Here is a 113,743-nt window from a genome sequence, read left to right as displayed (position 1 = left end):
GGGAAGGCGGATCCCGGCCACCTCGAGCTGCTCCCGCCCCGGCCCGAGCCAGACGTCGAGCACCGCGCCGCTGAAGGCGATCTGGCCGAGCGCGGTGAGGAAGAGGCACACCGGGCCCGAGAAGACGGCCACCTGAAAGCCCTGCGCGAGCACGAGCACAGTGGTCACGTTGAGATATTCGAGGCGGCTGAGCGGCGGGCCGGTGTTCTCGAGCCCGACCGTCTCCCGGCGGGTGACGGGAACGATGAAGATGAGCCCGAGCACGACGAAGAAGGCGACGACGCCCGCCAGGCGCTCCGTCGACATCGCGTTGGTCACCTCCCAGAGCGTGCGGGAGAAGAACGACACCACCACGACGAGCATCAGCAGGGGCAGGGCGCGCGTCGTCAGCTCGCCGAGGGCGCTGAGCTGCCGGACCGCCGACCGCAGCGACCAGCTCGCGAGAGACCCGAGCCCGAGGCCGGTGGCCGCGAGGGAGAGCCCTGCCGTGATCGCGGAGCGTGCGGTGCCGAGCAGGGCTCCCGTGCCCTCCAGAGGGCTGCTGCCGGCGGCTGGTGGATGCCCGGCGAGCCACGGGGCGACCGCGACGTAGTAGGCGAGGATCATCCAGCCTGCCACGGTCATTCCGCGCGGGAAGGAACGGAGCCAGGCGCCGGAACAGAGGAACGCGGCGACAGGAGTGAGCAGCAGCACGATGAGGCCGAGGCCAGTGACCGCGAGCACGGCGACGCCGGCGGCGGGCGCGCCGCTGTCGAGGCTGACCTTCGTGTGGTCGAGCAGCCAACCCGCGAGGTCGACGCAGCTCAGCAGCGTGATGAAGGGGGCGGTGCGGGCGACAAGCAGCGACGTGAGCCGCCGCGGTGAGACGAACGACGGCAGGCCGCGGGAGCGCAACCAGTGTTCCGTCTCGCCCGCTGCCTGCCCGGGCTCCGCTGACTGGTCGGGATCTGTCGGCGGCATCCGGGCTCCTAGGAATCGCGCCTGCAAGGCTGAAAGCGCCAGCGATCGGCCTGAACAAATATTAGTGACATTACCTCGTTTATGATAGAAACGGATAATGATTCCCTATTTCGAACAAACCCGCCAGCTTTTCCGAGCGAGCGAGAGCGCCAGACACGGTCTGGCTCTCTCAACCGTGGTCGTGTCGGCGGTCGTCGCGTCCGCGTTGCTTGCTGGCCCTGCTGACGCGATGGCCCTCTCCTCGCCACCGACCGGCCTCCATGATGCACGGGTCCACGAAGTGGTGCCGGTCATTTCTGCCGCGACGCTACCCACCGCCGTGGTCGGGGTGGAATACGTCCAGTCGATTTCGGCCTCCGGCGACGGCGTGCTCCAGTTCACCACAGCTGATCCTCTCCCCCCGGGTCTCACCCTCTTCGCCACGGGCGTGCTTGCCGGCACTCCCACGGCGACCGGTGCTTCGTCGTTCACCTTCACGGTGACGGTGGCGAGTGCGGGAGGACTCGCCAGCGCCAAGATCACTGTCCCGGTCAGGTCGGCAGTGGGGCCGAGTATCTCTCCTGCGACGCTTCCCGCGGTGACGGTCGGAACGTTCTACTCCCAGAAGGTGACCGCCTCCGGCGATGGGGTGCTGAAGTTCGAGGCGCTCGATCCCCTTCCACCGGGGCTGTCCATCGCCACGGATGGCCGGATCTTCGGAACCCCCACCCTCACGACCGAATCTCTCTTCGATGTCCGGGTGCGGGTCACCAGCGTCAACGGTTTCGGAGCCGCTACTGCGAGCATCCAGATCCCCATCGCAAATCCATCGAGCGTGCCCGCCATAACCTCCGTGGACGCAGCGGCCGGGGTGGTCACGAAGCCCTACGTCTTCCAGCTCGTCGCAACGGGGGTTCCGACCCCGACATTCGCCGTCTCTCGGGGCGCTCTGCCTGCAGGTCTGCGGATCGACACGGCGTCCGGGCTGATCACGGGCACCCCGACCGACGTGGGATCGACCGATTTCTCGGTCATTGCCACCAATGCGGCGGGGTCGTCCGCGGAAACACGGCTGACGATCGTCATCACTGCGCTGCCTGTCACGCCGACCGGTCCTCCTGTCGGCGCAGGAGGCGGAGCAACAGTGCCCACGGGCGGCACGACTGCGTCTACCGGTGGCGGAACCCCGGGTGCCGGAACCTCGAAGTTGGCCGAGACGGGCGCCGGGCATGCTTCCCGAGTCGCCGAGACGATCACCTCGCTGGGGTTGTTCTGCGCTGGCGTGACCGGATTGGTGCTCCTGCGAAGGCGTCGACGATCCGGCGTCTGAGGTTTGCGCCGTGAAACAAAAAGTGGGGCGGGCCATCAGAGATGACCCGCCCCACTGCTGTTCGCGAATCTACTCGCGGACGTCTTCGTCTACCCAGTCCATCGACTTCGTGACGGCCTTCTTCCAGTTGCGGTAGAGGCGAGCGCGCTCGTCCTCGTCCATGTTGGGCTCCCAGCGCTTGTCTTCGAGCCAGTTGGCACGGAGGTCGTCGAGGTTGGCCCAGAAGCCGGTCGCGAGGCCGGCCGCGTAGGCGGCACCGAGAGCGGTCGTCTCGGCGACGACCGGGCGCACGACGGGCACGCCGAGGATGTCGGCCTGGAACTGCAGCAGGGTGTCGTTCGTCGTGGCACCGCCGTCGACCTTGAGCTCGGTCAGCGGAACGCCGGAGTCGGCGTTGACCGCGTCGATGACCTCTTTGGTCTGGAACGCGATCGCTTCGAGCGCGGCCCGGGCGATGTGGCCCTTGTTGACGTACCGTGTGAGACCCACGAGGGCACCACGGGCATCCGACCGCCAGTACGGCGCGAACAGGCCCGAGAACGCGGGCACGAAGTATGCGCCACCGTTGTCGTCGACCGTCTTCGCCAGCGTCTCGACTTCAGGGGCCGAGCTGATGATCCCGAGGTTGTCGCGCAGCCACTGCACGAGCGAACCGGTGACAGCGATCGAGCCCTCAAGGGCGTAGTGCGTCTCGCCGTCGCCCAGCTTGTAACCGATCGTCGTCAGCAGGCCGTTCTCGCTCTTCACGATCTCGGTGTCGGTGTTGAAGATGATGAAGTTGCCGGTGCCGTAGGTGTTCTTCGCCTCACCCTTGTCGTAGGCGGCCTGGCCGAACGTGGCAGCTTGCTGGTCGCCGAGGATGCCCGCGATGGGCACCTCGCGGAGCAGCGAGTTGTCACTGGCCGTGCCGTAGACCTCGGAGGAGCTCTTGACCGTCGGCAGCATGGACTTCGGCACACCGAAGTCGGCGAGGATGTCGTCGCGCCATTCGAGCGTCTTGAGATCGAGGAACATCGTGCGGGAGGCGTTGGTGACGTCGGTGACGTGCACGCCGCCGTTGACGCCGCCCGTGAGGTTCCAGAGCACCCAGGTGTCGGTCGTGCCGAAGATGAGGTCGCCGGCTTCGGCACGCTCACGGGCTCCGTCGACATTCTCGAGGATCCAGACGATCTTCGTGCCCGCGAAGTACGTCGAGAGCGGGAGGCCGACGATGTCCTTGTACTTCTCGACGCCGTCGGAGCCGGCGAGGCGGTCGACGATCGACTGCGTGCGGGTGTCCTGCCAGACGATGGCATTGTACACGGGCTCGCCGGTGTTCTTGTCCCACACCACAGCGGTCTCGCGCTGGTTGGTGATACCGATCGACACGATGTCGTGACGGGTCAGGTTGGCCTTCGAGAGGGCCTGGCCGATGACCTCGCGGACGTTGTCCCAGATCTCCTTCGGGTTGTGCTCGACCCAGCCCGCCTTCGGGAAGATCTGCTCATGCTCCTTCTGGCCCGTCGAGACGATTCCGCCTTCATGGTTGAAGATGATGGCGCGCGACGAGGTGGTTCCCTGGTCGATGGCGATGACGTACTGCTCGCTCATTCGTTACTCCTTTGTAGTTTCGTAGGTCTGGAAAGCGTCAGGTCAGGATCGGCAGCAGCGGGATGGCCAGCAGGCCGGCCAGGATGCCACCGATGATCGGGCCCACAACGGGAACCCACGAGTACGACCAGTCGGAACTGCCCTTGCCCTTGATCGGCAGGATGAAGTGCGCGATGCGGGGGCCGAGGTCACGGGCCGGGTTGATGGCGTAGCCGGTCGGGCCACCGAGGGAGGCGCCGATGCCGATCACGAGCAGGGCGACAGGCAGGGCTCCGAGAGCGTCGAGTCCGCCGCCACCGCTGTTGCGGGAGAAGCCGATGACGACGAAGACGAGCACGAAGGTGCCGATGATCTCGGTAACGAGGTTCCAGCCGTAGGAACGGATCGACGGACCGGTCGAGAACACGCCCAGCTTGTTGGCGGGCTCAGGCTCTTCGTCGAAGTGCTGCTTGTAGGCGAGCCACGTGAAGACCGCACCGATGATCGCACCTATGAGCTGGGCGGCGATGTAGGCGAGGATCGACAGCGCGTTCACGTCGACCTGAGTGGTCGCGCCACCGAAGTGGGTGGCGCCGTTCGCCCACAGGCCCAGGGTCACAGCCGGGTTCAGGTGGGCTCCGGACGCGTAGGAGACGATGACACCGGCGAAGACCGCGAGGCCCCAGCCGAAGTTGACCATCAGGGTGCCCCCGTTGAAGCCCTTCGACTTCGTGAGGGCGACGTTGGCGACGACGCCAGTGCCGAGGAGCACGAGGAGGGCAGTACCCACCAGCTCCGAGAGGAAATCTGTACCGAGATGATCCACGTTGACCTTTCTTTTGGGCGACTTCGCCACGTTGTGTGTGCCTCGAGCGCGAGGCGCGTATCGGAGCCGATTGAAACTTAGCGCCGACCGCATCTCGTGAACAAGACGTTTCGTATGCACATCCGTGCATAATTCCGTGCTGTGCCGCTGGCCGCCGGGAGGCGGCTAGCGGCACTACTTCGCGGCCGTGACCGTTTCGGCGACGCTGGCGGGAACCGCAGCGTCGAGCGTCAGGCCGTGGAAGAACGAGAGGTTCTCCGCGGCGAGCTTCCGCTCGTCGGCCAGCTGCTCCGCCGACCAGCCGAGCTTCGCGCCGACGATCTCGCTGAGCTCGTCGAACACGGGCTGGGTCAACCCGCCGACGAACGCGACGATGGTGCGTCGGAGAACCACGTCGGTCAGGTGCACGACGTACTCGGAGCCGATGAGGTAGTCGAGTTCAGCCGAGCTGTACTCGGGCAGCGAGATGAGCGGCTTGTCGTCGCTCGACGCCTTGATGGCCGCGATCAGTTCCGTCGCCTTGGTGCCGTAGCGCTTCAGCAACTGGGTGGTGCGGGCCGGCGTCAGGCCGTCGGCGTGCGCCGTGACCCAGGAGCGGACACCCGAATCTGTGGTCGGGAAGTCGACTCCACCGCCGATCTGCAGGTTCTCGGTGCTGACCGTCCGGGTCTTCTTCAGCAGCGCGAGCGTCTCGTTGGTGAGGTGCTCGGCGAGGGCTCGCCAGGTGGTCCACTTGCCGCCGACCAGGCTCAGCATTGGCGTCTTCTTGTCGCCGGCGAACACGGTCTGCTCGATGCGATAGTCGCGGGAGACGAAGCCGGGGGCGGTGTCGTCGTGCTTCGGCAGGGGGCGGATGCCCGAGTACCGGAAGACGATCTGCGAACGATCGATCTCGATGGTTGGGAAAACGTGCGAGACCAACTCGAAGAAGTAGTCGACCTCCTCTTCGGTGCAGACCGCGGGCTTCGACGGGTCGGCATCGATGTCGGTGGTACCGACGAGCACGCGGCCGTTCAGCGGGTAGATCAGCACGATGCGGCCGTCGTTGTTCTCGAAGAACATCTCGCCCCCGGCGCAGGCATCGTAGAGTTCGGGGTTGTCCAGAACGATGTGTGAGCCCTTGGTGCCGCCCATGAAGCTGGTGGTCTTGCCGAGGGAGGCGTTGGTGAGGTCGGTCCAGGGGCCGGAGGTGTTGACCACGACATCCGCCTTGACGGTGAACTCGGTACCGCTGACGGTGTCGCGGAGCACCACGCCTTCGGCTGAGGATCCGATCGCCTCGACGTAGTTGGCCTGGCGAGCCTTGCCCTTGCCGGCCACGATGCCGTCGCCGACGATGTCCAGGGCGAGACGCTCGGGGTTCTCGACCGCCGCGTCGTAATAGCGCGCACTGTACTTGACCGTGTCCCGCAGCTTCGGGAACTTCTGCATGGTCTTCTTGTGACCCTTGAACTCGTGGCGGGGCACGGTGCCGCCGTCGCGCGAGAAGGAGTCGTAGCCGGTCAGGCCCAGCTTGATGAGCAGCGCGCCGCGCTCCTTCGTCTTGCCGCCCGGCTTGTGGGTCAGCAGCCGGAGGGGAGCGGAGAGGATGCCCGAGAAGGTGGAGAAGATCGGGATGGTCGTGGGAAGCGGCTTCACGTAGTGGGGCGCGAGGCGCAGTAGCCTGTTGCGTTCCTGCACCGATTCGCGCACGAGCCGGAACTCGCCGTTCTCGAGGTAACGCACGCCACCGTGGATCATGTGGCTGGACGCTGCCGATGCACCGGAGATGTAGTCGCCGCGCTCGATGAGCACGACGTCGATGCCCTGCAGCGCCAGATCGCGGAACGTGCCGACGCCGTTGATGCCGCCGCCGATGACCAGGACCTGAGCCGAGGGGCGGTCGAGGATTGCCTGAACGTCGCTGCGGAGCCCGGTGGTCGCTGCGGTTTCAGAGGTGTTGTCAGTCACTGTTCACTCGCCTTCGTGTAAGTCCCAGGTTGCACCCGCGCAATCCGTGTGACTCAATACATAATGAGAACTGTGACACGAATGGTCAAGGTAGTTGCACATCTGTGCAAACCAAGGGAGGGCTCACGATGAGAGCACCAGTGGCCGAGCATCCGGCACCCAGCGAACGGGTGCGTGACGCTCTTCGCGCCGCTCATCTCTATTACATGCAGGATCTGACGATGGAGGCCATCGCAGCGGAGCTCCACACCTCCCGTTCGTCGGTGTCGCGCCTGATCAGTTACGCCCGCGAGGCGGGGCTGGTGGAGATCCAGGTGAAGACGCCGGCCGAACGCATCTCGACGGCGCTGCAGCGCATCCAGGACAAGCACCACGTCACGGTGCACGTCGTTCCGGTGCCCGATTCGGCCAACGAAGTCGACCGGCTCGAGCGGGTGGGGATGTCAGCGGCGCGCATCCTGAACCAGTACTTCGACTCCAACATGACGATGGGCATCGCCTGGGGCAGCACGATGAGTGCGGTCAGCCGCCACCTGCAGCCGAAGGTCACCCACAATTCGCAGATCGTGCAGCTGAACGGTGCCGCGAACACGCGGACGACAGGCATCGTGTATACGAGTGAGATCATGTCGAGGTTCGGGGCGGCCTACGGCGCCTACGTTCAGCAGTTCCCGGTGCCGGCGTTCTTCGACGACCCGGCGACGAAGCAGGTGCTCTGGCGGGAGCGCAGCATCCGGCGGGTGCTTGACATCCAGAAGCGGATGGATGTCGCGCTCTTCGGCCTCGGCACCCCGCTGTCAGACGTTCCGGGTCACGTGTACACGAGCGGTTACCTCGACGAGCAGGACTTCCAGAGTCTGAACGCGTCACATGTCGTCGGCGATGTGGCAACGGTGTTCTACCGCGCCGACGGATCGAGCGCCGACGTGCCGATGAACCTCCGGTCGAGCGGGCCGCCGCTGGACCAGCTGGCCCGGGTGTCACGGCGCGTGTGCGTCGTCTCCGGCAAGTCCCGGATGCCCGCCCTCCGCGGCGCGCTGGCCGCGCACCTGATCACCGACCTGATCGTCGACGAGGCAACGGTGCACGGCCTGCTGGATGATTAGCCGTTCCAGGCGCTGACGGCGTCGAGCGTGGCCACCTCGTCGGGGGCGAGGGTGACGTTCGCGACCGCGACGAGGTCGGCGACCTGCGAGAGCTTCGAGGCGCTCGCGATGGGAGCGACGACGGTGGGCTTGGCGAGCAACCAGGCGAGAGCGGTGGTCGTGATGCTCACGCCGTGGGCCCGGCCGATCTCGTCGAGAGCGTCGATGATGGCGAGGCCCTGCGGCGTGACGAACTTCGCAGCGCCCGACGCGCGCGGTGAGTCGCCGAGGTCGTCTTTCGAACGGTACTTTCCGGTGAGGAAGCCGCTGGCAAGAGAGAAATACGGTACGACGCCGAGGTTCTCCCGCTCGGCGATCGGCGCCAGGGTCTCTTCGAAGTCGTTGCGGTGCACCAGGTTGTAGTGCGGCTGCAGCGCCACGGGCAGCACGAAACCGTTCGCGCGCGCAACCGCGAAGTACTCCTCGATGCGCTCGGGCGAGTAGTTCGAGAGCGCGATGTAGCGCACCTTGCCGGCCTTCACGAGTTCATCGAAGGCCCCTGCGGTCTCTTCGAGGGGGGTCTCCTCGTCGTCGAAGTGCGCGAAGTACAGGTCGATGACGTCGGTCTGCAGCCGGCCGAGCGAGGCATCGGCGGCGGCGAGGATGTTCGCTCCGGCGAGGCCCATGAAGTCGGGGTGGCGGCTGACCTTCGTTGCCACAACGACCTGGGAACGGTTGCCGCGGGCGGTCATCCACTCGCCGATGATCGTCTCGGATTCACCGCCGTGGTTGCCCGGCGCGAACGCCGAGTAGAAGTCGGCCGTGTCGATGAAGTCGCCGCCCGCCGCGGTGTAGGCGTCGAGGATGTCGAAGGAGGCGTTCCGGTCGGCCGTCCAGCCGAACACATTGCCGCCGAGGGAGAGGGGAAAGACGTCGAGGTCGCTGGAACCGATACGGGTCATGGTTATCCTTTCGAGGTGCTCCAAGGCTACGCCGAAGCTTCAGTCGCTACCCTCAGGCGTATGTCGCCACAGGATGCTCCGGCCAGCCGTTCAGACCAGAGTGTCGTGCTCGACATCGAGTCGGGCATCGCGCAGCTCTTCCGTTCGGCGAGGCACGTGATCCGGCGGTACTCGGCGGAGGTGCATCCGGAGCTGCAGCCCACCGGGTTCTCGATCCTTCGCCACATCGCCCAGTGCGGCCCGTCGCAGGCGAGCTCCATCATCGCCGCGACCGGTCTCGACAAGAGCGCCGTCAGTCGGCAGCTGAGCGCACTCCGGTCGCTCGGGCTGCTCGCGACGAGGCCCGATCCGACGGATGGCCGGTCGAGCTACCTCGTCACGACACCGCTCGCCGAGGAGCGGCTCGCAGCCGTCCGCCGATTGGTGACCCTCGACTATGCGGTGCGTTTCGAGACGTGGAGTGGCGATGAGCTGGCGACGTTCGCACGCCTCCTCGAGCGGTTCAACGAGTACCCGCCGAACGGTGCCCCCTGAGCGCTCATCTGAGAGCGCACGAAGGCGAGACGTCCGTGCGTGCCTGAGGTTCGCGGCGAAATTGCAGCCTCCTCATCATGATTCGACAGGTAGCCGACCTACGCTGTCGTGGCCCGGCCGACGCGGCGGGGCAGAGGGAGGTCACGTGGTCGGCAGGGTGCGAGCAGTGGTGGGGTTGGTGGTCGCGAGTGCGCTGGCCGGCGTGCTGGTGACGGCGATGTTCACTCCGGCGGTTGCCCTGGGCGGTATCGCGGTGGGCTCCTCGCTCGAGGCGTTCGACGATCTCCCCGACTACATCAAGCCCGACACCCTCTCGCAGACGTCGAGCATCTACGCGCAGGACGCTGCCGGCAATCGCACCCTCCTGGCCTCGTTCTACGACCAGAACCGCCAGGAGGTGGGCTGGAACGACATCTCGCAGAACTTCAAGGACGCGATCGTCTCGACCGAGGATCCACGGTTCTACGTGCACGGCGGCATGGATGTGCAGTCCACCGTCCGCGCGTTCATCTCGAACACCGTGTCGGGCGGTGTCGAGTCGGGTGCGTCGACGATCTCGCAGCAGTACGTGAAGAACATCCTTGTGCAACGGGCAGAGGCGATCAGCGACCCGACGGCCGAGGCCGCTGCCTACGCAGACGCGACGGCCACGACCGCCGACCGCAAGCTCAAGGAACTGAAGCTCTCGATCGGCCTCGAGAAGGAGTACAGCAAAGACGACATCCTGCTCGGGTACATGAACATCGCGCTGTTCGGCGGGCGGGTGTATGGGATCCAAGCTGCGTCACGGTACTACTTCGGGGTCGATGCGAACGCGCTCACGCTGGCCCAGGCAGCGAGTCTCGCGGCCATGGTGAACGCGCCAGAGGCGCTCCGCATCGACGTGCCCGACAACATCGCGGCCAACACCGCCCGGCGGAACGAAGACGTGCTCGCCTCGATGCTCAAAGAGAAGGCAATCACCCAGGCGCAGTATGACGAGGCGGTCGCGACGCCTGTCACCCCGAACATCACCGAGTCGTCGACGGGCTGCCAGACGGCCGCAGCCGGCGCGGGTTTCTTCTGCGACTACGTGAAGGACATCATCCTGAACGACACGACCTTCGGTGCGACGGCGGATGACCGGGCGAACGCCCTCAATCGGGGCGGCTACACGATTGTCACGACCCTCGACCCGTCCCTGCAGGCTGCGGCGAACCAGGCGGTGACCGACTACGTGCCCTCCTCCATGTCGAGCGTCGACATCGGCGGGGCGTTCGTCACGGTGCAGCCCGGCACGGGCAAGATCGTGGCGATGGCCCAGAACAAGACGTACAGTCAGGATCCGTCGGCGGATCCGGCCACGAACACGGCCATCAACTACAGCACGGATGCCGCCTACGGTGGTTCGGCCGGGTTCCAGAACGGGTCGACGAGCAAACTGTTCGTGCTGATGGACTGGCTGAAGAGCGGCCGGTCGCTGAACGACTTCGTGAACGGCTCGAACAACCAGAAGTTCACGGCCTCGAACATCACGAACAGCTGCGGCGGGACCGTGAGCGGCACCTACACGGCGGGGAACGACGCGGGTGAGTCGGGCGGCAATGCCACGGTGCTGTCGCAGTTCGAGGACTCGGTGAACAACGCGTTCCTGAACATGGCCACCAAGCTCGACCTCTGCGACATCAACGCGATCGCCACGGCGTTCGGGATGCACAGGGCCGACGGCGCGGCGATGGACACCGGACTCTACGCCACCGTGCTCGGCGGCAATGAGGTCTCCCCACTGACGATGGCGGCCGCGTACGCGGGCGTCGCCAACAACGGCATGTTTTGCACGCCGGTCGCGATCTCGAGCATCACCGACTCCACCGGTGCGGATGTCTCGGTGCCGCAGAGCACGTGCACCCAGGCGATCGACCCCACGATCGCCCAGACGGCGCTCTACGCGATGCAGGGTGTGATCCAGTCGGGAACGGCCACGACCGCCAACCCCGCCGACGGAACGCCGCACTTCGGCAAGACGGGCACGACAGACGCCGAGAAGGATGTCTGGCTGGTCGGCGGAACCACCCAGCTCGTCTCGGCCTCGTGGGTCGGCAATGTGACCGGCAACGTGTCGATCCGGCAGACGCCGGTGACAGGCGGCAACGATGTGACGGTGCGGAGCGGGCTCTCGCGGCTCTACGTGTGGAAGGAGTTCTACAAAGACACCGCTGACGCCCGCGGGGGCAGCAACTTCCCGTTACCCGCGTCTGCCTCGCGCGGCTCCGGATCGGGTTCCTCGGGCACCGGCACGGGCCGCGGCTCGTCGACGGCGACCCCGACGCCCTCGCCGACTGCCACGCCCTCGCCGAATTCCACGGAGGGAGCGGGCACCGCCCCCGCGCCGACCTCCACAACCGCGCCGGCGCCGCTGCCATCGTCGACACCGGCCGGCTGAGCGCGCGGGGCGTTCCGCCGAGGCACGCTTGACTCTGACGCTGCGTCAACCCTTAGCGTGAGGTGAGGCGGCCATCCGGGCCGCCGCGCGGTAAGCACGGGAGGCCGGCATGGCAGAGGAGTGGCCGATCCAGAAGATCGCGGCGCTCGGCGGAACGACGAGCCGCACGCTGAGGCATTACGGCGACCTGGGGCTGCTCGCGCCCAGCCGGATCGGCGCGAACGGATACCGCTACTACGACCAGGCGGCGCTCGTGCGCCTGCAGCGCATCCTGCTGCTGCGGAGGCTCGGGCTCGGCCTGAACGCCATCGCTGAGGTTCTGGCCGAACAGACCGACCCGGTGTCGGCCCTCGGCGCACACCTCGACGGCCTCCGGCTCGAACAGCAGCGCATCGCGCGGCAGATCGGCGCGGTCGAACTGACGCTTGACGGCATTCAGGAAGGAACCCCCCTCATGGCAGAGACGATGTTCGACGGATTCGACCACACCGTGCACGAAGGCGAGGTCGCAGAGAGCTGGGGCATGCCGGCCTACGCGGCCTCCGACGCCTGGTGGCGTGGGCTGACGGATGCCCAGCGGCACGACTTCACGGCAGAGGGCCGCACGACGGCGGCCGCCTTCGGGGCGCTGAACGGCGCCGGATCCGACCCCGCCGGCCCCGAGGCGCAGGCACTCGTTGAACGCCACGTCGCGTGGTTAGCGCGGGCGCTCGGCGGGCCCCCGCCGACGGCCCCCGGTCCGGGTCGTCATCTGTCGGAGGTGCGGGGCCGCGCGGTGGCGGGCGTCGTCTCGGCGGAGTACCTCGCTGGGCTGGGCGACCTGTACGTGGCCGACGACCGTTTCGGCCGCACCTACGACCGCCACGGCGCGGGCACGGCCGCCTTCGTGCGCGACGCGCTTCGCACCTTCGCCATCCTCCCCGCCTGCCCCGCAACCACGGGCAGGTTTCGATCTCTACGGAATGCGCCCAGCGAAAGTGGAGGCGAATACGGCGAGGTTTGGCCGAGGGCATTCCATGGCGCCGCACTCCCAGCGCGGCGGGTCAGGAGGCGGGCGGCGGCGGGGGCGGCGTCTCGGCGATGACGGCGCGGTAGACGTCTGCGACACGGGCGAGGTACAGCTCGATGGCGGTGCGCTCCGAGGGGGCGAAGTCGTCGAGCACGGCATCCACACCGAAGATGAGCGGGCGGAGCGCGGTGAAGGTGCGGGCGACGGATGCCTCGGCCGGCACGACGCGCACCTTGCGGCGGTCGCTCGGGTGCGCCTCGCGTGCGGCGTGGCCGGCCTTCTCGAGACGGTCTATCACGAGGGTGGTCGCGGCGGTCGTGATGCCGAGGCGGTGGGCGAGCTCGGTGGGGCTGAGCGGCCCCGCCTCGATGAGGTGCTCCATGGCTTCGAGGTCGGTCGCGTTGATGGAGAGGTGCGCGGCGAGCACCCGCTCGAAGTCGGCGGTCAGGGTGAGCAGTTCTCGAAAGCTGAGGCTCGCCTGGCTCATCTGGGCCTGCCGGTCGCCGAGCAGCGACTCGGCTGACGCAGCGGCCGGATCAGCGTAGTCCGAGGCCGCGGCGTTCACCAGGGGGCGGGGTGCACGCGAGGCCGTCATGCAGATCATCCTATCCTCTGTTATTGTCAAGAAGCTTAACTATCAGGCAAGTAAGAGAGACAGGACCCCCGGATGCGCCACCTGACCGATTTCGTCAGCGGAAAATTCACCGCGTGGATCGTTCTCGCGCTGGCGATCGTGGCAGCGGGCATCCTGTTCGCCACCGCGCCGGCGAGCACCGGCAGTGTCGCCCCGACCGCCGGACTCCCCGCCAGCACCCAGTCGGCCCAGGTCGCCGAGCTTCAGAAGCAGCTGCCGAACTCCGGCGCCGGGTTTGCGCTGGTCGTGTTCGACCGCGGGGGTGAGCCCCTGACCGATGCCGACCGGACGGCGGTCGCGGCCCGCGGTGCGGCTCTCGCGCCCGAGTCGCTCAGCGGCCAGCTGCCCCCGGCGCAGTACTCCCACGACGGAACCGCCGCCCTGCTGCCCCTTCCGTTGCCGGCCGCGACCGACAGCGAAGCCCAGGGCGCCCGGGTCGCCGACCTCCGGACCACCGCGAAGACCGACCTCCCCGACGGGCTGAACGCCTACGTCACCGGTCCCGAGGGGTTCCAGGCCGACGTGGCCGCCGCGTTCCAGGGTGCCGACTTCCGGCTACTGCTCGTGACCGTGATCGTCGTGGCCGTGCTGCTGCTGATCACCTACCGGAGCCCTTGGCTCTGGCTGGTGCCGCTGGCCGTGATCGGGCTCGCCGACGGGCTGGCAGGCGTCCTCGTGAAGCAGCTCGCGAACGTGTTCGGGTTCACCATCGACGCCTCGATCTCGGGCATCCTGTCGGTGCTCGTCTTCGGCGCGGGCACGAATTACGCCCTGCTGCTCATCGCCCGCTACCGGGAGGAACTGAGGCGGCACGAGAACCGGCGGGCGGCGATGTCCCAGGCGCTCCGCGGGGCCGGTCCGGCGGTGCTGGCCAGCGGAAGCACCGTCACGCTGAGCCTCCTCACGCTCCTCTTCGCGGAGCTCTCCGGCAACCGGGCGCTCGGGTTCGCCTGCGCGATCGGTATCGTCACGGCGATGATCTTCGCGCTGCTGGTGCTGCCCGCCGCGCTCGTCATCTTCGGGCGCGGGCTGTTCTGGCCGTTCGTGCCGACGTTCGGCTCGGAGTCGCCCACCGAGCACGGCTTCTGGTCGAAGCTCGGCCACGGGGTCTCGCGGCGGCCGGTGGTCGTGGTGATCGGCAGTGTGGTGGTGCTCGGCGCCCTCGCGCTCGGCGCCCTGAACCTCAGCGTCGGGCTCTCGCAGGTGCAGCAGTTCCGGGGCAACCCCGAGTCGGCCCAGGGCCAGGCGGTCATCGACCAGGCGTTCCCCGCGGGCCAGAGCGCCCAGACGATCGTCATCACGCCGACGGATGCCCTGCAGAGCGCCCAGCGCATCGCCATCCAGACGCCCGGGGTCGACACCGTCACCGTGGGCGCGGCCGCCGGAACCATCACCCAGCTCAGCGTGACGCTGGCCGCGGAGCCGCAGTCGGATGCCGCGTTCCAGACGATCACCGATCTGCGGGCCGCCTATACGAATGCGGGCGACGGCGCGAGTGCGGCCCTGGTCGGCGGCACGGATGCCACGGCGCTCGACGAGCAGACCGCCTCCGCCCACGACGAGGCCCTGATCATCCCGATCATCCTGGCGATCGTGTTCGTGGTGCTGCTCGTGCTGCTGCGGGCCCTCGTGGCGCCGGTGCTGCTGATCGTCACTGTGGTCGCGAGCTATTTCGCGAGCCTGGGAGCGGCGAACCTCGTGTTCAGGACGGTCTTCGACATTCCTGCCTTCGATACGAACGTGGTGCTGTTCAGCTTCCTGTTCCTCGTGGCGCTCGGGGTGGACTACAACATCTTCCTCGTGACGAGGGCGCGGGAGGAGGCCGGACGTCTCGGCACGAGGCCGGGCATGATCCACGCGCTCTCGGCGACCGGTGGCGTGATCACCAGCGCGGGCATCCTGCTGGCCGCGGTGTTCGCGGTACTCAGCGTGCTGCCGATCATCGCCCTCACCCAGATCGGCGTCATCGTGGGCATCGGTGTGCTGCTCGACACCCTCCTCGTGCGCACGGTGCTGGTGCCGGCGCTCGTGTTCGTGACCGGCGACCGGTTCTGGCTGCCGTCGCGGCCGGCTCGCGTCAAGGGGTCCACCCGCGTTTTCGACGCACCGTAGAAGTGCGACACTGAGACCATGCATCTCCTCGCAGTGTTGAGCATGAAGAACCGGGCCCTGATCGCCCTCGTGACGATCGTGGCGGCGGTCTTCGGCGGGCTGGCCCTCACCAGCCTGAAGCAGGAACTGATCCCGTCGATCGACTTTCCGCAACTGGTGATCCTGACCAACTATCCCGGTGCGTCGCCCGAGGTGGTCAACGACGACGTGTCGACGCCGATCGAGCAGGCCGTGCAGGGCGTCGAGGGCATCGACACGACCTCCGCGACATCCAGTACCAACCTGTCGATCGTCAACGCGACCTTCGTCTACGGCACGAACCTCGCGAACGCCGAGCAGAAGATCTCGCAGGCGATCAACCGGGTGAAGTCGACGCTGCCCGACACCGTCGACCCGCAGGTGCTGAGCGGCAGCATCGGAGACCTGCCAGTCATCCAGATCGCCGTGACGGGCGGTGCGGGCGGCGACACGAAGGCGCTGGCGGCGTCCCTTCGGGCATCCACCCTCACCGACATCGAACAGGTGGCGGGGGTGCGCGCGGCGCAGCTCGTCGGCGACCCCGGGCAGCGCGTCACGATCACGCCCGACAGCGGCAAGCTGGCCGAGGCGGGCCTCACCCAGGCCGCCCTGAAGACGGCGGTGGCGTCGAACGGCACGCTCCTGCCCGCCGGGTCGCTGACCGAGAACGGATCCACGCTCTCGGTGCAGGCCGGTTCGAAGCTGGCGTCGACCGCTGACATCGCCGCCCTGCCGCTGCCGGCGGCCAAGCCGGGCGGGGGCGTCTACTCGATCGGCGATGTGGCGACGGTCGCGCTGGTCGACAACCCCGTGACATCCATCTCCCGGGTGAATGGGGAACCCGCGCTCACCATCGCGGTGACGAAGCTGCCCGCCGCGAACACGGTCGACGTGTCGAAGGGCGTGCAGGACATCATCCCCGAGCTGCAGTCGGCGCTCCCCGGCGCGACCTTCACCGTCGTGTTCGACCAGGCCCCGTTCATCCAGCAGTCGATCGAGTCGCTCGCCACAGAGGGGCTGCTCGGACTGTTCTTCGCCGTGGTGATCATCCTGATCTTCCTGATGTCGGTGCGGTCGACGATCGTGACCGCGATCTCGATCCCGACCTCGGTGCTCATCACGTTCATCGGTCTACAGACGGCGAACTACTCACTGAACATCCTGACCCTCGGTGCGCTGACGATCGCGATCGGCCGGGTCGTCGACGACTCGATCGTCGTGATCGAGAACATCAAGCGGCACCTGGGCCAGGCTGAAGGCTCGGGGCCGATCGACGGTGCGACCCGGTCAGAGGTAATCATCGAGGCGGTGCGCGAGGTCGCGACGGCCATCACGGCCTCGACGATCACGACGGTCGCGGTCTTCCTGCCCATCTCGTTCGTGCAGGGCACGACGGGCGAGCTGTTCCGGCCGTTCGCGCTCACGGTGACGATCGCGCTGCTCGCGTCGCTGTTCGTGGCGCTCACGATCGTGCCGGTGCTCGCCTACTGGTTCCTCGGCAGCTCGCACCGGGTGAGCCGGCGGCAGCGGCGCGCGTTGGCGAAGGCAGCTGCTGCCGCGGCTCCGGATGCTCGCCAGGGCGTTCTCGCAGCAACCGCGTCGGCCTCGGCTTCCGCTGCTTCCGCTGCGCAGGGCACCAGCACCAGCGACACGGTCGCCGGCCGTCCCGTGCGCGACAGTCTCGCCGTGGCCACCGCCGCGCTGCCGGGCCGTCGCGCCCGCCGATCGCAGAATGTCATCGAAGACGAAGCGCCCGGCGCCCTGCAGCGCCGCTACCTGCCGATCATCACGTGGACGCTGAAGCACTCGTTCGTCACCCTCATCATCGCGGTGCTCGTGCTCGGCGGCACGATCGCGCTGGTGCCGTTCATGAAGACCAACTTCCTCGGTTCGAGCGGCCAGAACACGCTCACCGTCACCCAGACCGTGCCGGTCGGTGCGAGCCTCGATGTGCAGGACGCGTCGGCGCAGAAGGTCGAGGCGGCGCTCCGCGGCATCGCGGGCATCCGGACCGTGCAGGCCTCGATCGGTTCGAGCGGCTCGAGCCTCCGCGATGCGTTCGTGGGTGGCGGCGGCAACGCCATCACGTATTCGATCACCACCGACGACTCCGTGAACCAGGATGACCTGCAGAACACCGTGCGGACCGATCTTGCCGCGATCCCCGACGCCGGCGCCATCTCGGTCGCCGCTTCGGCCGGATTCGGGGGCTCCTCGGACATCACCGTCGACATCTCGGCCACGAACCAGACCGACCTGCAGGCCGCGGCCGACGCGGTGCTCGCCTCGGTCAAGGATCTCGACGGCATCACGCAGAGCTCGTCGAACCTGGCAGCCACCCGGCCCCCTATATCGCCGTGGCCGTGGACCGCACGAAGGCGGTCGAGGCCGGCCTCAGCGAGGTGGCCGTCGGATCGCTCGTCGCGAACGCCATGCAGCCGCAGACGGTCGGATCGATCGTGATCGACAGCACTCAGTACACGATCTACATCGCCAGCGACAGCACTCCGGCCACCCAGGCCGACCTCGCGGCGCTCGAGGTGCCGACCGCGACAGGGCCCGTGCGGCTCGACTCGCTCGCGACCGTCTCCGAGGTGAACGGCCCCGACACCATCACCACGTCGCGGGGCCTTCGGACGGCGAGCGTCACGGCGACGCCATCCAGTGACAACCTCGGCTCGGCCAGCGCCGAAGTGCAGAAGGCCGTGGATGCCGTGCAGCTGCCCGCCGGGGCGACCGCGAAGCTCGGGGGAGCGACCTCCAACCAGAGCGACGCCTTCGGGCAGCTCGGCATCGCGCTGCTCGTGGCGATCCTGATCGTCTACGTGGTCATGGTGGCGACGTTCAAGAGCCTCCTGCAGCCGCTCCTGCTGCTGGTGTCCGTGCCGTTCGCCGCGACGGGGGCGATCGCGCTGCAGGTGATCTCGGGCATCCCGCTCGGGGTGCCCTCGATCATCGGCGTGCTGATGCTGATCGGCATCGTGGTGACGAACGCGATCGTGCTCGTCGACCTGGTGAACCAGTACCGGGGAAGGGGTCTGCCTGTTCGCGAGGCGCTCGTGCAGGGTGCCGTGCGGCGGCTCTGGCCGATTCTGATGACGGCGCTCGCGACCATCTTCGCGCTGCTGCCGATGGCGATCGGGCTGACCGGCCACGGCGGCTTCATCTCGCAGCCGCTCGCGATCGTGGTGATCGGCGGGCTCGTCTCGTCGACGATCCTGACGCTCATCGTGCTCCCGGTGCTCTACAACGTCGTAATGGGGCGACTCGAGCGACGACAGCAGCGGCGCGAGCAGCGGTTCATCGAACGCCAGGCCGGAGCGAGTGACACGCGAGCCCTCACAGCTTCGGCTGCCGAGCCTGTGAGCGGCCCGCAGATCTGACCGATCGTACAGGAGCTGACCGAGCGGTCAGGTACGCTGTCGACATGCCGATTCATCCGACGCACCGCCCCGACCCTTCTGAGGAGCTGAAGGCCGTAGCGCTCCGCCTGTTCGTCGAGACGAGCTACGCAGGTGCATCGCTGCAGCAGATCGCGGATGCCGCGGGGTACTCGAAGTCGAGCGTGCTGTACCACTTCGCGTCGAAGGAGGCCCTGCTCGAAGAGGCGCTCACCCCGGCCGTTGTGAAGCTCGACGGTCTCTTCCAGGGCTCGATCGGCCGCATCGCCGACGCCGACCTGCGGGGCACCTTCGTCGAGGACTTCATCGACTTCCTGCTGGTGCACGGCCTCGAGGCCCACATCATCATCAACCAGGGCCAGTCGCTGGCGGGCATCCCGATCGTCGATCGTGCCAACGACTTCCTGCGCCGGCTGAGCGACTCGTTCGTGAACGAGTTGGCGACACCCGAGCAGCGGATCCGGCTCGGCGTCGCTCTGGCCGGTGCCGCCTACGTGGTCGCGACCGGCGTCGCAATGCCGTCGACCGACCTGGCGCCCATCGAAGAGGCCCGCGCGGCCCTTGTCGCCGTCGTCACCGAACTTCTCGTCCCCTTCGCCGCCCCGGCCGTCACGCTCTAGGAGTCCGCACCATGGCAACTCTTCTGTACCGTATCGGCCGGTTCTCGTTCCGGCACCCATGGCAGGTCATTGTGGCCTGGTTCCTGCTCCTCGCGGTGATCCTCGGCGGTGGTTCCGCTCTCGGCGGCAGCTACGACGAGGGGTTCAGCATCCCCGGCACTGAGTCGCAGCAGACGCTCGACAAGCTCGACGCTGTGTTCCCCGCGGTCGCCGGGTCGAGCGCGCAGGTCGTGTTCCAGGTTCCGGCGGGTCAGACGGTCACCGACCCGGCCGACCAGGCGTCGATCACCGCGGTCACGGATGCGCTCGCGAAGATCCCGCACGTCAGCTCGGTGGTCACGCCCTACTCCGAGTACGCCACCAATGCGATCTCGTCGGACAAGACCATCGCCTACGCCTCCGTGTCGTTCGACGGACCGACGATCGACATCCCGGCATCGACGACGGACGCCGTGCAGGCCACCCGCTCGCTGGCGGCCGACGCGGGCATCCGGGTCGAGTTCGGCGGCCAGGTCTTCCAGGACAACACCGTCGGCATCTCGCCGTCTGAGGGACTCGGCGTGCTCTTCGCCGCCGTCGTGCTGTTCATCACCTTCGGCTCGCTGCTCGCCGCGGGCCTGCCCCTGCTCTCCGCGATCATCGGCGTCGGCATCTCCATCGGTGCTGTCACCGCCTCGACGGCCTTCGCCTCCATCTCGAGCACCGCGCCGCTGCTCGCGGTGATGATCGGACTCGCGGTCGGTATCGACTACGCCCTGTTCATCCTCTCGCGGCATCGAACGCAGCTCGCCCAGGGCCAGGAGCCCGAGGAGTCGGCCGCGCAGGCGGTCGCGACCGCGGGCAGTGCTGTCGTCTTCGCGGGTACGACGGTGATCATCGCCCTGCTCGGGCTGCTGGTCGTCGGCATCCCCTTCCTCAGCGTCATGGGTGTCGCCGCCGCCTTCGCCGTGTTCATCTCGGTCTGTATCGCGGCGACCCTCCTGCCGGCCATCATGGGGCTCGCGAAGAACCGGCTGCGGCCCAAGCGCGGCTCCCGGGTCGAACGCCGTGCGCTTGCGGCACTGGAGCACGACGAGCCGGTCACGATCGCAGGTCTGGGTGCGGGTGCCCCGGATGCCCACGCGCATTCGCACGCCGCAGCTGAGGTCGACGTGGTCGACGGCAATTCTCCCGTGCACGCCGGAGCTCATGCCGCCCGAGCGAAATCCGGAACGAAGCCGGTCTCGCGTTCGATGGGTGCCCGCTGGGTCGGCCTGGTGATGAAGGCGCCGATCGTGTTCATCATCGCGGTGTGCGGGCTCGTCGGTGTTGCCGCCATACCCGCATTCAGCCTCGACCTGAACCTGCCGACCTCCGGGCAGCAGCCCGCCGACACGACGAACCGCCAGGCCTACGACCTGCTCGCCGAGGGCTTCGGCCCCGGTTTCAACGGCCCGCTCATCGTCGTCGCCGACATCACGCAGTCCACCGACATACAGGGCGTGCTCACCAAGATCGGTGATGAGCTGCGCACCGTTCCCGGGGTCGCGGTCGTCGGCCAGGGCATCCCCGACCCCACCGTCGACACCGCGATCTTCCAGGTCATTCCCACGACCGCGCCCGACTCGCCCGAGACCAAGACGCTCGTGCACGACCTTCGGGCGGTGAACGACACGATCACGGCCGATCTCGGCACACCGATCGCCGTGACCGGGCAGACGGCCGTCGCCGTCGACATCTCCGACCTGCTCACCGCCGCCCTGCTGCCGTTCGGCATCCTGGTCGTCGGTCTCTCGATCGTGCTGCTGGCCATGGTGTTCCGGTCGATCGCGGTGCCGATCAAGGCGGCCGTCGGTTTCCTCTTCTCTGTGGGTGCGAGCTTTGGGGTGACCGTCGCCGTCTTCCAGTGGGGCTGGGGTGCCGATCTGTTGAACATCGCGACCACCGGCCCGCTCATCAGCTTTTTGCCCATTCTGCTGATGGCCATCCTCTTCGGGCTCGCCATGGACTATGAGGTGTTCCTCGTCTCAGGCATGCGGGAGGAGTTCGTGAAGACGAAAGACGCCCGCCGCGCCATCCGGGTCGGCTTCGTGCAGGGTGCGCGGGTGGTTACGGCCGCCGCGCTCATCATGTTCTTCGTGTTCTTCGCCTTCGTGCCCGAAGGCACAGGGGCGATCAAGCAGATCGCGCTCGCACTCGCCGTCGGGGTGTTCGTCGACGCGTTCCTCGTGCGCATGACGCTGGTGCCCGCGGTGATGACGCTGCTCGGCGCCACGGCCTGGAAACTGCCCCGGTCGCTGTCGCGCATCCTGCCGAATGTGGATGTCGAGGGCGAGGGTCTCCGCGAACACATCGCGAGTGCGGCCTGGGCCTCTCGTCACACGGACGACATCATCTCTGCCGAAGACCTGCGCATCGGCGGAGTCGAGAACACGATCGATCTCTCGCTCACCGAGGGGGCAGTCCTGGTGATCTCCGGCGACACCACGTCGCGTCGCCTGGTCGGCGCCACCCTCGCGGGGCGCCTTCACCCCGAGTCGGGCGAGCTGCAGGTGCTCGGGTTCACCGTGCCCTCCGAGGCCGGCGCCCTCAGCCGGTGCGTGACCCTCGTCGATCTCGCCTCGGGGCGCACGGATGTCTCGAGCTCCGTCGGCTCGGCGCTGCGCGATCGCCTCCGTTACGCCCGGCCGCTGTTCCGGCGGGGAGCTTCGGCGTCCGAGGTCGACCACCGTGTCGCCGACATCGACAGGGCGCTCTCGCGGTTCCCCGGCGAGCCGCCGCTCTCGGCCGAGACCGCCCTCGGTTCGCTCACGCCGCTCGCGACGGCGCTGGTGCTCACCGCCCTGGGTCTCGCCGACGGCGGCGCGCTGCTGGTGCTCGACACGGGCGATGCGGGGTCGCCGCTGGCGGACACGAGCGACTTCGTGAATGCCCTGGCCGACCTTGTGCCCGCCGGCATGACGCTCGTGCTCGGTCTTCCCACGGTGCCGGTGTTCGGTGTGGCGCGGCAGGCAGCAGCGGGTTCGGTCGCCGCATCCGCATCCGCATCCGCGCCCGCATCCGCCCGGCCGCTGGTCACCCTCGAACTCTCCACTCCCGCCCGTCATGAAGGGATCCTCCGATGAGCATCCAGAACACTGCCGCCCCCGCCGAAGAGGCAGCACCCGTGCGCTCCCATCGACGCCGCAGCAGGTGGTGGTTCGCCGTTGCAGCCATCGCCGTCATCGTGATCCCGCTCGCGGCCAACGCGCTCTTCTCTGGCGCGTTCTCGAACGTCTCCGACAACCTGAACAAGGTGCCGGCGGCGGTGGTCAACAACGACAAACTGCTCACGACGACCGCGGCCGACGGCACGCAGTCCACGGTCTATGCGGGCCGCGGCCTGGTCACCGCTCTCACCGGACCCGACCAGACCGGTTTCGACTGGAACGTGACCAACACCGCAGACGCCGCCAAGGGCCTGGCCGACGGCACGTACTACGCGGTGCTGACCATCCCCGAGAACTTCTCGGCCCAGATCAACACGCTCGGCACGCCCGCTCCCGCACAGGGATCGATCGACATTCAGACTGACGACTCGCACGGCTACCTCGCGGGCGTGGTCGCGAGCACAGTCGGTTCCGCTCTGAAGGCCGGCTTCGGCCAGACGATCACCGCGCAGGTGCTGACCGGGGTCTATTCCGGGCTCGGAACGGTCGGCACCCAGCTCTCGACCGCTGCGAACGGCGCCACGCAGCTCGGCACAGGGGCCTCGAGTCTCACCGACGGGCTGAACCAGCTCGCGACGGGAGCGTCGGGTGCGGCATCCGGCGCCTCGACGCTCAGCTCGGGAATCAGCCAGTACACCGGTGGGGTCGACTCGCTCGCCGGAGGTGTCTCGACGCTCGACGATCAGGCAGGCCAGCTCTCACAGCTCTCCGCCGGTGTCAGTACCTACACCGACGGTGTCTCGACCCTCGCGGGCGGGTTCAGCTCTCTGAAGTCCGGGCTCGACTTTGCGATCAGCTCGAACCCGACCCTCGACGCCGCTCAAAAGGCACAGCTGCTCGGCACCTACGCGAAGCTCTCCGGCGGGCTCAGCCAGGCCGCATCGGGAGGGTCGACGCTCGCAGCGCAGACGTCGTCGGGTCTGGATGCCCTGCAGGGCGGCATCTCACAGCTCGACTCCGGCGCCTCCCAGCTCTCCTCCGGCTCCGGCCAGCTGCGTGACGGCGCCTCCCAGCTCTCCGACGGTGCCGCGCAGCTCGCCACGGGAGCGCAGCAGTCCGCCGCGGGTGCCGGCCAGCTCGCCACCGGCGCCACCACGCTCGCCTCGGGGCTCCAATCGGGGGCGGATGCGCTCACCAAGAGCGCCGCGACCGATCCGTCGACCTCCGCCAAGGTCGCGGCCGACCCGATCGCGGTGAACGTGACGACTCTGAACAGCCAGGGCGGGATCGGCAGCGTCATCGCCATCCTGATCGTTCCCGCCGGGCTCTGGATCGGGGCTCTCGCGATCTTCCTGCTGCTCCGCCCGCTTCGGATGTCGCTGCTGGCGAGCTCGGCCTCGACGGGCCGGCTCGTGCTGCGCATCTTCGGCCGGGCGTCGCTCTTCGCGGCGCTCCAGGCTGTGGTTGTTGTGGCCTACCTGCAGTTCAGCCTCGATGCTCCGTGGTCCTCATTGCCCGCGACGCTCGGATTCGCGTTGCTGGTCGCACTCGCCTTCACGGCGTTCCACCAGCTCCTGCGGTCGGCGTTCGGCCGGGTCGGCTCGGTCATCTCGCTCATTCTGTTCGCTGTGCAGCTTGCGACGACGGCCGGCATCTATCCGGTAGAGATCCTGTCGGGGCCGTTCCAGTTCATCAGCAGCATCTCCCCGATGGCGTATGCCGTCTCGGGCATGCAGGGCATCCTGGCAGGTGGTTCTGCAGGAACGGTATGGGGGAGCGTCGCCGTCCTTGCCATCCTGCTGCTGCTCAGCCTGCTGTTCGCGGGAGCCGCACTCGCCCGGCGGCGTCGGCCCGAACGCACCGGCTGGCTGCTCGTGGGGTCGCCGGCGCGGGAGACCGGCTCGCGGCGCGCGGCGCGGCAGACCGAGCACGCCGGGCAGGCGGCCGCCGGAGCGTCTGGCGCCTCCGGCACTTCGCGGCCCGGGCTCGCGACCTGATGCGGACGCGCGGAACCGGCGGTTCGTGACAATCGGGGGCCGACCGTGTAATGTGTGCAGGTCGGCTCTTGACACCGCGCGTTGCGCGCGGATGGGTTTGTAAGTCAGGTGGGCCGGTTTCTCGTTTCGTGCGATGGGTGCGACGCAATATGGATGCGTCGTGCAAAGAGTGCACAAGCGCAACAACACCGCACGAACGTGTGCACGGGTGTGAAGGCGCGGGGCGGGAACAATCACGTATGTGAAACGGCCCCGGCCAAAGACTGCCCGGGTTCAGCAAAAGTCAATCGCAAATGTATTGACCGCTTTGCCATGCAAATGAAACAACCCGGAAAGCATCATGCCCGATTACTCGAAAAAATCCTCCACCGGCGGCAACAAGTTCGGCCCGAAGAGCGCTCCCGGAGCGCGGAGTGCCGGCCACCGCGGCCACCAGAGCGCTGACGCGGGAGCGTCCAAGAAGGCACGCTGGAGCCCCGACGAGCGCGCCGCCCGCGGCGCCGCCCCCACGAACCGCGCCGAGCGCCCCAACTGGGAGCCCCGCGCTGCAACCCCGAGCCGCGAGTCGAACTACAGCGACCGCGGATCCCGCCCCTCGTACGGCGACCGCCCCGACCGTGGCGCCTCGACGGGTCGCCCCTCCTACGGCGACCGCAATTCGTCCGGTGCCGGCCGTAGCGACCGCCCGTCGTACGGAGACCGTCCCGACCGCGGCGCGCGCACCGAGCGCCCGAGCTACGGTGACCGCAACGCCTCTGGCGCCGGCCGTTCCGAGCGTCCGTCGTACGGCGACCGCCCCGCGCGGAGCAACGACCGCCCCTCCTACGGGGACCGCAACGCGTCGGGTGCCGGCCGGAGCGACCGTCCCTCGTACGGTGACCGTCCCGACCGTGGTGCGCGCACCGAGCGTCCGAGCTACGGCGACCGCGGAGCATCCGCCGGCCGTCCCTCGTACGGCGACCGTCCGGAGCGCAGCGATCGCTCGTCGTACGGTGACCGCAACGCCTCCGGTGCCGGCCGCAGCGAGCGTCCGAGCTACGGCGACCGCGGAGCATCCGCCGGCCGTCCCTCGTACGGTGATCGCCCGGCCCGGACCGAGCGCCCCGCGTACGGTGACCGCGGTGCACGCACCGAGCGTCCCTCGTATGGCGACCGCCCCGACCGCGGTGCACGCACCGAGCGTCCGAGCTACGGTGACCGCGGTGCATCCACCGGCCGTCCCTCGTACGGCGACCGCCCGGAGCGGAGCGAGCGCCCGAGCTACACCGAGCGTGCCGGCCGCCCCGAGCGCCCCACCTACGGTGACCGTCCCGAGCGCTCTGAGCGCCCGGCCCGCACGGAGCGTCCGAGCTACAGCGACCGCCCGGCCCACACCGAGCGCCCGGCCTACAGCGACCGCCCCGCGCGTTCGTTCGAGGACCGCCGCGACTCCAACACCGACCGCGCCGCGCGTGGCAGCGACTTCTACCCGAAGCGCGAGAACACCGGCTACAGCGACGGAGCAGGAACCGCCGCAGCGGGCCGCTTCGGAGCCGGCGACGACGTCGTGCTCGAGCGCCTCGAAGCCGAAGTGACCACCGCCAGCGACGTCGTCGACAAGACGTTCGGCGACCTCGGCCTCGGTGACAACATCCAGCGCCAGCTCGCGTCGATGGGTGCTCCGAGCCCGTTCCCGATCCAGGCAGCGACCATCCCCGACGTTCTCGCCGGCAAGGATGTTCTCGGCCGCGGCAAGACCGGCTCCGGCAAGACCATCGCCTTCGGTGCACCGCTCGTTGAGCGCCTGATGGAGAACGAGGGAGCCAAGGGCCGGAAGCCCGGTCGCCTCCCGCGCGCCCTCATCCTGGCCCCGACGCGTGAGCTCGCGATGCAGATCGACCGCACCGTGCAGCCCATCGCCCGCTCGGTCGGCCTGTTCACCACCCCGATCTTCGGCGGCGTGCCCCAGTTCAAGCAGGTCTCGGCGTTGCAGCGCGGCACCGACATCATCATCGCGACCCCCGGTCGCCTCGAGGACCTCATCGAACAGGGCCGCCTCGACATCTCGCAGGTCAAGATCGTCGTTCTCGACGAGGCCGACCACATGTGCGACCTCGGGTTCCTCGAGCCGGTGCAGCGGATCCTCCGCCAGACCGCGCCGAAGAGCCAGAAGCTGCTCTTCTCGGCCACCCTCGACAAGGGTGTCGCCCAGCTCGTCAATGAGTTCCTCGTCGAGCCGGCCGTTCACGAAGTCGCCGGTGAAGACCAGGCCTCCTCGACGATCGACCACCGCGTCCTGCTGATCGAGCAGCGCGACAAGCGTGCCATCATCGAGCAGCTCGCGAGCGGCGAGGGCAAGACGCTGATCTTCGCCCGCACCCGTGCGTTCGCCGAAGAGCTCGCCGACCAGCTGGACGACGCGGGCATCCCGTCCACGTCGCTGCACGGCGACCTCAACCAGTCGCGCCGCACGCGGAACCTCCAGCTGCTCACCAGCGGCCGGGTCAACGTGCTCGTGGCGACGGACGTCGCAGCCCGCGGCATCCACGTCGACGACATCAACCTGGTCATCCAGGCCGATGCTCCTGACGAGTACAAGACCTACCTGCACCGTTCGGGCCGCACGGGCCGCGCGGGCAAGCAGGGCACCGTCGTGACGCTCATCTCGAAGTCGCGTCGCCGCCGCATGGACGAGCTCCTCGAGCGCGCCGACATCGAGGCGACCATGGTTCCGGCGGCTCCCGGCGACCGCCTGATCGACGACCTGCAGAGCGCGCACGCGTAGGTCTCACCGCAGCACCATTTCGCACAACGGGCCACAGCAGGCTTGACAGGAACGGGCTCCGGATGCTTCCACCTCGGTGGGGCATCCGGGGCCCGTTTCTGCGTTGAGGCGTGCCGGTGCCCGATCGTGTGCGTGCTGGCCCACTCGGGCGTGCACGTATTCAGGATGATCGGGCCGCCGTGCCTGACACATCGATAGCGGGCCGTTCCTCCTGAATTACGGGTGGTCGGAGGTGGCGGAAGTCGCGGAGGTGGCGGTGGGCTCGGCGGCCGCGGCGGCGGAGGCCCCCGGGGTCGGGGCAGCGGCCGCGGCGGGGGTCGCGGCGGTCGCGGCGGTCGCGCGAGCCTTCTGACGCCGGCCGATCTGGCCCTCCACGAAGCCCGAGGCGAGAAGGAGCAGCAGCGAGTAGAGCCCGATCTGGGGGAGGAACGAGAGCGCGAACGCCGCCGCCATGGCGCAGGTCGCGACGACGGCCGGGGTGAGGCGGAGGGTTCCGCGCACCGACTCGAGCTGCATCTCCGGCCTCCGCGTGATCATCACGAGCTGCACGAGCCCGGTCACCGAGGTCACGAGCATCGTGCCGATGTAGAGGGCCCCCGCCACCGTGCTGACATGGTCGCCCTGGCCGAGGAGTTCCGTGGGAAACGGCAGGAAGACGATGGAGAGCAACCAGGCGAAGTTGACCCAGACGAGCGGCAGGGTGTAGCCGTCGATGACCCGGTAGATCTGGTGGTGCAGCAGCCAGAACCTGGCGATCACGACGAAGCTGAGCCCGAACAGTAGGAGGGGCCCGATGTTCTCGCCGAGGAAATCGCCCGGGGAGGTCTCGCCGATGCTGCCGGCCTTGTCGACCAGAGGGAGGATCAGCAGCGTCACGGCGATCGCGATCACCGCATCGCTCAGATTGACGAGCCGGTCATATCCACGGGTGAACACCATGGGCCCATTATTGCCCCAGCGAGAGGCCGGCGCCCGGGCGAGCGGGTGCTGCCGGGCATCCGGAGCGTGGCGCTCAGCAGGGCTGCATGGCGGATGAACCCGGGAGCGCCTCGCAGGGGTTGGCTTTCACGGTGATCGGTTCGGCGGAGGCTCCGCGAACTCCGCGAATCCCTTGAACCCCGCGCACCCCGAGCGCCAGCACGGTCACGGCACCGACCGCCGCTATCCCGCCCGCCAGCCAGAAGTCGAACGCGAGGCCGCCGGTGCTCACGGCGACGGCGCCGAGCGTCGATCCAGCGGCGATGGAGATCTGGATGGTCGTGACGAACAGTGCCAGGCCGCCTTCTGCTGCGGCGGGGGCTGCGTTGATCACCCACGTCTGCAGCGCGAGCGGAAGGCCACCCCAGACCAGGCCCCAGAGGGCGAGCAGAACGAGCGCTCCCACGGCGGTGCCGGCCACGACAGGCAGCAGCAGGATGGCGACGGCCGCGATCGCCATGGCACCCACGACCGTCGCGGTGATGCTGCGGTCGAGGGCGAAGCCGGCGATGAAGTTGCCGGCGACACCTGCGACACCGAACACGAGCAGGGCGAGCGTGATCGAGGCGGGATCCAGTCTCACCAGCTCTTCGAGGTACGGGGACACGAAGGTGTACGCCGCGAACTGCGCGACGAAGACGAAGGCGGCCCCGATCAACCCGATCCGGGCCCGCGGCACCCTCAGCAGTGCGACGAGGGTCGACGGACCGACGCGCTGTACCGAAGGGATCCGGGGCAGGAGCGCGAGCTGCCCGACGAGAGCGACCAGTGCCAGAACGGCACCGATCACGAACGCGACACGCCAGCTGGCGAGGGAGGAGACGAGGGCGCCGAGCGGCAGGCTGACGACGGTGGCCACCGAGATCCCGGCGGTGATGAACGAGGTGGCGCGGATGACCGACCCCGGTTGCACGAGCCGGGACGCGACCGCGGCGCCGATGGCCCAGAATCCGCCGAGGGCCACTCCGAGCAGCAGTCGGGCGGCCAGCAGAACGGTGAAGTTCGGCGCGAGTGCTCCGGCGACATCCGCGAGCACCAGGAGCGCCGAGAGAGCGATCAGAACGATGCGCCGGTCGAGGCCCGAGGTCAGGATGGTGACGACCGGAGCGCTCACCGCTGCAGCGAGGCCGGTCGCGACCACGACGAGCCCGGCCGTGCCGATGCTCACGCCGAGGTCGTCGGCGATGGCGGGCAGCAGGCCGATCGGGAGGAACTCCGATAGAACGAGCACGAAGGAGCCGAGCGCGACCGACACCACAGCGAGCCAGGAGCGCCGGTCGGTGCGGGCGGAGAGGGGCAGCGGAACGGCTGCGGTGTGGGTGCTCATGAGGAGCTACAAGCCGGGGGGTGCCGGATTCATTCCGCAGAACTGCTTGCCGAATATGAACATTCCGTTACAGCTGAGATCAGTTCTCTGAGAATTGGCACACAAACCGTAGGGTGTGATGCAGCCCCCTCACAGGGGGGGTGGCAATCCCTGCACCTGAAGAACGAGAACGAAGGAGACTCTGTGTCCCCGAGCAACACCCCTTCCCGGCGAGTGCGGCGCATCGTCGCGCTGGCCGCGTCGGTCACCCTGGCGGTCGGCCTGAGCGCCGTCTCCGCCAGTACCGCATCGGCGGCTTCCACCCCGGTCGACATCGACATCGTGAACATCAACGACTTCCACGGCCGACTCGAGGCGAACGGCAGCACCGCGGGCGCGGCCGTGCTCGCCGGTGCCGTCGACAGTTTCCGGGCGGCGAACCCGAACACGATCTTCGCCTCGGCCGGAGACAACATCGGGGCATCGACGTTCACCTCGTTCATCCAGGATGACCAGCCCACCATCGACGCGCTGAACGCGATGAAGCTCGATGTGTCGTCTGTCGGCAACCACGAGTTCGACAAGGGTGCGTCAGACCTGACGAACCGCGTCATCCCGGCGACCGACTTCCCGTATCTCGCAGCGAACGTGTTCGACAAGGCGACCGGCAAGCCGGCCTACGACCAGTACTTCGTGAAGGATGTCGCGGGCATCCGGGTCGGCTTCATCGGAGCGGTCACTGAGGAGCTTCCCTCGCTGGTGAGCCCGGCGGGCATCCAGGGCATCACCGTCGCGCCGATCGTCTCGAGCGTGAACACGGTGGCCGACGAACTGAAAGACGGAGACGCCTCGAACGGCGAGGCCGACGTGATTGTGCTGCTCGTGCACGAAGGGGCCGCGACGCCCGAGGTGGCCGCGCCCGACACGGTCTTCGGCAAGATCGTCAGCGGCGTGAATGCGAACGTCAGCGCGATCATTAGCGCCCACACGCACCAGCTCTACGACTACGAGTCGCCGGTTCCCGGGGTCCCCGGGGCGACGCGCCCTGTGCTCCAGACCGGCTCGTACAGCATGGATCTCGGCCACCTCGCGCTGTCGGTCGACCCTGACACGAAGAAGCTGCTGAGCATCACGTCTGAGGTGCTGCCGCTGACCGACGCCGCGGCCGACAACGCGCCGCTCTATCCCGCAGACCCGACCGTGCAGGCGATCGTCGACGCGGCGGTCTCGAAAGCCGACGTGCTCGGAAGCGTCGAGACCGGCACCATCACGGCTGACTTCGACCGCGCCCGGCAGAGCGACGGCAGCGAGAACCGCGGCGGTGAGTCGGTGCTCGGCAACTTCGTCGCCGACGTGCAGCTCTGGTCGACCCAGCAGGCGGGCGCAGAAATCGCCTTCATGAATCCCGGTGGCCTCCGCGCAGATCTCACCTACGCAGGGTCGGGAGACGCCGCGGGCTCGGTGAGCTACAAGGAGGTCGCCAGCGTGCAGCCCTTCGCGAACACGCTCGTCACGCTGAACCTGACCGCGGCGCAGATCAAGCAGGTGCTCGAGGAACAGTGGCAGCCCGCCGCCGCGGCCCGACCGTTCCTGAAGCTCGGTGTGTCGAAGTCGCTGGCGTACACCTACGCCCCCCTCGCCGCTGCGGGATCGCACATCACCTCCCTCACGCTGAACGGTGCGCCCCTGGCGGCCGACCAGAACGTCAAGGTCGTCGTGAACTCGTTCCTCGCCTCGGGCGGTGACAACTTCACGACTCTTGCAGAGGGCACGGATGTCGCCGACTCCGGCAAGATCGACTTGCAGTCGATGGTCGACTACTTCGGCCAGTACAAGACGGCCTCACCCGATGAGGCCCAGCGCGCCATCGGTGTGTCGTACCCGGCCGGGTTGGATGTCGCCGCCGGCGTCGCTGCGGGCCAGTCCGTCACCGTGGACCTGTCGTCGCTGCTGTTCAGCGGTGGTGAGCCGGCTGCGCCGACGGTCGACATCGTCGCGGGTGGTGCGGTCATCGCCAGCGGAACCATCGACCCGGCTGTCGTGGACACGACGGATGAGGTGGGGCGGGCATCCGTCACCTTCACCGTTCCCGCCGGCGCCGCTGTCGGCGACGTGATCTCGGCTTCGGTGCCCGGCACCGGAACGTCGACGGCGCTGCTCACCGTCACCTCGGCTGCCGTCGTGTCGCCTGTGGTGCCCGTCACCCCGGCTCCCACGCCCACGCCGGCCGGCGGGGCCGCTCCGGGCTCGCTGGCGAACACCGGAGCGAACGGAGCCGAGTCGATCGGTCTCGGAGCGCTCGGTGTTCTGGCGCTGCTCATCGGGGGTGCAGCTGTGGCTCTCCGCCGCCGCCGGGCTGTGCGGTAGCGGCTCTCGTCCTGCTGAGGGGTGGGCCTGTGGAGAAAGATCTCTCCACAGGTTCACCCCTTTCGGTTTCGGTGTCGGGGGTCGAACCTAAACTGGTGGCATGACGATGCGCCCGCCCGCCGGTTACCCCGAGGCCGAACCACCGCCCCTGGACTACCCGGAGGCAGAGGGTCCGGGCGCCGAATACCCGGGTGCCGAGCCGCCGCTGACCGACTATCCTGAGCCCGAGTACCCCGGCTACGACTCGTTCTCGTTCGACGAGCCGTCCGGTTCGGCCGGGACTTCCCTGCGCCGGGCTCCGGCGGTTCTCCGGGCCCGGCCCGCCCTCGGCGAAGACGCGCGGGCGGTGCTGAAGCGAGTCTTCGGCTACGACGACTTCCGGGGCGACCAGGCGGCCGTCATCGACCATGTCGCGGGCGGCGGCGACGCCGTCGTGCTCATGCCGACCGGTGGCGGCAAGTCCCTCTGCTACCAGATACCGGCGCTCCTCCGCGAGGGCACGGGTGTCGTGGTGTCGCCTCTGATCGCCTTGATGCAAGACCAGGTCGACGCGCTCCTGGCAGTCGGCCTCAACGCCGCCTACCTGAACTCGACGCAGGATGCCCGGGAGCGCGAACGCGTCGAGACCGCCTATCTCGCGGGTGAACTGGATCTCCTGTACGTTGCGCCGGAAAGGCTCTCGTCCGAGGCCACGAAGCGTTTCCTCGACCGCGGAACCATCTCTCTCTTCGCCATCGACGAGGCGCACTGTGTGTCGCAGTGGGGCCACGACTTCCGTCCCGACTACCTCGGTCTCTCCGAGCTGGCGGAGCGCTGGCCCGCGATCCCTCGCCTGGCTCTGACCGCGACCGCCACGGAGGCCACGCACAAGGAGATCACCGACCGGCTCAGCATGGGCGATGCCCAGCATTTCGTCGCGAGCTTCGACCGCCCCAACATCCGGTACCGCATCGAGAACAAGGCCGAGGTGAGGCAGCAGCTGCTGTCGCTCATCCGCACCGAGCATGCGGGCGACGCCGGCATCGTCTACGGTCTGTCACGCAAGACGGTGGAACAGACGGCGCAGTTCCTGGCGACGAACGGGGTGAATGCGCTGCCGTACCACGCGGGGCTCGATGCGGGCACGCGCGCCCGCACCCAGTCGAGGTTCCTCCGCGAAGACGGGGTGGTGATCGTCGCGACCATCGCCTTCGGCATGGGCATCGACAAGCCCGACGTGCGGTTCGTGGCCCACATCGACCTGCCGAAATCCGTCGAGGGGTACTACCAGGAGACCGGCCGTGCCGGGCGCGACGGGCAACCGTCGACCGCCTGGCTCGCCTACGGGCTGCAAGACGTGGTGCAGCAGCGGCGCATGATCGACCAGTCGCCGGGCGACGTCTCGCACCGCCGAAAGCTCTCCGCCCACCTCGACGCGATGCTCGCCCTCTGCGAGACGGTCGACTGCCGGCGGGTGAACCTGCTCGGCTACTTCGGGCAGACGAGCACGCCCTGCGGCAACTGCGACACCTGTCTCGTCCCGCCGGAGGCCTGGGACGGCACGGTTCCCGCGCAGAAGCTCCTCTCGACCGTCGTCCGGCTCCAGCGGGAGCGCAACCAGAAGTTCGGGGCCGGCCACCTCATCGACATCCTCCGGGCGAAGAAGACCCCGCGGGTCTCGCAGTACGGCCACGACGACCTGGCAGTGTGGGGCATCGGCGGCGACCTCTCCGAGCAGCAGTGGAGGTCAGTGGTGCGACAGCTCCTCGCCAAGGGGCTCCTGGCGGTGAACGATGACGGTTTCGGAACTCTCGTGCTCGCGCCGGCCAGTGCTGACGTGCTGAGCGGGGCGACCCGGGTGTCGTTCCGCACCGAGCCCGAGCGCACCGCGGCCCGGTCGCAGCGTTCAGGTTCCGGCTCCGGGGCCCGCGCCGCGGCCACGGCAGACCTCGGCGCCGATGCCGTGCCGCTTTTCGAGGCGCTCCGGGCGTGGCGGTCCACGACGGCGAAGGAGCTGGGCGTGCCCGCCTACGTGATCTTCCACGATGCAACGCTCCGCGAGCTGGCAACCCGTCGCCCCGCCGCGCTCGGCGACATCGACGGCATCCCCGGCATCGGGCAGAAGAAGCTCGACACCTACGGCGAGGCACTGTTGGAGGTTGTGGCAGGTCTCTCATAGAAGGCCCCCCATGTTGTAGCTATCGACAACGGGTTACGAGGCGTGCGGCGAGGTGCTTGTAGGGCTGGCACTGCATGTTTGGCGGGCGGCACGTGGGCTCGTATCGTGAAAATGCGAGCACTTCGAACCGACGCCGAGAGATGAGGGCCACCGATGGTCACCACAGCTGTTACCGATACCACCTCTGCCGAGAACGCGGGGCTGAAGAAGGTCATCACGCCGTCGAAGAACGCGGGCAGTACGAGCGCCAGGAACGCCCGCACGGCGAAGAGCGTCGCCCCCGAGACATCCACGCCCCCGGCGATCGACATCGACTGGCTGAGCCACTACCTCCTCGGCACCTGGTCTGAGGCGCGGCTCGAATCGCGCAGGGTCGCCGGCCGCCCCGAGCTCCAGCGCATCGAGGGCCAGACCGTCGCGGAACACCGCAAGACCGTCTTCGGTCAGCTGCACCTGCTGGTGCAGGAGGGCGCCGTGAACAAGGCGTTCCCGAAGCACCTCGGCGGCGAAGACGACCACGGCGGAAACATCGCCGGGTTCGAGGAGCTCGTCACGGCCGATCCGTCGCTGCAGATCAAGTCGGGCGTGCAGTGGGGACTCTTCGGCGCCGCCGTGCTGCACCTCGGCACCGAGTACCACCATGAGACGTTCCTGCCGGCCATCATGAGCCTCGAGGTGCCCGGCGCCTTCGCCATGACGGAGACCGGGCACGGATCCGACGTCGCCAGCATCGGCACCACCGCCACCTACGATGCGGCAACGGAGGAGTTCGTGCTGAACACCCCGTTCCGGGGCGCGTGGAAGGACTACCTCGGCAATGCGGCCGTCGACGGTACAGCGGCCGTCGTGTTCGCCCAGCTCATCACAGCCGGGGTGAACCACGGCGTGCACGCGTTCTACGTTCCCATCCGCTCGGTCGAGGGCACATTCCTCGAGGGAGTCGGCGGAGAAGACGACGGGATCAAGGGCGGGCTGAACGGGATCGACAACGGCCGCCTGCACTTCGACCACGTGCGCGTTCCGCGCCTGAACCTGTTGAACCGCTACGGAGACGTTGCGGCCGACGGAACCTACACCTCGTCGATCTCGAGCCCCGGGCGCCGGTTCTTCACCATGCTCGGCACCCTCGTGCAGGGCCGGGTCTCGCTCGACGGGGCATCCACCGCTGCGGCGAAGATCGCCCTCATCATCGCCATCACCTACGGCAGCCAGCGCCGGCAGTTCACGGCGGGCAGCGACACCGACGAAGAGGTGCTGCTCGATTACCAGAAGCACCAGAGCCGTCTGCTCCCGCGCCTCGCGACGACCTACGCCGCGAGCTTCGCCCACGAGGTTCTGCTGACGAAGTTCGACAGTGTCTTCTCGGGGGCCCACGACACCGACGTCGACCGGCAGGATCTCGAGACCCTGGCCGCCGCCCTCAAGCCGCTCTCCACCTGGCACGGTCTCGACACGCTGCAGGAGGCGCGCGAAGCCTGCGGCGGTGTGGGTTTTCTTGCCGAGAACAGGCTCACGAGCCTCCGCGCCGACCTCGACGTGTACGCCACCTTCGAGGGCGACAACCACGTTCTCCTCCAGCTGGTCGCCAAGAGGTTGCTCACCGACTACAGCCGCAAGTTCGCGAAGGCCGATGTGGGCGTTCTCGCCCGCTACGCCGTCGAGCAGGCTGCTGACCGTGCGGTGAACGGGGCGGGCCTCCGCCGTCTCGCGCAGAACGTCTCCGACCGCGGATCCGTCGCCCGCTCGGTGGGCCAGCTCCGTTCGGCGCGTTCGCAGCGCGCCCTGCTGACCGACCGCGTCGAGACGATGGTCGCCGAGATCGCCGGAAACCTCCGGCCTGCCGCAACGGGGTCGAAGAAGCCGGGCGCCAAGAAGAAGGCGGCCGATCTCTTCAACCAGAACCAGAACGCGATGATCGAGGCCGCCCGCGCGCACGGCGAGCTGTTGCAGTGGGAGGCGTTCACCGACGCGCTCGCGAAGATCGACGACCCCGGCACCAAGACGGTGATGACCTGGCTGCGCGACCTCTTCGGGCTGGGCCTGATCCAGAAGCACGCGGCCTGGTACCTCATCAACGGTCGCCTGTCGCCGAGCCGGGCCCGGGCCGTCGAAGCCTATGTCGAACGCCTGACCTCCCGGCTGCGTCCGCACGCCCTCGACCTCGTCGCCGCATTCGGCTACGGCCCCGAGCACGTGCGTGCTCCCATCGCCTCGGGCGCTGAGGCGGCGCGCCAGAGCGAGGCGCGGGAGTACTACCGGGATCTCCGCGCGAGCGGCACCGCCCCGGTCGACGAGAAGGCCCAGAAGAAGTAGCCGCCGGCCATCGGGCCGCGCCACCCCGCGGCCCGGCCCGGCCGCCGCCGCGTGCACAATTCAGGACAGGAGCCGCTCCGGGCCCGTATGCTCGATGGCCCCGCGCATATCCTGAATTGTGCGCAGGGTCACGGCCCGGGGACGACTAGTACCCAGGTACCACGCAGGGTGGAGGCGCCCGGTGCAAAGACCCGTCTGCGGGTGGATGCCCGGGGAGGGTGCCCCCTCGTAGTGTCGAAGCATGATCGAAGCACACTCACTCAGTAAGAAGTACGGCCCGAAGACCGCCGTCGACGACGTGACCTTCACCGTTCGGCCCGGCCTCGTCACCGGCTTCCTCGGCCCGAACGGTGCCGGCAAATCGACGACGATGCGGATGATCGTGGGACTCGACCGCCCAAGCGGCGGCAGTGTCACCGTCAACGGCAAGGTCTACCGCGACCACGCGGCTCCGCTTCACGAGGTGGGGGTGCTGCTCGACGCGAAGGCCATCCACCAGGGCCGGTCGGCGTACAGCCACCTTCTGGCACTCGGTGCGACACACGGCATCGGAGCATCCAGAGTCCACGAGGTCATCGAGATGACCGGCCTCGACACGGTCGCGAAGAAGCGTGTCGGCGGGTTCTCGCTCGGTATGGGCCAGCGGCTCGGAATCGCCGCTGCAATGCTCGGAGACCCCTCGACGCTGATCCTCGACGAACCCGTCAACGGGCTCGACCCCGAAGGTGTGATGTGGGTGCGCGAGCTCGTGCGCTTCCTCGCATCGGAGGGCCGCACCGTGCTGCTCTCGAGCCACCTGATGAGTGAGATGGCCCAGACGGCCGACCACATCATCGTCATCGGCAAGGGCCGCATCATCGCGGACGCGCCGGTGGTGGACATCGTCAGCAGCGCGACCACCGCCTCCGTGCGGGCAGTCAGCCCGCGTGCCGCCGAGATGGCACGCCTGCTCAACTCGCCCGACGTGACCATCACGAGTATCGACGGTGAGACCCTCGAGATCGTGGGTCTCACGTCGGCCGCCGTGGGTGAGGTGGCAGCGACCAACGGCATCGTGCTGCACGAACTCACACCGCTTCGCGGTTCGCTCGAAGACGCCTACATGAACCTCACGGCCGACGCCGTGGAGTACCGCACAGGGGTCTTCGACCCCGCGAACGCCCTCCAGCCGGCGGCCCACGCCGACCCCGCGAAGGTCGACGCGCCCCACGAACACACCCACGCGGCCAGCCACGCCGCACCGACCCACGCCGCCCCGAGCGGCCCGGAGGCACTCCGATGAGCACTGCAACTGCCCGGCGCAGCACCACGCTGCCCGCCTCGCCGATCCGCCTGACCGCGGGCGGCATCATCCGTTCCGAGTGGATCAAGCTCCGCTCCCTCCGCTCGACGATCTGGGCGTACGCGGTCATCCTCGTGTTGCAGATCGCGATCGGTCTGCTCGTGATCTCGTTCACGGTGAACAACCTTGATTCCAGCCGGGGCCAGGCCATCCTGCAGTCGCCGGAGCTCGCCACGGCGGGTGCGACAGCAGGCGTCGTCTTCGCCCAGCTCGTCGTCTCGGTGCTCGGGGTGCTGGTCATCAGCGGAGAGTACTCCACCGGCCAGATCCGCTCGAGCTTCGCCGCCGTGCCGAAACGGCTGCCTGTGCTCTGGGCGAAGCTCGCTGTGTTCGGCGTCGTCACGTTCGTCGTGTCGCTGGTCGGCATCCTGCTCGCCTACGCCGTGACGTATCCGATCCTCGCGAACGCGGGCCACTCGTCGAACCTCTCCGACTCGGCTGTCTTCCTGCCGATCATCGGTGCCGCTGGCTACCTCGCCCTGATCGGGATGCTCGCCCTCGGTCTCGGCGCGATCCTCCGCAGCACCGCCGGCGGTATCGCCGCCTCACTCGGGCTGCTGCTCGTCGTTCCGGTGATCTTCACGCTGATCCCGGTCGACTGGGCGCACAGCATCTCCGACTGGCTGCCCGGTTCCGTCGGCCCCGCCATCTACCAGATGAGCACGACGTTCGAGTGGTGGCAGGCGCTGCTGATTATGATCGGATGGATCGCCGTCGTCTTCGCCGCGGCCGCCACCCTGATCCGCCGGAGGGATGCCTGAGCATGACGCCTGACGAACGCCCGGCCACTCCGCCCGACACGGCGACGGTGGCCGGGCGTTCGCCCGTTCGGCCGGCACCGGCGCCGGATTCCCGGCTGGACGACTTCGCCCTGCCGAAGCCGCCCGGGGTGTTCCGGCTGTTCTTCGCCCGGCACGCCTGGGTCGTCGATGGGTCGATCGTGGTGCTCTACGGGCTTCCGACGATCCTCATCGTGGGGGTCTCCCTCGTCATGGGCCGGGCGGACTGGGTCGGCGATCCGTTGAAGACCGTCGCCGTCGTGGCCGGCTCGGCGATCATGCTCGTGGCCCTCTACATCCGCCGTCGGCACCCGCTCGTGCTGGTCGTGGCCACCGGTCTCGGGATCCTCCTCGTCACACCGTTCTTCGAGGGGCTGGCCCAGGTTCCGTCGCTCGTCGCGCTCTACGGAGTCGCGGTGTATGTGTCGTCGCGGTCTGCGCTGGTCGCCTTCGCGCTGCTGTCGGTCGTTCGCATCATTGCGGATCTGATCGCGCTGGGCGGCGACTTCTGGGGCGGTGCCGCCATGGCGAGCGCGTCGATCTTCCTGATGCTGGTCGGCACGCTGGTGGGCATCAACGTAGGCAATCGCCAGCGCTACGTCGAGGCGCTGATCGATCGGGCGGCGCAGCTCGGGCGGGAGCGGGACCAGCAGGCGCTGCTCTCTGCGGCCTCCGAGCGGGCGCGGATCGCCCGCGAGATGCACGACATCGTGGCGCACAGCCTCACCGTGATGGTGGCGCTCGCCGACGGAGCGGACCGCACGGTCGCCCAGGATCCGGCACGCGCGCAGGAGGCGATCCGCCAGGTCGCGGAGACGGGCCGCACCGCGCTCGCCGACATGCGCGTGGTGCTCGGGGTGCTCGCGCAGCCCCTCGCCGCGGGTGCGTCGCAGCTCGCGCCTGCGTCATCCGTGCCCGTCCCAGCGCCCCCCGCGCCCGAAGCGCCCGCCGAGAGGACGCAAAGTGCTCTTTCCGAGGGGTCGTTCGAGCATCTTGCGTCCTTTCGAGGGCCGAACGACGCGCCGACGTCGCTGTCGCCGCAGCCGGGCCACGGCGATCTCGACGCACTCATCGCGTCGTACCGCAGCGCGGGCATGGTGGTCGTGTACACGGTGATGGGAGAGATCAACCCCGATCCGGGCATCCAACTCGCCGTGTACCGCATCGTGCAGGAGGCGCTCACGAACAGCCTGCGTTACGCACCGGATCCGAAGCATGTCACGGTCACCGTGGTCTTCTCCCGTACAGACATCTCCGTGACGGTCTCCGACCAGGGGCAGTCCCAGGTGGCCGCGACCTCGATCGGTACCGGCCACGGCATCGTCGGGATGCGCGAGCGGGCACTCGGCTACGGCGGCACCCTCGAAGCGGGCCCGACCACCGCCGGCGGCTGGCAGGTGCGGGCGAAGATCCCCGAGACCCGACAGCCGGGGCCGGCCGCGGAGCGATCGTCGGCTGCGACATCCCCGACCCCAGGCACTGCCCGGGAGGGCGCATGACAGACATCAGGATCCTGCTCGTCGACGACCAGGCGTTGCTCCGGATGGGGTTCCGCATGGTGCTCGAGGCCGAGCCCGGGTTCGTCGTGGTGGGCGAGGCGTCCGACGGGGCATCCGGTGTGCGCCAAGCCGCGGCGCTCCGGCCCGACGTGATCCTGATGGACGTCCGGATGCCCGGAATGAACGGCATCGAGGCGACCAGGGCGATCGTGCGTGAGGTGCCCGAGAGTCGTGTGCTCATTCTCACGACCTTCGATCTCGACGAATACGCCTTCGAGGCGCTGCGGGCCGGCGCAAGCGGATTCCTTCTGAAGGATGCCCGCCCTGCCGAGCTCGTCGCGGCGATCAGCGCCGTGGCATCCGGCGACGCGGCCGTGTCGCCCCGCGTGACCCGGCAGCTGCTCGAGCTGTTCGGTTCCGACCTGCCCATGGCGGGAAACGAGACCGGCGGTTCGCCCCCAGGCGGAGGTCCCTGGCATCCTGCAGCCCGCGCAGAGCACCCGCACGCCGCCCGGCTCTCTGCCCTCACCGACCGGGAGCGCGAAGTGCTGGTGGCCATCGCCGAAGGGCTCACGAACACGGAGATCGCCTCGCGCCTCGTGGTTTCGGAGTCGACGGTCAAGTCTCACGTCGGGCGCGTGCTGACGAAACTTCAGGCGCGAGACCGGGTGCAGGCCGTGATTCTCGCCTACGAGGCGGGGCTGGTCTCGCCGACCGAACGCTGACCGTCGGGCCGGGCCGGACCGACCCGACCGAGCTGCTGCCCGGTCGTCCCAGCCGACCTGCGGCCGCTGCCCGGTGCGATGAGCCCATCGACCAGTTTCAGTGCAACATCGTGCAAAACGTCGGCGCACCGCTATGGTGGGCACAACCGAGGAGCCCAACATGGGCATTTTGCTTTATGGCAACCCCAGCATCGAAATTTCTTTCGACGACCGTGCCCTCACCCACCTGCAGATCGTCATCACGGCGAAGCTGCGGCGGCGGGAGAGTTTCGTGTTCAGCTGGACCGATTCACCGGATGCGGGCAGCGGTCGGAGCTCCATCTGGGTCGACGCCAGCAGCACGCTCTACTATCGGTTCTACGGCAGCCGGATCCCCTCGATCAACCGTTTCTGGATCGAGGAACTGATGGCATCGGCGAACAGTGGCGGCGGCCTCTTCTTCAGCGCAGAGCCCGTGGCGGGGCGGTCGTAGGGATGGTCCACACTGCATTCGAGCCGTGGACGGCCGTGCTCAGCCCGCCCGAGTACCTGCTCACGCTCTACTTTCTGGTCGTTGCGGCGCTCGTGCTGTTCGCGGGGTTCCTCCGGGCCGTGTTCACGCAGCGGGAGGTGGGGGCGCGCTTCCGTCCGGCGACCGTCGCACGCCTCGCGGTGACCGGCGCGGCCACTCTGTCGTACGTCATCGTGCTGACGGGGTTCATGGGCGGCTACGACCGTGTGGGTGCCACTTACATTCCGAACGGCACGGCGATCGTCGCCTATGCCGCGCGGTACATGGACTGGTCTGTCACGGTGCCCCTGCTGACGATCGAGCTGATGACCGTTGTGTCCTTCACCGGCTCGGCGGCCCGCCGGGGCAGGCTCATCGCGGCTGCTTCGGCCTTCCTGATGATCTTCACGGGATTCCTCGGAGCGATCGTCATGCCCGGCGAGTCAGCGGATGGCGGCACCTCGTCGCTGCTGCTCTGGGGCGCGATCAGCTGTGTGTTCTGGATCGTCACCACCGTGGTGCTCATCCGCGCCGTGCGGGCCTCGTTCGGAACCCTGACACCCGCGTCTGCCACCCTGCTTCGGAACGCGACGATCCTGCTTCTCTCCGGCTGGGCGGTGTACCCGCTGGTCTACCTGATCCAGATCTTCGGTGACGGAGGGGCCTGGGCGACGGCGATGCAGGTGATCCTCTGCTCTGCGGACGCCGTCGTGAAGATCGGGTTCGGCACGCTCATCCACCGGGTGGCGAAGCTCCGCACGGCAGAAGATGTGCGGGCAGGGGATGACGTGCATCCGGAATCCATCTGGATCTCGTCGGTGAAACAGTCCGACGCGGGAGTGCCGCGCGAGGTCTACCTGGCTGACGGCTCGACGGTGCACGAACGGCGCTCGAAGCCGCCGACGGCGTCCGCGGTCGCTGCCGAGCCGCCGCCGGAGGTCACCGGGATGGCGGACCTGCTTCCGCCCGGCCCGTAGGCTCGGAGCATGGCAGCCCAGCGAACCCTGTATCCCGAGATCGAGCCCGACGAGATCGGCTTCCTGCCGGTCGGCGACGACCAGGAACTCTACTGGGAGACCTCCGGCAACCCCGACGGCAAGCCGGTCGTCTTCCTGCACGGCGGGCCGGGCGGCGGCACGAGCCCCGCGCACCGCCGTCTCTTCGACCCGGCTAAGTACCGAATCGTACTCTTCGACCAGCGCGGCTGCGGCCAGAGCATCCCGCACGCCTCATCCTCGCCCGATCACCTCGCCTCGAACACGACGTGGCACCTCGTCGACGACATCGAGAAGCTCCGGGTGCGCCTCGGCGTCGAGCGCTGGATGGTCTTCGGCGGATCGTGGGGCAGCACCCTGGCCCTCGCCTACGCCCAGACGCACCCCACCCGCGTCACCGAGTTGGTGCTCCGCGGCATCTTCACGCTCCGAAAGCTCGAACTCGACTGGTTCTACGAAGGCGGCGCGCGGATGATCGTGCCCGACCTCTGGGAGCGCTTCGTGGCTCCCGTGACGGCGTCGCCGTTGGTTCCGGATGATCGGGGCCACCTCATCCGGGCCTACCACCGACTGCTGAACGACCCTGATCCGCGGGTGCACGAGCCCGCGGCGGTGGCGTGGTCCACGTGGGAGGCCTCGACCATCACGCTGCTGCCGCGCGCGGAACTCGTCGCGCGGTTCGCCGAGCCCTTCTACGCTCTGGCGTTCGCGCGCATCGAGAACCACTACTTCCTGAACGGCGGCTGGCTCGACGAGGGGCAGCTCATCGCGAATGCCGGGCTGCTGAGCGGTATCCCCGGGGCGATCATCCAGGGCCGCTACGACCTGTGTACGCCCGCGGTCACGGCGTGGGACCTGCACGAGGCGTGGCCGGAGGCGTCGTTCACCCTCGTGCCCGACGCCGGCCACGCCTTCGACGAGCCGGGCATCCTCGATGCCCTCCTCGAGGCGACCGACCGCTTCGCGGGCTGACGCGCCGCCCCCCGCGCCCCCGCCCCGCCCGGCGCCCGCGCCGCCCGCGCCCCCGGCCCGGCCCGCGCCGCCCGCGCCCCCTGGCCCGGCCCGCGCCCCCGCGCCGCCCGCCCCGCCCGGCGCCCGCTACTCTTTGTCGCTTTCGCCACCGCGCGCGCAGGCGGAAGCGACAAACGGGGGCGGTTCGACGTGCGCGCGCGAAGTGGGGGCGGCCCGGGGGAGGGACCGCCCCCGCCGGGGTGGCGCTGGGTTGGACGCGACTCAGCCGCCGATGGGGGTGGGGTTGGTCGGGTTCGGCGGCACGAGCAGGGAGCCGTGGATCTGGTTCTGCGCCTGGCGCTGGCTCGTGCAGTTGGTGGCGCCAGCCGAGAGTTCGATCGCCTCCCCGCCGAGAACGCCGCCGAGGCGACCGCCGGGCTGCACGAGCGGAACTTTCGAGGCGAAGGTCGTTGTCGGCTTCGTGACCATCTGCTGGGCATCCGGGGCGCCGGTCAGCGTGTAGTCGTAGACGCCCAGGTCGGCGACCCGGATGTCGAAGCCGACGTTCAGGCCGCGAACAGCGACTGTCGCGCCGGGCTTCAGGTCTTTCAGTTCGACGTCTTTGCCGGGGGCCGGGTTGTACGTGGTGCCGGCCTGGGGATTGGTGATCGTGGCCATCTACGGGGTGGCCCACTGGCTCATCTGAGCTCCACGAAAGAGCCGCTGCCGGCGCGGCCCGACGGGAGCAGCAGCGCGAGCAGAGCGGCCGCGGCCAGCGCCGCGCCACCCACGAAGACCGCGGGGATGGCGGCGTCGACGTAGCCCGTGGGCGTGAGCTGCCCGCCCGCACCGGTGAAGACCGCGGTCAGCACGGCGATGCCGAGAGCCACCCCGATCTCCCGCAGCGTCGAGTTGGTGCCGGAGGCCTTGGCCTGGTCGGCGGGAACCATGTTGACGAGCACAGCGGTAGAGGACGGGGCGAAGACGAGGCCCATTCCGATGCCGGCGAAGAGGAACGGTCCGATCATCGAGGCGTAGCTCGCGTCGGCAGACAGGATCGCCGACAGCCAGATGATGCCCGCGGCCTGGAGTGCGAGACCGGCCACGATCGGTGCCCGTGTTCCGATCCGGGGCGTGATGAGACCGGTGAGCGGGGCGACGACGAGGGGCGCCATAGTCCAGGGCATCGTCATCAGGCCGGCTTCGAGCGGGCTGTGACCCTGCACGATCTGCAGGAACTGGATGAGGATGAAGACCGATCCGAAGATGCCGAAGCTGAAGACCACGCCGACGACGTTGGCGATGCTGAAGCTGCGGTCGTGAAAAAGGCGGAGAGGCAGCAGGGGAGCGGATGTGCGGGACTCCCACACGATGAACGCCGCGAGCAGCACCGCACCGAGGGCGAGGGATCCGACCACTTCGAGGCTCGACCAGCCCGCGTCGTTGCCGCGCACGATCCCGTAGACGATTCCGAGCACCCCGAGCCCGACGAGGGCGAGGCCCAGCACGTCGGCCCGCAGGCGCGCCCCGAACGTGTTCGGCAGCGCCAGTAGCGCGAGAGGCACGGAGATGATGCCGATCGGAACGTTCAACCAGAAGATCGCCTCCCAGTTGAATCCCTCGATGACGGCCCCGCCGATCAGCGGGCCGAGTGCGACCCCGAGGCCGGAGACTCCGCCCCAGATGCCGATCGCGAGCGGTCGGAGCCTGGTGCTGACCGAACCGACGAGGAGGGTCAGGGAGAGGGGCATCAGTGCGGCGGCACCGACGCCCTGGAACGCGCGGCCCACAATGAGCATCCACGGGTCGGTGCTGAGCGCCGAGAACGCGCTCGCGAGGGTGAACAGGGCGATACCGAAAACGAAGACGGAGCGGCGGCCGAGCCGGTCGCCGAGGGCCACGGCCATCAGCATGAAGGTCGCGAAGGAGAGCGTGTAGGCGTTCACGAACCACTGCAGTTCGCCGATCGAGGCGTTGAGATCGGTGCGGATGACCGGCAGCGCGCTCGTCATGATGAGGTTGTCGAGCGTGGCCATGAACATCGGCAGGGAGGCCGCGACGACCGCGAGCCAGATGGGGATGAGGCGGTGGCCCGTGGCGCGGCGGGCGTTGCCGGCGTTGCCGGCGCGAGAGCCGGCCGGTGTAGCAGGGGCGGTGCTGGTGTCGGCGGTCATGGCCGGTTCTCGATTCGGTGTCGGTGGCAGGGGATTTGTTATCGCTTGATAACTCATGACTTTACCTATCGACTGATAACATGTCAAACATGACTATCGGAGCTGCTTCGGCCGGGCATCCACCGCTCACCCGCATGCGCGGGGAAGACCGGCGCGGGTCGATCCTTCAGGCGGCCATGCAGGTCTTCGGAGACTACGGCTACGTCGGAGCGACGACAGCCCAGATCGCCCGGGCAGCCGGGGTCAGCCAGCCGTACGTGGTGCAGACCTTCGGTACGAAGGAGCAGCTGTTCCTCGCGGTGATCGAGCAGGCGCTCGACCGGCTGCTCGCGGCGTTCGCCGAGGTGGTCGAGACGCCGCCCGGCGACTCTGGCGACACCGATAGCTCCGACGAGTCGACATTGGCGGGCCGCCTCGGCGCCGCCTACGTCGACCAGCTCGAAGACCGCGGCCTCCTCCTCTCGCTCATGCACGCTTTCGTCCTGGGCAGGGACCCGGTCATCGGGCGGGTGGGCCGGGAGGGTTTCATGAAGGTCTACCGGTACCTCCGCGACGTGGCGGGGTTCAGTCCCCAAGAGGTGCGCGGGTTCCTCGCCGAGGGCATGCTGATCAACACGATGGTGGGGCTCCGGATGATCGACGATGTCGACACGGACCCGGATGTCGAGCAGCTGCTCGAATGCTCGTTCGAGGGCAAGCTCGACAAGGTGCGTGCGCTGGCGGCCGCGGATGTGGCGGGGTCGCCGGGCTGAGCGGACGGGGCGGCCGGGAGGGCAGGGCTGGGCTGGGCCGGGTGTGAGCGACTTATGAGTCGCCGGTGAGAGCGCCCGGCGGCCTGTCGTCTGCCGGGCGCGCTGCCTCGTGTCGAGAGTGGGACGCTGCCCGAGGCGGCCCGAACGGAGACGACACGATGCTCGTCACTGCCTGGACCGTGACCGCCCTGCTGCTCACCCGAGACGCCGCACTCGCCGTGCTGCTCTGCTCGATCGCCGTGCTGGTCGCGCTCGCCGCCGTGGCGGCAACCGTGGCGATCGTTCTCGCCGTGAGTGGCGCCGTGCGGGGTGCCCGCGGCCCGGTTCGGCAGGAGAGTCCCGCGCGAGCATCCGGCCCCCTGGCTCAGCGGGACGCGCGGGTGCCGCGGTCGACCCAGCCGCCGCGCGTCGACATCGACACCGTCATCGCTGCGATGGAAGCCGCCTTCGCTGAGAGGGCCCCGGCCGGTTCCGCTGTTTGCTGAGGGCGTGGCTTCTGGTTGCATACGCGTATGAGCGACGACAGCCCCGAGCGGTACCGCCCCGAGCGGTACACGGTCGTCGACTACCTCCTCGACCGGCTCGTCGAACTCGGCGCCGATCGACTCTTTGGCGTGCCCGGCGACTTCACCCTCGGGCTCCTCGATCACGTCGAGGCGCATCCGGACATCCACTGGGTCTCGCCGTGGGGCTGGACGGCCCTGCCCGTGCCTCCGTTGGACGTGCCCCTGCTGCTCTCCGCGATCGCCGCCGCGGCGGCCGCTGCGAACGCTCCGGTGGTGCCGGCCGCCGGCACCTGAGCGTATGCGAGTCCGAGCGGACGTGGTGTGGGCGGCCTGCCGTCGTGGGGTGAGGTGGGAGATCCGTGCCGCAGGTGGCGGTTGTCGGGTAGGGGCGACTCGCCGCAGGTGCCGTGACGTGGCTCGCGGGTGCTGGCCGCCGCGGGTGTGATGAGGGAGCGGCGGCGCACAGACAGAGGCCCCGCGCGGTCGCTGGTGCGAGCCGCGCGAGGCCATCCTCACGCCGTTCCTGTTCAGCGTGAGTCTTCGACGGCAGGGCCTCCGGGAGAAGGAGTGCCCTGCCGCCACATCATTCGCCGGAGGCTGAGTCCCTCTGGCGTCGACATCCGGTCACGGTGAAGGCGGCGTAGCCCGCGACGAGCAGAGCGAGCGCGAGGGTGGCCCAGGGCACCAGTTGCGTCTCCAGGGGCGCCCCGGTGTGCGCAAGGGTGGCTCTTGTGCTTGCGCCTGTGCCCGTGCCGGTCGTGCCTGCACCGCCGGAGCCGGCCGTGGTGCCGGGGGTCGGCGCGGTGGTCGGCTGAACCGTCGCACCGGCGTTCGGGCCGACGGATGCGCTTGCGAGATCCACCGCCGCCAGTGAGCCTGCCGACCCGAGGCCCACGCGGAGCGCGGTCTCTGTCAGCGCGCCGTTGCGTGTCTCGCGGTGGTTCACCACGAGTTGCGCCGAGCCCCGCAGGGCGATTCCGAGCGGCCCCTGGAACGGGCTGCCCAGCGTGGCGCCGACGGGGCCGATGATATCCTGCGCTGTCGAGATCGCGAGCACCAGGGCGGGCTGCATTCCGACGGGGACCCCGGCAACGGAGGCGCTGGCGGTGGCGAGAAAGTCATTCGATTCGTGAAGGATCTGGTTCGTGACGGCCAGAGGGATGTACTGTGTCAGGTCGGTGTCGGGCGGCAGGTTGTTGAGGTCGTTGCCGAGACCTGCGGCCTGCAGGTCGGCCGTTGTCAGGTGCACGGAGAAGTCGGCGGGGAACGGGTTCGCCGGAGGGGTGACGCCCGCGGTCGTCATCGCCGCGATCAGCGAGTCGATCGCGGGTCGGATGGTCGAGAGGGGTGTCGCGACGAGTCGGCCGCCCACCACGACGGCGAAGCTGCCCAGTCGGTACTGCGCCGCCTGAGTACCCCCGGAGGTCTGACTGGCAGAAGCAGCGAGCTCGATGAAGTCGCCTTTCAGGGCAACCGGATCTACCAGAGGGCTGCCGACCGTGATGATCGCGCCGCTTCCGGGCGTCGGGATTCCGATCGATCCGCTCGGGGTGACGGTTCCGGCCGGAGTGCCGATGAGTCCGGGTGCGGAGCTGGCCGTTCCCGAGAACGCCGTGGACGATCCATCGCTGTTCGCGCGGCCGTACTGCCCGATCGCTCCGACCTGGATCACTCCGCCGTTGGCGAGCATCCGTCGACCGACAGCCCTGCGTGAAGCGGCCGTGTGGGATCGATTGCGGTCGTCGACCGGTGCATGCGTCACTGCGTTTCCTCCATCGTCACCCCTCTTCAGAAGGGATCTCACGAAGAGTAGCGCAATTTCCGGCATTCAGTGAATAATTGTCACTTAATGATTCGAGGAGGTCGACGGTCGAGGGTGAGGATGAGGATGCCGGCGGTGAGAAGCAGGAGCCCGACGATGATCGCGGCCGTGAACTGTTCGCTCAACAGCAGCACTCCGAGCATGGTGGCGGTCAGCGGCTCAACCAGGGTGAGGGTGGCGACGCGGGAAGAGGGCAGGGAGCGGAGCCCCCGCGCGAAGAGCGTGTATGCGAGGGCGACCGTCACGACCGCGAGCCAGGCAGTGGTCACGAGTCCACCCGTGCGGCCCAGCCACGACAGATCTGAGGTGACGAGTACGGGTGTCATGAACAGCGCCGCAACGCCGAACGTCGTGCCCATGACGACCGTTGGCAGCCAACCGCGGTCGAGCAGCAGTTTGCTGCTCAGCGCGTAGACGGCGTAGGAGGCTCCGGCTCCGAGAGACCCGAGCAGCCCGAGGGTCGTCACGGGTCCGGATGCTCCGCTCTCCGCCTGGCCCGGGCTGAGGATGCCCGACAGCACGGCCACGCCCGCCGCTGCGACCACCGCGGCAAGGCCCCAGCGCACCCCCGGAGCCCTCCGCCGCACGCCCCATTCGAGCAGTCCGGTGAGCACGGGAGCGGAGCCGAGTGCCACAAGCGTGCCGTCGGCGACGCCGTTCTCGTGGGTGCCGGTGAAGAAGTTCGGTTGGTAGGCGGCGACGCCGACGGCGCCGACGACGACCAGCAAAAGCGCGGGGACGGCATGTACCGGGATACTGCCGCGCCGGGCCGAAGCGAGCGGTTCGAGGCGCGACGTTCGCGGCGAGCGATCCGGCGCGGAAGGGTCGGGCAGGGAAAGGTTCCGCATGGAGGAGTTCCGCCGCGAAGAATTCAGTGCGAGGGAGTTCCGCCGCGAGGAATTCAGCGCGAGGGAGTTCCGCACCGAGCGGGACCGCAGAACGACGGTGAGCGCGACGAGCGCGAGCAGGGCCCCACCGAAGACGATCCGCGCCGACCCCAGGGAGAGGGCGCTCGCGTCTCCCGCGCCCAGGGCATGGGCGGTTCCGGTGGTTCCGAAGCAGACGGCCGCGGCGACGACCAGAAGCGTGGCCGCCCGTATGTTCCTGCTCGTTGAACGTTCCGGGCTGGTCACCTCACGATTGTGACATACGCCCGCTGGCGGGCCGCTGCCCATCCAGCGCCAGCGCTACCGGGCGGCCTCCGCCCGCCTGCCGCGCTCGGCCACGATGCGCGCGACGAGCGTCGCGACCACCACGACCGCCGCCGCCCCGAAGGCTGCCATTGCGACGGGCCGCGACGGGAGGGCGCCGGAGACGCGCGACACCTCGATCCAGACGAGCCCCCAGGCCAGGGACAACATCGCGGAGATGCTCCCTCTGCTCCAGACGGCGACGAGCACGCCGACCAGGCCTGCCACGCCGACGATCGCGATCGCCCAGCCCTCGGGCGACCATCCGAAACCGGTGAAGCCGGCAAACTGCAGGAACGAGGTGATGTTCGCGGCCGTCGCCACGCTGACCCAACCGAGGTAGAGGCCGAGCGTGCCGTCAACGAGCAGGGTGCCGAGAGCCGAACGGCGGCCGAGACCACGCGTCGCTATCGCCCGGCCGTAGGCCCAGCAGAGCGACACGAGCAACAGCAGGATGACCACCGCGCTGAGGGCGAGCAGGCCGGCCTGCACGCTCAGGATCCAGGCAGCGTTCAGCACCAGCGTGAGCAGCACCGGGTAACCGAGTCGGCGCTGGCGGTCATCCGCTCGCTGGGCAGGCAGGAACTGCCAGATGGCGTACCCCACGAGGCCCAGGTAGATGACGCTCCAGATCGAGAAGGCGCCGCCCGCCGGTGCGAGCAGGGTGGCGTCAGCGCTGAGCGCGCCGCCAGCCGCCTGCGCGATGGGGGTGCCGCCCGCGGCGCCCGATCCGATGAAGGAACCGACGACCGCGACGACCGCACCGATCGCCACCAGCACCTGGCGGAGCCGGTCGGAGGAAGGGGTGCGCCGGCCCGAATCACGGACGCTCTGCTGAGTCATGTTCCTATTCCAGAGCCGAGGGTCGATCGAAAGCAAGACCGCGCTGGCAGATCTGTGGCTGTGGGAGGATGGGAGGTATGGCTGACAACGGTGAACAGAGCGCGCCCATCATGGCGGGCAGCGACGACGCGACCAACGAGCAGAAGATCACCGGCATTCTCGCTCAGACGCGGCAGGATCACTCGGGCCAGAGTCTTGCGATCGTGCTGCACAACCTGCGCGAACGCTTCGAACAGGCAGACGTCGAGGTCGACGACATCACGCTCGCAAAGCTGGCCCACGAGATCTCCGAGAAGTAGACGGATCCGGAGCTCCATGCTCAGCCCAGCGACGTGGCCCGGCTGGTTCCGCGGTGCGTTGCTGGTGGCGGCGTTCTTCTCGCTGTTCCTTCCTCACATCGGCTGGCTCGCCACGTTCACGTTCCTCGGCGCTGCGCTGATCTCGTTCCGCGCGTCGGCTGCCCTCGGCCGCGAGGACGCACTGCTGCGCTCGGAGCTGCTCGAGGTTCCGGTGGGCGAACCGGTCTCCGCGGTCGAGGTCGAGATCGAGCATCCGTTCGAGGTGTACGCCACCGACTTCCACCAAGCGGGCATCCTCGCTGTGGTCGAGGCGCGCGCGGCGCTGTCTGAGCCCGGCGAACCCCTCTTCGCGTCACTCGAGCTCGAACCCAACAATCCGTTCGATTCGAACGCCGTGCGCGTGGAGCTGCTGTTCTACTACGGGTCTCAGAAGGTCGGTTACCTGCCGCCCGGGCTCAGTCGCGGGTGGGCCGCCCAGCTTCGACCGCACATCCTCGATGCCGAGCAGGTCATCGTGCCCGCGACGATCCTCGGCGCGGGGTCGCGGGCCGACCCGTGGCGGGTGCGGCTCGGCTGAGCACCGGTTCGGTCGGTTCCGGCCGTGACTGCCGTGCCCCATGTGGTCATGGCCGGAATGATCATGGCCATCGTGCCCGGCAGGGGCCATCTGGTCGTGGGCCATTTCGTCGTGCCCGTGGCCCCAATCTGGAAGGCCGTGTGAGTTTCCACATCTTTTCCTGCCCTGATCACCGCTTCCCTGAGAGCGTGCCAGCATAATCAGAACGGAGAGGTGATTCGTGAGATTGCTGATTGTCGAAGACGAAGACGAGATGGGGCGCCTGCTCGCCAAGGGGCTGGCTGCTGAAGGGTACGACGTCGACCGGGTGGCGAACGGTGTCGACGGCCTGATTTCCGTGAGCGCGGGCACATACTCGGCGGCGATCGTCGATGTCATGCTCCCCGGGATGTCCGGTTTCGAGTTCTGCAGGCACATGCGCGAACAGAACTCGACCGTGCCGATTCTGCTGCTCACCGCCCGTGACGACGTCGACGACCGGGTGAAGGGTCTCGACGCCGGTGCCGACGACTACCTCACGAAGCCGTTCGCGTTCGTCGAACTGACGGCGCGCATCCGGGCCCTGCTACGACGCGAGAGCGTCGGCCCCCAGCTCTCCCTCACGGTGGGTTCGCTCGTGGTCGACAGTCACAACCGCAAGGCGATCGTCGGCGACGCGACGCTCACGCTCAGCCCGAAGGAATTCGATCTGCTGCGACTGCTCGCCGGGCGGCCGGGAGTCACCATGAGTCGCACGGAGATCCTCGATGAGGTGTGGGGTCGCACCGAGCACATCGATGCGAACGTGGTCGACCAGTATGTGAGCTATCTGCGCCGCAAGCTCGATCCGCTCGGCTCCGATGTCTCGATCGCCACCCGCCGAGGGGTGGGGTACGGGCTCGAGGTGGCAAGTGAGTGACGTGGCCGGATGAGCTGGCGGTGACGGTGTGAGACTGATCCGGCGACTCTCCATCAGGGTGCGGCTGACCGTCGGCACGCTCATCATCGCGGGAGTCTTCTTCGCGGGAACCGCCGTCGTGGTGCACCGGCAGGTCGACTCGATCCTCCGCAGTTCGTCGGTGATGCTGTTGCAGGGCGACGTCGCGCAGTACCAGCAGGAGATCGCCGACGGCAGAACGTCGAACCTCGACACCCCCGCCCAGGGGCAACTGGTCGCGGTGATCGATCCGAGCGGACGGGTGATGCAGTCATCCCTCCCGGCCGAGCTCGGTCCGAGCCTCATCAGCCTTGCCGCGGCCGGGTCCGCGGTTCAGGATGTGCGCACCCCCGCCGCGCGTTACCTGGTGCTCGCCCGGCAGATCCCGGCGCCCGACGGCACCTGGAGCGTCGTGACGGCGCGCAACGAGGCCGCATCGGCACTGTCTCTCGACAACCTCACGCGTGCGCTCGCGTGGGGCCTCGTCATCCTTACCCTCCTGTTCGGTGTCGGGTCCTGGTTGCTCGCCAGCGCGGCGCTCCGCCCCGTCGCGGCGATGCGGCGCACCGCAGAACGGCTGAGGGGAACCGCCTCCGTCGAACTTCTTCCCGTGGGGCCTGCGCACGATGAACTCTTCTATCTCGCGAACACACTCAACGACCTCATCACCCAGCTCCGCGCCTCTGCGGACCGCGAGAAGCAGCTGGTGTCCGACGCGAGCCACGAACTCCGGACCCCGATCGCCATCCTGCAGACGCAGCTCGAGCTGGCCCACCTCTGCACGGGGGACGCGTCGGCGCTGCTGGGCGAGATCGAGTCGGCGGAGCGAACGGTGCAGAGACTCTCCGCGCTTGCCGCGAGCCTGCTGGAGCTCACGCGCATCGAGGGGATGACGGCCCGGGAGACCACCTCGTTCGACGATCTCGCCGAAGAACTGGCTGACGCGATCGACCGGGCGAGGCTGGTGAGCATCGGATCGGGCATCCTCGTGGACTACGACGTCGGCGACCACGAAGAGGTGGCCCCGTTCGAACTCTCCCGGCGCAACTTCGGGCGCATCGTCGACAACCTGCTCGGCAACGCGATCGTGGCCATGAATGAGGCGACAGCGAGCGAGGTGGCAGTGAGCGGGGCGGCAGTGAGCGGGGCGGCAGGCGGGCAGTCGCAAGGCCCGTCGGAGACCGGGCAGTCGCAGACCGGGCGGCCGGGAACCGTCAGGGCGAGCCTCGCGTGCTCCGCCCGGGCGCTGACCCTCGAGATCACGGACACCGGGCCGGGAATGGCTCCGGACTTTCTGCCGCTCGCCTTCGACCGCTTCGCGCGCGAGGACGAATCGCGTGGCGGCACGCGCCCGGGTTCCGTCGGTGCCGGGCTCGGGCTGTCGATCGTGCAGGCACTCGTCACCTCGGCGGGCGGCGCTGTGACGATAACGAACCGTCAGCCGCGCGGGCTCAGCGTCGTAGCCACGATCCCCGGGTCCTCCGGCTCCGTCCCCGCCAGCGCCCTCCCCACCAACCCGGCCTCCACCAACCCGGCCTCCACCAACACGGCCTCCACCAACACGGCCTCCACCAACACGGCCTCCACCAACCCCGTGTCCGCAACAGCGTCCAGTCAGGAAAACACCGCGTGACCTCCACTTCCTTCGTGACGGGCGCTCTCCACGCGCTCGCCGCCTCCACCCCATTCGCCGGGGTGAATCCGATCGACCCCAACACGGTCATCCAGAACACCGGCCCCTGGGCGCTCGTGGTGGTCTGCGCGATCATCTTCGCCGAGACCGGGCTGCTGATCGGGTTCGTGCTGCCCGGCGACACCCTGCTCTTCTTCACGGGGCTGCTGACGTTCACGGGCGTGATCCCGGTTCCGATCTGGCTTGTGGTGATCGTCATCTCGATCTCGGCCGTGCTCGGCGACCAGCTCGGCTACCTGATCGGCTACCGGACGGGGCCGCGCATTTTCGAGCGCAAGAGCTCGGGAATCTTCAGTACGAAGAGCGTCGAGCGCACCCAGGCGTTCTTCACGAAGTACGGCGGTGCCGCCGTCATCCTCGCCCGGTTCATCGCGGTCGTGCGCACCTTCGCACCGGTCGCCGCGGGTGTCGGCAGGATGCACTACCGCAAGTTTCTCCTCTACAACGCGATCGGCGGGGTGGGCTGGACTCTGCTGATCGTGCTGCTCGGATACTTCCTCGGGCACATCCCGGGCGTCGCCGATGTCGTCACCCGGTACATCGACGTGGTCATCGGCGGCATCCTCGTGATCACCCTCGTCTCGGTGCTGGTGTCGGTTCTCCGCGCCCGCAGGGCGAACCGGTCAGAGGCTTGACACGATCTAAGCTCGAAGCATGGCCTCCTCTCCCTTCACCGTGTCCCAGGAACGCAAGATCGTCACCGAGCTCCCCGGTCCGAAATCGAAAGAACTCCACGCTCGCCGCCTGAAGACGGTGTCGCGCGGCGCCGGAACGCTCGCCGACATCTACATGGACCACGGGTCGGGCGCGATCCTCGTCGACGTCGACGGCAACCAGATCATCGACCTGGGTTGCGGGATCGGCGTCACCACCATCGGTCACGCCCACCCGGCCATCGCTGCCGCCGCGGCGGCGCAGGCGAGCAAGCTCACCCACACGCTGTTCACCGTGACGCCGTACGCGAACTACCTGCTCGTCGCAGAGAAGCTCGCCGAGATCACGCCCGGCGACTTCGAGAAGCGATCCATCCTCGTGAACTCGGGCGCAGAGGCTGTCGAGAACGCCGTCAAGATCGCCCGAAAGTACACCGGTCGCCGCGCGATCGCCGCTCTCGACCACGCCTTCCACGGTCGCACGAACCTCACCATGGCGATGACCTACCGGCCGTGGCCGGAGCGCGCCGGGATGGGGCCGTTCCCGGGGGAGATCTACAGTGTTCCGACGAGCTACCCGTTCCGCGACCCCGACGGTATGACGGGGGTCGAGGCTGCCGAGCGCACCATCGACTACATCACCACCCACATCGGCGCGACCGAACTGGCAGCCCTCTTCGTCGAGCCCATCCAGGGCGACGGCGGCATCGTGATCCCGGCGGAAGGTTTCTTCGAGACACTCAGCGCCTTCTGCACCGAGAACGGCATCGTCTTCGTCTCCGACGAGATCCAGGCCGGTATCGCTCGATCGGGCGCCTGGTACGCGATCGAGCACCACAACGTCGTGCCCGACCTGGTGACGAGCGCGAAGGGGATCGCCGGCGGCTTCCCGCTGGCTGCGGTCACCGGCCGGGCCGAGATCATGGATGCCGTGCAGCCCGGCGGCATCGGCGGCACCTTCGGCGGCAACCCGGTCTCGACCGCAGCGGCCCTCGCGGTGTTCGACCTCATCGAGAGCGAGAACCTGATCGAGGAGGCGAAGCGCGTCGAGCGAGCCTTCTTCGCCCGCATCGGCGACTGGGCCGAGAAGTTCTCGGTCGTCGGTGAGGTGCGCGGCAAGGGCGCCATGTTCGGCGTCGAGCTCGTGCATCCGGGCACCCGCAAGCCGAACCCCGAGGCGCTCTCGGCGGTCATCGCGCACGCGACCTCGAATGGCGTGATCGTTCTGGATGCGGGCAGCTGGGACAGCGTTCTACGCTTCCTGCCGAGCGTCGTCATCAGCGAGGCCCTCATCGACGACGCCGCAACGGTCATCGAGCAGGCCCTGCAGGCGCTCGAGCCCTAACCCGGCCCGCCCGCGCCCGGGCGCCTCCTCCCGCACGCCGGCATCCACGCGCCCCGCCCGCCCCGAGCCCACCCCGCCCGCCCCGCCCCGCCACTTGTGCGCAATTCAGGCACAGGGCCACGCCATTGACGATCTCGACGCGGCGGGCCCCGGTGCCTGAATTGCGCACTTGCGCGGGGCGGATGGGGGCGACGGCAGGGGACGGGTCAGAAGCGGGCAGCGGTGGCGAGGTCGGTGATCACGAGCAAGCCCGCCTGCTCGAAGGCCTCGGCCAGAGCATCCGGAGCGCCGCCGCCTGACGCGCCAGGGGCGGGTCCGGCCAGCGCATCCGGAGCGCTTCCGCCCGCCGAGCCAGGGGCGGGGCCGCCCACCGCCCCCGTCACCAGGGCGTCGAACTCGCCCAGCGCCCCGACCGTGCCGAGGTGCACCTGCCCGAGCTTGCTGCGGTCGGCGATGATCACGGCGCGGCTCGCTGACTCGAGCATCAGTCGTTTGACCTGGGCTTCCGGCAGGTTGACATTCGTCACTCCGAGGGCGCCGTCGACGCCGTTGCAGCCGATGAAGGCGAGGTCGGCGTGCAGGCCCCGCAGGAGGGGCGACGCCAGCGGTTCGACGAGCGAGTGCTGCTGCGGGCGGAGGGTTCCGCCTGTCACGATGACCGTGAGGCGCCCGAGCACCACGCCCGGCTCGAGGGCGAGGGCGATACTGAGTCCGTTCGTGATCACCACGACGTCGCTGAGATCCTCGCGGGCGACGAGCGCCTCTGCCACAGCCAGAGCCGTCGAACCCACGTCGAGCAGCACGCTCTGGCCGGGTTGAACCAAGGACGCTGCGAGCGAACCGATCGTTCTCTTCTCGGCCGCCGATGCCCCGATCGCCTGCTCGAACGTGGGCTCGGCCTGCAGGTGACGGCTTCGGATGACCGCCCCGCCGTGCACGCGCCGGATCGCCTTCAGGCGATCGAGCTCGTCGAGGTCGGCCCGAACGGTGACGTCGGAGACCCCGAACGTCTCGCCGAGTTCGCCCACGCGGGCGAATCCTCGCTCATCGATGACCGCGAGCATCCGTTCCCGCCGGAGCGCCGCGGGCAACTGTTGGTCGTTCTCAGCTTCGGCCACGCCTCCATCGTGCTGAGCGCGCGCCAATTTGTCAATAAGAAACCAAACAGAACCAAAGACAACTCATAGGGTGATGCATTACCATGGAGCTTGGCGAAACTGCCGAGTCAGCTTGCGTATTCGAAAGAGGCGACATGCCCCCCTCCCCGACCGGAACTGTCGAAGACCTCTCCCTCGTCGGCGGGCATCCCATCGTCAAGCGCTCGCACGTGCTCGCCGACGGCCGGGAGCTGATCTACTACGACGACGCCGTCACCACGCTCGCGCCGGAACGCCTGCCCGACGATCGGCCCCTCGACCCGCGTCCGCCCACCGCTCTGATGCGCCAGGATGTGCTCACCGGCGAGTGGATCTCCATCGCAGCCGCCCGAAACAACCGCGTGTTCCTGCCGCCGGCGAACCTCGATCCGCTTGCCCCGCAGGCGCCCGACAACCCCTCCGAGGTGCCGAGCCTCTACGACGTCGCGGTCTTCGAGAACCGTTCCCCCTCGTTCGGGCCCGAGCTGCTCGTGGCCGGCGCCGTGCCGGTGCCCGATGATTCCGGGATCGCCCTCGGTCGCTCCCGGGCATCCATCGGCCGCTGCGAAGTGGTCTGCTTCAGCCCCGAGCGCGAGGGGTCGTTCGGGTCGCTGCCGACCTCACGCGCCCGTACCGTGATCGAGGCCTGGGCCGACCGCACCGCTGTTCTGAGCGCGATGCCCGGAATCGAGCAGGTCTTTCCGTTCGAGAACCGCGGCGAACAGGTCGGCGTGACGCTCCACCACCCCCATGGCCAGATCTACTCCTATCCGTTCGTCAGCCCCCGCACCCAGCGTCTGGTCGCCTCTCTCGAGAGTTATGGGCCGACGCTGTTCGCCGACATCCTCGCCAGCGAGCAGGCGGGCGAGCGGATGATCGTGCAGGGCGAGCACTGGAGCGCCTTCGTACCGTTCGCCGCCCGCTGGCCCATCGAAGTGCACATCCTCCCGCACCGACAGCTGCCCGACCTCGCCGCGACGACCTCCGCCGAGCGGGACGAACTCGCCGTGCTCTACCCGCGCGTTCTGCGGGCGATCGACGGGCTCTACGAGACGCCGACCCCGTACATCGCGGGCTGGCACCAGGCACCGGTGAACTCGCACCGCGACGACATCCGCCTGATGTTACAGATCACCTCGCCGCGCCGGGCGGTCGACCGGCTGAAGTTCCTGGCCGGCTCGGAGTCGGCGATGGGGGCGTTCATCGGCGACGTTCCGCCCGAGACCACGGCCCGCAACCTGCGAGAGAGCTTCGAGACCCATGACTGAACTGAGCCCCCTCTTCGAAACCCTCGCAGCCGAGTTCGAGGCGCGCCACGGCTCGCGGCCGGCCGGTTTCTGGTCGGCACCGGGACGCGTGAACCTCATCGGCGAGCACACCGACTACAACGAGGGCTTCGTGCTCCCGTTCGCGATCGATCGGCGTGCGGTGGTTGCGCTCGCCGGCGCGGCTCCGGATGCCCCGGCCCTCGCCCGCGTCTCGTCGACCTTCTCCGACCAGATCGTCGAGCTCGCCCTCGCCGACCTCGCTCCGGATGCCCTCGCCGACTGGTCGGCCTACCCCCTGGGCGTGGCGTGGGCGCTGGCCGAGCATGTCTCTGCGACATCCGGAACCGAAGCGCGCCGCGCGCTTCCCGGCTTCGCCCTGCACATCCACTCCGACGTGCCGATCGGCGCAGGGCTCTCGTCGTCGGCTGCGATCGAGTGCGCTGCCGCTGTCGCCCTGAACGAGTTCTGGCAGCTCGGACTCGCCCCGGCAGAGCTCGCACGCATCGGCCAGATCGCCGAGAACCAGGCCGTCGGGGCTCCCACGGGAATCATGGACCAGTCCGCCAGCATGCTCGGCCACACCGATGCGGCGGTCTTCCTGGACTGCCGCAGCATGAACGCCGAGAGTGTTCCGCTCGGACTCTACGCCGAAGACCTCGAGATCCTCGTGATCGACACCCGGGTCAGCCACGATCACGCCACAGGCGGGTACGCCGAGCGGCGGGCATCCTGCGAGCGAGCCGCGGCTGAGATGGGCGTCAAATCGCTTCGCGAGCTCAGCGTCGCCGACCTGCCGCGGCTGCAGCAGAGGCTCGACGACGAGACCTTCCGACGGGCCCGGCACGTGATCAGCGAGAACGAGCGGGTCGAACAGACCGTGCGGCTTCTCGAGACGGAGGGCCCGCTCGCGATTGGTGCCCTGCTCGATGCCTCTCACGTGTCGATGCGCGACGACTTCGAGATCTCGGTGCCCGAACTCGATCTCGCCGTCGAGGTCGCCCAGGAGGGCGGCGCAATCGGTGCCCGGATGACCGGCGGCGGTTTCGGCGGATCGGCGCTGGCGCTCATCCGGCGTCCCCAGAGGCCTGCGCTCGAGGCTGCTGTTCTGGAAGCGTTCACTGCCCGGGGTTATCGGCGGCCCGACCTCTTCGTCGTGCAGCCGTCGGCCGGAGCCACAATGAAAGGTCACCTCGATGACTGAGAACGAATACCCGACGGGTGAGCAGTTCGAGTTGCTGTGGGCGGGAAGCGGCGCGGGCGGCGGAAGCGGTGCAGGCGACGAAGGCGGCGCGCGAGGCGCGGGCAGTGCGACCGCACGCCGTTCGCGCGCGGTCGTCACCGCCATCGGCGCGATGCTGCGGGTGCTCGAGTTCGACGGAGTCCCGGTCATCCAGGGCTTCGACGAGACGGCCGTGCCGCTGTTCTGCGCCGGCTGGATGCTCGCACCCTGGCCGAACCGCGTGCGCGACGGTCGGTGGAACGATGCCGGCACGCCCCGTCAGCTGCCTCTGACCGAGCCCGGCCGCGGCAACGCGCTGCACGGCTTCCTCTTCGAGCAGCAGCACACGGTGGTGCGACGAACGGGGTCGTCGATCACCCTCCGGGCGAACATCCACCCGACCGACGGCTACCCGTTCGCCCTGACCGTCGACACGACGTTCGAGCTCGGCGAGAACGCGCTCAGCATCACCCACACGCTGGTCAACACGGGCGACCGCCCCGCGCCGGCCGCGCTCGGGGCGCACCCGTACTTCCGTATCGGAGACGTGCCGATCCCGGAACTCACCGTGACGGTGCGCGCCGCAACGCGTGTGCTGGTGGATGACAGGCTCAACCCTGTCGGCGCCGAGCCTGTCGCCGGCACGCGGTTCGACCTCTCGCGGGGTGCGGTCGTGGGCGACCTCGACCTCGACACCGCCTACTTCGACCTCGCAGCCGAGGCTGACGGACGGTACGTGCACACGATCGAAGCTCCGGATGCCCGTCGCATCGAGCTCTGGGGTGACCAGAACTACAGCCACGCCCAGGTCTTCACGACGCAGATCTTCCCACTCGGCTCCGGTCCCGGCTGGGCCGTCACGGTCGAACCGACCACGGCACCGCCCGACGCGTTCAACAGCGGTGTCGACCTGCACGTTATCGAGCCCGGCGCGAGCTGGACCGCCTCGTGGGGCATCACGTTCGTGCCCGCACCCGTGCCCGCGCCCGCCCCGGAATCTGCACCCGCACCCGCACCCCGCTCGACCCCAATCCCTGAGGAGATCGCATGACCTGGCTCGTGACCGGCGGCGCCGGCTACATCGGATCGCACGTCGCCCGCGCCTTCCTAGCGGCAGGCATCGACGTCGTCGTGATCGACGACCTCTCCAGCGGCCAGGCCGGATTCGTGCCCGACGGGGTGGCTCTCGAGCAGGGTTCGCTCGTCGACAGAGCCTTCGTCGATGAGGTGTTCGCGCGCTGGGCCTCGTCCGAGCATCCGCTGACCGGAGTCGTGCACCTCGCGGGCTACAAATACGCCGGCGTCTCCGTACAGCGCCCACTGCACACCTACACGCAGAACGTCACCGCCACGGTGAACCTGCTCGAGGCGATGCACGCGACAGGCGTGCCCTCGATTGTGTTCTCGTCGAGCGCGGCCGTCTACGGCAATACGCCGGCCGAGTTCGTCACCGAGGAGACCGCCACGTCGCCCGAGTCGCCCTACGGCGAGACCAAGCTCATCGGCGAGTGGCTGATCGCCGACCAGGCTGTCGCGACCGGTCTCCGTCACACTGCCCTGCGGTACTTCAACGTCGTCGGATCGGCCACGCCCGAGGTGAGCGACACCAGCCCGCACAACCTGTTCCCGCTGGTGTTCCGGGCCCTGCAGGCGGGCAAGACGCCGAAGATCTTCGGCGACCAGTACCCGACCCCCGACGGAACCTGCGTGCGGGACTACGTGCACGTGGCGGATGTCGCGGCGGCGCACGTGGAGGCGGCCCGCAAGCTCGACGCCGGCGTTCCGCTCGACGCCGCCTACAACCTCGGCAGCGGATCGGGCGTCTCGGTGCGCGAGATCATGACGTCGATGGCTGCGGTCACGGGCATCCCGTTCGACCCCGAAGTACTGCCGGCCCGCCCCGGCGACCCCGCGCGCATCGTCGCTTCGGGCGAGCGCGCCGCCCGCGACGTCGGGTGGATGCCCGGCCACACCCTCACCGACATGATCGCCTCCGGCTGGGCGGCGGCCCAGTACTCCGACTGACCGTTTTCAAGCTCTTGCATGGTGAGGTTTAATCAGTAATGTGGCGGAATGAAAAAACATATCCGTGCGCTGATTGCTGCGCCTCTCATTTCAACTGTGCTGGTCGCCGGGGCACTCGTGCCTCAAGCCGCTCATGCAGACGGCACGCTGGCAGAGTACAAATGGAGCTCCGCCAGCGGGTTCGTCGAGTACGGGCTGGGCGGATTCTGGGTGGAATCCCGCACCGACAATTCCAAGCTCGTCTTCCAGACCGACGGCAACCGGGTGCTCTACAACGACAGTGGCCGGGCGCTGTGGCATTCACAGACCCACGGTCGTGGTGCTTCGAAGATCAGCCTCCAGAGTGATGGCAATGTTGTCATCTACCGAGCTGACAACGTGCCGCTCTGGGCGTCCGGAGTGAGCCGCTCGGTGCCGTCGGGGACATGGGATCTGGTGCTCCTCGGCACAGCATCTGCTCCGACGATCAACGAGCGCAACCTGCTGACCGGGGGGAAGGACTACTGGCGCATTCCCTAGTCGGCCCCCGCAACTCGCCCGCACCCGAAGGGACCCATATCGTCCGGGATTCTTCTGGACGGCGCGTTTTGGGTCCCTTGGGGTGCGAGCGGTGGAAGACCCGGGCGGGGCGGGGGCGGGTCAGCCCTCGACGGGGTCGGAGCTGAAGGAGTCCTGCCAGACGGCGTTCGAGCCGGACTCGCCGATCTGCACGACCTTGAACACGGTTCCGGTGGAGACGCCGAGGGCGAGCACGATGAAGACGATCGAGACGACGATCGATGCCGTGCGGCCGGCCCGCGCGCGCGCGGGTGCGGTGGGACGGATGCCCGGGGTGGCCCGCCTGGCGCCGGTCGCAGCGTCGAAGGGGTCGTCGCCGTGAAGCAGCACAGACCCGTCGGCTGCGCGCGAGTCGCTGCCGCTGCCAGCGACCGGGCCCGGCGCGCCGAAGCCCGCCGGAACAGCGTTGCCCGCGGCACCTGCCGGCGCGACCCCGACGCGACCCGTACCGGCCAATGCCGACGAGGGTACAGACGCAGACGCAGACGCAGACGCAGACGCGGACGCGGACGCCGGCACCGACGAGGCCACGGGCGACGCATAGCGCGGCGGCACGCCCGGCAGCGCGCGCGAGGCGGCGAACCAGCGGTACCAGACCCAGATGGCGGTGGCCAGCACGAATTGGCCGACCGCCCACGGCAGCAGGGTGTCGCCGAGCGCGACGTGCGCCTGGATGAGCGGCGTCGAGTTCACCCGCTCCTGGAGCCATTCGCCGGCGTTGGTGGCCAGTGGCACGCTGATGAGTCCGACAAGGGCGACGATCGGCGTCAGCGCGCCGAGCTTCCGGCGGAACGCCGGCCAGACTGCTCCGAGCACGGTCAGCAGGGCCGCGGCGGGCAGCACGATGACAACGACGTGCACCAGCAGGATGTGGAAGGGGAGTCCGTTGAGCATGCGGCAGCTTTCTGTCGACGTGGGAAGGAGAGGGGAGGGGTGGGAGCGCGAAAGCGAACGGGTCGGCCGGCGGCGTCAGGCCGCTACGATCGCATCCCCGGAGACGACGGCCTTCACCGCCGTGAGGCCCTTCTGGGCCGGCCCGTGCGTGACGTCGCCGGTGGCGAGCTCGAAGGTGGAGCCGTGGCAGGGGCACGCGAAGTCGGTCTTCGCGAACGCGACGGCGCAGCCCTGGTGCGGGCAGACCGAGCTGAAGGCGACCACAGTGCCGGCGGTCGGCTGGGCCACCAGGAGTTCCTGCCCGTCGAACGTGACGCTGGTCGCCTGGCCCACCGGAACGTCGGCGAGTTTCGCGATCTCCGCCCCGCCCACCGCCGCGGCACCGGATGCCGCACCGCTCGGTGCCGCTGCCGAACCGGTCGCCGAACCCGTCGCAGCGCTGCTGGCTGCGGGCGCGGCAGTGTCTGCCCCGCCGGTGCTGCAGGCGGCGAGCAGAAGAGTGCTGGCACCGACCAGCCCGGTGGTTCCGGCGGTGAGGATGACGCGGCGGGTGACGGTCTGGTTCTCGGTCATGATGCTCCTTCTGGTACTGCCGGACCTGCCGGACGAGGCTGACTTGAGATACTGCTACCCGTACCTACGAGAACGCCCCACAGGAAGTTCACCCGAGTATGAACTTTTCTGGCCGACGTCTCGTATACAACAGTGCCAGAGTGAGACAGGAGGTGCGGCCATGGATGATCAGGCTCTGCTTCTCCGCGAACTCCACGACCAGCACGCCCCCGCTCTGCTGCGGTTCGCCCTGCGCCTGACGAACGACCGCCAGCTCGCCGAAGATGTTGTGCAGGAGACGCTGTTCCGGGCCTGGCAGAACCCCCGGGTGCTGCAGAACTCCGAGCAGTCCCCGCAGTCGTGGCTGTTCACGGTGGCGCGCAACCTGGTGATCGACGACTGGCGGAGTGCACGGTCGCGCAACGAGATCGGCACCGACACCCTGCCGGAACGGGCATCCGCCGACCACACCGACGCCGTTCTCGAGGCCTGGCTCGTCTCGGAGGCGATCAGCGGACTCTCCCGGCCGCACCGGGAGGTTCTGGTGCACTCGTTCTACGGCCAGAAGTCGATCGCCGAGCTCAGCGAACTGCTCGACATCCCCGAGGGCACGGTCAAGTCCCAGTTGCACTATGCCCTCCGGGCGGTCAGGCTCTCCCTGCAGGAGAAGGGGGTGACACGATGAACGCGCGCGAAGACGCCATCGGTCCGGACGACCGCTTCCGTGACTGGGATGCCGCCTACGTGCTCGGCTCGCTCGCCCCGGCTGAGCGACACGAGTACGAGCAGCACGTCGCCGGATGCCCGGACTGTCGTGCGGCGCTCGCCGACCTCGCCGGCATGCCGGGCCTGCTCGCGTCTGTCGCTCGTGCCGAGGCGGTCGGTCTGGTTCAGGGTCCGGTCGAGGCCACGGTGCCGGCCGAACTCCTCCCGCGGCTGCTGGCGCGGGCGCGGCGCGCGAGGCTCCGTCGCCGCGTGTTCACCTCTGCGGGCATCCTCGCCGTGGCTGCGGCGGTGACCGTCGCGCTCGTGGTCTCGCTGTCGCCGGTGACGGTCGCACCCGTAACGGCCTCGCAGGACGACCGGCTCACCTTCACGGCCGAGGTACAGAGCCCGCTGAGCGCCGTTGCGGTGCTCGGCGAGGAGCCCTGGGGCACCCGCATCGACTGGACCTGCACCTACGAGGGGCAGGTCGGCAGCGGTACGGCGAGGAGTTACGCGATGCTGGTGACCGACCGGAGGGGTGAGGCGACGCAGGTCGCCTCATGGACGTCGGGGCCCGGTACGACGGCGACGCCGACCGCCACGACGAGCATCCGGCGTTCCGACATCACGGCCGTGTCGATCGTGTCCGGCGAGACGGGCGCGGTGCTGCTTCGTTCCGTGCTGCACGACGCGGGCTGACCCGCGCGCGGTTGCTCAGGCGGGTTCGGGCACCGGCCAGGCCGCACCGTTCACCACGGACAGCGACCATTCCACTGCGTCGTCGTCGCGCAGCACATGGTGGATGACGCAGTGCCCGGCGTTGGAGATGCTGCCGACCGGGCCGCCGCTGAGGGCGGAGAGGGTGAGCCGGATGAGCGTTCCGTGTGCGACGACGATGATGCGGGATCCGGGGTTGGCCTTCACGACCCTGCGGAGGGCGAGGGACGCCCGGGCGGCGACCTCCTCCTCGGTCTCGGCCTCGAGGAAGCCGCCCGGGATGCGGAGCGCCCGCAGTTCGTCGCCGTCCTGCATGCCCTCGGCCCGCCCGTAGTGACGTTCGACCAGCTCGGGGATCTGGCTGGTGACCGTGAGCCCGAGCTCGCCGGCGATGATCTCCGCGCTCTCGCGGGCACGGGAGAGCGGTGAGCAGACCACGAAGTCCCAGTCCTGGCCCTGGAGCAGCCGGGCGGTCGCCCGAACCTGAGCGCGGCCGGTGTCGTTCAGAGGAACATCCGACCGGCCCTGGATGCGGCGTTCGGCGTTCCAGTCGGTCTCACCGTGACGGACGAGCGCAAGGGTGGTGGCATTCACACGCCCATTGTCCCACTTCCCGAGCGGCTCGCACCGGGCGAGGGCTGCGGATTGGTCCTGCAGCGTCGACGGAGCCGACGTCGAACTCGCGAAAGGCCTCACTGAACGCCGGCCAACCGAAAACCGTCCTGGCGACCATGGCTCCTCATCGGAATCGTGCGTGCGCTTGTCCCGCTTTCCCGTAAGAGTGATCCGAGGCTAGGCTGGGCTCCGGACGAATGTGCGTTGGCGCCGTCCACGAACCGCTACGACCACGAACTGCCACAGGGAGAAGACATGCCGGAACTGCTCATCGGGCTGCTCGCCTTCATCACCGTGGGAACAGGCATCACCGGCATCGCGGCCGGCATCGCGATGTTCACGTCGCCGTACCGACACTGAGCGAGTCCGCCACCGTCCTGCGCCTGCGGGCCGCGGGCTGCGTGTTCGCTGAGGAGGAGGCCGCTCTTCTCGTTGCGCAGGCGGGAAGCGACGCTGAGCTCGAAGCCATGGTTCTGCGGCGGATCGAGGGTATTCCGCTCGAGCACATCCTCGGCTGGGCCGAGTTCGCGGGGATCCGGGTGGGGGTGGACGCCGCGGTGTTCGTGCCGCGCCGGCGCACCGAGTTCCTGGCGGGGTTGGCCCTGGCGTTCGCGAGGGAGGCAAGCGGCGCCCAGCCGACGGTGCTCGACCTCTGCTGCGGATCCGGCGCCATCGCGCTCGTCGTCGAGACGGGCATCCCCGGAGCCCGCGTCTTCGCGGCCGACATCGACCCCGCCGCGGTGCGGACGGCCCGCCGGAACCTCGCTCGCCCCGACCGTGTCTTCGAGGGCGACCTCTTCGCGCCCCTGCCCGCAGGCCTCGCGGGCTCGTTCGACGTCATCGTGGCGAACACCCCCTACGTGCCCACCGAGGCGCTTTCCCTCATGCCCCCCGAGGCGCGGCTGCACGAGTCGCGGGTCGCGCTCGACGGGGGAGACGACGGGCTCGACGTGCAGCGCCGGGTCGCGGCGTGCGCCGCAGACTGGCTGGCACCGGATGGCCGCCTGCTGGTCGAGGTCAACGAAGCGCAGGCGCCGTCGGTCATCCGCATCTTCACGGCAGCCGGACTTGAAGCGCATGCGGAGAGTTCCGACGAATTCGAGGTGACCGTAGTCGTCGGTAGACTTTTGGACAGTATTTTGCAACACTTCTCATGACCATCGCTTCCTGAGAGCTCTTTCAGGCAGCTCCGCGGTCGTTCATGAATCAACAAGGAAGTTGGTCTCGGATGAGAAGAAAGAATCTCGGCAGGGTGCTCGGCCTCGGGCTGGCTGCGGCCTGCCTCGTCGGCCTGGTGGCGATGCCCGCCACGGCCCAGGCGGCGCCTGCCGCAGCGTGGGCGCCCAAGACGGCCCCGCTCAGCACCCCGTGGACGGCCGACGTCTCGCCCACGAACGCTCTGCCCGACTACCCCCGCCCGCAACTCGCCCGGCCGAGCGTCGACAAGCCGAAATGGCTAAGCCTCAACGGCCTCTGGCAGTACGCGGGCACAGACGGCTTCACCCCGCCGGCCTTCGGGAAGGACCTGGCCGGCCAGATCCTCGTGCCGTACCCCACCGAGTCGGCGCTGTCGGGCATCCAGAAGCACGACGAGTTCATGTTCTATCGGAAGACTCTCGACGTTCCGAAGGACTACACGAACCACGACCAGCGCGTGCGACTGAACTTCGGTGCGGTCAACTACGACGCGACCGTCTATGTGAACGGCACGCAGGTCGCCCGCCACACCGGCGGCTATGACGCGTTCAGCGTCGACATCACGGGCGCGCTCCGCGACCGGGGGCAGCAGGAGATCGTAGTCGCCGTGCACTCGCCGGTCGACGACGCGAACATCCCGGTCGGCAAGCAGCGCAACGATCCGAGTGGCATCTTCTACACCGCAGCATCCGGAATCTGGCAGTCGGTCTGGCTCGAGCCGGTGGCGGCGACCAGCGTGGCGAGCTTCACGGCGACTCCGGATGTCGCGTCCAGTTCTTTCGCCATCCAGACGACGCTGAACGGCGATCCGTCGCGCGCGAAGCTCACCGTGGATGTCTACGACGGCAAGAAGAAGGTCGCGAGCGGCCGCGCCGACGCCGGAGCGCCACTGAAGATCACCGTGCCGAAGGCGCACCTCTGGAGCCCCGACGACCCGTTCCTCTACACCTTCAAGGTGAAGCTCGACGGGCAGGGCTCGAACGACGAGTTCGAGAGCTACGCGGGGTTGCGATCGATCGCGGTCGCGAACGTCGATGGCAAGCAGCGCATCACGCTGAACGGCAAGCCGACGTTCCTGCTCTCGACGCTCGACCAGGGCTACTGGCCCGACGGCATCTATACGGCGCCGACGGATGCTGCGCTGAAGTTCGACATCCAGAAGACGAAGGATCTCGGGTTCAACACCATCCGCAAGCACATCAAGATCGAACCGGCACGCTGGTACTACTGGGCCGACAGGCTCGGGCTGATGGTCTGGCAGGACTCACCCGCTCTGCCGACCGGCCGGAACGGCTCGTTGTCGACGGCCGACAAGGCGAACTTCCGCGCCGAGACCGCGACGATGGTCGACCAGTTGAAGAACGTCACGTCGATCATCGGCTGGATCCCGTTCAACGAGGGGTGGGGCCAGTGGAGCGTGCAGGCGGCCTCGGATGTCGGCGCCCAGGTCAAGGCGCAGGATCCGTCCCGGCTCGTGAACGACCGGTCGGGCTCCAACTGCTGCGACACCCCCGGCGACCCGGGGACGGGCGACATCATCGACTGGCACCAGTACCAGGGGCCGGCGCTTCCCGCGCCGGACGCGAAACGGGCATCCATCGACGGTGAACACGGCGGGCTGACGCTCTCGGTCGAGGGGCACACCTGGCCGACGGCGACCATCAACCCCTACGGATCGGTCAAGGATGCCGCCGAGCTGAACGACAAGTACGTGGCCAACACGGCTGTGCTTCGTGACCAGGGCGCGCCCTACGGCCTGTCGGGTGCTGTCTACACTCAGATCACGGATGTCGAAGGTGAGCAGAACGGCTTCTTCACCTACGACCGCAAGGTGGAGAAGGTCGACGAGGCACGCGTTCGCGCCGTGAACCTCGAGGTGATTGCGGCCGGCGCCAAGCCCACGCCGCCGGCGCCTCCCGGAACGCCCGGGACGGCCGGAGTGGACAACTACCGGTTCAACGAGACGTCGGGTGTTGTCGCTTCGGACTCGGTCGGCACGCCTCCTCAGGGCAGCAACCCGCTGACCCTCCGGAACGGTGCCACCTTCGGCCCCGGGCTCGACGGCAACGCGCTCGTGCTGAACGGCGTGAACCAGTTCGCCGAGAGTGCGAAGACGCTGATCCCGACCGAGAACACGAACTACAGTGTCTCGGCCTGGGTCAAGCTCAATGCGGCAGGCGATGCGTTCCAGACGGTGGCGAGTGAGGACGGGGATGCGAACAGCGCCTTCTTCCTGCAGTACTCGGGGGCCGACAAGCGCTGGGCGTTCAGCTTCGCGAGCGTTCGAGCGCTGGCGAACACGGTCGGCGCGCCCGTGGTGGGCCAGTGGTACCACCTCGTCGGCGTGCGGGATGTGACGCACTCGTCGCTGTCGATCTACGTCGACGGAACGCTCTCGGGCAGCGTGGGCATCCTCGGCGGCGGAGACAAGGGAACGGGCAACTTCGAGATCGGCCGTGGGAAGTTCGGCGGCAACCCGGTCGACTACCTCAACGGTTCGGTTGACGGGGCGAAGATCTTCGATCGGGCGCTCTCGGCCGCGGAGGTGGCGGCCCTCACGGCGGCCGGCCCCGCCCGGTAGCCCGCGCTCCCCACCCTCCATCCCATCCAGTGGGCAGTTTGGGCCTCAAATCTATGATTCTGGGGCCCAATCTGCCCACTCGATCTTTGTGTGGTGGGGATGGGCGGGCTCAGTCAGCGGGCGGCGAACGCTCCGAGCGCTGCTACGAGGGCGGCGGCTGCGAGGCCGAGGGTGAAGACGCCGGAGACGACGGCATTGATGGCCGCGCCGAGGCCGCCGAGGCGCTCCGCCAGGCGGACCGCCTGCACCCCCAACACCATGGAGGCGACGCCGAGAAGCGCTGCGACGGCCAGTGCGCACGCCAGCCCGACCAGCATTCCGATCGGCAGGAACAGCCCTGCGGGGAGGGCGACCGACGCGCTCAACAGCACGACAATGACCAGCAGAAAGATGGCCGTTCCCTTGCGGCAGAGACGCAGGCCGTATGCGGCCCGGCGGTTGAGCCCCGGCGGCATGGCGCGCGCGTAGCCCGGATTGAACAGGGATCGCCGGGGAGCGCGGTGGTAGAGAGAGCTCCATCCCGAGCCATCCCACCAGCGGTCCTGCCCTGGCGCATCCGGTGCGTCGTACCAGCCCGGCGGCGCTGACGTGCGTGCTTCGCTCATCAGGCGAGGGCGAGGCGCATGGTGGTGAGGTCGAGCCAGCGGCCGAACTTGGTGCCCACCTCGCGAACGGTGCCGGTGAGTTCGAAGCCGAACGCGGCATGCAGGCGGATGGATGCCGCGTTGCCGGCCTCGATGTCGGCGACGACCACGTGGTAGTCGCCCTCGCGGGCGCGCTCGAGCAGGGCGCCGAGAAGGGCGCGGCCGATTCCGCGGCCGATGGCTTCGGGGCGGAGGTAGATGGAGTCCTCGACGGTGTGGCGGAAGCCGCTCTTCGTGTGCCACGCGCTGAGGCTGGCGTAGCCGAGCAACCCATCGTCATCGACGGCGACCAGCACCGGGAACCCGTGCCGACGGTGAGATTCGAACCACGCTGCGCGCTCGGCCAGGTCGACGGTCTCGTCGGTCCAGATCGCGACCGAGTTCAGAATGGCCTCGTTGTGGATGGCGAGAATGGCCGGTAGATCATCCGGAATCGCGTCTCGGATCTGCATGGTGCCTCCCGAGAGCAACTCTAGAGCGGCGGCGCCGGATACCGTATGATGAGTAATCATCATGATAGCCGTCCTTGAACCTGACTCGTCTCACTATCTTGCTGTTCTCAGCGCGGTGAAGCTGCGAGTACGTGCTTCCCGTCATCGCGCGCAACGGGTGATCAGCGCAGAGATGATTCGAATGTACTGGCATATCGGCAAGGCTCTCATTGCTGAGACGGCTGAGTGACCGTGGGGTACCAAGAGCCTCGAACGACTCTCCCTCGACCTCAAGTCCGTGTTCCCTGGTATGGCAGGCTTCTCCGTATCGAATCTCAAGTACATGCGACGGCTCTCGGAGATGTGGCCCGACGAAGCCGCAATTGGTCCACAACTTGTGGACCAATTGCCCTGGGGTTACCTGCGGGTTCTCATGGCTTACGTTGACGACGAAACGCGGGGTTGGTACGTTCGCCAGGCTGTTGAACTCGGCTGGTCTCGGGCCGTTCTGTAGCATCACATCAAGACCCGCGCGCACCTGCGCTTCGGCGCGGCCCCGACCAATTTTGACCGCGTGCTCGAACCGAGCGAATCCGAGCTCGCACAGCAGCTGATTAAAGATCCGTACGTGTTCGATTTTCTGGGCATCGACAGTGACGCCGGGGAACGGCAGATCGAGCAGGCGATGGTCGAGCGCATCAGTCGCACCCTGGCGAACTCGGCCGGGATTTCGCCTTCGTCGGTCGACAGGTGCATTTCGACGTGGACGGCGATGACTTCTTCGTCGATCTGCTGTTCTTCCACACGGATCAGCTCCGCTACATAGTCATCGAGTTGAAGGCCGGCAGGTTCAAACCCGAATTCGCAGGCCAGCTCGGCTTCTACGTCGCGGTTGTCGATGACGTGATGCGAAAGCCCCAGCACGCGCCGACAGTCGGCCTCCTACTCTGCAGCAACAAGAGCGACCGCGTCGTGCGGTATGCGCTCGGGGGCAGCAGCCATCCGGTCGCGATCGCGAGTTATGACCTGCTCCCGCCGGAGGAGCGGGCGGCCCTGCCGTCCGAGGAGACGATCGCCCGGGCCCTCGGCGACCTGTCGCTCACCGACTGAGCGGGATGTGGCCACCCGGCAGCCGGCGGGACGCCGTACATTTGAGGGGCGAGGTCGCATCGGCCCTGTGGAGCGAGGAGGTGGGGGCAGTGGCAGCGAAGCGGTCGCGTCTCGGCGGCCTGTTCCGGCGCAACAGGATCCCGCTTCTGGCGATCGACTCGACCGTCGTCGCCCGCGCGGTCGACGAGGGTGTGCTCATCACACGGCTGGCGCTCACGATGGCCACCAAGAACTTCATCATCGTGGGGTCGATCCGGGAGGACCGGCCGTTCGACATCGAGAGCGCCCGGGTCTTCGTGCGCTCCGAGCTCATCGACCTGGCCCTTGAGCAGGTGAGCTACGCCGGCCGCATGCGCGCGGAATCGGCGGCACTCGTCGCGAAGAAGCGCAAGTCAGGCACACAGACGGAGGAGGCGGGGGAGGAGCTGAGGCTGTTCACCCAGCGCCGAGTCACGTACTCTGCACTCGCGAGCGAGCTGACCCGCCTCCGCGGTGTGTCGAGCGTGATCGACGAGGTCGTCGAGACGGCGAGGGAGAGCGCCTGGGGCGAGGTGCGTGCCAACGTCGAGAACCGTCTCGACCGGGTGGCCGGCTCGGCGACCGAGTCCGACTACGCCCAGAAGCGGGTGGGGCGGATGATGGCCCTCCGGCACATCGACCTGCAGGCGCTGGGGCGCAACACTCCGGGCAGGGCCGCCCCGAAACTGCATTGAGTCGACCCGACTCACGTTTATCGTATCCCCGGGAATGCGGCCGGGGGGTCCCACGTTGACTTGAGTCGAGGGCACTCACGTTTCTTCAGGAGGACACATGCCTAACACCCCAGACTTCACCGCAGAGAACCAGAATGAGGGCAACTCGTTCGACGACTTCCTTGCGCGCTACCTGCAGGGCGAACGCCAAGCGCAGGCCGGGCGCTCCATCGACATCAGCCGGCTGATGAGCCGGCGCACCCACGAGGTGCTCGCCGAGGCAGGCCGTTTTGCGCTCGAACACGGCCACAGCGAGTTGGATGCCCTGCACATCCTTCGCGTCATCGCGAACCAGAATCCCGCGGCCGACGCCATCACACGTGTCGGTGCGTCGCCGTCAGCGATCGCGGACGCAGCCGAGCAGCGTCTGCCGCAGTCGAGCGGACGCATCGAGACCGCACCCGTGCTGACCCAGTCGGCGCAGCGGGCACTTTTTCACGCGTACCAGGTGGCCCGGGCATCCGGCAGCACCTACATCGATCCCGAGCACGTGTTCTTCGCGCTCGTGATCAGCCAGGACTCGCCCGCCGGGCAGGTTCTCGCGGCCGCGGGCGTCACGCCCGACGCGCTGCAGGCCGGGATGCGCGACGGTGTCGGGCAGACCGCCACCGGCGAGGCAACAGCCCCTGCCGCGAGCGGCGCCGACGCGACATCCGAGACCCCGATGCTCGACCAGTACGGCACCGATCTCACAGCGCTCGCCCGCGACGGTCGCCTCGACCCTGTGATCGGGCGGGCCGACGAGATCGAGCAGACCATCGAGATCCTGTCGCGGCGCACCAAGAACAACCCCGTGCTGATCGGTGAGGCCGGCGTCGGCAAGACTGCGATCGTCGAGGGCCTCGCTCAGGCAATCGTGGATGGTGGCGTGCCCGACGCTCTCCGCGAGAAGCGCGTCGTCTCGCTGGACCTTCCCGCGATGCTCGCCGGTACGCGGTACCGCGGCGACTTCGAGGAGCGCCTCACGAAGACAATGGACGAGATCGCCGCACACCGCGACTCGGTCATTGTGTTCATCGACGAGCTTCACACCGTGGTGGGCGCCGGTGGCGCGGGCGAGGGCGGAATGGATGCCGGAAACATCCTGAAGCCCCGGCTGGCGCGCGGCGACCTGCACCTGGTGGGCGCGACCACCCTCAAGGAGTACCGCGGCATCGAGAAGGATGCCGCGCTGGAGCGCCGGTTCCAGCCGGTGCAGGTGCCGGAGCCCTCTGTGGAGGACGCCGTGCTGATCCTGTCCGGCCTCCGCGGTGCCTACGAGGAGCACCACGGTGTCACGTACACGGATGACGCGATCCGGGCGTCCGTCGAACTGTCGGCACGCTACGTGACCGACCGGTTCCTGCCCGACAAGGCGATCGACCTGATCGACCAGGCCGGTGCGCGGCTGCGGCTGCGCCTCGGCAAGAAGGTGGATGCGTCGGCCCTCCTCTCGCAGTTGGCTGAGCTCGAGGCGTCGAAGAACGCGGCGGTCGCGGCCGAACACTACGAGGAGGCGTCTCGCTTCCGCGATGAGATCGAGGGCGTGCACGAGACGCTCCGTGCGCTCGGTTCCCGGGCCTCTGCCGACAGTTCGGATTCGGATGCTTCGACCATCGTCGACGAGAAGGAGATCGCTGCCGTGATCTCGCGGGCCACGGGCATCCCTGCCTCCCGGCTCGCCGAGGTCGATCGCGTGCGGCTCGCCGCTCTCGAGTCGGAACTGCACGAGCGTGTGATCGGCCAGGACGATGCAGTGACCGTGGTCGCGAAGGCCGTGCGGCGCAACCGCACGGGACTGGGTGATCACAACCGTCCGGTCGGCAGTTTCCTGTTCCTCGGCCCGACCGGCGTCGGCAAGACCGAACTCGCCAAGACCCTCGCGGGGTCGCTGTTCGGCGACGAGAAGTCGATGCTGCGCTTCGACATGAGTGAGTTCGGCGAGCGGCACACCGTGTCGCGGCTGGTCGGTGCCCCTCCCGGATATGTCGGGTACGACGAGGCCGGCCAGCTCACCGAACGGGTGCGCCGGAACCCCTACTCGGTCATCCTGTTCGACGAGATCGAGAAGGCCCACCCCGACGTGTTCAACCTCCTGCTGCAGGTGCTCGACGATGGTCGTCTGACCGACGGCCAGGGTCGCACGGTCGACTTCCGCAACACGGTGATCATCATGACGTCGAACCTCGGTTCGGAGTTCCTGGCAAGCCGGGGCGGGGCGATCGGTTTCGTGGCCGACCCGACGGCCGGTGGCGGGTTCGGCAGTGACAAGGCGCTGCGGGACCGTGTCATGGGCAAGCTCCGTGAGGCGATGCGGCCCGAGTTCCTGAACCGGATCGACGAGATCGTGCTGTTCAGAAAGCTCGAGCAGCCGCAGTTGCGCCAGATCGTGCAGCTGCTGCTGGGTGCGACGCAAGCGCGTCTGGCGTCGCGGTCGATCAGTGTGACGGTCACGGATGCCGCGGTCGATACGATCGCGGAACACGGCTACGAGCCCGAATACGGTGCACGGCCGCTCCGCCGGGTCATCCAGCGCGAGGTCGACGACCAGATCGCCGACCTGCTGGTGACGGGGGTGCTCGCCGATGGCGGTGCGGTGACGGTGGATGCCGTGGCCGGGTCGCTCGTCGTGACGGTCGGGCTCGCCGCCGCTGCGGTGCCGCTGGCGGCGTAGCCCCTGCGCGTCGCCGCGCCCCTGCGCGTCGCCGCGCCTCCCCGAAGCCCGGGCCCCCCTCGTGGGAGCCCGGGCTTCTCCGCGTCGGCGCCCTCCCGCCGTCACTGAGAACTCTTGCGCCATGGTTTGTCGCTTCCGCGGGTGCGCGCCCCGGCGCGGAAGCGACAAACGTGTGCGGAACAGTGGGTGCGGCGGGGGGCGGGGGGGGGGGGGGGGGGGGCGGCGTCAGCCGGGGCGGAGGCGGGATCTGCCTTGGCACAGTTGGGCAGCGCGGAGCCGGAGGGCGTGCCGTAGCTGTACGCCCACTCGAGATCCTGGGCGTAACCGGTAGTAGCGACGCTCGCATCCGCCCCGAGCGTGCCGTGCAGTCCCGTCACCTCGGGGGACTGCCGCACCTGGACCAGCAGGGTGTCCGAGGAGTAGGCATCGAAGGCAATCGAGTTGTAGACGAAGGTCTCCCCGGCTTCGTACGGATCCGTGGTGGGCTCGAACGACCATCCGTTGCTCGTCGATGACACCGACTCCACGGCGAGTCCGTCGGGCAGGCAGAAGCCGAGCAGGATGCCGATGTAGTCGCCCGGCGAGCTCGCGGGCAGCGCCGGAAGGCCGGTCAACGTCAGCACGAAGGACAGCACGGCTGGGTCGGTGCCTTGGATCGGGCCGGATTCCACGAGCATGAGGTCGGCTGGCCCGCCGCTCGCGACGGCCGCCGGGGCGGTGACGGCCATCGCCAGCACGGGGACGCCCCACGCCGCGGTTGCCAACACCGTGCGTCGCCGGACGTCGCGGGGTGTCGGTGCCTCCGTGCGCCAGAGTCTAGCGGGGCGCCGCCCGCATCGGTTCCGCTACCGATTGTCGCTTTGGCGGGTGCGCGCGCAGGTGCGGAAGCGACAAACGCGCGCGGAACCGCGGAACCGCGGAACCGCGGAGGCGCGGGCGTGGGCGGGCGCGCGCGCGGGGGCGGGGCGGCGTCAGCGGCCGCGGCGGAGGGGTACGCCCGCAGGGCGGAGCAGCGCCGCGAGGCGTGTCGGGCTGTTCGCCCGCTGCCAGTCCCAGCGTCGTACCGTCAGTTGGAGGTTCCGGAGTCGGTCCTCCCGCAGTTTCTCCTGGTAGACGACCTCGCCCGGCGAGCGACCCTCGAGGTATTCGGGCTTGAGGTACTTCTGGCGACCATCCACCTCTCCGATGAGCCGTACTCCGGGCCAGTGAAAGTCCGTCGCGCCGATAAAACCGTCGGCGTCGAAGAATTCAGATTGCAACTCGGGCATCACGAGACCGGCGAGGTTCATGCTCACTCGGCTCGCGGATTCGGCCGGCGAGTCGGCGAGGTCCGTTGCGAACTCGAGAATCGCGTGAGCCCGGCGCCTGCCACGTGTGACGCACGCAACCTCGATGCCGTTGCGCAAGTGTTCTTTCGTGAGGTGCGTCTTTCGTTTGCGATGAAGGACGTAATCGGCTGAGGCGACCGCCGACGCAAAGGAGGCGCAGGCTGCGAGATCGGCCGTCGTGCGCGCCACCGAGGTGACGAGCATCCCGTTCACCTCCACGATCTCGACCGTGTCGAGCCGTGTCGGGTGAGCCACTGTTCCCGGCCGGGAGCGCCCGCCCGACGTGCGTTCCATGAGGCGGTGGATGTCTGTCGGCCATGACCCGAGGATCGGGATCCCGTGGACGACCGCCGCTGACCAGTGGGAGAGCACCGGCCGGGCGCCGGCTGTGGCGGACGCTGCGCGACAGACGGCGAGGTACTTCTCGGCCTCATCCAGCGTGCGCCACGTGTCGGTATCGACATAGACGCCGGGCCGTAGTCGGCGGAGTGTCCCTCGGGTCGAGGCACGCGCCAGTTCGCGACGGTGGCCTCCCCCGAGCTCGACATCGCGAACGCTGATCAGTCGGGGATCGATCGACATAGTCATAGGGAGAGAATGGTCGTTCGATGCGGACGCGACACAGGGCGCGGAGCTTCCTGTGGAGAACTCTACGATCGAGTCGCCTGTGGAGGATCCCCTGAGGTTCAGAGGAAATCTCGGTAGTCTGGAACCGAAGCCGAAGGAGGCCCTCGTGAAGCCACATCTGCCGGCGCCGGGGTCAGCGCTGGGGCAGATGTCATGGCGAGCCTGATCTACTCCTGCATCACCTCGCTCGACGGCTACATCGAGGATGCTGCGGGTTCGTTCGCCTGGAGCGCACCCGACGAGGAGGTGCACGCGTTCGTCAACGACACCCAGCGGGAGGTCGGCACCCACCTCTACGGACGACGGCTCTACGAGACGATGCGTTTCTGGGAGACCGTGCCACACGACGATCCTTCGCCCGTGATGCGCGACTACGCGACGCTCTGGCGTGCGGCCGACAAGATCGTGTACTCGACGACACTGGTTCCCGACGACGTCGACACCGCGCGCACGCGCCTCGAGCCGAGGTTCGACCCCGTGGCCGTGGCCAGGCTGAAGGCCGAAGCGAGCCGGAACCTCGTCGTCGGCGGTGCGGCGCTCGCGGCCCACGCGCTCACCGCTCGGCTTGTCGACGAGGTGCAGCAGTACGTCTCGCCGGTGATCGTCGGCGGCGGCAAGCGGTTCCTCCCTGCGGGTCTGGATGCTCGGCTCACCTTGCTGGCTGAACACCGTTTCGGCAATGGCGTGGTCTTCCTGCGATACCGGGTGGACCACGACGGCTGAGTCAGGCCCTGAACCCACGCCTGCCGATCGCTAGGCTCGGAGGCGTGAGCACACTGCAGCCGGCGCCCGGGCGTCACACCCGTCGTCGCGTGATCATCGGGGTCGCGATCGCCGTCGTGGTCTACACCCTCGTCGCCCTGCTCTACTCCTCGAGCGGCCGGGTCGATTCGGCTGGCGGCATCCAGCAGCCGGCGGCCGGGGAAGTCACCGTGGTGTTGACGCCGCAGACGGTGGATGCCGCGGGCGAGCGTATTTCGACACAGCTCCGGCTGATCGTCTCCGACCAACTGCTCGAGCCGGGGTCAAGCACGTTGGCCGATCCGCTGATCGTGGTGGTGTCTCCGGTCGACGGCAGCCAGACGATCGACTATGCGGCGGGCTCCATTCCGGGGATCACCACCGTCTCCCTGTTCGCCCCCGGGGCCGTCGAGAACTGGCCGTTCGACATCTACCGCTCCAGCCTGCAGCTCGGCGTGTACGTCGTGAAGAACGGCGATGCCGTGGCCCTTCCGAGCCCGTACATCATCGGAGCGGGCTATCTCCCGGGATGGTCCCTGTCGGCGCCGAAGCCGACGGCGAGCGACGAAGGAGACGCCGGAATCTTCGACGTGCAGATCACCGCGGTTCGCTCGTGGAGCACCCTCGCTTTCGGCATCCTCCTGCTCGGACTGATGGTGCTGATCGCAGCCCTCGTGCTCTACGTCTCCACCACGGTCTATCGTGGCCGGCGAAAGGTCGAGGCCTCGTTCATGAGCTGGATCGGCGCCATGCTCTTCGCGACCATCCCGCTCCGGGGCTTCCTCCCGGGCTCCCCACCGGTCGGCTCATGGATCGACTTCCTCGTGGTGTTGTGGGTGATCGTCGCTCTGGTGACCGGTCTCGGCATCTACGTGACCGCATGGAAACGGTGGGGGAGCCCTGCCGAAAGGCCCCCGATATCGCCTGCCGCCGGTGGCACTCCGGCACGCGCGCCAGAAGAACAGCCCGATGGACAGGACTGACGTGCGACCCGGCGCCGACGACGCCCACGCGCGCAGCGCCGCGACCGATCCCGGCGCCAGGGGCCTGACCGCGGCCGAGGTCGCCGAGCGCACCGCCGACGGCCGCACCAACGCGTTCGTGCAGAACTCCAGCCGCAGCGTCTGGAGCATCGTGCGGGCGAACGTGCTCACGCTTTTCAATGGCATAGTCGCGGCCTGCTTCCTCGTACTGCTGGTGGTCGGGCGCTGGCAGGATGCCCTGTTCGGCTTCAGCGCCGTCGCGAACGCGGTGATCGGCACGGTGCAGGAGTACAGCGCCAAGCGCGCACTCGACCGCCTCGCCCTGCTGAACGCTCCGAGTGCGCGGGTCTGGCGGGACGGCGCCGAGGTCGAGGTGGCCATCGCCGAGGTGGTCCTGGATGACCTGCTCGTGTTGCGCGCCGGCGACCAGGTGGCAGCCGACGGCCGGGTGGTGGATGCCCGGGGTCTCCAGCTCGACGAGTCGATGCTGACCGGCGAATCCGATGCCGTCGAGAAGACGCCCGGCACGGAGGTGCTCTCCGGCTCGATTGTGGTGGGCGGCGAGGGCCGCGCGGTCGTGGTGCGGGTCGGGGCCGACTCCTTCGCCAATCGCATCGCGAATGAGGCCAAGAGGTTCTCGATGGTCACATCCGAGCTCCGATCATCCATCAACCGTGTGCTGAAGTGGATCACCTGGATCATCGGCCCGCTCGCCCTGATCGTGCTGAACTCGCAGATGTTCGCGCAGGGCGGCTGGGGCGAAGCGATCGCCAGCGGGAGGTGGACGGATGCCGTCGTCGCCACGATCGCCTCCGTCGTGGCCGCTGTGCCCCTCGGGCTGGTGCTGATCACGAGCATCACGTTCGCGGTCGGTGCGGTGAAGCTCTCGCGCCAGCAGGTGCTTGTGCAGGAGCTGCCGGCCGTCGAGGGGCTCGCGCGCATCGACATCATCTGCCTCGACAAGACCGGCACGCTCACCCAGGGCGACATCGTGTTCGACGGGGCGCATCCGGTCGGCCAGAGTCATCGGGATGACGCCCACCCGGGCTGGAAGCAGGTTCTGGCCTGGTACGGCGTGCAGAACGATGCGAACGCCACGGCCCGGAGCCTGGCTTCCGAATTCGGTGAGCAGCCCTCGGCCGCGCCCGTCGGGACGGTGCCGTTCTCCTCGGCCCGCAAGTGGAGCGCGGTCGTGTTCGACGACGGCATGTGGATCCTCGGCGGGCCGGAGATGGTGTTCCCGGATGCCGGCAGCGCCGCGGATGGCAGTCCAGCATCCGGGGCCGGCCGCACCGCTCTCGCCACCCGTGCCACCGAGCTCGCCGCAACGGGCCGTCGCACCCTCGTGCTGGCGCACGGCACGCCCACCCACGACGAGACGGTGCCGGCCGACGCCGTGCCGGTCGCCCTGCTGACGTTCCGCGAGAACATCCGCCCGGACGCCCGTGAGACGCTCGACTACTTCGCGGCGCAGGGGGTGGCGGTGCGGGTGATCTCCGGCGACAATCCGCAGACCGTGGCCGCGATCGCCCGCGACGTGGGCCTCGACGCTCCGCACGGCTTCGATGCGCGCGAACTGCCCGAGGACCAGGATGCCCTGATCGCCCTGCTCGAGACCACGACGGTCTTCGGGCGGGTCACTCCCGACCAGAAGAAACGGATCGTCGTCGCGCTGAAAGCGGCCGGGCACACCGTGGCGATGACCGGCGATGGCGTCAACGACGCGCTCGCGATCAAGGAGGCCGACATCGGCGTCGCCATGAACTCCGGCGCTGCGGCGACCAAGGCCGTGGCCCGGCTCATCCTGCTCGACGGGCGGTTCTCGCATCTGCCGCATGTGGTGGCCGAGGGGCGGCAGGTGATCGCGAACATCGAACGCGTCTCGATGCTGTTCCTCACGAAGACGGCCTACGCCACGTTCCTCGCGCTCGTGTTCGGGGTGCTGCTTCTTCCGTTTCCGTTCCTGCCGCGCCAGCTCTCGATCACCGACGGGCTCACCATCGGCATCCCCGCGTTCTTCTTCGCTCTGCTGCCGAATGCGAAGCGGTACATCCCCGGATTCCTGCGGCGTTCACTGACCTTCGCCATTCCGGCCGGGGCCGTCGTGACGCTCGGTCTGGCGGTCTTCGCCGTCGTCTCGGCGAACATCGGAACGCCTCAGGCCGAGATCCGCACCGGCTCGACGCTCATCCTCACCGTCATCGGGCTCTGGATCCTCGTGGTGCTCTCCCGCCCGGTCACTCCGTTCAAGACCGTCGTGATCGGCGCGATGATGATCGGGCTCGTTCTCGTCTACACGATCCCGATTGTGGGCGACTTCCTCCAACTCGTCGACCCGTCGTTCGAGACGGCCGCGCTCATCCTGGTGGTCGCGGCCGGCTGCATCGGGCTGATCGAGATCGTGCGGTTCGTGCACCGCCGGCTGACCCGGCGGGACGAGCTGCGGATGGTCGGCGGCCAGGCCGCGAACCGGAGCCTGCTGCACCGTCCGGCCGCGGGCGCGCCCTCCGTTCAGACCGGGACGGTGGATGCGGCGAAGTAACGCCCGCCCCGGCCGATCCAGAGCGGCAGGATGACCACGGCCGAGATCACCGCCTGAACGATCATCCCCACGGGGCCCTGGCCGGTGTGGGCGATGAAATACACGGCGGTGAGCACGAAGCTCAGCAGCAGGAGTCCGGTGACGCACCAGCGCGCGACGCGGTCGCCCCGCGCGATGCCCGAGGCCAGGGCGATGGTGAGCAGCCCGAACAGCAGTGTCGCCGCACCCACGAGGGTCACGACGAGGCGGATGCCCTCCCCGTCGTCGATCACGTCGGGGAGGTAGCGCGCGAAGATCGCGAGGATGCCGAGCAGCACATCGAACAGCCCCGCGACATAGGTGAGCACCACCACGAGCGTCACGACGCCCGGGCGCCGCATGCGCGTGCCGGTCTGCGTCGCGCGTGAAACCTCCGTCATGCCTCACAGCATACGGTCGCCCACCCCGCGCACACTAAGATATACCCCGAGGTATACGGAGGAGGTATGTCGATGACCGTCGGTGAACGGCTGCGCGAAATGCGCGAGACGGCGCAGCTCACGCAGAAGGAGCTCGCGAAGAGAACCGGCGTCAGCCAGCCGAAGATCAGCGCCTACGAACGCGGGGTCGTGACGCCGTCGCCCACCACGATCGACCGTATCGAGCGGGAGGCGAGGTTGCGGCCATCAGAGATGCTCGAGCGTTTCGCAGACGAGATACTCGAGACCGCGCGGCTGTTCCACGTCACCGAGGTTCGGGTGTTCGGCTCCTCCGTCCACGGCACAGACGACAGGGCCAGCGATGTCGACCTGCTGGTGACTCTCAGCGACGAAGGATCCCTCCTGGATCTCAGCGGATTCGCCGCTGCAGCCGAAAATCTGCTCGGCTACCCCGTCGACGTCGTGAGCGATCGTGCCCAGCCCAGTCGTGTGATGGATCGCATCCGTGCGGAGGCGGTTCTGCTGTGACGGTCGGGGAGGGTGACTCCGGCCGGAATCGTTTCCGGGCGCGCTCGCCGCGGGAGTCGAGCAGCGCACAACCCCGACTCGACACGACGCCCGAGGTCATCGAGGCGATGCTCGAGCTGGCTGCCGATGCAGACGCCGTGGTCGCGCTCGGTTGGGAGCACTTCGACTCCGAAGCCGGCCGGCTCAGCAGGCACGCCGCTGACGCGATTGTCATCAAGTTCCACGAGCTCTGCGACAGATTGACTGTGGAAGTGCGCGATCGGCACCCGAATGTTCCTTGGGGACAGATCCGCGGTATGCGCAACCGGCTGGGACATCACTACCAGGCGAATGACTACCAGGTCGTCTGGAACACCATCAAGACGGACGTGCCTGCGGTGGTCGCGCAGCTCACCACCGAGATCGACTGACTCTCGATCTCGCGCGGGCGGCCGGGTCAGCGGTACTGCTGCACGAGCTGGCCCATCGCGGAGAAGACCGACACGAGTTGGATGCCGACCACCACGAATGTCACCACGACCAGCCCGATGTAGACCCAGATGACCGCGAGCCCGCGGCCGCTCTCCTTGCGCACCATGACGGTGCGGCCGATGAGGTAGACGACGGTCAGGAAGCCCCACGCCCAGTGGAAGCGCCGGGCGAAACCGAGCTGGCCGAGGCGCTTCCAGTCGAAGTACGCGAGCACGACCATCGCGGCCCAGACCAGGAAGCTGAGCAGCTGCAGCAGCAGGTACCCGGGCGTGAGCATGGCTGCGCTGCTGTAACTGCGGCTCCCCGGGTTCGCCAGCGCCTGGCGCATCGACTGCTCGAAGGTCGAGGTGAGGTCGGCCGGGATGAGCGCGAGCAGCGACACGATCGGCAGCAGCGTGAAGAGCCAGATGAAGACGTTGTAGACCGGCGTCGATGCGGTCACGGTCGAGATCGCCGCGGACGCGACGAGCGGCTGGTTCTGGAGGTGCTCGGTCCACTGCACGCCGTCCCACCAGCGGAACGTCGGTGAACCCGGCGCGGTCGGGTACCAGCCGGGTGCCGCGGCGCCGGCGGGAAGACGGTTCGGATCGCCCTGGGGATCATGGATATCGGTCACGGTCAGCCTTTCAAGGGATGCACTGCGCTTGGCAGGGGTCGCTCGCCCGGGGCGACCCCGTCGTAGCGCACTCGACACCTTAGCGCCACGGGCGGGTGTGTCACAGGCCGCGGGAGCGCGACGACCCCGGCGCGCGGGCCGTTCCGTCCCGAGGCACTAGGTTCGACCTATGCGGCTTGGCGTTCTCGACATCGGATCCAACACTGTGCACCTCCTCCTCATCGACGCGCACCCGGGGGCACGGCCTATCCCGTTCGGCTCATTCAAACGGGCGCTGCAGCTGGTGGCCTTCCTCGACGACGACGGCGCAATCAATGAGAAGGGTCAGCGCGAGCTGATCGACTTCATCACCGAGGCGGCCGCCTTCGCTCGCACGCACGACGCCGAAGATCTGCTGGCATTCGCTACGTCGGCGATCCGCGAGGCGGCGAACGGCGAGGCGGTTCTCACCCGCGTGTATGTGGAGACGGGCATCCGACTCGCCGAGCTGAGCGGACCGGATGAGGCGGCGGCCACGTTCCTCGCTGTGCGGCGCTGGTACGGCTGGGGTTCGGGCAACATCCTGAACCTCGACATCGGGGGCGGGTCGTTCGAGCTCGCGATGGGGGCCGACGAGCATCCGGAGCTCGCGCTGTCGGTGCCGCTCGGGGCCGGCCGACTGACCTGGGACCACCTGCCGGGCGACCCGCCGACCGCGAAGAGCGTGAAGGCGGCCAGGCGGTACATCCGCGAGACGCTCGAGGAGCCGATCGCGGCGCTGCAGCAGCTCGAACCGGCGACGATCGTGGCGGCGACCTCGAAGTCGTTCCGGTCGCTCGCGCGCATCACGGGGGCAGCGCCGCGCGCGGCGGGCCCGTACGTGAAACGCGAGCTGCACCTCCGCGATCTGACGCTCTGGGCGAACCGCCTGGCCGCGATGAGTGTGGCCGACCGGGCTGAGCTGCCGGGGGTCTCGGATGTTCGCGCGAAACAGATGCTCGCTGCGGCCCTCGTGGCTGAGTCTGCGCTCTCGGGCCTCGGCATCGCGGTCGCGGAGATCTGCCCCTGGGCACTCCGGGAGGGCCTCATCCTGCAGCGTTTCGACCAGCTGCGCGCCCTCTGACGAGCGGGCCGGTCTCAGCCCCGGAGAGTGTGGGGCCTCGCGTGATCGGCTTCGCCCTGCGGCATCCGATGTTGCTCCTCGGCATCCGATGTAGGATGAAGACCTGCCCGACCACGTGGTCCGGGGACGGTCAGGCGGGCACGCAGTGTCGTGCCGATCCGAGGCTCGAAACCTCCAGCATCTTCGTTTCTTCAGAAGCCTGGGGGTTTCTTCATGTCCGACGCACTCCGACTGCCCGACACGCTCCGACTGCCCAACAAATGGCTCTCGCTCGCCGTTCTCGCGCTCACTCAGCTCGTGGTGGTGCTCGACGCCACCATCGTCACGATCGCGCTTCCGGATGCCCAGGCCGAGCTCGGGCTCAGCGACCTCGAGCGCCAGTGGGTCGTGACCGCCTACGTGCTGGTCTTCGGCGCGCTGCTGCTGCTCGGCGGCCGCGTCGCCGACTACTGGGGGCGCAAGCGCGCCTTCCTCGTTGGTCTGCTCGGCTTCGGGATCGCGTCTGCACTCGGCGGGATCGCCCAGAACGGCACCGAGCTGGTGATCGCCCGGGGGCTCCAGGGCCTGTTCGCAGCCCTGCTGGCCCCGGCCGCGCTCGCCCTGCTCACGGTGACCTTCGCTTCGGGCAGGGACCGCAACACCGCCTTCGCCGTGTTCGGTATCATCGGCGGCAGTGGCGCGGCGGTCGGCCTCATCCTCGGCGGTGTGCTGACCGAGTTCACGAGTTGGCGCTGGTGCCTTCTCGTCAATGTGGTCTTCGTGATCATCGGGTTCATCGGCGGCATCCTGTACCTGCGTGAGAGCCGCGCGGAGGGCGAGAACCGCCTCGACATTTGGGGCGCCGTCACCGTCACCCTCGGCCTCGGCTCGCTGGTCTACGGCTTCAGCCTCGCGGAAGACGGCTGGGGTTCGGCCAACACCATCGGTTTCCTCGCGCTCGGGGCGGGGCTCCTGGTGCTCTTCATCGTGATCGAGTCCCGGGTGGCGCAGCCGCTCCTGCCGCTCCGGGTCGTGGCCGACCGGGTTCGCGGCGGCGCGTTCCTCATCCAGGCAATCGTCGGGAGTGTGCTGATCGGTGCCACGCTCTACCTCACGTTCCACTTCCAGATCGTGCTCGGCATGCGCCCGCTCACGGCGGGGCTCGCGAACGTCGCGATGACCATCGTGATCCTGCTGGTCGTTCCATTCCTCACGAAGATGCTGCCGAAGATCGGCCCGCGGCCCCTGCTCATCGCCGGACCCCTGGTGAGTGCGGCCGGACTCTGGTACCTCAGCGGCATCACCCCCGGCGGCAACTACTTCACCGAGGTGCTGCCCGGGCTCGTTCTGCTCGGCATCGGGCTCTCGATGCTCTTCGTCACGCTGCAGAACCTCGCCCTGACCGGTGTTGCTCCGCACGACGCCGGTGCGGCATCCGCCACCGTGAATGCGGCGCTCCAGATCGGCGGGTCGATCGGCGTCTCCGTGTTCACAGCGATCTACGCCGGTGTCGAGAAGTCCTCCCTCGAGTCGGGCGTTCCGGTGTTCGGAGCCTTCACCGACGGGTATTCGGCGGTCTTCGTCGCCGCTGCGATCGCCATGGTGGCGGCATCCGTGATCGCTGTGATCTTCATCCGCGGCTCGAAGAGCGAGCTGCTGCCGCAGGGCGAGCAGCAGCTCGCCGCGCACATGGGCTGACGCCCCTCCGCCTCCGCCCGCGCGCCCGCACCGGCCGGTTCGCGCCCGCCCGCCCGAACCGTCGGTGCCCATCACGATCGAGTGGGCAGTTCGGGCCCCAAGGGGGCGATCTGTGGGCCGAAACTGCACACCCGATCATCCGGCAGCTCCCCGGCCTTCCGCGGGCGGGCCGGCGGGCGTATGTTCGGGGCATGGCAACCTCGAACGAATGGACCTTCGACGGAACCGACGGTGAACGCGTCGCCCGCACCTGGGGCGGTGTCGCCGATCGCGGCGGTGCCCCCGAACCCCGGTATGTGGTGCTGCTCGCGCATGGGTACGGCGAACACATCGGGCGCTACGAGTACGTCGCCGACTGGCTGGTCTCGCGCGGCGCGATCGTGCACGGCGTCGACCATGTCGGCCACGGGAAGAGTGCCGGCGAGCGGGTGCTCGTCGGCGACTACGAGGATGTCGTGGCCGACCTGCACACGCTGTTGGAGCTCACCCGGGCATCCGCCCCCGGCTCGGCTGGCCGGGCTGGCCCGGCAGACCTGGCAGACCTGCCCGTCGTGCTCATCGGGCACTCGATGGGCGGCATGATCGGTGCCCGTTTCGCTCAGCGCTATGGCGAGGAGCTGGCCGCGCTGGTGCTCTCCGGCCCGGTGCTCGGCCGCTGGCAGGTGGTGGATGACCTGCTGCTGCTCGACCCGATCCCCGACACCCCCATCGAACCGTCGACCCTCTCGCGCGACCCTGCCGTGGGCGAGGCGTACGTGGCCGACCCGCTCGTCTGGCACGGTCCTTTCAAGCGGGCGACCCTCGAGGCGCTGAACGCCGGCCTCGCGCTGATCGCCCGCTCCGGCGACCTCGGCACGCTTCCCGCGCTCTGGATCCAGGGCTCGGATGACCAGCTCGTGCCGCTCGTCGACAGTCGTGCCGGTATCGAGGTGATCGCCGGCTCGGCGCTCACCGAGCACATCTTCCCCGGGGCGCGCCACGAGGTGTTCAACGAGACGAACCGCGACGAGGTGCTCGGCACAGTGACCGACTTCGTCGACGGGCTGCTCGGCGCCTGACGCCGCGCGTCGTTTCTGATAATTTCTCAGATAGGATGCACAGGGCGGACAGTCCGCCCATTCCGCCTCTGGGATACGGCCTGAAGAAGCCAAAGAATACACCCTGTAGGTAATATAACTCAGAAGGTGTAGTGTGATTTCGACGTGGGAAGTGGACCTTGGGCATATCGAGCACTGGCTCCTGGAGCTGGACCAGGGTTCATATGAACACGTGATTGCTGCGGTCGAGCTCCTCAGCACGTATGGCCCTCAGCTGGGCCGGCCTCTGATGGACTCTGTTTCGGGTTCCGCACACAAGAACATGAAGGAACTGCGCCCGGGATCGAGCGGGCGGTCCGAACTCCGGGTGCTTTTCGCTTTCGATTCGCATCGAACAGCGATCCTGTTGGTTGCAGGCGACAAGGCGGGTCGCTGGAAGAAGTGGTACCAGGAGAACATCCCGGTTGCAGATGTTCGATTCGAGAACCATGAGAATACGCTGAGAGGTGAACGAAGATGACCAGATCCGTCACTGACGTACTCGCGAAACGCCCGGTCGATCGTGCAGCGGTAGACGAACACAAGAAGAACTTGCTCGAAGAGGTACGCGCCTACCGTCTTCGTGAACTGCGGGAAGCAACAGGCCTCACTCAGGTGGAAATTGCTGAGGCCCTCAGAGTGAGTCAGAATCGCGTCTCGCGGCTCGAGCACGGCGAGATCGAACGAACTCAGGTCGATACGCTCCGTCGATACGTTGAGGCCGTGGGTGGGCAACTGCATGTCGAGGTGGAGATCGGAATCAACGAATCCAGATCGCCTGACGCTCAGCCGGCGTGCGGCTGGCCCGTGGAGGCGCTCGTTCCGCCGTCGACGGCAAGGATCGCGCCGGTGATGTACGCGGCATCCGCGCTCGCCAGGAACAGCACGGCGGGCGCGATGTCCTCCGGCGTGCCGGGGCGCGCGAGAGCGATGCGGTTTGTGAACGGGGCGAGTGCTTCGGGGGTCGTCGCCATGTGGTCGGTCATCTCGGTGAGGGTGAAGGCCGGGGCGACAGCGTTCACGCGCACGCCCCGGGCGCCCAGGTCGAGCGCGAGCGACTGCACCATCGCGTTCACGGCCCCCTTGGTGGCGTTGTAGGCGGCCTGGCCCCAGTCGCCCCGGAGCCCCGAGACAGAGGAGACGGCGACGATGTTGCCGCGGGAGGCGACGAGGTGGGGGAGGGCCGCCTGCACCGAGAACAGCACTCCGTCGATGTTCGTGCCCTTCAGCGTCGCCCACTGCGGGTCGGTGAGCTCGTCGATCTCTCCGCCGAAGTACACGCCCGCGTTGGCGACCAGCACATCGAGGGCCCCGAAACGCTCCACCGTCGCCGCGACGAGGGCGTCGACATCGGCTCGCGCGGCGATGTCACCGGGCACGACGAGGGTGCGGGCATCAGGGAACCCGCTGATCGTCTCCGCCAATCCCTCTGCACGTCGGCCCGACACGACCACGTTGGCGTCGTTCTCGAGAAAGAGTCGTGCGATCGAACGGCCGATTCCGGAGCCTGCCCCGGTGACGATGACGGTCTTTCCGGTGAAGGCGTAGGTGTTCGCGGTGGTCACGGGGCTCCTCTGGTCGGCTTCCTCCAGAATAGCCACGCGGGGTCAGGGTGCGGCGACCGGGCCCACGTTCATCCAGTCGACGGTATTGCTGCAGGCGAGGATGCCGGCGGACGCCACGAAGAATGCGGTGAACGAGTGCGGCGGGTAGACGCGGTAGCCGTCGCCTGGGACGACGGTGCAGTCGCCGGCGAGGGGCCCGCCGCCGGCGTCGATGTTGGTCTGCTGGAGCGGGGCGGAGACGGTCTGGCCCGGCTGCAGGGTCACCGTGGCGACCGTCTGGTCGGTCTGCTTGGCGGGGGAGCCCAGTTGGGTGCCGTTGCCGTCGCCCACGATCGAGACCCCGGGCGCGCCGCGGAGGTTGCAGGCGCTCGCACCCGTGTTGGTGAAGTCGACCGTGAAGAAGACGGACCCGGCTGCTCCACCGCCCGCAGCCGGGGTGACGGCGACGGCCAGCGCGCTGTCGGCGCACTGGCCGGCCGGGGCGTTCGGGTCGACCTGGCCGCCCGACGTGGCGGTCGGGGTGGGGGTGCCGGTGGCGGTGGATGTCGCGGGCGCGGTCGGCGCGGAGGTGACAGTGGTCGTCGTGGTCACGGTCGGCGCGGGTTGTCCGGCCGCGCATCCGGTGACGGTGAGAGCGGCGGCGGCGGCAACGACGAGGAGTGCGGCACGGGTCTTCATGCCCCCACGCTAGCCCCCTGCCCGCCGAGCGCGCCGGTCCAGTCGACGGGGCCGGCGAGGATCGAGTGGCTCGTGAGCTTTCGCCCGAGCGTGGTCTGCGCCTCACGCGCAGCGTCGATGATGAGGTTCAGGTCGACGCCCGTGTCGACACCCATCTCCTCGAACATGCTGACCAGGTCTTCGGTCGCGATGTTCCCGGTCGAGCCGGCCGGCACCGGGCATCCGCCGAGCTCGCCGAAGCTCGACTCGAAGCTCGCGCAGCCCGCCTCGAGTGCTGCGTACGCGTTCGTCAGGCCCTGGCCGCGGGTGTTGTGGAAATGCGCGGTGAGTTCGACGCCCGGCAGCCGTTCGGAAGCCGCACCGAAGAAGTCGGAGACGTAGGCTGGGTTCGCCATGCCGGTCGTGTCGCCGAAGCCGATCTCGGTGGCACCCATCTCGGCGAAGCGTTCGGCGAGGCCGAGCACCCGGTCGAGCGGGATGCGCCCCTCGTAGGGGCAGCCGAACGAGGTGGCGATCACCGCGTCGAGCGTGAGTCCGGCATCCAGGATCCGGCCCGCCATCGCCCGGTCGTCGGCCATGGTCTGCTCGACGGTGCGGTTGATGTTGTTGCGGTTGTGCGTCTCGGAGGCGCTCACGAAGATCGACGCTTCATCGAAGTACTCCCGCACGGCGAGGGCGTTGTCGAGGCCTTTGCTGTTCGGAATGAGCACCGCGCGCGACACGGAGGTCGGCAGCCGGACGCCCTTCAGTACGTCCACACCGTCGGAGAGCTGCGGAATGACGTCGGACCGCACGAAACTCGCCACCTCGATGCGGGTGAGCCCGGCGCGGCCGAGCGATTCGATGAGGCGGATCTTGTCGGCGGTGGCGATCACCTCCGGTTCGTTCTGGAAGCCGTCGCGGGGGCCGACCTCGCGAATGACGACGCTGCCGGGTCTTCTGCTGTTCATGCTCGTGACTCCTTCGTCCCTCACCATCCTGTCATCGGAGCGACCAGACCGGGTCGCGCTTCTCCCGGAAGGCCGCGACTCCCTCTTTCATGTCTGCGGTGCCGAAGGCATCGGCCAGGTGGTGCTGCAGTACGTCGAACGCGTCGCCGAGCGGCAGGTCGCGGGTCGCGTCGATCGCCTCCTTGCCGAGCCGCATCAGGAGCGGCGACTTCGTGGCGATGCGCAGCGCCCAGGCCAGAACCTCCGCCTCGAAGTCGTCATCGGGCACGACCCGGTTCACGAACCCGAGCTCCTTGCCCTCGGTCGCAGTGACGAGGTCGCCGACCATCATCAATTCGTTGGCCTTCATGCGGTCGATGTTGCGGTAGAGCAGGGCGGAGATCATGAACGGGAAGACGCCGACGTTGATCTCCGGGCATCCGAACCTCGCCGACTCCTTCGCGATCACCAGGTCGCAGGCGAGGGCGAGCCCGAAGGCGCCGGCGAGCACATCGCCGTTCGCCGCGCAGATCACCGGCTTGCCGAGTGCTCCCAGCAGGCGGTAGAGCCGTGGGAACCGGCCGAGTCCCTCGAACTTCTCGTCGGGCGATCGGTCGTCGGCGAACGCCTTCAGGTCGCCGCCGGCCGAGAACACCCGGTCGTGCGAGGAGGTGATCACCACCACCCGCACCTCGCTGTCGTCGCGGGCCGCCTCGAGTGCGGCGAGCAGCTGGTCCATCAACTCGTCGCCCAGCGCGTTCCGCGTGGCGGGGCTGTCAAGGGTCACGATGACGACGCCCGGGTCGGGCCGGTCGGATCGCACGAGCGCGGTGGTCATGGTGTCTCCTTGGTCAGCGGAACTCACGCTGCCGAGTCCCGTCGCCGCGCTCGCGAACAGTTTCGCACGAACCCGTCGCACGGTGCCGTCCCGGTACCCTGAGAACATGGATGACGCTCGGGTCGATGTGACCACCGTCGAGATCATCGGCGGCGCGGAGGCGAGGAAACTCGAACTCCACAGCTACGACGAACAGTGGGTGGTCGCGTACCGCGGTCACAGGCGACGCATTGCGGAGGCGCTCGCGGCTGTGCGCGTCGACATCGAACACATCGGTTCCACGTCGGTGCCGGGGCTGGCCGCGAAACCGATCGTCGACATCGTGCTGACGGTCGACGACATCACCGCCGAGAAGGACTACCTCCCGGCTCTCCTCGCCGCCGGGTACGAGCTGCGCGTGCGGGAGCCCGGGCATCGTCTCGTGCGCACACCGGAACGGGACGTCCACGTGCACATCTACGAACGGAACGACCCTGCCGTGGGGGAGTATCTGCTGCTCCGCGACCATCTCCGCGGCGACGCGCGCGACCGTGCCCTCTACGAGAGCACCAAGCGGGAACTGCTCAGCCGGCAGTGGAACGACATGAACGACTACGCGGAGGCCAAGACCGACGTGATCCGTGAGATCAAGGCGAGGGCGAGGGCGGCACGCGGCGACTGATCCGCGCGGTGCGGGTCTCACAATGATGAGCCTTGTCCTGCGGTTGGGTCGTGTGCGCGGCCAGCCCGCTGACGGTCTACGCCAGGGCGGCCCGCCTCCGAGCAGCGCGCCTAGGACGCCGCCGCCGGCAGGCGCGCTGCCTGGAGGCGGATGATCTCCAGTTCAGCTTCGAAGAGGAGGTCGGCGCCGATGCCGGTGGCGGCGAGGTGACCGCCGAGTTCGAGGCTGATGATGCCGTGGAGCCGGGTCCAGGTCAGAAAGGCGAGCATGAGCACGTCGACGGGAACGTGGGTGAGCCCCGATCGCTCCGCCCAGCTCTGGAAGGCCTGGGATCGGGCGGCATCCGATCCCGTTGCGGGCGGGGCGGCGGCGGCATCCTGTTCGGCATGGCCCGTCGCCGCCGACAGGGCGTCGACGATGACGGCCATGCTGCGGGAGGATGCCGGGATCGTTCGGTCTGCAGCGAAATCCTCGCCCGAACCGATCGTGGTCTGGAAGATCAGGCGGTAGGCGTTTGGGTGCTCGAGTGCCCAGGCGCGGCTGCCGCGGAGCACCGCATCCAGCTGATCGGCCGCGGATCGCCTGCCCGGCTCGATGGCGGCGAGGGAGTCGGCCAGTTCGTTGTAGGCGTCGACCACCAGATCGGCCAGCAGCGCGTCGCGGTTGGCGAAGTAGCGGTAGAGGGCGGCCGGTGACATCGACATCTGTCGCACGATGCCGCTGAGGGACACGGCATCCGGCCCGCCCGCACGGATCTGCTCCATGGCGAGTTGCTTGATCTCCTGCACCGTCTGCTGGCGCCGCTCTTCGCGCCGGGTCGGTCTGGTCGTCGCACTCATCGGGATACACCATCGAAACTCATATCGACAGAGTAACGCCCCGTCACCAAGGTGAAGACCACTTGCACTGCGACAGGCATGGTTCCGTCGCGGGGGGCTCCTTTCCGTAATGGCCTGAGCGCCGGGGCGCCCTGCACATCACCGATGAGGGCTCCGCTGCCTTCGACGACGGCGTGGCGCACAGCCTCGGCCTGCCGAAGCTGCATGTCGTCGCGACCGCCGGCGACGCCTACACGTCTGAACGCCAGCAGTGGGACTCCGGCAACAACGCCGTGGCCCTCCGCCCCCGCGTGGTCTAGACCTACGACCGCAACACCCAGACCAACGACCTGCTGCAGAAGGCGGGCATCGAGGTCATCCCGATCGTCGGAGCGGAGCTCGGTCGCGGACGGGGCGTCGGCCACTGCATGACCAGCCCGATCATCCGCGACGCCGTCGACTACTGAGGCCGGCCGCCGTCGCGTCAGAACTGCCAGGGGTAGGGCCCCCAGTCGGCCTCGCGCTTCTCGAGGAACGAGTCCCGGCCCTCGACCGCTTCGTCGGTGCCGTAGGCGAGCCGGGTCGCCTCGCCCGCGAAGATCTGCTGGCCCACGAGCCCGTCGTCGACGGCGTTGAACGCGAATTTGAGCATCCGGATCGCCGTCGGCGACTTGCCGAGGATCGTGTTCGCCCAGGCGTAGGCCGTCGACTCGAGCTCAGCGTGCGGCACGACCGCGTTGATCGCGCCCATCTCGTAGGCGCGCTGGGCGCTGTACTCCTCGGCGAGGAAGAAGATCTCGCGGGCGACCTTCTGCCCCACCTGCCGGGCGAGGTAGGCGCTGCCGTAGCCGCCGTCGAACGAGCCGACATCGGCATCGGTCTGCTTGAAGTGGGCGTGCTCCGCGCTCGCGATGGTGAGGTCGCAGATCACGTGGAGGGAGTGCCCGCCGCCCGCTGCCCAGCCCGGAACCACGGCGATGACGACCTTCGGCATGAACCGGATGAGCCGCTGCACCTCCAGGATGTGGAGCCGGCCCGTCGAGTGCGTGCCGTCCTTGTACTGGTAGCCGTCGCGGCCCCGGATGCGCTGGTCGCCGCCCGAGCAGAACGCCCACTTGCCGTCCTTCGGGCTGGGGCCGTTGCCGGTCAGCAGCACAACGCCGATGCGGGTGTTCTGGCGGGCATCCTCGAGCACCCGGAACAGTTCGTCGACCGACTGCGGGCGGAACGCGTTCAGCACCTCCGGCCGGTTGAAGGCCACCCGGGCGACCCGGCCCGCGGTGTCGTGGTGATAGGTGATGTCCGTCAGGTCGGAGAAGCCGTCGACGGGCCTCCACACGGATTCGTCGAACAGGTCGGAAACGTTGGTCATGACGACAGCTTATTCAGCCGCGCGGTCGGGCGGCTGACGAGCCGTTCAGCCGCCGAGCGTGACGCGCAGGAGCTTCTCGTCGCTGTTGTTCGGCACGCTGTCCTTGTCGCCGAGGTTGCTGGTCGTCAGCCAGAGGCCACCGCCCGGTGCCGGCTCGACGGTGCGGAGCCGCCCGTAGGTGCCGTTGAAGAGCACCTGCACGTTCGTCAGGCCGGTGCCCGAAATGACCTCCCGGTAGAGCCGGGTGCCCCGCTCGCACGCCACGTAGAGCACATCGCGCACGATCGCGATGCCCGAGCATGAGCCCTCGGAGGTGGGATACGTCTGCGCGGGGGCGCGGAAGCCGGCCGTGCCGCACGTGCCCGTCGTGCCCTCACAGGCCGGCCAGCCGTAGTTGCCGCCCCGCACGATGAGGTTCGTCTCGTCCATCACGCTGTTGCCGAACTCCTGCTCCCAGAGACGACCCTGCGAGTCGAATGCCAGGCCCTGGGGGTTCCTGTGGCCGTAACTCCAGATGTAGTTGCCAAAGGGGTTGTCGCTCGGCACGGTGCCGTCGGCGTTCATCCGCAGCACCTTGCCGTTCAGCGAGGCGAGGTTCTGGGCGTTGTCGCCGTTCTGGGCGTCGCCGGTGCTCGCGTACAGTTTCCCGTCCGGGCCGAAGCGCAAGCGCCCGCCGTTGTGGAACTTGTTGCGGAGGATCCCCGTCAGCAGCACCTGCTCGCTCGACGCGACGAGCGAGTCGTTCTCGACCTTGATGCGAACGATGCGGTTGTCGGTCGCGGTGGTGTGCATGATGTAGAGCCAGTGCGTTGTCGCGAAGTCGGGGGCGATCGCCAGCCCGAGCAGCCCGCCCTCGCCGTCGGTGCTCTGCACGTTCGGCACCGTTCCGAGCGTCGTCTTCGCACCCGTCGCAGGGTTCAGGTGCGTGATGTCATGGGCGTCGCGCCGACTGTAGAGGATCGTTCCGTCAGCCAGCGTGACGAGGCCCCACGGGATGTCGGTGTCGACGCCGACCTGGCTGACGGAGCAGACGGCCTGGGCGCATCCGGAGCCCGTCTTCACCGACACGGAGGCGCTGTGCGTCGACACGTTCGCCTGGCCGTCACGCGCGACGACGAAGTAGCCGTACGTCGTCGCCGGGGAGAGTCCGCTGTCGACGAACGTGGTGGCGGGGGCCGCGGATGCCGTACCGGTCACCGCGCCGACCTTCACCGAACCGCGGTAGATGTCGTAGGCGCGGACGCCGATGTTGTCGGTCGAGGCCTTCCACGTCAGCGTGACCGTCGTTCCCGACACGGATGCCGTGAGGCCGGTCGGTGCGGTCGGCGGCTGCGTGTCGGCCTGGCAGTTGGGAGGGGTGATCGACACCGTCTGGCTCGCCTGGGACACATTTCCCGCGGCATCCCGTGCATTCACGTAGAGCCCCCACGTCGCACCGGCGACCACCCTGAGATTCGCGCGGCGGGCCGGGGCGGCCACCGAGGCCATCAGCTGGCCGTCGTGGTAGACGTCGTAGAAGGTGACGCCCACGTTGTCGGTGGAGACGGTCCAGCCGAAACCGACGCTGTTGCAGGTGAGCGTGCTGATGTGTGCGTCGCCGGGGATGCTCGGCGGGGTGGTGTCGGGCACGAGGCTCGTGCTGAACTTCTGGCCGACGCTGCCGTTGCAGGTCAGCATGCCCACGGGGGTGCTGTTGGCTGTGGCGCCGCCGGTGACGTCGAGGCAGAGGCCGGACTCCACTCCGGTGATCGTTCCGTTCGCGTTCAGCCGCCACTTCTGGTTCGCGCCGCCGTTGCAGGTGTAGATCTGCGCGCGTGCGGGGGAGGTGGTGACGTGGCTGGCGACGTCGAGGCAGCGGGTGTCGCCGAAGGTCTTCAGCTCGCTGGCGGTGCTGAACGTCCAGCCCTGGTTGGGTTGGTTGTTGCAGTCGTAGATGTTCATGCCCGTACCGGGGGTGGCCACGTTGCCGATGACGTCGAGGCAGCGGCCGGAGGGGGTGCTCAGGATGCGGGCGGGGGCGGCGGCGGCCTGGGTTTCGCCAGCAGTGGTCGAGGCGGAGGCGGTGGCGGCGGTGGCGGGCGTGGCGGTGGCGGGCGTGACGGCGGGGCCGGCCAGGGTCACGGCCAGCGTCAGCGCGACCAGGGCGGCGCCCAGGACGACAGGGCGGGAGCTTCGGAATCGGTGCAGCGACATGGCAGGACCTCCGCGGTCGAGGCTACTCCCGAAGGTGAGCCTGTGTCACGCCCTCTCGGCTGGTTTCGGCACGGGCCGTCAGGTCCAGGCGCGTGCGGTGCGTTCCGCCCAGTACTGCCCGGGTGGCTCCGCAAGAGCGGCCAGGGCTTCGTCGCCGGCGCGTGGACGACCGGAGTCGAGGTTCTCGCGCAACTGCGCTCCGGTGACGGCCCCGGTGAGCACGATGTCGGCCCACGGATGCGCCAGCGCCGCCCCGAGCGCGAACCCGGCGAGCGGCTGGCCGTCGGCCGCGGCCAGTGCCGCCGCCGCGCGCTCGCCGCCCTGCGCTGCACCCACCGCGCCGCCCACCGCGCCCGCCGCACCAGCGCCACCCGCGCGGCCCGCGGCATCCGCGGAGCCCGCACCGCGCGCCGTCAGGCGCCCGTTCGCCAGCGCCTCCTTCACCACCACGAGCCACTTCGCATCGTTCGCCCGGGCGAGGGCGGCGCCCGCGGACTGTTCCAGCAGGTTCCACGTGCACTGCACCGCGCTGAAGGGCGAATCCGGCATCGCGAGGGCGGCGTCGATCACCGCGGACTGGCCCGGTCCGCTCGTCGAGAAGCCGACCCGCACCCCGCCGGCCGCGATCTCGCGCAGACGGTCGAGGAGCGCACCGTCGCCGAGGGCAGGGCTGTCGGGCGTGAGCGAATGCACGAGGTACACGTCAGGCGACCCGCCGAGGGCCTCGAGCGTCTCGGGCCACTGCGCCTCGAGCATCCGGAGGCTGTGTTCCTTGCGTTCCTGCACGGGGGCGTCCATGCGCCAGCCGCCCACGTATTCGTATCCCCACTTCGAGCCGATGGTGAGTTCGTTGCGGCGCTCCGGATGTTCGACGAGCCAGGATCCGAGGAACTGTTCGGCGTGCCCGTAGGACCGCGCGGCGTCGAAGTAGCGGATGCCGAGCATCCACGCCCCCTCGAGCAGCTGGTGCGCGCGGCCGCGCATCGCGTCGACCGACCTCTCGGCGCCGGCGCCCAAGTCGTCGCCCCGCCCAACCGTGATGTACGCGGGGCGGCCGATGGCGGCGAGCCCGAGTCCGAGGCGGGAGGCGTTGTCGCTCATGCCTCCGACCCTACCCGCGCCTTTCTCCCTCCCTCCCTCCCTCCCTCCCTCCTTCCCGCCCAGGCCCCGTGGCCCGCGAGGGGACGCAGATCGCGCCACGCAACCTGGGTTGGCGCGATTTGGGTCCCTTCGCGGTCGCGCTCGAGCTCGATCCGGGCATCCGGGACCGAACTGTCGGGGGAACGGGCGGAGCGCAACCCCCCGCTGCCCCCGCTGCCCCGCGCGTAGCGTCGAAGCATGACTGATGACCAGTACACGTTCCAGGATCCCTCGAAGATGTTCGCCGACATCACCCCGTCTGCGCAGTACCAGGAAGGCGCCGGGCTCGACTCCGAACTCGACGACCGCGCCGACCGCGGAGAGAAGACCTACCGCGGCAGCGGACGGCTCGCCGGTCGCAAGGCGCTCGTCACCGGAGGCGATTCGGGCATCGGCGCGGCCGTCGCGATCGCGTTCGCGCGCGAAGGTGCCGACGTCGCGATCTCGTTCCTGCCCGAGGAGCAGGAGGACGCCGACCGCATCCTCGCCCTGATCGAGGAGGCCGGGCAGAAGGGCGCGGGTTTCGCGAGTGACATCACGAGCGCCGAGTTCAGCCGGAGCCTCGTGGCCGACGCGGTCGCAGCCCTCGGCGGGCTCGACATCCTGGTGAACAACGCCGGCAAGCAGCAGTTCGTCGAAGACCTGCTCGAACTCTCCGACGAGCAGTTCGACGAGACATACAAGACGAACGTCTACGCGATGTTCTGGATCACCAAGGCCGCGCTCCCGCACCTTGCGCCGGGTTCCAGCATCATCAACACGTCGTCGATCCAGGCGTACTCGCCCTCGGAGACACTCGTCGACTACGCCTCGACGAAGGCCGCGATCAACACGTTCTCGAAGGCGCTCTCGCAGCAGCTCGCGCCGAAGGGCATCCGCGTGAACGTCGTCGCGCCCGGGCCGATCTGGACTCCGCTGCAGACCGCGGGCGGTCAGCCCACCGAGGAGCTGCCGACGGTCGGCGAGCAGACGCCGCTCGGTCGCTGGGGCCAGCCATCGGAGCTGGCGCCGGCCTACGTGTTCCTCGCGTCGGGCGAGTCGAGCTACGTCGTCGGCGAGACGCTGCACGTCAATGGCGGCATGCCTACTCCGTAGCCGGCTCCCTCCCATCGAGTGGGCAGTTTGGGCCCCATAGCCACGTTTTTGGGGCCCAAATCGCCCATTTGACTGAGGTGCGGGGCGGGCGGGCGGGGCGGACGTGCGGCGCGGGGCGGGCGGGTGCCGTCAGGCGGGCGGCGGGTCGTACACCGGGATGCCTGCCGCCATCGCGACGGCACGGTACGCGGCCCCGAGGGAATCCGCCGTCTCGTGCGCATTCAGCCCGCTGGGGTTCGGCACCACCCAGAGCGGCACCCCTCCCAGCGGCTCGGGCTGGAGTCCCGGCGCCGCACGGGGGCGCCCGAAGGCCGCGCGGTAGGCCGTGACACCGAGCATCGCGACGACGGTGGGCGCGATCATCCGCACCCGCCGTTCGAGATCGAGGGCACCCGCTACCAGCGCTTCCTGCGACAGTTCGTCTGCGCGAGCGGATGCCGTGGCCACCAGGCTCGTGATGCCGATGCCGCGCGCTTCGAGGTGGGCCCGGTCATCCGGCCGCAGTCCGTCGCTGGCGTCGATGCGGTGGTCGACGATCCCGGCGCGGAACAGGGCCGGGTAGAACCGGTTGCTCCCCCCGCCGAAGGGTGCCTGCACAGCGACCGCCCGGAGCCCCGGGTTGATGCCGACGAACAGGAGGCGGACGCCCGGCCCGAGCAGGTCGGGGAGGGTGCCGCCGTGGAAGGCGGCCAGCTGGGCGCGGCTGAGCTTCATCCCTGCACGATACGCCGGTCAGTCGGCGCTCTGGACCCAGTGGCTGTTGCCCGTGTGGTCGCCGTTCGCCGCGTCGATCTGCGCCCACGTGTTGTAGCCGACCACCACCGACAGAACGATCCCGAGCGCTCCGAGCGCGGGGCGGATCTTCGCCAGGTACCTGTTCATCATGTCCTCCTCGGTTCTCCTCCATCGTGAGTGCGGACGCTATGAGCACTCAGTGAGAACGCTGGACGCGCGCTGGATGATTCGTGCGGGCATCCGGACGTATTCTGGGGTCATGGCAAGCGAACTCCTGCACGACACCGAGCGGCACCGCTACTTCCTGCGCGTCGACGGCGCCCTGGTCAGTGCGGCGGACTACGTGCTGCGCGACAACACCATCTCGTTCAATCACACGTTCACCGACCCGAAGCTCCGCGGCAGGGGTTACGCGAACGAGGTCGTCACCTACGCCGTCGACGATGTGGAGCAGAACACGACCTACCGCGTGGTGCCGATGTGCTGGTACGTCGGGCAGTGGTTCGACGAACATCCGGAGCGCGCCGCCCTCCTCGCGCGCTGACCCCGCGCGGCGCCCGGGCGCCCTCGCCACTCGCAGCGCCCCGGGCGCTCCCCCTGGTTTTGCGGCGGCGGGGGAGCACTGTGAGTGTCCGTCAGGCGCTTTTGAGCCATTCGCGAAGGGCGTGGCGAATGACTTCGCTTCGGCTCACGTGCTCAGCCGCGGCTCGTTGCTCGAGCGCCGACTCGAGCTCCGGGTCGAGCCGAATGGTTGTCACGTGAGCGACCGAGCTCCCCATGCGGGGTCGACCGCGGCGTTTCAGGTCGGTTGTGTCGTAGCCGATTTCGGCTTCATCTGCCCACTTCTGAAGCTGGGCGTCTGAGACCGGCTCGCCGTTGATCGAGTTGTCTGCCATGTTCCTCACCTTCAGTCCAGTAAATCGTAATAGGCCTTGCGCGCTTTCATCGAGTGGATGATGAGTTCGCGTTTGTTATCGAATGTGAGAACAACCAGCTCAAGCAGCTGCCCGGTGGTGTCGAACCCCAGCCGGAGTTGCCTACTCGGGTTGCCTTCTTCAAGGTCGATGGAGAAGAGACCGCCGGCTGCGGCTGCGATCGAGTCCGCCGGCTCAATTCCGTGTTTCAACGCTGAGTGGTGCACCTTCACCTGATTATCGTATTACGAAAAGCCTAGCTGGTGAAGCTTCCCTTCGAGTGCTGAGGAACCGGCATGCCGCCCAGGCGTGCGGCACCGGCCGTTCACCCGGCGTCAAGGTGACGGATGCCCGGAGCCGGGATGCTCTGCGAGGGGAGAGCGACCGCGCGCCTCCCGAGGAAGTGAGAAGCATCGTGCCTGCCCGTTGGCGTTTCCCTGTCGGGATCGTTCTTGCCGCCGCCGTTCTGGCGTCGCCGTTCGTCGGACTCCAGACGGCGACCGCGGCGACCGCCGTTCCCGTCGCGAGCAGCGTGAAGATCAACGAGGTCGAGTCCAGCGGCGGCACGCCGGGCGACTGGGTGGAGCTCGCGAACACCGCCGCGACGCCGGTGGACCTGTCGGGCTACATCGTCAAGGACAACGACGACACGCACGTGTTCACGATCGCCGCGAACACGACAATCGCGGCGAACGGCTTCCTCGCGCTCGATGTCGAGACCGCTTACGGGCTGGGCGCATCCGACTCCGCCCGGCTCTTCGCGCCCGACGGCACGACCCTCGTCGACTCGTACACATGGACGTCGCACGCAAGCCCTACGTACGGCCGCTGCCCTGACGGCACCGGTGCCTTCACCACGACCCTCGCCTCGACAAAGGGTGCGGCGAACAGCTGCACACCGCCTGCCCCGACCGTGGCCACCTCGGTGAAGATCAACGAGGTCGAGTCGAGCGGCGGCACTCCCGGTGACTGGGCCGAGCTCGTCAACACCTCGGCGGTGGCTCTGGATGTCGCGGGCTACATCATCAAGGACAACGACGACACGCACGTGTTCACCATCCCTGCGGGCACGAGCATCGCCCCGAAGGGGTACCTCGCGCTCGATGTGGAGACCGCCTACGGATTGGGCGCATCCGACTCGGCCCGGTTCTTCGCGCCCAACGGCACGACACTCATCGACGCCTACACCTGGACGGCGCACGCGAGCACGACATACGGACGCTGCCCCGACGGCACCGGCGCGTTCCAGGCGACCACGACGTCGACCAAGGGCGCGGCCAACGACTGCGGCCAGGCCCCGCCGACCACGCCGACCGGCCCGACGGCCGAAGCCTGGCCGGGTGCGTCATCCATCGCCACCGCAGACCAGAACGGCGTCATCGGCGGCAACCTGAGCGGCCTCGCCTACGACCCGTCGGGCACCAGCGCCCGCGGAACCCTCTGGGCCGTGAAGAACGGGCCGAGCACGCTCTACAAACTGACGTACAACGGCAGCGCGTGGGTCTCCGACACCTCCGGCACGGGGGCCTTTGCGGCCGGCAAGGCGCTGCACTACGCCGACGGCACGGGCGATCCGGATGCCGAAGGTGTGACCTTCACCGGCGCGGGCCCCTCGGGCGGCGCCTTCGTGTCGACCGAGCGCAACAACAGCGTGAGCGCGGTCAGCCGCCCCTCGGTGCTGAAGTTCGACGCGACAGGCGCAGCGACCAACGGTGCTACCAGCCTGAACGCCACCATGGAGTGGAACCTCACCGCCGACCTGCCGGCCGTGGCACCCAACAGCGGACTCGAGGCGATCTCCTGGCTCTCCGACTCCTTCCTCACCTCGAAGGGTTTCGTCGACGAGAAGACCGGCGCCGCCTACAACCCTGCGACCTACGCCGATCACGGCAACGGGCTCTTCTTCGTCGGCCTCGAAGCGAACGGTGCGGTCTACGCCTACGCCCTCAACCAGGTGACCGGCGGCTACACCCGCGTCGCCACGATCGCGAGCGGCTTCACGGGCGTGATGGATCTCGAGTTCGAACAGGAGACGAGCCGCCTCTGGGCGGTCTGCGACGACACCTGCAACGGGCAGTCGGCGATCCTCGAGATCGCACAGTCAGGCACGAACAAGGGCCACTTCGCGGTGACCCACGTCTATGACCGCCCCTCCGGCATGCCGAACTACAACAACGAGGGATTCGCCCTCGCACCGCAGGCCGAGTGCGTCGCCGGTCAGAAGCCGGCCTTCTGGTCGGACGACACGAACGATCAGGGCTCCGCGCTCCGGAGCGGCACGGTGAACTGCACCGTCATTCCCGATACAACCGCACCGGTGGTCTCGGCGGCGCTCACGGGTCGCGCGCTCACGCTGTCGGCGACGGACTCCGGATCGGGCGTCGCCACCATCGAGTACCAGCTCGACACGGCCACCGCGTGGTCCCTCTACAGCGCTCCGGTGGTGCTCGACGGCAACGCCCACACCGTGCGCTACCGGGCAACGGATGTCGCGGGGGTCGTCAGCTCGGTGCAGACGCTCTCGGCCTCCGCGACCGCCCCCACGGGCATCCTGACCCTGCAGCCGCAGGGCGTCGCGCGCACCATCGAGCCGAACGGCACCGTTTCGGGCCTCGGCGCACGGCTGGTCGACGCGAACCTCAGTCCGGTGGTCGGCATCAGGATCACCTTCCAGATCACCGGCCCGGGCACGTTCGCGGGCGGGGCGACCTCTACGGGTGTCATCACGAACTCGGCCGGGATCGCCCTGGCACCGGTCGTCGTCGGGACAGCTCCCGGCTCGGTCGTGCTCAAGGCCGCACGCTCGGGGTCGACGACGATCGCGCTGCCCACGATCACCGTCGCCGCGCCGGCCGCCGCACTCACGGCGACTGTGGCGGCGTCGACGGCTGTCGTGGCAGGCAAGGTCTCGCTCACGGTGACAGCGACGAACACCTCGACGGTGCCGGTCACGGTTCTGCTGAAGTCGACCTACGGAACGAAGACCTTCACGGCCGTCGCACCCGGCGCCACCGTCGCGCAGACCTTCAAGACGTACGTGGCAGCGGTGGCGGCCGGGTCGGCCACCGTCGTGCTCACGGGTGATGCCGGCCAGCGCAGCTTTGCGGCGCCGTATGCGGCCACCGCGGCGAACTGACGGCGTCACTGCAGCGTCACCGTGGCGTCGCGCCACCAGACCAACCGGCACACCAGGAGAGAGAAATCATGCACAACGCGCCATCGACCGACCCTGATGACCTCGCGAACGGATGGTCGCCCAGCCGTCGTGCGGTGATGCGCGCGGCTGCCTGGAGCATGCCGGTCATCGCCCTCGCTGTGGGCGTGCCAGCGTTGGCCGCGTCGGGCGCTGCAGCGACGATCACCCCGCCCGACCCCATCGCCGCCGGCATCGGCGACTCGGTTCCGCTGGTCTTCACGGTCTCCGAGAACGGGGCACCGTTGGCGAGCGGAGTGCTGACGGTCACTCTGAACGACACCAACACGGCGTCGTTCGACCCGGATGGCGAGGGCTACTCGAGCCCGACGCTGGCGTCGTACACGATCACCGACGGCTACGCCTTCCCGCTGGTGATCGTCGCTGCCTACGGCACCGTCACGGGCTCGGCGACGGTCGGCGGAGTCACGATCTCGTTCGCGGTGCCGGTGTCGGCGGGCTGACCCGCCCCCCGCCGCGCGCCTCCCGCCCCGCCGGGGCCCCTCGCCTCCGGCGCTGGCCGAGCAGTACTCCGGCCACGACCAGCGCGGTGCCGATCGCCTGGCGCGGGCCGAAGGGCTCGGCGGCCAGCAGGGTGCCGAGCAGCACGCCGGTGACCGGGTTGAGCAGCCCCACCAGGCCGACGGTGCCGGCCGGCAGGTGGCGGAGCCCCGTGAACCACGCGACGAAGGCGACCGCGGTCGCGACCACGCTCACGTAGCCGAAGGCGAGGGCCGCGGTGCCGTCTATCACAGGTGGAGCCCCCTCGACGAGCAGCGCGAAGGGCAGCACCATCAGCCCGCCGGCGATCAACTGCCACGAGGTGACCGCCAGGGTCTTCTGTTCGACAGCCCACTTCTTCGTGAGCACGAAACCGAATGACGACAGCAGCATCGCGGCGAGGGACGCGAGCACCCCGGCGAGTTCGACGCCTGCGGTGCCGCCGAGCAGCATCGTGCCGACCCCGACGAACCCGACCAGAGCGCCGAGCAGCGGGAAGAGGGTCGGCCGGTCCCGCAGCAGCGGCCACGCCACCAGCATGAGCACCGCCGCGGAGGTCGCCATGACGGTGGACGCGATGCTCGACGGCAGGAGCTGCGACGCGCGGTAGACCAGCACGAAGAATGCGCCCACGTTGAGCGCGCCGAGCACGACCGACTTCCACCACCACGATCCGTGCGGACGGGCTCGGGCCAGCGCGAGCAGCAGCGCTCCGGCGGGCAGGGCACGAAGCACAGCGCCCCAGAGCGGATGATCGAGCGGCAGGAACTGGCGCGTCACGTAGTAGTTAGAGCCCCACGCGATCGGCGCGATGGCGGTGATGAGCAACCACCGCCAGGCGACGGGGCGGGAGGTCATCCGAAGGCCGGTATCTTCCATGGAAGTGACTATAGCTTCCCCGGAAGTTATAGTCGAGTGTGAACATGGATCGGGTTTCAGGCATCCAGGCGGAATGGCGGCGCGAGCGCCCCGACCTCGACGTGTCACCGCAGGGGGTGATCGGCCGGCTGCACCGGCTCGCAGCGCACCTCACGGCTGAGCTGACCGTCGTCTACGAGCGGCACGGTCTGGGGGAGGGCGAGTTCGACGTGCTCGCAGCTCTGCGGCGTGCGGGTGAGCCGTTCGAACGGGCACCCGGCGAGCTCGCCGAACACACGATGGTGACGACCGGGGCGATGACGAAACGCCTCGACCGGCTCGTGGCCGGGGGCCTCGTGGTGCGCCGTGTGGCGGAGGGTGACGGGCGGCGGCGCGTGGTGGCGCTGACCGCCCGCGGGCGTGAGGTGATCGACGCGGCGTTCACGGAGCACATGGCGAACGAGCGCCGGCTCGTCGACCTCGTGCCGGCGGCCGACCGCCCTGCGCTCGAGGTGCTGCTCGCCGGCTGGCTCGCCGCCTTCGAGCTGCCTCGGGCCGACCGGGGCTGACCCGCCCGCCCGCCCCCGCCCCCGCCCCCGCGGATCCTGCTCCCATGCCGCCCGCAGCCCTCACGCCACCCCGCCGTCCCGGCTCCCACCGGGCGGCCGACGAGAGGACGCAAAGTGCTCGAATCGCGGGGATTCAGAGCAGTTTGCGTCCTCTCGAATCGATTCGACGGCGCGCGAGGGCGGGGCGCGTGCGGGGACGGGGCGCGCTACAGCGCGGCGCCCTCGCGCGACGACTCGAGCGCCGAGGCGACCGCGGCCTGCACGCGCGCGTCCTCCGCGGCGAGGCGCGACGCCGCACGGCGGCGGCGGAGGCGCACACCCAGCACGATCAGCGCGGCGAGCACGAGCACGACCACCAGCAGCATCCACGGCACCGCCCAACCCGACGCCGACGCGGTCACCGGGTCGAGGTCGGTCGTCGAACCCGACGCGTCGATCACCACGGGTACCACGCTCGCCGACGCGCCCAGCCAGAACGATGCGGGGACGTCCCGCACCGGCACCGACACGTTCCAGCTTTCGCCGGGGAGCAGCTGCGGGGGAGCATCCAGAGTCCCAGCGGACGCGCCGAACCAGCCGAACGGGCCGGCCACCGAGGCCGACTGCTGGGCCGAGAGAACCGCGTTGCCCGCGTTGTGGAGCGTGTAACCGATCGTCGCGTCGCCGCCGGCGAACGGGTTGAGGCCGCCGTTCCAGTCGACGTGCATGTTCTCCACGGCGAGGGCGGGGGCGAGGTCGCCGCCCACGCGCAGGGTGATCTTGATGCCGAGCCGGCGGTCGACGGTGATGCCGTTCTCGGTGCCGGGCTGCGTGAGCGAGGTGACGATACCGCCGGAGTAGTCGCCGGGGGTCGCATTGGCGGGCACCGCGAGGGTGAAGGGGAACTCGGTGGTCTCGCCCGGCGCGACGGTGATGTGGTCGGTGCCGCTCGCGACCCAGGCACCCACGCCGACGGACTGCGTTCCGGCCACGACGAGGTCGAACTGCCCGCTCTCGGTGGTGTACCCGTCGGCGGCGTACACTCCGAGAACCACGGCGGTGTCACCGTGGTTCGCCACGACCAGGGCATCGTCGACCGAGGCGCCGGGGGTGATCGCGTAGTTGTAGCCGGTGCGCTCTGCGCCGTACTGGTTGGATGCCGTGCGCACGGTCCACGTCACATCATCCCCCTCGGCGTGGGCGACCCCGGCGGGCATCCCGATGACGCCGATGAGGGAGAGGGTGGCGACCGCCACCGCGACCGCCACTGTGGAGAGGAGGGAGCGGGCTGATCTGTGCACGTTCATGATGTCCTTGGGGGGTTAAGAGCGAATGCCCGGTGGGGTGCATGCCGACAGGCGCACACCCCACCGGGGCCGTTCAGGTGCTGCTGCCTAGCTGCTGAGCGCGGTCAGCGTCAGGGTCGCGCGGTAGCTTCCCTTGTCGACGGAGCCCGGGATCTTCAGGTCGAGGTCTGCGCCGAGCGAAGCGGTTCCGCGGGCGTGGCCCTGGGTCGCCGAGCCGAGGCCGCGGGAGACCGAGAGGCCGTCGCCACCGTCGTAGCCGGACTGGATGGCGACTCCAGCGGTCGCACCCGCCCCGGCGGTGACGATCTTCGGCGTCCAGCCGAGGTTCTTGCCCGAAAAGGTGGCGGTGCCGTCGCGGAAGTCGCCGACCGATGCGGAGATCGACCACGGGGACTGCGTGTGACGGGTGTCAGAGACGACGATCGGGTTGATCGAGCCGGCGGCCTGGAAGTACTGGCCGTTCACCTCGGTCGCGGTGCCGAGGTCGACGAGGCGGTTGCCGCCGTCGATCGTCCAGCCGAATTCACCCGGGGCGGCGGTCGGAACTGTCACCTGGATGTCTTCGCCGCTACCGTGGTTCGCGTGGATCGTGACCGAGTCGGTGACGGAACCGACGGGCTGCGCTGCGGTCGCACCGCTGTTCGGTCCACACCACGCGACCTTGCCGAGCTCGACAGCAGCGTTCGGCGCGGCGCACGTGCCGGAGCGCACGTTCTGCACGACGAGCTGATCGGCCTGCACCTGCACCTTGACGTACGAGCGCACGTGCTCCTGGTTCTCGGAGGAGTTGTACCAGTAGTTCGACGGGTTCAGCGGGTCGGCGCCGTTGCCGGCACCCGTGGTGCCGGAGTTGTCGGGAGCCGTGATGTCGTAGTACTTCGAGCCGGAGGCGCTGTTCGCCGTCACGTAGATGACGCCGCCGGGGCCGGGGAACACATCGTTCGCGCCGGGCTGTTCCGCCGGGTTCGCCTTGATGCCGTTCTTGATCTCGTAGCTGCGGGTGTACACGTGGTCGTGTCCCTGCAGAACGAGGTCGACGCCGAGGTTGGAGAACGTCGTCGGGAAGTCGACGCGGCGCACCTTGGCATCGCTGTCCTTCGCGTGGTCGGCCGCGGAGTAGATCGAGTGGTGGTACACGAGAACCGTGTACTTCGCCTCTGCGCCGTGCTGGGTGACCACGTCGGTGACGTAGCCGACGTGCGCGGCGTCTCCGCCACCACCCTGTGCGGTCGAGTAGCTGTTGCTGTTCAGGTCGATGAACAGAACATCCTTGTAGATGTACCAGTAGTCGCCGCCCGAGGTGGCCGACGCGGGGTTGCCGTTGGAATAGTAGGCGGCTGACCGGTCGGTGTTCGGGGTGGAGAGGTGCTGCTCGTAGGCCTTGCCGCCGACGTCGTGGTTTCCGATCGTCGCTGCGTAGGGAACCTGGCGCAGCTGGTCGGGCGCGAGGAACGAGTCCCACTGCGCCTCGGTGTTCGCGGTCTCGACTTGGTCGCCGCCCGAGACGAGCAGTTCGGCGTTCGGGTTGGCGGCAGTGGCGACGGCGAGCGTGTCGGCCCAGCCAGCGCCATCCTTCGCCACGTTGCCCGACGAACCGATCTGCGGATCGCCGAGGAACAGGAAGTCGTAGTTGCCGTCGAAGCTCTGCGTCTTGAAGCTGTAGGCCGCAGACCAGTTGCCTTCCGAGCCGACCCGGTACGAGTACGTCGTGTTCTCGCTGAGCCCGGTGATGGTGGCGTGGCGGTTGTAGCCGCCGCTGGTCGCGATGTTCGCCGCGCCGATGGCTGCGAACGTCTGGGCGCCGGCCGGGAACGCACCCGCGACGATCGCCGAGGTCGGTGCGAGCTGCACCTGCTGGCTGGTGTCGGCCGAGGAGTACCAGGACACGATGCGCTGCGATTCGCTCGCGCCGACTCCGAGGATGACCCCGGTGAGGTTCGCGGTCTCGGCCGCCGATGCGGAGGGGGCAGCGAAGCCGCTGCCGACCGAGACGCAGCCCACGAGGGCTGCGGCGGTCAGGATCACGGCGGCGCGGTAGCGGGTGCGCCGCCGCCCTGCTGTGAATGCTGTGGGGGAGGACATGAGTCTTCCGTTCTCTTGGGGTTCCCGTGAAAGGAACAGGTTGACTGCTTCACGCTCTCGGCGCGGAGTGAACGGCGGTTGAACGGATGTCGCTGGGGTAGTTGATCGAGTGCAAATGTTCTGAGCCGATTCACATGAACGGTGTGGCTTTCTCACAGGTCCACGAGGCGTTCGACGAACCAGATGAGCCCGAACACAGAAACCGCCACGGCGAGGGCACCTGTCGCCCACAACCCGATCCGGGGCCGGCGGCGACGCAGCAGTGCGAGAAGCGGGAACAGCGCAGCGATGATCGCGACCTGCACCGCCTCGATGCCGAGGTTGAAGACGAGCAACGACCAGAGCAGGGTCCACGACCAGGGCTCGTCGATGCCGAGGGCCGAGGCGAACCCGAGCCCGTGCACCAGTCCGAACAGGAACACGACCCCGAGGCGCAGCCATCCTGCCCGGTCGAGCCCGAGCGGCCCGCTCGACGAATCGAGCTCATTCGCGGCATCCCCCCGCCGCCAGAGCCGCCACAGGTACCACGACGCGACGACCGCGATCGAGAGGGCGATGATCGGTTCGATGATGCGGGCCGAGACCGAGATGACACCGGTGGCGGCGAGGATGAACGTCACCGAGTGCGCCACGGTGAAGGTGGTGGCGGCGAGGATCACCTCCCGGAACTTGCGGGAGCCGGCGATGAGGGCCAGGAGGAAGAGGATGTGGTCGATGCCGGAGAGCAGGTGCTCGGCCCCGAGGCGGAAGAACTCCCAGAACCGCTCGGCGGTGCCCTGCTCGGTCGAGAACGAGGGCTGGTTCGCGTCGAGCGCAGCGGTGCCCGAGCGTTCGTCGATCTCGTAGGTGAGGATCGTCTTGGTGCCGGTGACATAGCCCTCCGAGTCCCCGAACAGGGTGCTCGTGACGATGTGCCCCTGGCTTGTCGGGGCGCAGGCCTGGTCGACGATGATCTTCGCGTAGGGAACGCCCTGCTGGAGCGTCTCCGTGATGTCGCCGGCGAGAGTCGGGGTGCAGGTCTTGCCTCCGGCCGTCACGGTGAGGTGGCTGGCCAGGTAGTCGGCGACGGATGTCGCGTGGTTCGCGAGCACGGCAGGGCGGGTCGTCTCGTCGCCGTTCTCGAAGGCATCCGTGCCCGTCAGGAACAGGTCGTTGTCGTGCTCCGCATCGGCGGCGGAGACCACCAGCAGGTCGTATTCCAGCTGGAGTTCGGTTCGGACGACGCCCTGGTCTGCCGAGCTGACGTCGATGTATGCAACGGAGGAGAATCCGTGGGCGGAAGCAGACGAGGCCGAACCGAACGCCGGTGCGAAAGCCAGAGCGACGAGCGGGAGCGCCAGAAGGGCGCGATGCATCCGGGTGGACATGGTTCTCCTTGGGTCAGCTAGGGAGGCTGTCGTGAACCGGTGAACGGAGTGAGGACCGACGGCCAACGAACGGGGAACTCTGGGCCGGATGGCGCATCCGCGTCACCGTCGTGACGCAGGATATGGAAGCACGCGACCATGCCCCTGGCCCGACCCGGCCGGGCCCGATCCGAGACGGATGCCCCTTGCGATTCCGCGCCCGAATGCTGACTGTCCTCGCCCTCGCGGGCGCCGGTTCTGCGCTCCTCTCCGGCTGCGCCCCGGGCGACAGCTGGGCACAGCCGCATCCGGCACCAACTCTGGTGGGAGCTGTCGGGGCCGGGTTCCTGCCCGAATCCTCCCCCAGCCCCGAGGCGACGGTGCAGCCGAAGGCGGGATCGTGGGACGACGTGCATCCGTCAGCCGGCCTCCGGGTCGTGCTGGTCACCGCCGGCGACGACGACCCCACACGCACGCTCGTCTCGGCCATCGAGTCCTGGGCGACTGCCGAGAAGGTGGAACTCCGTACCGTCTCGGCCGGCGACGACCACATCGGCGGAATCGTGCAGGCGTTGGAGATGAGGCCCGACCTCGTGGTGAGCGCCGGCAATGACCTCGTCGATGCTCTCGCGGTCGTGACGCCGAGCCACCTCGAACAGGACTTCCTGATCGTCGGAGCCGAGATCGCCGAGCCCACGCAGAACGTGACCGCCGTCGACTGGACCGGCGCGTCGTTCCGCGGTGTCGGCCTCGGAGCGGCCTCCGAGTATGACGCGGCGACGTTCACCCCGGAGCGCAGCGAACGGGCCCTTCGCGCGGGTGTCGCCTCCGTGCTTCACGGCCAGACCGGCGTGGTGCTCTGGGTCGACTGACCACTGGGTTCAGCCGAGCTGGGCGCGGGCCGCGTCCATCGCCTCGAGCACGGCGAGGGTGTGCGCGTTCGGCATCATCGTCGATTTCGTCAGGCCCGCCGCGCCCGCACGCTCGAGATCCAGTGCCTGGAACTGCATACCTCGCGTAACGTTCATGCCGCTGGCGGCATATGGCTCCCGCGATTCGACGAGCCGGGTCGGGCGGGAGGCGTCGTGGAGCCGGAAGGGCGTCCACGCGAAGTACGGGGCGTCGAGGTGGATCCAGCCCTCGTCGCCCATGATCGACGCATCGTTCGGGCCCGGGTGCTCCATCGAGAAGGAGAGTGTGGCGACCGCGTCGGGGTAGCCGAGAAGCACCTGCAGCCCGAGATCGACGCCCACGGCATCCACCCGCCCCGCAGCACTGACCGAGCGCGGAGTTCCCAGCACGTCGACCGCGAGCGCGAACGCATAGACCCCGAGGTCGAGCAGCACGCCACCGGCGAGGGCCGGGTCGCCGTGCCGTCCGGTCGGTGACAGGTCGAGCCGCTGGTGGTGCGCCGTCGTGATCGCCCGCACGATGCCGACATCACCCCCGGGCGATGCGCTCCCGCAGGGCGAGATTCGTCGGAGTGAACCCCGTCCACAGCGCATCCATCACGAACACACCGGCCTCGCGGGCGGCGGCGAAGACGCGGCGGGCGGATGCTGATTCCACCGTGAAGGCCTTCTCACGAGCACGTTCTTGCCGGCTGCAATCGCGAGCAGCGCCTGTGCCGGGGGCCGCTTCGGTGACCTGACCCTCCGGCCAGCCGGCGGTGCTGCGGCGTGGCGACGACCCCGTTCGAACGTGCCCGGCCCCTAGAATCGGGGTGAAGCGACCGGTCGGGGGATGAGCAGCTCGTTCCGAGCACGGCCCCACGGTCATCCGCGAGTCGAGGGAGGGCACCGATGGCGTTCCTCGCTGCAATCGTGGCCCTCGTCGGTGTGGCGGTCACCCTCGCCGCGCTCGTCTTCCTGCATCTCGGCCGAACGGGGCTGAGTCCGGTCACCGCGGCTGTCGGCGAATACGGTATCTCGGCGCTCCGCGGCGGCTACCGGGTCGCCACGATCGCGCTCGGTGTCGCAGCCATCGCCCTCGGTGTCGCCATCACCTTCTACCTGGCCGTGCCGAACCTCCCCGCGTTCCTCTTCCTGCTGCTGTTCGGCGTAGCGCGCCTCGTCATCAGCTGGGCGCCGATGGATCGGCCCGGGGCCCCGCGCACAGGAACGGGCCGCGCGCACACCGTGCTGGCGACTCTCTTCTTCGCGTCGGCGACGGCAGCGGCGTTCCTGTTCAGCGCCTCCTTCGCGGGGGATCCCGTCTTCGGACCGATCGCTGGCCACTCCGGCGCGCTCGCGTGGGCGATGGCGGTGCTCGCGGCCTTCGTGGTCGCCGCCGTCGTCGCGCCGGCCGCGCGTCCCGTGTTCGGGCTGGCCGAGCGGCTGCTCTACGCCGCCATCCTGCTCTGGATGGCGGTGGTGGCCGTCGCGGTGCTGGCGCGCTGACGCGCGCCCCCCGCCCCTCGCCCCTCCCCCCGCCCCGCCCGCCGTTCTCGTTCCGCGCCTATTTGGGTCACCCGCCCCTGCGCGCGCACGCGCGGATGACCCAAACGGGCGCGCTTCTGGCTCGCGGGCGGCGCGGGGGATCGTCCGGGGGGATGAGATCCGGCCGCGACGCTGGGTGCGGGGCGCGTGGACCCCTAGCGTGAAGACATGCCCGCCCTGCTCAAGCTCCTCCGCCCCGCCATCCTCCCCGCGATCGCGGTCGTGTTCCTGGTGCTCTGGATCATGGCCGAAGCGGGCCGCATCCACGCCGTCTCGTTCTACCTCGCCCTCGCCGCGTACGCCGTCGCCATCGGCATCGCACGGGAGTTTCCCCGCATCGCGCTCGGGATCCTGCTCGTGGTGCCGCTTGCCCAGGCCGCCGGACTGCTCGAACGGCCGCAGTCGACGACCTGGCAGATCGCCGGGGCGAGCATCCTCGTCGCCTTCGTGGTCGCGGCCCACGCCTCCCCGCGCGTGCGCTGGGCCGGGCTGCTCGTCGTGGTGCTGCAGGCTGTGCTCGTCGGCTTCCTGCTGGTCTTCAGCGGCGACTGGCTGGGCTGGGCAGGGGGAGGGCTGCTGTCGTCTCCGGGCGAATACCTGCGCTATGCGATCACGCTCGCCGTGGTGGGCGCGGTGTTCTGTGCCGCAGCCTGGACCGCCGGCTTCGCGATGACGGTGAGCGCCCGCCGCCGTGACGACCGCAAGCTCCTCGACGAGGCAGAGGCCGAACTGACCCTGGCGGCCTTCGAACTGCAGGGTGTCAAGGAGCGTGCGCGCATCGCGCAGGAGGTGCACGACGTGCTCGCCCACTCGCTCGCTGTCGTGGTCGCCGTGGCCGACGGGTCGCGCTTCCTGCGGGAAACGAAGCCCGAGACGACCGACCTCGCTCTGCGGGAGATCGCCGACACCGCGCGCACCGCCCTCGGTGACCTGCGCGGGCTGATCGAGGGTCTCCGCGACGAGACGCCCGATCGCCCGCAGCCCGGCCTCGAGGATCTGCCCGCGCTCACCTCCCGGCTCGCGGCGGCAGGCATGCCCGTGGAGGTGCAGGCGTTCGGGGCCCCGCGCCCGCTCACCCCCAGCCAGGAGCTGGCCGTCTACCGCATCGTGCAGGAGAGTCTCACGAACGCGCTGAGGCACAGCGGCGCGCATCCGGCGGCCGTGGTCACCCTCACCTGGGAGGGCCCCGGGCTCGCGCTCGCCATCATGAGCACCGGCGACGGAGTGCCGCCCGGGTCGGCGGCTGGGGCGTCTGCCCGGTCGGCGGGTGGGGCACCGGATGCCCGACCGGGGTTCGGGCTGCGGGGAATGACGGATCGGGCCCGGCTCGCAGGCGGCTGGCTCACGGCCGGCCCGGGCGACGGTGCGGGTGGCGAGGATACCGCCTACATC

Annotated in this window: 104 protein-coding genes and 2 pseudogenes (2 of these 106 only partly in view); 65 read left to right on the top strand and 41 right to left on the bottom strand. The window is 68.7% G+C overall.

Features of this window, described 5'->3' with window-relative positions; translation table 11 throughout:
* A protein-coding gene (locus tag B7R22_RS15770) for a hypothetical protein (protein WP_116412643.1) crosses the window boundary here: on the bottom strand, positions 1-960 show its 5' portion. 210 nt of this gene lie to the left of the window's left edge; the window shows 960 of its 1,170 coding nt (coding positions 1-960); it begins with the start codon at positions 958-960; the stop codon falls past the left edge of the window.
* A 97-nt stretch (positions 961-1,057) separates the two neighbouring features.
* On the opposite strand from B7R22_RS15770, the gene B7R22_RS15765 reads away from it, so the two are divergent.
* Complete coding sequence (locus B7R22_RS15765) at positions 1,058-2,269, top strand: Ig domain-containing protein (RefSeq protein ID WP_116412642.1); 1,212 nt, start codon at positions 1,058-1,060, stop codon at positions 2,267-2,269.
* A 69-nt stretch (positions 2,270-2,338) separates the two neighbouring features.
* Here the strand turns inward: B7R22_RS15765 and glpK are convergent, their stop codons facing one another.
* The 3 genes from glpK to B7R22_RS15750 all read right to left on the bottom strand — a co-directional run bounded on the left by glpK (position 2,339) and on the right by B7R22_RS15750 (position 6,614).
* Positions 2,339-3,859 (bottom strand): glycerol kinase GlpK, encoded by a 1,521-nt coding sequence (glpK, locus tag B7R22_RS15760; protein WP_116412641.1) that lies wholly within the window; start codon positions 3,857-3,859, stop codon positions 2,339-2,341.
* 37 nt (positions 3,860-3,896) lie between these two features.
* Entirely contained in the window at positions 3,897-4,664 is a 768-nt protein-coding gene (locus tag B7R22_RS15755; protein WP_253259120.1) for an MIP/aquaporin family protein, read from the bottom strand.
* Positions 4,665-4,838: 174 nt separating this feature from the next.
* Positions 4,839-6,614, bottom strand: coding sequence for a glycerol-3-phosphate dehydrogenase/oxidase (locus tag B7R22_RS15750; RefSeq protein ID WP_116412639.1), 1,776 nt, complete (start codon positions 6,612-6,614; stop codon positions 4,839-4,841).
* Between the two features lie 128 nt (positions 6,615-6,742).
* Between B7R22_RS15750 and B7R22_RS15745 the strand changes: the two genes are divergently transcribed.
* Positions 6,743-7,720 carry a sugar-binding transcriptional regulator gene (locus B7R22_RS15745; RefSeq protein WP_116412638.1) on the top strand — a complete coding sequence of 326 codons (978 nt, stop codon included), beginning with the start codon at positions 6,743-6,745 and terminating at the stop codon, positions 7,718-7,720.
* Here B7R22_RS15745 and B7R22_RS15740 read toward each other — a convergent pair.
* Positions 7,717-8,661 carry an aldo/keto reductase gene (locus tag B7R22_RS15740; protein ID WP_116412637.1) on the bottom strand — a complete coding sequence of 315 codons (945 nt, stop codon included), beginning with the start codon at positions 8,659-8,661 and terminating at the stop codon, positions 7,717-7,719. The two genes, B7R22_RS15745 and B7R22_RS15740, sit on opposite strands and share 4 nt — an antisense overlap.
* 60 nt (positions 8,662-8,721) lie before the next feature.
* Here B7R22_RS15740 and B7R22_RS15735 point away from each other — a divergent pair, with 60 nt between their 5' ends.
* From B7R22_RS15735 to B7R22_RS15725, 3 genes are all read left to right on the top strand, one after another.
* Positions 8,722-9,195 carry a MarR family winged helix-turn-helix transcriptional regulator gene (locus B7R22_RS15735; RefSeq protein WP_116412636.1) on the top strand — a complete coding sequence of 158 codons (474 nt, stop codon included), beginning with the start codon at positions 8,722-8,724 and terminating at the stop codon, positions 9,193-9,195.
* A 145-nt stretch (positions 9,196-9,340) separates the two neighbouring features.
* Positions 9,341-11,617, top strand: coding sequence for a transglycosylase domain-containing protein (locus B7R22_RS15730; RefSeq protein WP_172582473.1), 2,277 nt, complete (start codon positions 9,341-9,343; stop codon positions 11,615-11,617).
* Positions 11,618-11,726: 109 nt separating this feature from the next.
* Positions 11,727-12,701, top strand: a complete 975-nt coding sequence (locus B7R22_RS15725) for a MerR family transcriptional regulator (protein WP_116412634.1) — start codon at positions 11,727-11,729, stop codon at positions 12,699-12,701.
* Here the strand turns inward: B7R22_RS15725 and B7R22_RS15720 are convergent.
* On the bottom strand, positions 12,661-13,221 hold the full coding sequence (locus tag B7R22_RS15720; protein WP_253259119.1) for a MarR family transcriptional regulator: 561 nt from the start codon (positions 13,219-13,221) through the stop codon (positions 12,661-12,663). The genes B7R22_RS15725 and B7R22_RS15720 overlap by 41 nt on opposite strands.
* Positions 13,222-13,293: 72 nt before the next feature.
* On the opposite strand from B7R22_RS15720, the gene B7R22_RS15715 reads away from it, so the two are divergent.
* From B7R22_RS15715 to B7R22_RS15680, 7 genes are all read left to right on the top strand, one after another.
* Entirely contained in the window at positions 13,294-15,372 is a 2,079-nt protein-coding gene (locus B7R22_RS15715; RefSeq protein WP_116412633.1) for an MMPL family transporter, read from the top strand.
* 18 nt (positions 15,373-15,390) lie between these two features.
* Positions 15,391-17,853: an efflux RND transporter permease subunit gene (locus B7R22_RS15710; protein ID WP_116412632.1), complete on the top strand. Its 2,463-nt coding sequence runs from the start codon at positions 15,391-15,393 to the stop codon at positions 17,851-17,853.
* Positions 17,754-18,773 carry an efflux RND transporter permease subunit gene (locus tag B7R22_RS15705; protein WP_216363493.1) on the top strand — a complete coding sequence of 340 codons (1,020 nt, stop codon included), beginning with the start codon at positions 17,754-17,756 and terminating at the stop codon, positions 18,771-18,773. The genes B7R22_RS15710 and B7R22_RS15705 overlap by 100 nt, the downstream gene beginning before the upstream one ends.
* 44 nt (positions 18,774-18,817) lie before the next feature.
* Positions 18,818-19,411: a TetR/AcrR family transcriptional regulator gene (locus B7R22_RS15700; protein WP_116412631.1), complete on the top strand. Its 594-nt coding sequence runs from the start codon at positions 18,818-18,820 to the stop codon at positions 19,409-19,411.
* A gap of 11 nt (positions 19,412-19,422) precedes the next feature.
* A complete protein-coding gene (locus B7R22_RS19910; protein WP_253259118.1) occupies positions 19,423-22,515 on the top strand; it encodes an MMPL family transporter in 3,093 nt (1,030 codons plus the stop codon).
* Positions 22,512-24,536 carry a YhgE/Pip family protein gene (locus tag B7R22_RS15685; protein WP_116412629.1) on the top strand — a complete coding sequence of 675 codons (2,025 nt, stop codon included), beginning with the start codon at positions 22,512-22,514 and terminating at the stop codon, positions 24,534-24,536. The genes B7R22_RS19910 and B7R22_RS15685 overlap by 4 nt, the downstream gene beginning before the upstream one ends.
* Positions 24,537-24,876: 340 nt before the next feature.
* Positions 24,877-27,300: a DEAD/DEAH box helicase gene (locus tag B7R22_RS15680; protein WP_116412628.1), complete on the top strand. Its 2,424-nt coding sequence runs from the start codon at positions 24,877-24,879 to the stop codon at positions 27,298-27,300.
* Between the two features lie 216 nt (positions 27,301-27,516).
* Here the strand turns inward: B7R22_RS15680 and B7R22_RS15675 are convergent, their stop codons facing one another.
* On the bottom strand, positions 27,517-28,239 hold the full coding sequence (locus B7R22_RS15675) for a TMEM175 family protein (RefSeq protein WP_116412627.1): 723 nt from the start codon (positions 28,237-28,239) through the stop codon (positions 27,517-27,519).
* Positions 28,240-28,312: 73 nt separating this feature from the next.
* On the bottom strand, positions 28,313-29,605 hold the full coding sequence (locus B7R22_RS15670; RefSeq protein ID WP_116412670.1) for an MFS transporter: 1,293 nt from the start codon (positions 29,603-29,605) through the stop codon (positions 28,313-28,315).
* A 183-nt stretch (positions 29,606-29,788) separates the two neighbouring features.
* Between B7R22_RS15670 and B7R22_RS15665 the strand changes: the two genes are divergently transcribed.
* The 10 genes from B7R22_RS15665 (at position 29,789) to pip (ending at position 43,224) form a co-directional block, all read left to right on the top strand.
* Positions 29,789-31,951: a bifunctional metallophosphatase/5'-nucleotidase gene (locus B7R22_RS15665; protein WP_253259117.1), complete on the top strand. Its 2,163-nt coding sequence runs from the start codon at positions 29,789-29,791 to the stop codon at positions 31,949-31,951.
* A 100-nt stretch (positions 31,952-32,051) separates the two neighbouring features.
* On the top strand, positions 32,052-34,109 hold the full coding sequence (gene recQ / locus B7R22_RS15660; RefSeq protein WP_253259116.1) for a DNA helicase RecQ: 2,058 nt from the start codon (positions 32,052-32,054) through the stop codon (positions 34,107-34,109).
* A gap of 153 nt (positions 34,110-34,262) precedes the next feature.
* Entirely contained in the window at positions 34,263-36,422 is a 2,160-nt protein-coding gene (locus tag B7R22_RS15655) for an acyl-CoA dehydrogenase family protein (protein WP_116412625.1), read from the top strand.
* Between the two features lie 241 nt (positions 36,423-36,663).
* Positions 36,664-37,704, top strand: a complete 1,041-nt coding sequence (locus B7R22_RS15650; RefSeq protein WP_116412624.1) for an ABC transporter ATP-binding protein — start codon at positions 36,664-36,666, stop codon at positions 37,702-37,704.
* Complete coding sequence (locus B7R22_RS15645) at positions 37,701-38,525, top strand: ABC transporter permease (RefSeq protein WP_116412623.1); 825 nt, start codon at positions 37,701-37,703, stop codon at positions 38,523-38,525. Before B7R22_RS15650 ends, B7R22_RS15645 begins: the two co-directional genes overlap by 4 nt.
* A 2-nt stretch (positions 38,526-38,527) precedes the next feature.
* A complete protein-coding gene (locus B7R22_RS15640; RefSeq protein WP_172582471.1) occupies positions 38,528-40,042 on the top strand; it encodes a sensor histidine kinase in 1,515 nt (504 codons plus the stop codon).
* Positions 40,039-40,767: a response regulator gene (locus tag B7R22_RS15635; RefSeq protein WP_116412621.1), complete on the top strand. Its 729-nt coding sequence runs from the start codon at positions 40,039-40,041 to the stop codon at positions 40,765-40,767. Before B7R22_RS15640 ends, B7R22_RS15635 begins: the two co-directional genes overlap by 4 nt.
* Positions 40,768-40,927: 160 nt before the next feature.
* A complete protein-coding gene (locus B7R22_RS15630; protein WP_116412620.1) occupies positions 40,928-41,239 on the top strand; it encodes a DUF7882 family protein in 312 nt (103 codons plus the stop codon).
* Between the two features lie 2 nt (positions 41,240-41,241).
* Complete coding sequence (locus B7R22_RS15625; RefSeq protein WP_116412619.1) at positions 41,242-42,234, top strand: bacteriorhodopsin; 993 nt, start codon at positions 41,242-41,244, stop codon at positions 42,232-42,234.
* 9 nt (positions 42,235-42,243) lie between these two features.
* Positions 42,244-43,224: a prolyl aminopeptidase gene (gene pip, locus B7R22_RS15620; RefSeq protein WP_116412618.1), complete on the top strand. Its 981-nt coding sequence runs from the start codon at positions 42,244-42,246 to the stop codon at positions 43,222-43,224.
* 261 nt (positions 43,225-43,485) lie between these two features.
* On the opposite strand, the gene B7R22_RS18875 is transcribed toward pip, so the two are convergent.
* Both B7R22_RS18875 and B7R22_RS15610 read right to left on the bottom strand, forming a co-directional pair.
* Positions 43,486-43,881 (bottom strand): hypothetical protein, encoded by a 396-nt coding sequence (locus B7R22_RS18875; protein WP_147305419.1) that lies wholly within the window; start codon positions 43,879-43,881, stop codon positions 43,486-43,488.
* Positions 43,882-43,901: 20 nt separating this feature from the next.
* Positions 43,902-45,377 (bottom strand): MFS transporter, encoded by a 1,476-nt coding sequence (locus tag B7R22_RS15610; protein ID WP_116412616.1) that lies wholly within the window; start codon positions 45,375-45,377, stop codon positions 43,902-43,904.
* 89 nt (positions 45,378-45,466) lie between these two features.
* Here B7R22_RS15610 and B7R22_RS15605 point away from each other — a divergent pair, with 89 nt between their 5' ends.
* The 3 genes from B7R22_RS15605 to B7R22_RS20125 all read left to right on the top strand — a co-directional run bounded on the left by B7R22_RS15605 (position 45,467) and on the right by B7R22_RS20125 (position 46,929).
* A complete protein-coding gene (locus B7R22_RS15605; RefSeq protein ID WP_216363492.1) occupies positions 45,467-46,129 on the top strand; it encodes a TetR/AcrR family transcriptional regulator in 663 nt (220 codons plus the stop codon).
* A 158-nt stretch (positions 46,130-46,287) separates the two neighbouring features.
* Entirely contained in the window at positions 46,288-46,614 is a 327-nt protein-coding gene (locus B7R22_RS15600; RefSeq protein ID WP_116412614.1) for a hypothetical protein, read from the top strand.
* Between the two features lie 27 nt (positions 46,615-46,641).
* Complete coding sequence (locus B7R22_RS20125) at positions 46,642-46,929, top strand: thiamine pyrophosphate-binding protein (protein WP_116412613.1); 288 nt, start codon at positions 46,642-46,644, stop codon at positions 46,927-46,929.
* Positions 46,930-47,218: 289 nt separating this feature from the next.
* Here B7R22_RS20125 and B7R22_RS15590 read toward each other — a convergent pair whose 3' ends face one another.
* The 3 genes from B7R22_RS15590 to B7R22_RS15580 form a co-directional block, all read right to left on the bottom strand.
* On the bottom strand, positions 47,219-48,397 hold the full coding sequence (locus tag B7R22_RS15590) for a choice-of-anchor G family protein (RefSeq protein ID WP_172582470.1): 1,179 nt from the start codon (positions 48,395-48,397) through the stop codon (positions 47,219-47,221).
* An 80-nt stretch (positions 48,398-48,477) separates the two neighbouring features.
* Positions 48,478-49,590, bottom strand: coding sequence for a DMT family transporter (locus B7R22_RS15585; protein WP_116412611.1), 1,113 nt, complete (start codon positions 49,588-49,590; stop codon positions 48,478-48,480).
* A gap of 54 nt (positions 49,591-49,644) precedes the next feature.
* Positions 49,645-50,490 (bottom strand): tryptophan-rich sensory protein, encoded by an 846-nt coding sequence (locus B7R22_RS15580; RefSeq protein ID WP_116412610.1) that lies wholly within the window; start codon positions 50,488-50,490, stop codon positions 49,645-49,647.
* Positions 50,491-50,567: 77 nt separating this feature from the next.
* Between B7R22_RS15580 and B7R22_RS15575 the strand changes: the two genes are divergently transcribed.
* From B7R22_RS15575 to B7R22_RS15550, 6 genes are all read left to right on the top strand, one after another.
* Entirely contained in the window at positions 50,568-50,789 is a 222-nt protein-coding gene (locus B7R22_RS15575; protein ID WP_116412609.1) for a hypothetical protein, read from the top strand.
* A gap of 16 nt (positions 50,790-50,805) precedes the next feature.
* Positions 50,806-51,366, top strand: a complete 561-nt coding sequence (locus B7R22_RS15570) for a hypothetical protein (protein ID WP_116412608.1) — start codon at positions 50,806-50,808, stop codon at positions 51,364-51,366.
* 220 nt (positions 51,367-51,586) lie between these two features.
* Entirely contained in the window at positions 51,587-52,264 is a 678-nt protein-coding gene (locus B7R22_RS15565) for a response regulator transcription factor (RefSeq protein WP_116412607.1), read from the top strand.
* A gap of 28 nt (positions 52,265-52,292) precedes the next feature.
* Positions 52,293-53,915 carry a sensor histidine kinase gene (locus B7R22_RS15560; RefSeq protein WP_147305417.1) on the top strand — a complete coding sequence of 541 codons (1,623 nt, stop codon included), beginning with the start codon at positions 52,293-52,295 and terminating at the stop codon, positions 53,913-53,915.
* Positions 53,912-54,610, top strand: coding sequence for a DedA family protein (locus tag B7R22_RS15555; protein ID WP_253259115.1), 699 nt, complete (start codon positions 53,912-53,914; stop codon positions 54,608-54,610). The genes B7R22_RS15560 and B7R22_RS15555 overlap by 4 nt, the downstream gene beginning before the upstream one ends.
* Positions 54,611-54,629: 19 nt before the next feature.
* Positions 54,630-55,973, top strand: a complete 1,344-nt coding sequence (locus tag B7R22_RS15550) for an aminotransferase class III-fold pyridoxal phosphate-dependent enzyme (RefSeq protein ID WP_116412605.1) — start codon at positions 54,630-54,632, stop codon at positions 55,971-55,973.
* Positions 55,974-56,179: 206 nt separating this feature from the next.
* Here the strand turns inward: B7R22_RS15550 and B7R22_RS15545 are convergent, their stop codons facing one another.
* A complete protein-coding gene (locus B7R22_RS15545; RefSeq protein WP_253259114.1) occupies positions 56,180-57,091 on the bottom strand; it encodes a DeoR/GlpR family DNA-binding transcription regulator in 912 nt (303 codons plus the stop codon).
* Between the two features lie 134 nt (positions 57,092-57,225).
* Between B7R22_RS15545 and galT the strand changes: the two genes are divergently transcribed.
* From galT to B7R22_RS15520, 5 genes are read left to right on the top strand one after another with little or no spacing between them, the layout of a single operon-like run.
* Positions 57,226-58,377, top strand: a complete 1,152-nt coding sequence (gene galT / locus B7R22_RS15540) for a galactose-1-phosphate uridylyltransferase (RefSeq protein WP_116412604.1) — start codon at positions 57,226-57,228, stop codon at positions 58,375-58,377.
* Positions 58,370-59,578, top strand: a complete 1,209-nt coding sequence (gene galK, locus B7R22_RS15535; protein ID WP_116412603.1) for a galactokinase — start codon at positions 58,370-58,372, stop codon at positions 59,576-59,578. Before galT ends, galK begins: the two co-directional genes overlap by 8 nt.
* Positions 59,571-60,647, top strand: a complete 1,077-nt coding sequence (locus B7R22_RS15530; protein ID WP_116412602.1) for an aldose 1-epimerase family protein — start codon at positions 59,571-59,573, stop codon at positions 60,645-60,647. The genes galK and B7R22_RS15530 overlap by 8 nt, the downstream gene beginning before the upstream one ends.
* Entirely contained in the window at positions 60,644-61,621 is a 978-nt protein-coding gene (gene galE, locus B7R22_RS15525; protein WP_116412601.1) for a UDP-glucose 4-epimerase GalE, read from the top strand. The genes B7R22_RS15530 and galE overlap by 4 nt, the downstream gene beginning before the upstream one ends.
* Positions 61,622-61,669: 48 nt before the next feature.
* Positions 61,670-62,140, top strand: coding sequence for a hypothetical protein (locus tag B7R22_RS15520; RefSeq protein ID WP_116412600.1), 471 nt, complete (start codon positions 61,670-61,672; stop codon positions 62,138-62,140).
* Positions 62,141-62,260: 120 nt separating this feature from the next.
* Here the strand turns inward: B7R22_RS15520 and B7R22_RS15515 are convergent, their stop codons facing one another.
* Positions 62,261-63,073: a DUF2231 domain-containing protein gene (locus B7R22_RS15515; protein WP_116412599.1), complete on the bottom strand. Its 813-nt coding sequence runs from the start codon at positions 63,071-63,073 to the stop codon at positions 62,261-62,263.
* A 75-nt stretch (positions 63,074-63,148) separates the two neighbouring features.
* Complete coding sequence (locus B7R22_RS15510; RefSeq protein ID WP_116412598.1) at positions 63,149-63,646, bottom strand: Rieske (2Fe-2S) protein; 498 nt, start codon at positions 63,644-63,646, stop codon at positions 63,149-63,151.
* Between the two features lie 160 nt (positions 63,647-63,806).
* Between B7R22_RS15510 and B7R22_RS15505 the strand changes: the two genes are divergently transcribed.
* Together B7R22_RS15505 and B7R22_RS15500 are read left to right on the top strand one after the other, a co-directional pair.
* A complete protein-coding gene (locus B7R22_RS15505) occupies positions 63,807-64,310 on the top strand; it encodes a sigma-70 family RNA polymerase sigma factor (protein ID WP_116412597.1) in 504 nt (167 codons plus the stop codon).
* Positions 64,307-65,029, top strand: a complete 723-nt coding sequence (locus tag B7R22_RS15500; protein WP_116412596.1) for an anti-sigma factor family protein — start codon at positions 64,307-64,309, stop codon at positions 65,027-65,029. The genes B7R22_RS15505 and B7R22_RS15500 overlap by 4 nt, the downstream gene beginning before the upstream one ends.
* Positions 65,030-65,044: 15 nt before the next feature.
* Here the strand turns inward: B7R22_RS15500 and B7R22_RS15495 are convergent, their stop codons facing one another.
* A complete protein-coding gene (locus B7R22_RS15495) occupies positions 65,045-65,641 on the bottom strand; it encodes a histidine phosphatase family protein (RefSeq protein WP_116412666.1) in 597 nt (198 codons plus the stop codon).
* A gap of 377 nt (positions 65,642-66,018) precedes the next feature.
* Between B7R22_RS15495 and B7R22_RS15490 the strand changes: the two genes are divergently transcribed.
* Entirely contained in the window at positions 66,019-66,819 is an 801-nt protein-coding gene (locus B7R22_RS15490) for a putative protein N(5)-glutamine methyltransferase (protein ID WP_301182624.1), read from the top strand.
* Between the two features lie 71 nt (positions 66,820-66,890).
* Positions 66,891-69,440: a LamG-like jellyroll fold domain-containing protein gene (locus B7R22_RS15485; protein WP_116412594.1), complete on the top strand. Its 2,550-nt coding sequence runs from the start codon at positions 66,891-66,893 to the stop codon at positions 69,438-69,440.
* Positions 69,441-69,553: 113 nt separating this feature from the next.
* Here B7R22_RS15485 and B7R22_RS15480 read toward each other — a convergent pair whose 3' ends face one another.
* Together B7R22_RS15480 and B7R22_RS15475 are read right to left on the bottom strand one after the other, a co-directional pair.
* Entirely contained in the window at positions 69,554-70,045 is a 492-nt protein-coding gene (locus B7R22_RS15480) for a DUF2510 domain-containing protein (RefSeq protein WP_116412593.1), read from the bottom strand.
* The gene (locus B7R22_RS15475) at positions 70,045-70,536 is read right to left on the bottom strand and encodes a GNAT family N-acetyltransferase (protein ID WP_116412592.1); all 492 of its coding nucleotides are present in this window, start codon (positions 70,534-70,536) and stop codon (positions 70,045-70,047) included. The genes B7R22_RS15480 and B7R22_RS15475 overlap by 1 nt, the downstream gene beginning before the upstream one ends.
* A gap of 289 nt (positions 70,537-70,825) precedes the next feature.
* Here B7R22_RS15475 and B7R22_RS20320 point away from each other — a divergent pair, with 289 nt between their 5' ends.
* The 5 genes from B7R22_RS20320 (at position 70,826) to B7R22_RS15460 (ending at position 75,030) form a co-directional block, all read left to right on the top strand.
* Positions 70,826-71,029, top strand: coding sequence for a DUF1016 N-terminal domain-containing protein (locus B7R22_RS20320; RefSeq protein ID WP_367379203.1), 204 nt, complete (start codon positions 70,826-70,828; stop codon positions 71,027-71,029).
* A gap of 60 nt (positions 71,030-71,089) precedes the next feature.
* Positions 71,090-71,341 carry a hypothetical protein gene (locus B7R22_RS20315; RefSeq protein WP_367379202.1) on the top strand — a complete coding sequence of 84 codons (252 nt, stop codon included), beginning with the start codon at positions 71,090-71,092 and terminating at the stop codon, positions 71,339-71,341.
* Complete coding sequence (locus B7R22_RS20310) at positions 71,278-71,625, top strand: PDDEXK nuclease domain-containing protein (RefSeq protein WP_367379201.1); 348 nt, start codon at positions 71,278-71,280, stop codon at positions 71,623-71,625. Before B7R22_RS20315 ends, B7R22_RS20310 begins: the two co-directional genes overlap by 64 nt.
* A gap of 89 nt (positions 71,626-71,714) precedes the next feature.
* Positions 71,715-72,338, top strand: coding sequence for a hypothetical protein (locus B7R22_RS15465; RefSeq protein ID WP_116412591.1), 624 nt, complete (start codon positions 71,715-71,717; stop codon positions 72,336-72,338).
* 97 nt (positions 72,339-72,435) lie between these two features.
* On the top strand, positions 72,436-75,030 hold the full coding sequence (locus tag B7R22_RS15460) for an ATP-dependent Clp protease ATP-binding subunit (RefSeq protein WP_116412590.1): 2,595 nt from the start codon (positions 72,436-72,438) through the stop codon (positions 75,028-75,030).
* 101 nt (positions 75,031-75,131) lie between these two features.
* On the opposite strand, the gene B7R22_RS15455 is transcribed toward B7R22_RS15460, so the two are convergent.
* Both B7R22_RS15455 and B7R22_RS15450 read right to left on the bottom strand, forming a co-directional pair.
* Complete coding sequence (locus B7R22_RS15455) at positions 75,132-75,794, bottom strand: hypothetical protein (protein ID WP_147305416.1); 663 nt, start codon at positions 75,792-75,794, stop codon at positions 75,132-75,134.
* A 207-nt stretch (positions 75,795-76,001) separates the two neighbouring features.
* Positions 76,002-76,946 (bottom strand): hypothetical protein, encoded by a 945-nt coding sequence (locus B7R22_RS15450; protein WP_147305415.1) that lies wholly within the window; start codon positions 76,944-76,946, stop codon positions 76,002-76,004.
* A 192-nt stretch (positions 76,947-77,138) separates the two neighbouring features.
* On the opposite strand from B7R22_RS15450, the gene B7R22_RS15445 reads away from it, so the two are divergent.
* Genes B7R22_RS15445 through B7R22_RS15435 form a run of 3 tightly spaced genes read left to right on the top strand, consistent with a single transcriptional unit; the run spans position 77,139 to position 81,251 of the window.
* Complete coding sequence (locus B7R22_RS15445; RefSeq protein ID WP_116412587.1) at positions 77,139-77,708, top strand: dihydrofolate reductase family protein; 570 nt, start codon at positions 77,139-77,141, stop codon at positions 77,706-77,708.
* 44 nt (positions 77,709-77,752) lie between these two features.
* Positions 77,753-78,709, top strand: a complete 957-nt coding sequence (locus B7R22_RS15440; protein ID WP_172582468.1) for a DUF4436 family protein — start codon at positions 77,753-77,755, stop codon at positions 78,707-78,709.
* The gene (locus B7R22_RS15435; protein WP_116412585.1) at positions 78,696-81,251 is read left to right on the top strand and encodes an HAD-IC family P-type ATPase; all 2,556 of its coding nucleotides are present in this window, start codon (positions 78,696-78,698) and stop codon (positions 81,249-81,251) included. The genes B7R22_RS15440 and B7R22_RS15435 overlap by 14 nt, the downstream gene beginning before the upstream one ends.
* Here B7R22_RS15435 and B7R22_RS15430 read toward each other — a convergent pair.
* Positions 81,221-81,670, bottom strand: coding sequence for a DUF7144 family membrane protein (locus tag B7R22_RS15430; protein WP_116412584.1), 450 nt, complete (start codon positions 81,668-81,670; stop codon positions 81,221-81,223). The genes B7R22_RS15435 and B7R22_RS15430 overlap by 31 nt on opposite strands.
* A gap of 72 nt (positions 81,671-81,742) precedes the next feature.
* Here B7R22_RS15430 and B7R22_RS15425 point away from each other — a divergent pair, with 72 nt between their 5' ends.
* The gene (locus B7R22_RS15425) at positions 81,743-82,198 is read left to right on the top strand and encodes an XRE family transcriptional regulator (protein ID WP_172582466.1); all 456 of its coding nucleotides are present in this window, start codon (positions 81,743-81,745) and stop codon (positions 82,196-82,198) included.
* Complete coding sequence (locus tag B7R22_RS15420; RefSeq protein ID WP_116412582.1) at positions 82,195-82,608, top strand: HepT-like ribonuclease domain-containing protein; 414 nt, start codon at positions 82,195-82,197, stop codon at positions 82,606-82,608. Before B7R22_RS15425 ends, B7R22_RS15420 begins: the two co-directional genes overlap by 4 nt.
* Positions 82,609-82,634: 26 nt before the next feature.
* On the opposite strand, the gene B7R22_RS15415 is transcribed toward B7R22_RS15420, so the two are convergent.
* Complete coding sequence (locus B7R22_RS15415; protein WP_172582464.1) at positions 82,635-83,285, bottom strand: DUF2510 domain-containing protein; 651 nt, start codon at positions 83,283-83,285, stop codon at positions 82,635-82,637.
* A gap of 169 nt (positions 83,286-83,454) precedes the next feature.
* On the opposite strand from B7R22_RS15415, the gene B7R22_RS15410 reads away from it, so the two are divergent.
* The 5 genes and pseudogenes from B7R22_RS15410 to B7R22_RS15390 all read left to right on the top strand — a co-directional run.
* Positions 83,455-84,387, top strand: coding sequence for a Ppx/GppA phosphatase family protein (locus B7R22_RS15410; protein WP_116412580.1), 933 nt, complete (start codon positions 83,455-83,457; stop codon positions 84,385-84,387).
* Between the two features lie 213 nt (positions 84,388-84,600).
* Positions 84,601-86,064 (top strand): MFS transporter, encoded by a 1,464-nt coding sequence (locus B7R22_RS15405; protein ID WP_116412579.1) that lies wholly within the window; start codon positions 84,601-84,603, stop codon positions 86,062-86,064.
* Between the two features lie 191 nt (positions 86,065-86,255).
* Positions 86,256-87,122 (top strand): alpha/beta hydrolase, encoded by an 867-nt coding sequence (locus B7R22_RS15400; RefSeq protein ID WP_116412578.1) that lies wholly within the window; start codon positions 86,256-86,258, stop codon positions 87,120-87,122.
* A gap of 133 nt (positions 87,123-87,255) precedes the next feature.
* Positions 87,256-87,621: a type II toxin-antitoxin system RelE/ParE family toxin gene (locus tag B7R22_RS15395; RefSeq protein ID WP_367379200.1), complete on the top strand. Its 366-nt coding sequence runs from the start codon at positions 87,256-87,258 to the stop codon at positions 87,619-87,621.
* Positions 87,618-87,833: pseudogene (locus B7R22_RS15390) on the top strand (helix-turn-helix domain-containing protein); the annotation flags it as partial. The gene B7R22_RS15395 and the pseudogene B7R22_RS15390, both read left to right, overlap by 4 nt.
* 92 nt (positions 87,834-87,925) lie before the next feature.
* Here B7R22_RS15390 and B7R22_RS15385 read toward each other — a convergent pair.
* The 4 genes from B7R22_RS15385 to B7R22_RS15370 are packed head-to-tail and all read right to left on the bottom strand — an operon-like array spanning position 87,926 to position 91,150.
* Positions 87,926-88,705: an SDR family NAD(P)-dependent oxidoreductase gene (locus B7R22_RS15385; RefSeq protein WP_116412577.1), complete on the bottom strand. Its 780-nt coding sequence runs from the start codon at positions 88,703-88,705 to the stop codon at positions 87,926-87,928.
* 42 nt (positions 88,706-88,747) lie between these two features.
* Complete coding sequence (locus B7R22_RS15380) at positions 88,748-89,383, bottom strand: DUF4232 domain-containing protein (RefSeq protein ID WP_116412576.1); 636 nt, start codon at positions 89,381-89,383, stop codon at positions 88,748-88,750.
* A complete protein-coding gene (locus B7R22_RS15375; protein ID WP_116412575.1) occupies positions 89,380-90,333 on the bottom strand; it encodes a hydroxymethylglutaryl-CoA lyase in 954 nt (317 codons plus the stop codon). Before B7R22_RS15375 ends, B7R22_RS15380 begins: the two co-directional genes overlap by 4 nt.
* Before the next feature lie 31 nt (positions 90,334-90,364).
* Positions 90,365-91,150: an enoyl-CoA hydratase/isomerase family protein gene (locus tag B7R22_RS15370; protein WP_116412664.1), complete on the bottom strand. Its 786-nt coding sequence runs from the start codon at positions 91,148-91,150 to the stop codon at positions 90,365-90,367.
* Positions 91,151-91,256: 106 nt separating this feature from the next.
* On the opposite strand from B7R22_RS15370, the gene B7R22_RS15365 reads away from it, so the two are divergent.
* Entirely contained in the window at positions 91,257-91,811 is a 555-nt protein-coding gene (locus B7R22_RS15365; protein WP_116412574.1) for a GrpB family protein, read from the top strand.
* Positions 91,812-91,921: 110 nt separating this feature from the next.
* On the opposite strand, the gene B7R22_RS15360 is transcribed toward B7R22_RS15365, so the two are convergent.
* Positions 91,922-92,650, bottom strand: coding sequence for a TetR/AcrR family transcriptional regulator (locus B7R22_RS15360; protein ID WP_116412573.1), 729 nt, complete (start codon positions 92,648-92,650; stop codon positions 91,922-91,924).
* A 131-nt stretch (positions 92,651-92,781) separates the two neighbouring features.
* On the opposite strand from B7R22_RS15360, the pseudogene B7R22_RS15355 reads away from it, so the two are divergent.
* Positions 92,782-93,096: pseudogene (locus B7R22_RS15355) on the top strand (arginine deiminase family protein); the annotation flags it as partial.
* 17 nt (positions 93,097-93,113) lie between these two features.
* On the opposite strand, the gene B7R22_RS15350 reads toward B7R22_RS15355, so the two are convergent.
* From B7R22_RS15350 to B7R22_RS15340, 3 genes are all read right to left on the bottom strand, one after another.
* Complete coding sequence (locus tag B7R22_RS15350) at positions 93,114-94,001, bottom strand: 1,4-dihydroxy-2-naphthoyl-CoA synthase (RefSeq protein WP_116412572.1); 888 nt, start codon at positions 93,999-94,001, stop codon at positions 93,114-93,116.
* Positions 94,002-94,046: 45 nt separating this feature from the next.
* A complete protein-coding gene (locus B7R22_RS15345) occupies positions 94,047-96,194 on the bottom strand; it encodes a PQQ-dependent sugar dehydrogenase (RefSeq protein ID WP_116412571.1) in 2,148 nt (715 codons plus the stop codon).
* Positions 96,195-96,272: 78 nt separating this feature from the next.
* A complete protein-coding gene (locus tag B7R22_RS15340; protein WP_116412570.1) occupies positions 96,273-97,295 on the bottom strand; it encodes an aldo/keto reductase in 1,023 nt (340 codons plus the stop codon).
* Between the two features lie 237 nt (positions 97,296-97,532).
* Here B7R22_RS15340 and B7R22_RS15335 point away from each other — a divergent pair, with 237 nt between their 5' ends.
* Complete coding sequence (locus B7R22_RS15335; protein ID WP_116412569.1) at positions 97,533-98,429, top strand: glucose 1-dehydrogenase; 897 nt, start codon at positions 97,533-97,535, stop codon at positions 98,427-98,429.
* A 129-nt stretch (positions 98,430-98,558) separates the two neighbouring features.
* Here the strand turns inward: B7R22_RS15335 and B7R22_RS15330 are convergent, their stop codons facing one another.
* Together B7R22_RS15330 and B7R22_RS19310 are read right to left on the bottom strand one after the other, a co-directional pair.
* Positions 98,559-99,143: a mismatch-specific DNA-glycosylase gene (locus tag B7R22_RS15330; protein ID WP_116412568.1), complete on the bottom strand. Its 585-nt coding sequence runs from the start codon at positions 99,141-99,143 to the stop codon at positions 98,559-98,561.
* 18 nt (positions 99,144-99,161) lie between these two features.
* Positions 99,162-99,311, bottom strand: a complete 150-nt coding sequence (locus tag B7R22_RS19310; RefSeq protein ID WP_172582462.1) for a hypothetical protein — start codon at positions 99,309-99,311, stop codon at positions 99,162-99,164.
* Positions 99,312-99,423: 112 nt separating this feature from the next.
* Here B7R22_RS19310 and B7R22_RS15325 point away from each other — a divergent pair, with 112 nt between their 5' ends.
* The gene (locus B7R22_RS15325) at positions 99,424-99,708 is read left to right on the top strand and encodes a GNAT family N-acetyltransferase (RefSeq protein WP_116412567.1); all 285 of its coding nucleotides are present in this window, start codon (positions 99,424-99,426) and stop codon (positions 99,706-99,708) included.
* A 91-nt stretch (positions 99,709-99,799) separates the two neighbouring features.
* Here B7R22_RS15325 and B7R22_RS15320 read toward each other — a convergent pair whose 3' ends face one another.
* Complete coding sequence (locus B7R22_RS15320) at positions 99,800-100,060, bottom strand: CopG family transcriptional regulator (RefSeq protein WP_116284351.1); 261 nt, start codon at positions 100,058-100,060, stop codon at positions 99,800-99,802.
* An 11-nt stretch (positions 100,061-100,071) separates the two neighbouring features.
* Positions 100,072-100,311 (bottom strand): toxin, encoded by a 240-nt coding sequence (locus B7R22_RS15315; RefSeq protein ID WP_116412566.1) that lies wholly within the window; start codon positions 100,309-100,311, stop codon positions 100,072-100,074.
* Between the two features lie 182 nt (positions 100,312-100,493).
* Here B7R22_RS15315 and B7R22_RS15310 point away from each other — a divergent pair, with 182 nt between their 5' ends.
* Together B7R22_RS15310 and B7R22_RS15305 are read left to right on the top strand one after the other, a co-directional pair.
* Positions 100,494-103,214 carry a lamin tail domain-containing protein gene (locus tag B7R22_RS15310; RefSeq protein WP_172582460.1) on the top strand — a complete coding sequence of 907 codons (2,721 nt, stop codon included), beginning with the start codon at positions 100,494-100,496 and terminating at the stop codon, positions 103,212-103,214.
* A gap of 68 nt (positions 103,215-103,282) precedes the next feature.
* Positions 103,283-103,735 (top strand): hypothetical protein, encoded by a 453-nt coding sequence (locus B7R22_RS15305; RefSeq protein ID WP_116412564.1) that lies wholly within the window; start codon positions 103,283-103,285, stop codon positions 103,733-103,735.
* Here the strand turns inward: B7R22_RS15305 and B7R22_RS15300 are convergent.
* Positions 103,698-104,651: a DMT family transporter gene (locus tag B7R22_RS15300; RefSeq protein ID WP_253259112.1), complete on the bottom strand. Its 954-nt coding sequence runs from the start codon at positions 104,649-104,651 to the stop codon at positions 103,698-103,700. The two genes, B7R22_RS15305 and B7R22_RS15300, sit on opposite strands and share 38 nt — an antisense overlap.
* Before the next feature lie 44 nt (positions 104,652-104,695).
* Here B7R22_RS15300 and B7R22_RS15295 point away from each other — a divergent pair, with 44 nt between their 5' ends.
* Positions 104,696-105,199, top strand: coding sequence for a MarR family winged helix-turn-helix transcriptional regulator (locus tag B7R22_RS15295; RefSeq protein ID WP_116412562.1), 504 nt, complete (start codon positions 104,696-104,698; stop codon positions 105,197-105,199).
* A gap of 206 nt (positions 105,200-105,405) precedes the next feature.
* On the opposite strand, the gene B7R22_RS15290 is transcribed toward B7R22_RS15295, so the two are convergent.
* From B7R22_RS15290 to B7R22_RS15280, 3 genes are all read right to left on the bottom strand, one after another.
* Positions 105,406-106,485, bottom strand: a complete 1,080-nt coding sequence (locus B7R22_RS15290) for a WxL protein peptidoglycan domain-containing protein (protein WP_116412561.1) — start codon at positions 106,483-106,485, stop codon at positions 105,406-105,408.
* A gap of 87 nt (positions 106,486-106,572) precedes the next feature.
* On the bottom strand, positions 106,573-108,567 hold the full coding sequence (locus tag B7R22_RS15285; RefSeq protein ID WP_116412560.1) for a purple acid phosphatase family protein: 1,995 nt from the start codon (positions 108,565-108,567) through the stop codon (positions 106,573-106,575).
* 152 nt (positions 108,568-108,719) lie between these two features.
* The gene (locus tag B7R22_RS15280; protein WP_116412559.1) at positions 108,720-109,934 is read right to left on the bottom strand and encodes a HupE/UreJ family protein; all 1,215 of its coding nucleotides are present in this window, start codon (positions 109,932-109,934) and stop codon (positions 108,720-108,722) included.
* Positions 109,935-110,137: 203 nt separating this feature from the next.
* Here B7R22_RS15280 and B7R22_RS15275 point away from each other — a divergent pair, with 203 nt between their 5' ends.
* Complete coding sequence (locus tag B7R22_RS15275; RefSeq protein WP_116412558.1) at positions 110,138-110,785, top strand: hypothetical protein; 648 nt, start codon at positions 110,138-110,140, stop codon at positions 110,783-110,785.
* 9 nt (positions 110,786-110,794) lie between these two features.
* On the opposite strand, the gene B7R22_RS15270 is transcribed toward B7R22_RS15275, so the two are convergent.
* Together B7R22_RS15270 and B7R22_RS20120 are read right to left on the bottom strand one after the other, a co-directional pair.
* Positions 110,795-111,343 (bottom strand): Gfo/Idh/MocA family protein, encoded by a 549-nt coding sequence (locus B7R22_RS15270; protein ID WP_116412557.1) that lies wholly within the window; start codon positions 111,341-111,343, stop codon positions 110,795-110,797.
* Between the two features lie 10 nt (positions 111,344-111,353).
* The gene (locus B7R22_RS20120; protein ID WP_301182623.1) at positions 111,354-111,482 is read right to left on the bottom strand and encodes a hypothetical protein; all 129 of its coding nucleotides are present in this window, start codon (positions 111,480-111,482) and stop codon (positions 111,354-111,356) included.
* 233 nt (positions 111,483-111,715) lie between these two features.
* Between B7R22_RS20120 and B7R22_RS15265 the strand changes: the two genes are divergently transcribed.
* Both B7R22_RS15265 and B7R22_RS15260 read left to right on the top strand, forming a co-directional pair.
* Positions 111,716-112,312 (top strand): DUF998 domain-containing protein, encoded by a 597-nt coding sequence (locus B7R22_RS15265; protein ID WP_116412556.1) that lies wholly within the window; start codon positions 111,716-111,718, stop codon positions 112,310-112,312.
* A 207-nt stretch (positions 112,313-112,519) separates the two neighbouring features.
* Positions 112,520-113,743 carry the 5' portion of a sensor histidine kinase gene (locus B7R22_RS15260; protein WP_116412555.1) on the top strand. The gene runs 63 nt beyond the window's last position, so only the first 1,224 of its 1,287 coding nucleotides appear in the window; its start codon is at positions 112,520-112,522; its stop codon lies off the right edge, out of view.

The organism is Subtercola boreus, assembly GCF_003399635.1.
Classification (GTDB): domain Bacteria; phylum Actinomycetota; class Actinomycetes; order Actinomycetales; family Microbacteriaceae; genus Subtercola; species Subtercola boreus_B.
The sequence above is the reverse complement of the archived record's forward strand: the minus strand, read 5'-3'. Positions and strand labels throughout refer to the sequence as shown.

What these genes read in the sequence shown, in the direction of transcription:
- B7R22_RS15640 (WP_172582471.1), top strand. Translation starts at nt 38,528, where the DNA reads ATGACGCCTGACGAACGCCCGGCCACTCCGCCCGACACGGCGACGGTG.
- galK (WP_116412603.1), top strand. Translation starts at nt 58,370, where the DNA reads ATGACTGAACTGAGCCCCCTCTTCGAAACCCTCGCAGCCGAGTTCGAG.
- B7R22_RS15340 (WP_116412570.1), bottom strand. Translation starts at nt 97,295, where the DNA reads ATGAGCGACAACGCCTCCCGCCTCGGACTCGGGCTCGCCGCCATCGGC.
- B7R22_RS15295 (WP_116412562.1), top strand. Translation starts at nt 104,696, where the DNA reads ATGGATCGGGTTTCAGGCATCCAGGCGGAATGGCGGCGCGAGCGCCCC.
- B7R22_RS18875 (WP_147305419.1), bottom strand. Translation starts at nt 43,881, where the DNA reads ATGGCCACGATCACCAATCCCCAGGCCGGCACCACGTACAACCCGGCC.
- B7R22_RS15380 (WP_116412576.1), bottom strand. Translation starts at nt 89,383, where the DNA reads ATGAAGACCCGTGCCGCACTCCTCGTCGTTGCCGCCGCCGCCGCTCTC.
- B7R22_RS15505 (WP_116412597.1), top strand. Translation starts at nt 63,807, where the DNA reads ATGGATGATCAGGCTCTGCTTCTCCGCGAACTCCACGACCAGCACGCC.
- B7R22_RS15410 (WP_116412580.1), top strand. Translation starts at nt 83,455, where the DNA reads ATGCGGCTTGGCGTTCTCGACATCGGATCCAACACTGTGCACCTCCTC.
- B7R22_RS15285 (WP_116412560.1), bottom strand. Translation starts at nt 108,567, where the DNA reads ATGTCCTCCCCCACAGCATTCACAGCAGGGCGGCGGCGCACCCGCTAC.
- B7R22_RS15400 (WP_116412578.1), top strand. Translation starts at nt 86,256, where the DNA reads ATGGCAACCTCGAACGAATGGACCTTCGACGGAACCGACGGTGAACGC.
- B7R22_RS15680 (WP_116412628.1), top strand. Translation starts at nt 24,877, where the DNA reads ATGCCCGATTACTCGAAAAAATCCTCCACCGGCGGCAACAAGTTCGGC.
- B7R22_RS15460 (WP_116412590.1), top strand. Translation starts at nt 72,436, where the DNA reads ATGCCTAACACCCCAGACTTCACCGCAGAGAACCAGAATGAGGGCAAC.
- B7R22_RS20125 (WP_116412613.1), top strand. Translation starts at nt 46,642, where the DNA reads ATGAGCGACGACAGCCCCGAGCGGTACCGCCCCGAGCGGTACACGGTC.
- B7R22_RS15520 (WP_116412600.1), top strand. Translation starts at nt 61,670, where the DNA reads ATGAAAAAACATATCCGTGCGCTGATTGCTGCGCCTCTCATTTCAACT.
- B7R22_RS19310 (WP_172582462.1), bottom strand. Translation starts at nt 99,311, where the DNA reads ATGAACAGGTACCTGGCGAAGATCCGCCCCGCGCTCGGAGCGCTCGGG.
- B7R22_RS15550 (WP_116412605.1), top strand. Translation starts at nt 54,630, where the DNA reads ATGGCCTCCTCTCCCTTCACCGTGTCCCAGGAACGCAAGATCGTCACC.
- B7R22_RS15330 (WP_116412568.1), bottom strand. Translation starts at nt 99,143, where the DNA reads ATGAAGCTCAGCCGCGCCCAGCTGGCCGCCTTCCACGGCGGCACCCTC.
- B7R22_RS15725 (WP_116412634.1), top strand. Translation starts at nt 11,727, where the DNA reads ATGGCAGAGGAGTGGCCGATCCAGAAGATCGCGGCGCTCGGCGGAACG.
- B7R22_RS15700 (WP_116412631.1), top strand. Translation starts at nt 18,818, where the DNA reads ATGCCGATTCATCCGACGCACCGCCCCGACCCTTCTGAGGAGCTGAAG.
- B7R22_RS15765 (WP_116412642.1), top strand. Translation starts at nt 1,058, where the DNA reads ATGATTCCCTATTTCGAACAAACCCGCCAGCTTTTCCGAGCGAGCGAG.
- B7R22_RS15335 (WP_116412569.1), top strand. Translation starts at nt 97,533, where the DNA reads ATGACTGATGACCAGTACACGTTCCAGGATCCCTCGAAGATGTTCGCC.
- B7R22_RS15485 (WP_116412594.1), top strand. Translation starts at nt 66,891, where the DNA reads ATGAGAAGAAAGAATCTCGGCAGGGTGCTCGGCCTCGGGCTGGCTGCG.
- B7R22_RS15600 (WP_116412614.1), top strand. Translation starts at nt 46,288, where the DNA reads ATGCTCGTCACTGCCTGGACCGTGACCGCCCTGCTGCTCACCCGAGAC.
- galE (WP_116412601.1), top strand. Translation starts at nt 60,644, where the DNA reads ATGACCTGGCTCGTGACCGGCGGCGCCGGCTACATCGGATCGCACGTC.
- B7R22_RS15475 (WP_116412592.1), bottom strand. Translation starts at nt 70,536, where the DNA reads ATGCAGATCCGAGACGCGATTCCGGATGATCTACCGGCCATTCTCGCC.
- B7R22_RS15685 (WP_116412629.1), top strand. Translation starts at nt 22,512, where the DNA reads ATGAGCATCCAGAACACTGCCGCCCCCGCCGAAGAGGCAGCACCCGTG.
- B7R22_RS15320 (WP_116284351.1), bottom strand. Translation starts at nt 100,060, where the DNA reads ATGGCAGACAACTCGATCAACGGCGAGCCGGTCTCAGACGCCCAGCTT.
- B7R22_RS15345 (WP_116412571.1), bottom strand. Translation starts at nt 96,194, where the DNA reads ATGTCGCTGCACCGATTCCGAAGCTCCCGCCCTGTCGTCCTGGGCGCC.
- pip (WP_116412618.1), top strand. Translation starts at nt 42,244, where the DNA reads ATGGCAGCCCAGCGAACCCTGTATCCCGAGATCGAGCCCGACGAGATC.
- B7R22_RS15720 (WP_253259119.1), bottom strand. Translation starts at nt 13,221, where the DNA reads ATGACGGCCTCGCGTGCACCCCGCCCCCTGGTGAACGCCGCGGCCTCG.
- B7R22_RS15650 (WP_116412624.1), top strand. Translation starts at nt 36,664, where the DNA reads ATGATCGAAGCACACTCACTCAGTAAGAAGTACGGCCCGAAGACCGCC.
- B7R22_RS15710 (WP_116412632.1), top strand. Translation starts at nt 15,391, where the DNA reads ATGCATCTCCTCGCAGTGTTGAGCATGAAGAACCGGGCCCTGATCGCC.
- B7R22_RS15675 (WP_116412627.1), bottom strand. Translation starts at nt 28,239, where the DNA reads ATGGTGTTCACCCGTGGATATGACCGGCTCGTCAATCTGAGCGATGCG.
- B7R22_RS15745 (WP_116412638.1), top strand. Translation starts at nt 6,743, where the DNA reads ATGAGAGCACCAGTGGCCGAGCATCCGGCACCCAGCGAACGGGTGCGT.
- B7R22_RS15265 (WP_116412556.1), top strand. Translation starts at nt 111,716, where the DNA reads ATGGCGTTCCTCGCTGCAATCGTGGCCCTCGTCGGTGTGGCGGTCACC.
- B7R22_RS15275 (WP_116412558.1), top strand. Translation starts at nt 110,138, where the DNA reads ATGCTGACTGTCCTCGCCCTCGCGGGCGCCGGTTCTGCGCTCCTCTCC.
- B7R22_RS19910 (WP_253259118.1), top strand. Translation starts at nt 19,423, where the DNA reads ATGGCAACTCTTCTGTACCGTATCGGCCGGTTCTCGTTCCGGCACCCA.
- B7R22_RS15305 (WP_116412564.1), top strand. Translation starts at nt 103,283, where the DNA reads ATGCACAACGCGCCATCGACCGACCCTGATGACCTCGCGAACGGATGG.
- B7R22_RS15605 (WP_216363492.1), top strand. Translation starts at nt 45,467, where the DNA reads ATGACTATCGGAGCTGCTTCGGCCGGGCATCCACCGCTCACCCGCATG.
- B7R22_RS15580 (WP_116412610.1), bottom strand. Translation starts at nt 50,490, where the DNA reads ATGACTCAGCAGAGCGTCCGTGATTCGGGCCGGCGCACCCCTTCCTCC.
- B7R22_RS15350 (WP_116412572.1), bottom strand. Translation starts at nt 94,001, where the DNA reads ATGACCAACGTTTCCGACCTGTTCGACGAATCCGTGTGGAGGCCCGTC.
- B7R22_RS15715 (WP_116412633.1), top strand. Translation starts at nt 13,294, where the DNA reads ATGCGCCACCTGACCGATTTCGTCAGCGGAAAATTCACCGCGTGGATC.
- B7R22_RS15500 (WP_116412596.1), top strand. Translation starts at nt 64,307, where the DNA reads ATGAACGCGCGCGAAGACGCCATCGGTCCGGACGACCGCTTCCGTGAC.
- B7R22_RS15625 (WP_116412619.1), top strand. Translation starts at nt 41,242, where the DNA reads ATGGTCCACACTGCATTCGAGCCGTGGACGGCCGTGCTCAGCCCGCCC.
- B7R22_RS15610 (WP_116412616.1), bottom strand. Translation starts at nt 45,377, where the DNA reads ATGACCGCCGACACCAGCACCGCCCCTGCTACACCGGCCGGCTCTCGC.
- B7R22_RS15635 (WP_116412621.1), top strand. Translation starts at nt 40,039, where the DNA reads ATGACAGACATCAGGATCCTGCTCGTCGACGACCAGGCGTTGCTCCGG.
- B7R22_RS15430 (WP_116412584.1), bottom strand. Translation starts at nt 81,670, where the DNA reads ATGACGGAGGTTTCACGCGCGACGCAGACCGGCACGCGCATGCGGCGC.
- B7R22_RS15325 (WP_116412567.1), top strand. Translation starts at nt 99,424, where the DNA reads ATGGCAAGCGAACTCCTGCACGACACCGAGCGGCACCGCTACTTCCTG.
- B7R22_RS15480 (WP_116412593.1), bottom strand. Translation starts at nt 70,045, where the DNA reads ATGAGCGAAGCACGCACGTCAGCGCCGCCGGGCTGGTACGACGCACCG.
- B7R22_RS15670 (WP_116412670.1), bottom strand. Translation starts at nt 29,605, where the DNA reads ATGAGCACCCACACCGCAGCCGTTCCGCTGCCCCTCTCCGCCCGCACC.
- B7R22_RS15445 (WP_116412587.1), top strand. Translation starts at nt 77,139, where the DNA reads ATGGCGAGCCTGATCTACTCCTGCATCACCTCGCTCGACGGCTACATC.
- B7R22_RS15735 (WP_116412636.1), top strand. Translation starts at nt 8,722, where the DNA reads ATGTCGCCACAGGATGCTCCGGCCAGCCGTTCAGACCAGAGTGTCGTG.
- B7R22_RS15515 (WP_116412599.1), bottom strand. Translation starts at nt 63,073, where the DNA reads ATGCTCAACGGACTCCCCTTCCACATCCTGCTGGTGCACGTCGTTGTC.
- B7R22_RS15425 (WP_172582466.1), top strand. Translation starts at nt 81,743, where the DNA reads ATGACCGTCGGTGAACGGCTGCGCGAAATGCGCGAGACGGCGCAGCTC.
- B7R22_RS15530 (WP_116412602.1), top strand. Translation starts at nt 59,571, where the DNA reads ATGACTGAGAACGAATACCCGACGGGTGAGCAGTTCGAGTTGCTGTGG.
- recQ (WP_253259116.1), top strand. Translation starts at nt 32,052, where the DNA reads ATGACGATGCGCCCGCCCGCCGGTTACCCCGAGGCCGAACCACCGCCC.
- B7R22_RS15575 (WP_116412609.1), top strand. Translation starts at nt 50,568, where the DNA reads ATGGCTGACAACGGTGAACAGAGCGCGCCCATCATGGCGGGCAGCGAC.
- B7R22_RS15365 (WP_116412574.1), top strand. Translation starts at nt 91,257, where the DNA reads ATGGATGACGCTCGGGTCGATGTGACCACCGTCGAGATCATCGGCGGC.
- B7R22_RS15510 (WP_116412598.1), bottom strand. Translation starts at nt 63,646, where the DNA reads ATGACCGAGAACCAGACCGTCACCCGCCGCGTCATCCTCACCGCCGGA.
- B7R22_RS15655 (WP_116412625.1), top strand. Translation starts at nt 34,263, where the DNA reads ATGGTCACCACAGCTGTTACCGATACCACCTCTGCCGAGAACGCGGGG.
- B7R22_RS15645 (WP_116412623.1), top strand. Translation starts at nt 37,701, where the DNA reads ATGAGCACTGCAACTGCCCGGCGCAGCACCACGCTGCCCGCCTCGCCG.
- B7R22_RS15450 (WP_147305415.1), bottom strand. Translation starts at nt 76,946, where the DNA reads ATGACTATGTCGATCGATCCCCGACTGATCAGCGTTCGCGATGTCGAG.
- B7R22_RS15740 (WP_116412637.1), bottom strand. Translation starts at nt 8,661, where the DNA reads ATGACCCGTATCGGTTCCAGCGACCTCGACGTCTTTCCCCTCTCCCTC.
- glpK (WP_116412641.1), bottom strand. Translation starts at nt 3,859, where the DNA reads ATGAGCGAGCAGTACGTCATCGCCATCGACCAGGGAACCACCTCGTCG.
- B7R22_RS15370 (WP_116412664.1), bottom strand. Translation starts at nt 91,150, where the DNA reads ATGACCACCGCGCTCGTGCGATCCGACCGGCCCGACCCGGGCGTCGTC.
- B7R22_RS15630 (WP_116412620.1), top strand. Translation starts at nt 40,928, where the DNA reads ATGGGCATTTTGCTTTATGGCAACCCCAGCATCGAAATTTCTTTCGAC.
- B7R22_RS15570 (WP_116412608.1), top strand. Translation starts at nt 50,806, where the DNA reads ATGCTCAGCCCAGCGACGTGGCCCGGCTGGTTCCGCGGTGCGTTGCTG.
- galT (WP_116412604.1), top strand. Translation starts at nt 57,226, where the DNA reads ATGCCCCCCTCCCCGACCGGAACTGTCGAAGACCTCTCCCTCGTCGGC.
- B7R22_RS15280 (WP_116412559.1), bottom strand. Translation starts at nt 109,934, where the DNA reads ATGTCCACCCGGATGCATCGCGCCCTTCTGGCGCTCCCGCTCGTCGCT.
- B7R22_RS15435 (WP_116412585.1), top strand. Translation starts at nt 78,696, where the DNA reads ATGGACAGGACTGACGTGCGACCCGGCGCCGACGACGCCCACGCGCGC.
- B7R22_RS15375 (WP_116412575.1), bottom strand. Translation starts at nt 90,333, where the DNA reads ATGAACAGCAGAAGACCCGGCAGCGTCGTCATTCGCGAGGTCGGCCCC.
- B7R22_RS15405 (WP_116412579.1), top strand. Translation starts at nt 84,601, where the DNA reads ATGTCCGACGCACTCCGACTGCCCGACACGCTCCGACTGCCCAACAAA.
- B7R22_RS20320 (WP_367379203.1), top strand. Translation starts at nt 70,826, where the DNA reads ATGGCAGGCTTCTCCGTATCGAATCTCAAGTACATGCGACGGCTCTCG.
- B7R22_RS15290 (WP_116412561.1), bottom strand. Translation starts at nt 106,485, where the DNA reads ATGAACGTGCACAGATCAGCCCGCTCCCTCCTCTCCACAGTGGCGGTC.
- B7R22_RS15300 (WP_253259112.1), bottom strand. Translation starts at nt 104,651, where the DNA reads ATGGAAGATACCGGCCTTCGGATGACCTCCCGCCCCGTCGCCTGGCGG.
- B7R22_RS15360 (WP_116412573.1), bottom strand. Translation starts at nt 92,650, where the DNA reads ATGAGTGCGACGACCAGACCGACCCGGCGCGAAGAGCGGCGCCAGCAG.